Below are 109,843 nucleotides of genomic sequence, written 5' to 3'. Positions count from 1 at the left end.
GCGGCTGTGGCGGGGGGGCGCCGCCTTCATCGACGTGCTGCCGCGCCCACCCCGGCCCACCACCCTGCCGCCCGGTACGATCTGGCGCGATGCGCCCCACGACAGCATCCCGCATGCCCAATGGCTGCCCAATACCGGCTTCGGGGCGCTGGCGCCGCAGACGGAAGATTATTTCCGGAGCGGCCTCGCGGCGGCGACGGAGGGCAACCCCGGCAAGCCCGTGGTGCTGTTCTGCCAGCGGAACTGCTGGATGTCGTGGAATGCCGCCAAGCGCGCCCTCGCCCTCGGCTACCGGAGCGTCCACTGGTATCCGGACGGGACCGACGGCTGGGGCGAGGCCGGTCTTCCCCTCGAGCGGGCGAGCCCCGCGGCGCCGTGACGCTCCAGCGAGGGCGTGGCATGCAGACGGCATCCGAACCGGGAGACACATCATGAGCCAAGGGATCAGCGATGAGCGCGTCGCCATCGTCACCGCGGGCGGCAGCGGCATGGGGGCCGCGGCCGCCCGCAAGCTGGCGGCGGACGGCTTCCAGGTCGCGATCCTGTCCTCCTCGGGCAAGGGCGAGGCCCTGGCCGCGTCCCTCGGCGGGCTCGGGGTGACGGGCTCGAACCGCTCGACCGAGGATCTTGCCCGCCTCGTCGAGGGCACGATGGCGCGGTGGGGGCGGGTCGACGTCCTCGTCAACAGCGCCGGCCACGGCCCGAAGGGTCCGCTCCTCGACCTCACCGACGAGGACTGGACCCGCGGGATGGAGGTCTACTTCCTCAACGTGGTGCGGCCGACCCGCCTCGTCACGCCGATCATGCAGCGCCAGGGCGGCGGCACGATCATCAACATCTCGACCTTCGCGGCCTTCGAGCCCGATCAGGCCTTCCCGACCTCCGGGGTCTTCCGCTCGGGGCTCGCCGCCTTCACCAAGCTCTTCTCGGACCGCTACGCCCCCGACAACATCCGGATGAACAACATCCTGCCGGGCTTCGTCGACAGCCTGCCGGAGAAGCCGGGCATCCGCGACCGGATTCCCATGGGCCGCTACGGCCGCGAGGACGAGATCGCCGCGGTGGTTTCCTTCCTGGCCTCGGTGGGGGCGGGCTACATCACCGGGCAGAACCTGCGGGTGGATGGGGGGATCACGCGGTCGGTGTAGGATGAGAGGCAGACGGCGAGCGCCATGTCGAGCTGACGGTTCTGCAACCCTCCTCCGTCATCCCGGGGGCCCGCAGCGGAACCCGGGACCCATCACCGCTCACGGTCCAGGATGATGCGAAACGTCGGCCGCCCCGACTTCCCGCCTCCGGCGAGCCCCGGAATGATGCGGAGGGTGTGAGGACCGCCGGGCTCGATCGGGACCATGGGCGGACGCCCTCAGTCACCCGTCTCCACCGGCTCGATCCCGCTCCGGTCGAGCCGCGCCAGCGCCGCCGCCACCGTCTCCCCGCCGATCACCAGGTCCGGCGCGATCTCGGCCAGCGGCACCAGCACGAAGGCGCGCTCGCGCAGGAACCGGTGGGGCAGCACCAGGCGCTCGTCGGAGACCGTGGCGCCGGCATAGTGCAGCACGTCGATGTCGATCACCCGCGGGCCCCACCGGCGCTCGCGCACCCGGCCGAGGCGGGTCTCGGCGGAGAGGCACGCCTCCAGGAGCGCGTGCGGCGAGAGCGTCGTCTCGATGCCGATCGCGGCGTTCAGGAACCAGTCCTGGTCGGTGTCGCCCCAGGGCGGGGTGCGGTAGTGGCGCGAGCGGGCCGTCACCGCGAGGCCGGGCGTGGCCGCGAGTGCCGCGACCGCGGCGTCGAGCATCGCGGCCTTGTCGCCGAGATTGCTGCCGAGCCCGAGATAGGCCTCAGTCACCGCGCGTCCTCGTGATCTCGACCGCGACGCCGTCGAGCACCAGCGGCACCGGCGCGCCCGGCTTGTCGATCCGCACGGTGAGGCCGGCCAGCGCCGGGAAGGCCGCCAGGGCCTCCTGCGCGATCGTCTCGGCCAGGGCCTCGATCAGCCGGAAGCGGCGCTCGGTGGCGATGCGGTGGGCGAGGCTGGCGAGGTCGGCGTAGCTCACCGTCGCGGCGATGTCGTCGCGGCGTCCGGCCTCCCGCAGGTCGAGGCGCGCCTCGAGCGAGAGATAGAAGCGCTGGCCCAGCACCTCCTCCTCCGGCAGCACGCCGTGGCGGGCGAACACCGCGAGGCGGTGGATCAGGATGCGGTCCACCCGGTCAGGCTCCGGCGCGGGAGGCGGGCCGCGTGATCGCGTCGACCACCTGGCAGGCCTCGACATGGGGGCGCACGTCGTGGACCCGCACGATGTCGGCCCCGAGCGACGCCGCGGTGACGTGAGCCGCGATCGAGCCGAACAGCCGGTCGGCCGGCGCGGTCGCGGCGTTGTGGATGCGCCCGAGCACCGACTTGCGCGACACGCCGACGAGGAGCGGAAAGCCGAGCGCCTTCAGTTCGGGCAGGCGCCGCAGCGCCTCCAGGTGCTGCTCCCAGCTCTTGCCGAAGCCGATCCCGGGATCGAGCACGATGTCGCGGTCCGGGATGCCGGCCTGGAGGGCGATGGTCAGCGAGCGCTCGAAGAAGGCCCGCATCTCGTCCATGATGTCGAGGCTGGGATCGATGGTCTCGCGGTTGTGCATCACCACCACCGGCGCGCCGTGATGGGCCGCGACCCGGGCGATCTCCGGCTCCCGCTGCAGCCCCCAGACGTCGTTGACGATGCGCGCCCCGGCCCGCAAGGCCATCTCGGCGGTCGAGGCCTTGTAGGTGTCGATCGAGATCGGGACGGGGAGGGCGGGGCTGAGCAGGCGGATCGCCGGCAGCACCCGGGCCTGCTCCTCCTCGGCCGGCACCGGCACGTGGCCGGGACGGGTCGATTCGCCGCCGATATCGAGGAGGGCCGCGCCTTCCTCCACCAGGCGGGCGGCCTGATCCTGCGCCGCGTCGAGGTCCTGGAAGCGGCCGCCATCCGAGAACGAATCCGGGGTGACGTTCAGGATGCCCATCACCAGGGTGCGGCGGCCGAGATCCGGCAGCAGGGCGGCGAGTGCAGACACGGCATTCCTCAGGGGTGCGATCCTCAGGGCGACCGCCCCGGGATAGGCCGGCGGGCGCCTGCGCGCAACGGCGCCCCGCCGATCACCATCCGGCGAGATGGCGCCCGAAACCGCGCCGCGTCAGGGACTTATCCTGGTGCCGGGCGATCCCGTCCACTACATTGGTCGAAGCGCGAGAGGCCCGCAGAGGCTCGTGTCCGGGAGAACGCCATGAGGGGTGTGCCATGAGAATGTCGTCGGCAAAGGTGTTGTCGGCCCTGGCCATCGTGGCGGCTCTGGCCGGGCCCGCCGCGGCGCAGGACGAGCGGCCCGAGACCACCTGGACCGAGCTGCGCCCCGCGATCCTGGGCGAGCGCCCGATCCGGGACGGGGCCGGGCTCGTGAGCCTCGAGGCACCCAAGCGCGCCGAGGACGCCGCCATCGTGCCGGTGACCTTGCGGATCGCGCTGCCCGACGGCGATGCCCGCCGGGTGAAGAGCCTGACCCTGGTGGTGGACGAGAACCCCTCGCCGGTGGTCGGCACGATCCGGTTCGCCGATGGCCAGCGCCGCTTCGACCTCTCCACCCGCATCCGGGTGAATTCCTATTCCTACGTCCGGGCCATCGCCGAGACCGAGGATGGCGGGCTCTACATGACCAAGGCCTACGTCAAGGCGGCGGGCGGCTGCTCGGCGCCGGCGGTCAAGGATCCGGCCGAGGCCAAGGCCCATCTCGGCGAGATGCGGTTCCGCGCCTTCGCGGAGCGCGGCGAGGCCCAGGTGCAGGTCCGCCACCCCAATTATTCCGGCCTGCAGATGGACCAGGTGACCCGCCTCTACACCCCGGCTTGGTTCGTCGAATCCCTGAGCGTGCGCCAGGGCGAGACGCCGCTCTTCTCGATGACCGGCGGCATCTCGATCAGCGAGGATCCGACCTTCCGCTTCTCCTTCGCCGGCAACGCCGAGCCGGTGACGGTGGCGGCCAAGGACACCGAGGGACGGGTGTTCACGCGGACCTTCCCGGCGGGCAATGGGACGTGACGGCGCAAGCCTGCGGGGGGACGATCCGACGTTCGGCTCGGCTACGTGATCCTGTACGTTCCGGACGTGGCGGCGAGCATCGCGTTCCATGAGCGCGCCTCCGGGCTGGCGCCGCGCTTCGTCCACGAGAGCGGCCAATATGCGGAACTCGAGACCGGCGGGACGGCCCTGGCCTTCGCGGAGGAAGGGCTCGTCGCGCAGACCTGCCCGGGCTTCCGCCTGAACCGCCGCGCCGAGACGCCGGCGGGCTTCGAGGTGGGTTCGGTCGCCGAGGACGCCGCGGCCGCCTTTGCCCGGGCCGTGGCGGCGGGCGCGGTCCCGGCGGCCGAGCCGGTGACCAAACCCTGGGACCAGATCATCGCCTCTGTGCGGGACGCGGACGGTGTGCCGGTGGAGCTGTGCAGCGCCATGGGCGGGTGATCCGTCCCCGGGGGAACCGTCGTCACGGGACCGTCAAGGAGCCGTGATTGCCTTGAGGGCGGATCAACGTGCAGCCTCGATGCGCCCCGGCGGCGCGGCTGCCGGGAGGACGAAGCCGCGATGACGGACCACAACACCCTGACCCGGCGCACGACCCTGGCCGGCGCGACGGCCCTGGCGCTCGCCCCCTTCGCGGCGCGGGCGCAGGGCGCGCCAGCCGCCGCAGCGTCGGGCGCCGGGCAGGTCACCGGCCTCGTCTACGAGGACAGGGGCGGCGAGGGGCGGCGCGGGCCCGACGATCCGGGCCTGCCGGACGTGCTGGTCTCGAACGGCCGCGAGGTCGTCCGCACCGGTCCTGACGGGCGCTACACCCTGCCGGTCGGCGACGAGGCGGTGATCTTCGTGATCAAGCCGACCGGGTTCGCCCTGCCCCTCGGGTCGGACGGCCTGCCGCGCTTCTCGTACCTGCACCAGCCGGCCGGAACCCCGCCGGACCTCGCCTTGCGCTATCCCGGCATCGCGCCGACCGGACCGCTGCCGGCATCCGTCGATTTCGGGCTGGTGCGCAGCCCGGAGAGCGGCGACTTCGACGTGGTGCTGTTCACCGATCCGCAGCCGGAGAGCCACGCCGAGCTGACCTTCGTGCGCGAGACCGCCATCGCCCGGGTGCTCGGCATGAAGGACGGCTCCGGCCAGGGCGCATCCGGCAAGATCGCCTTCGGCAAGATCGCTTTCGGCATGACCACCGGCGACGTGCTGTTCGACGACCTCTCGCTCTATCCGCGCCAGAACCGGCTCGTCGCCCAGATGGGCCTGCCGTGGTTCCACATCGGCGGCAACCACGATCTCAACTTCGAGGCGCCGGACGCCCGCTACGCCCGCGAGACCTTCAAGCGCAGCTTCGGGGCGCCGTATTACGCGCTCGAGCATGGCGGCGTGCTGTTCCTGATGCTCGACAACGTCAATTACCTCGGGGCCCACACCGCCACGGCGGGGCGGGGCGGGCGCTACGAGGGCCGGATCGGCGAGCGCCAGCTCGCCTTCGTGGAGAACCTGCTGAGGCAGACGCCCACCGACCGGCTCGTGGTGGTGGCGATGCACATCCCGCTGGCCAGCGATCTCGGGCCGGACGATCCCGGCATCAGCACCGCCGACCGGGCGCAGCTCTTGCGGCTCCTCGCCGGGCGCCCATCCTTCAGCGTCTCCGGCCACACCCATACCACCGAGCATCATTATCTCGGGCCCGACGGCCGGCCAGGAATCCAGCCAGGAATCCAGCCAGGCATCCAGCCAGGAATCCATTCAGGACTCCAGCAAGGTGCGACGGGGGACGATGCGCACCATCACCACGTGCTCACCGCCGTGTCGGGCTCGTGGTGGGGCGGGCCGCCGGACCGGCGCGGCATCGCCACCGCCGACAGCCGTGACGGCACGCCGCACGGCTTCCACGTGCTCAGCATCACCGGCGGGCGACGCACCACCACCCGCTACGTCCCGGCGAGCGACGATGCGGGCCGCCAGATGCGGATCGTGCTGGAGAGCCAGTTCCACGCCGACGACCTCGCCCGGCTGCCCGACACGCGGCTCTACGAGCTGCTCGGCGCCACAATCCCGGCCGAGAGCGCCGGCAGCACCAACGTGGTGGTCAACCTGTTCGATGGCGGGCCGCGCAGCCGGGTGTCGTTCCGGATCGGCGACGGGCCGCTCGTGCCGATGACCCGGACGCGCCGGCCGGACCCGTTCGTCGCCGCGCTCTACGCCCGCAATACCGCCACCAGGAAACCCTGGGTGAAGGCCGAGCCGTGCTCGCATCTCTGGGTCGCGCGCCTGCCGCGGGACCTGAAGGCCGGCACCCACCGCCTCACGGTCGAGGCGACCGACGAGTACGGCCGTCCGCACCGCGACGCACTGGTCCTCGAGCTGCTGGACGGGGCGGGCCGGGCCGGGTAGCAGCCGGCCCCGCGCCGGCGAGCCGCTGATCCCCGCCGGCTGATTACAACCGGCTCGGGAAGGAGATCACCGCGTCGACCGTCTCCTTGATGGCGCGGCCGGCCGGGGCGAGATCGGGCATCGGTACGCCGAGGAAGCGGGTCGGCTCCTCGGGCGCAGGCGCCGCGGCAGGCTGGGCGGCGGCGCTGCGCGGATGCGCCTCGGGCTTGTCGCGCCGGGCGACCGGCTTCTCCGCCGCGTGCTTCTCGGTTTGGCGCTTGTCGGTCGGGCGCTTCTCGGCGACGGCCGCCTCGGCCGCCTGCCGGGCCGGGGCGGGCTTCGCCGGTTCGGCCTTGGCCTCCCGGGCCGGTGCGGGCCTCGGCGTCGCCTTCGGCTCGGCCTTCGTTTCGCGCGGGGAGGCCGCAGGCTTGGTGTCGGGCTTCGGCTCGACCTTGGCCTGCACCGCCCGGGCCGGCGGCAGTGGCGCCGGCTCGTGGGCCATTGTGGCCTCGCGGGGCGTCGCTGCCTCGCGGGGCGTCGCTGCCTCGCGGGGCGCGGCAACCGGCCGCGGCGTCTCCGGAGCCTTCGGAACGGCGGTCGGCACGGGCTGGAACGCGGCGGCGGTGCCGGTCGCGGCCCCGTCGGAGGAGGGCGACCAAGACCCCTGCGACTGGAATCCTTGTGCCGGGGCTCCCGGCACCGGGGAGGTTTGCGTCAACGCGCCCGACGCGCCGACCGGCTTCGGATCGAGCAGGGCGGCGGGGGCGACCGGCGGCGTCGTGGGCGGCACCGCGGACGCCATCGGCGCCTGGCCCGTGGGGACTTGACCCGTTGAGTCGGGACTCGTGGCCGCCTGGCTCACAGGCGCTTGGTTGATGGACGCCTGAGTGATCGGCACTTGCCGCACCGGGTTTGTCCGCAGCGCTGGGATCCCGTCCTTGATCTCCGGCATGTCGGCGACGCGGCCGAAATGCACCTGCGCGGGCCGCGGCCGCAGCAGGTCGCTGATCGTCGGGTAAGCCGCCGCCGCGAGGCCGGCGCAGCCGCCGATCCCGATCGCGGCCAGGCCCGCCAGCATCGCCGGACGGCCGAGGCGTGCGCGCAGGCTCTCGCGCGGGTCCGTCGGCGGCCGGCGCACCTCGGACGGGTCGATCTCCACTGGCATCATGGCGCGGGCTCTCCGGATTACCTGCCCTCAACCATGATCAGAACCGCCGAATCAGGCGTGAAGATGTCAGAGGAAAACTGCCGGCCTGTGGATAACCGCCAGATGTCCCACGAGATGCCGGCGAGGTCTGCGCGAGGTCCACGATTGACTCGTGGCGGAGGGCGGCGCTTGTACGATCGGGGGCGTCGAGTTCGGACGCGAGGACGGGTGCACACGAGAACGAAGATTGGGATCGCCCTGACCTTGGCCGTCCTGTCGGCCGGGAGCGCCGCGATCCTGGTGATCCGGCACCGCGCCGGCGGCAGCGGGCAGGGTGTGGTGGCCTTTCGCGAGGCCCGGGCCTTCGCGGTGTCGAGCGAGCTCAAGCAGATCGACGGGCCGTACGGCCTGCTCCTCGGCGATTCGCAGATGGAGCGCCTCCACCTGCCGACCCTGTGCGGCCAACCCGCCATCAACGGCGCCATCGCGGGCACGCGGATCTCGGGCCTGCGGGCGGTGGCCGGCTGGCTCGAACTGCCCCGGCCGCCGGAGACGGTCGTGGTGACCATCGGCACCAACGACCTCACCCAGCGCCAGCGCTCCGGCCATCCCGACGCGGCCGAGGGGTTCCGGGACGAGGCCCGCGCCCTGTTCGCCGAGCTGGCGCCGCGGGCCCGGCGCGTCGTCGCCACCGCGGTGCCGCCCTTCGATGCCGGGCGTCCCGGCGTGACGACATTCTACGACGTCGCCGCCGCGCCCGCCTATTCGGCGATCCTGTCGGAGGAATGCGCCCGGGCCGGCTGCCGCTTCGTCGATGCCTTCGCGGACCTGCGCGACCCCGCCTCCCTGGCCCGGTCGCCCGACGGTGTCCATCTCGGCCTCGATTCCGCGGCGCGGGACCGCGTCGCCGCGCGCCTCGAGGCGGTGGCCTGTCCGGACGCCCGTTCGCGCTGAAGCGCGGCTCCCAAGGGGCCCCGCACGGCATCATGCAAATGACGAGAGCCCAATTTACTTGCTCTTAAGGTGCCCTCTTGCGCCGGCCTGCCACCTAGGACTGTGTAGGCGCACCTCCACTCCCCGCGCCACCCTATTCGGCCTCTCGTGGTGGCAAGTGCCGAGATGATGTTGAAGGTGCTCTGGCAGATCATGGTCCGACGGCGATTTTGCGCGGGAAAGCTTTGTAAGCCGGCATTGGGCTCTTGGACAAAACCCGTCCTTAGGTTAGCAGAGATAGGATTCGGTTTTTATCCGATTCGGTCGGATGCGGGCGGCGGCGGAGGCGTGACGAAGTTCGCGCCGGTGCGTCGCCCGGGCGCCGGCCACCCCACGCCCGGGGCGACTGCGTAGGAGAGGTGATGACGGCGCGGACCGCGCACCCGATCGCGGGCATCCCGGTGGAAGGACCGGACGATGCCCTCGGCCGTGCGCTTCCGGAGAGCGAGCCGGGAATGAGCGGGCTGCCGTCGCGCCTGATCCTCGACGCGTTGCCGCAGAAGATCTGGATGCTCGATCACGAGGGGGCGGTCCGCTTCGCCAACCGGGCGGCGCGGGAGATCGGCTCGAGCCTCGGCGAGCCGGACAGCTGGGACAGCGCCATCCACCCGAAGGACCGCAACCGTGCGGCCTCCGCCCGCGCCTCGGCGATCTGCTCGGGCCAGCCCTACGACCTCACGATCCGCCTGCGCGACACCAGCGGGCGCTGGCACTGGCACCAGACCGACGTGGTGCCAATCCGCGAGGGTGCCGGCATCACCGGCTGGATGATGACCGCAGCCGATGTCGACGACGTCGTGGCCGACAACCAGGCGCTGGAAGCCACCACCAACCTGCTGCTCCTCACCCACAAGGCGGCCGGCGTCGGCCTGTGGGACTGGAACATGCGCACCGGCGCGCTCTCGCTCTCGGCGGAGGGCGCGCGCCTGCACGGCCTCTCGGCGCAGGCCTGCATCATCACCTCCTCGGCCTGGACCGGCCTGGTCCATGCCGACGACCGCGCCATGCTGTGGGACGCGGTCACCAAGGCAGTCACCACCCGCACCCCGTTCTCGGTCGACGTGCGGGTGACGGCCGAGCATGGCGGCACCCGCTGGATCCAGAGCCTCGGCCGCGTCCTCGACGACGCCCACGGCCTGAGCGGGCGCATCGTCGGCCTCACCCTGGACATCACCGCCCGCAAGCGCGCCGAGCAGGCGCTCGCCCATGCCAAGGAGGGGGCCGAGCAGGCCAACCGCGCCAAGTCGGATTTTCTGGCGATGATGAGCCACGAGATCCGCAACCCCCTCAATGCGGTCCTCGGCTATACCGAGCACATGCTCAGCCGCTCGCGCGAGCCCGAGACCCTGCGCCACCTCGCCGCCGTCCAGGAGGCCGGCGAGATCCTGATGCGGGTCGTCGACGACGTGCTCGACGTGGCGCAGATCGAGGCGGGCCAGGTCGCCCTCGATCCGGAATCCTTCCTCCTCGCCGACCTGCTGGAGGGCACGGCGGCGGTGGCCCGGGGGGCCGCCTCCCGCAAGGGCGTGGCGGTCGAGGTCCTGCGTGACCCCGCTACCCCGACCCTGGTGATGGGCGATGTCGGCCGCCTGCGGCAGGTGCTGCTGAACCTCCTCACCAACGCGGTGAAGTTCACGCCGGCGGGCCGGGTGGTCCTGGCGGTGAGCCCGGATACCGGCCGCGGCGGCGAGGGCCGGCTGCTCTTCACGGTGAGCGACACCGGCATCGGCATGTCGGCGGCGCAGCAGGAGCGGCTGTTCGTGCCCTTCGGCCAGGGCGACGAATCGATCCGGCGCCGCTTCGGCGGCAGCGGCCTCGGCCTGGTGATCTGCCGCCACCTCGTCGAGCTGATGGGCGGGCAGATCGGCGTCGCGAGCGAGCCCGGCCGCGGCACCCGGATCTGGTTCGCCGTGTCCCTTCCGGCGGCCTAGAAAAGGCCGGGGCCAGCTTGAGGGTCCGAACCCCCTCGGCGTGACGGTTCGAAGGGCCGCCGAGGGTTCAAGCAGCGGTCATCGGGGCAAATCATCTATCCGCAGCACGAAGACCCGGCAGATGCGGCCGGCTCTCGTCTCATGGCCATCCGCTTCGATGACCGACCTTCAAGGTATCGGCTCGACCCATTGCGCGCGAGACGGACCCGGCTCGAACGGATCGCCGAAATATTGGGTCTCGCGAGCGACCTTGCCGTCGCAAAACTCCATGATGCTGACCGTGTAAGACGGACGCCCGTCATAGGTCAGAACATATTCGGTGATCCAGAGATCGCCGTTGCCGGTGATTCGGCGCACCGTGAAGTGCTTCCGGTTTGGTTGGGCGGCGCGAGATGCCTGAATTTTCTCTCGCCCGCGGATGCGCTCGCCTGATTGCGGATAGTCCAGGACGGCATCCTCTCGGTAGATGTCGTGCTCGTCCTCGAAGTCGCTTGCGTCGGACGCGGCCCAGTGCCGATCCAGTGCCGCTCGCACGTCTCGACCGTCCATATCGAGCCTCCTTGAGCATCGCCGCTGACGGGGAGCCGTTGTACCACGCGTTCGCCGGAACCGGCCTGCCGGTTGGAACAGGAGAGCCACCGCCTCGGGACTGTCGAATGTCCGGGAAGGATCGGCATGGGCTCCCGCGCAGAACCGAGCGGATCGGGTCCTGATCCCGGAAACCGGTTCAATTCCGGCCCCCGAGCGACTATTGACCCTTCCATGCAATGGACGGATGACGGGCTGGTTCTCGGGGCGCGGCGGCACGGAGAGACCGGCGTCGTCCTCGAACTGATGACGGCCGAGCACGGCCGGCATCTCGGGCTAGTCCATGGCGGGCGCTCGCGCCGGATGCAGCCGGTGCTCCAGCCCGGCAACCTGGTGCGGGCGGTGTGGCGGGCGCGGCTCGACGAGGGCTTGGGCGCCTACGCGGTCGAGCCGATCGAGAGCGCCAGCGCCCGGCTGATCGGCTCGCGCCTCGCCCTCTACGGCATCGGCTACGCCGCCGGGCTGCTGCGGCTCCTGCCCGAGCGCGATCCCCACCCGACGCTCTTCGCCGCCGCCAAGGTGCTGATCGCCCACCTGCACGAGCCCGAGATCGCCCCCGCCCTGATGGTGCGCTTCGAGCTCGCGATGCTGGCCGAACTCGGCTTCGGGCTCGACCTCTCGGCCTGCGCCGCCACCGGCACCAACGAATACCTCGCCTACGTCTCGCCGAAGAGCGGGCGGGCGGTGAGCGCCGCCGCCGGCGAGCCCTGGCGCGACCGGCTGCTGGCGCTGCCCGACTTCCTGGTCGACCGGCCCGACCGAAGCGGCCTCAACGTGCCGACCGGGCGGGACATCAAGCAAGGGTTTACCTTAACGGGTTATTTCCTCGACCAGCACATCTGGGGCCCGCGCGATCTTGCCGAGCCGGAGGAGCGGATGCGCTTCGTCGCCCTCGGCACCGCCGGGGCGGGTTGAACCTCGTTCGAATGCACGGACGGGTTGCTATCCGTTCCTGGCAATCGGCAAATGTTCGTGTTATGTTCTGGTCTTGAGACCGCCGAAATCGTGAGTTGACGTCCGCCCATGGGAAAGCCCTTCGAGCCACCCTCCGACCGCGACGGGATCGAGAACGTCGACCTGAAGGCGGCGCTGGAGGAGCGCTACCTCGCCTACGCCCTCTCGACCATCATGCACCGGGCGCTGCCTGATGCCCGCGACGGCCTGAAGCCCGTGCACCGCCGCATCCTGCACGCGATGCGGCTGCTGCGCCTCGATCCGGGCAGCGCCTACAAGAAGTGCGCCCGCGTCGTCGGCGACGTGATCGGCAAGTATCACCCGCACGGCGACGTCGCGGTCTACGACGCCCTGGTGCGCCTCGCGCAGGACTTCGCCCAGCGCTACCCCCTGGTCGACGGCCAGGGCAATTTCGGCAATATCGACGGCGACAACCCGGCGGCCCAGCGCTACACCGAGTGCCGGATGACCGAGGTCGCCCGCCTCCTCCTCGAGGGGATGGACGAGGACGCGGTCGATTTCCGCCCCAACTACGACGGGCAGGAAGAGGAGCCGGTGGTCCTGCCGGCGGCCTTCCCGAACCTGCTCGCCAACGGCTCGCAGGGCATCGCCGTCGGCATGGCGACCTCGATCCCGCCGCACAACGTGGCGGAGCTGTGCGAGGCCGCGCTCTACCTCATCACCCATCCGGCCGCGACGTCCGAGCAGCTGACCACCTTCGTCAAGGGACCCGACTTCCCGACCGGCGGCATCGTGATCGATTCGGCGGCCTCGATCGCCGAGGCCTACCGCACCGGGCGCGGCGGATTCCGGGTGCGGGCGCGCTGGCAGAAGGAAGACCTCGGCCGCGGCACCTGGGCGGTGGTCGTCACCGAGATTCCCTACGGCGTGCCGAAGGCCCGGCTGATCGAGAAGATGGCCGAGCTTCTGCACGAGAAGAAGCTGCCGCTCCTCGCCGACGTGCGCGACGAATCGGCCGAGGACGTGCGGGTGGTGCTGGAGCCGCGCTCGCGGACCGTCGATCCCGTGATGCTGATGGAATCGCTGTTCCGGCTGACCGAGCTGGAGAGCCGAATCTCCCTCAACATGAACGTGCTGGTCGGCGGTACGGTGCCGCGGGTGATCGGCCTCGCCGAGGCGCTGCGCGAATGGCTCGACCATCGCCGGGTCGTGCTGCAGCGCCGCTCCCGCCACCGCCTCGCGCAGATCGAGCGCCGGCTCGAGATCCTCGGCGGCCTGCTCATCGTCTATCTCGACCTCGACCGGGTGATCCAGATCATCCGCGAGGAGGACGAGCCGAAGGCCGAGCTGATGCGGGTCTTCGAGCTGACCGAATTGCAGGCCAACGCCATCCTCGACACGCGCCTGCGCAGCTTGCGCAAGCTGGAGGAGATGGAGCTGAAGCGCGAGCACGACGCGCTGACCAGGGAGAAGGCCGATCTCGACGGCCTGCTCGGCTCCGACGACAAGCAGTGGAAGTCGATCGCGACCCAGATCCGGGCGGTGCGCAAGACCTACGGCCCCGAGACGCCGCTCGGCCGCCGCCGCACCACCCTCGAGAACCCGCCCGACACCTCCGGCATCGACTTCTCCGAGGCGATGGTCGAGCGCGAGCCGATCACCGTGATCGTGTCGCAGAAGGGCTGGATCCGGGCGCTCAAGGGCCACGTCGCCGACCTCTCGGCCGTGCAGTTCAAGGGCGACGACACCCTCAAGGTCAGCTTCCCGACCGAGACCACCGCCAAGATCCTGGTGCTGGCCTCGAACGGCAAGGTCTTCACCCTGGAGGCGGCCAAGCTCCCGGGCGGGCGCGGCTTCGGCGATCCGATCCGCCTGATGGTCGACATGGACGAGGGCTCGGAGATCGTCACCGTCTGGGCGCACAAGCCCGGCGTGAAGCTCTTGCTCGCCACCACCGACGGGCGCGGCTTCGTCACGCCGGCCGACGGGCTCGTCGCCAATACCCGCAAGGGCAAGCAGGTGATCGGCCTCGACGAGCCGGCGACGGCGAGCCTCGTCGTCGAGGTGGGGGAGGGCGATCATGTCGCGGTCTGCGGCACCAACCGGCTGATGACGGTGTTCCCGCTCTCCGAGATTCCCGAGATGGTCCGCGGCAAGGGCGTAAGGCTGCAGAAGTACCGCGACGGCACGCTCGACTCCGTCGTGATCTTCCGCCTCGCCGACGGCCTGACCTGGCCCGACAGCGCCGGACGCACCCGCTCGGAAGCCGGCGAGGAACTGGCGAAGTGGGTCGGGCACCGCGGCGGCGCGGGGGCGATGGCGCCGCGGGGCTATCCCAAATCCGGCCGGCCGTGACCGGGGCCCGGATCGCGGATGGCGAGCGGGCTGCAACCCGACGAGGAGGGTGAGGAGGACGGCGACGAGGAGCGCGAGCGGGCGCAGCTTGCCCGCGACATCCTCGTCCACAACGAGCAGGTGAAGCTGACCGCCAACCTGATGAATATCGGGGCCGCCGGCTTCGCCATCACGGGCATCGTCGCCCCGCTCACCGCCGCCATGGCAACGACGGGCCGCGTCACTGCGCTCACCCTCGCGCTGATGGCCGTTTGGTTCGTGCTCGGCGTTGGTCTACACTTCGGTGCGAGGCTGACGTTGACGACCCTGCGATGATGAGCCTGACGACCTACGCCCTGATTCTGGTGCCATGTCTCGTCGGCGGTGCCGCGGTGCTCGGCGTGGTTGCGGTGCGCCGATCCGCCGCCCGGCTCGACCGGCGGAAGGCGCGGATCGCGGCGGAGGCCATACCGCCGAGAGGCCCGCGGGCGCATCCAAGGGCGATTCGGCGGGTCGCCGGGCGCTGACGCAGCCGTGCAGGATGGTCGCATCAGGTTTCGCGTCGATCCGTACGAAAGTCCCGCGCCGCCGGGACAGGTCTGGTCAGATCGCTGACGCGACGCGGAAGCCGGCGTCACCAAATGCTGCGGGGGGCCGGCTCCGCGTGGACACGGCGGCCTTCCGGGTCTCGAGCCTCGCTGCGGAGATGTCGTCCCGCTCCGACGCCCTGTCTGGCCAAGCGACGAGGTTCATCGAGTCGGTCGGGCGCATGTGAAGGCGCAGCATGCGGCGGCAGGAATCATGGCCTCGACCGGCGCTGTCCTGCCGATCGCTCGACCGCCCGAACTCTGCTCTGCCTGCTGATCTGTCGCGGCTCGCTCTCGTCCAGGCGAGCCGAGCGCGGCGCCACGCCTTCGGAACGCGGCGTGGCGTTCTCTACCGCGAGATCATCGGATCCGCGGCTGGATCACACCCACTGCCCCATCGCCCCCTCCGCCGCCCGGCGGATCGCCGCGATGTTGCCGGCATAGGCCTCGCGCCCGCCCTTGAAGGTGGCCGAGCCCGCGACGAGGGCGTTCGCCCCCGCCTTCACGACCGCCGGCGCCGTCTCCGGCGTCACGCCGCCATCGACTTCGATGTCGATGTCGCGGCCGGCGGTCATGGCGCGCACCCGCGACACCGTCTCGCAGACCGAGCCGATGAAGCTCTGGCCGCCGAAGCCCGGATTGACGGTCATGCACAGCACGAGGTCGACCATGTCGAGCACCGGCTCGACCAGGCTCGCCGGCGAGCCCGGGTTGATCGCCACGCCCGCCTTCTTGCCGAGCGCCCGGATGGTCTGGAGCGAGCGGTGCAGGTGCGGCCCGGCCTCGGCATGGACCGTGATGATGTCGGCGCCCGCTTCCGCGAAGGCTGCAAGGTAGGGGTCGGCCGGGGCGATCATCAGGTGGACGTCGAACACCGCATTCGTGTGCGGGCGCAGCGCCTTCACCACCACCGGGCCGAAGGTGAGGTTCGGCACGAAATGGCCGTCCATCACGTCGATATGGACCCAGTCGGCCCCGGCCGCGACGACGTCGCGGACCTCCTCGCCGAGCCGGGCGAAGTCGGCCGACAGGATCGAGGGGGCGATCACCAGGGGACGCGTCATGGGGGTCTTCCTCAGATGTGCGAAAGGCCAGGGTTCATCACCCCGGCCCCCTGCGAGTCACGGTTACGGACGAGAACTCAGCGCCGGCGGAACTGGCTGCCGCCGCGGAACGGCGGGCGGGGCCCCGAGGAGCGCTCGTCCTTGTGGCGGAACACCAGACGGCCCTTTTCGAGGTCGTAGGGCGACATCTCGACGGTGACCCGATCGCCGGCCAGAGTCTTGATGCGGTTCTTCTTCATCTTGCCGGCCGTGTAGGCCACGATCTCGTGGCCCTGGTCGAGCTGCACGCGGTAACGCGCGTCCGGCAGGATCTCGAGCACGAGACCGTCGAACTGCATCAACTCTTCTTTCGCCATTCACACTCTCCGCCCGGGTCGCCGTCGCGGTCGGCGCCACCGGGAGCACATTGTCAGAATTCGATCGCGACGCGGCCGGCCGTACGGGTGCTCGGCCGAGGTGCCGGGCGCGCTGATGGCCTTGTAACGCTCACCGTGCATGTAAGGTGAGGCGATGGGACGCGCAAGCCGGGCTCGTGACGAACACACGGCTTCGTCAACGCGAAAAGGCCCGGCGCGCGGGGCGCCGGGCCGGCCCGACGGATCGGGTGCGTTACTGGGTCATCTCGTTGCCGGTGTAATCGATCCGGCCATCGCCGCCCTTCTTCCACATGTACATCACGTAGTCGGGACGGGTGATGTCACCCTTCTTGTCGTAGGAGATGTCGCCGATCACGGTCTTGAACGGCTTGCCCTCGAGCATGTAGCCCGCAACCTTCTTGCCGTCGGTCGACTTGGTGGCCTCCATGGCGGCCTTCAGGATCTGGACGGCGGCGTAGGAGTACAGGGTGTAGGCCTCGGGATCGATGTTGCGGGCCTTGAAGGCCGCCACGACGTCCTTGGCGTTCGGGTTCTTGCGGGCATCCGGCGAGAAGGTCATCAGCGTGCCGTCGGCGCCCGGGCCGGCGATCTGGGCGAATTCCTTGTCGGTGATGCCGTCGCCGCTCATCAGCGGGGCGTTGAGGCCCTGGTCGCGCATCTGGCGCACGATCAGGCCGGCCTCGGTGTGCAGGCCGCCGTAATAGACCACGTCGGCCTTGGCCTGCTTCAGCTTCGAGACCAGGGCGGAATAATCCTTCTCGCCCGGGTTGATGCCCTCGAACAGCACGTCCTTGCCGCCCTTGGACTTCAGGGTCTTCAGGGTCTCGTCGGCGAGGCCGCGGCCGTAGGGCGTCTTGTCGTGCACGAAGGCGATGTTCTTGCCCTTGAACTTCTCGGCGAGCCAGGTGCCGGCGACCGCGCCCTGCTGGTCGTCGCGGCCGCAGGTGCGGAAGGTATTCCACAGCTTGCGGTCGGTGTATTTCGGGTTGGTCGAGGCCGGGGTGATCTCGACGATGCCGGATTCGGCGTAGACGTCCGAGGCCGGGATCGAGACGCCGGAATTGAAGTGGCCGACCACGGCCTTCACGCCCTCGGCGGCGAACTTGTTGGCGACCGACACGCCCTGCTTCGGGTCGGAGGCGTCGTCGCCGATGACCAGGACGATCTTCTGGCCGTTGATGCCGCCGGCCTTGTTGATGTCGGTGACGGCCTGCTCGGCGCCGTTCTTGAGCTGGGCGCCGAAGGCGGCGTTGTTGCCGGTGATCGGGCCGGCGACGCCGATCTTGATCTGGGCCTGCGCCGATCCGGCCCAGGCGAGGCCGGCCGCGAGGGCGAAGCCGGCCAGTAGCGTGCGCTTCATCTCAGTACTCCTCTGGATCGACGGGAAACGTCGGGCTCGCGGGCCCTTTCGGCCGGGAGACCGGGGCGTGGGGACCCCGGATCGGTGTGCCGGGGCGGATTGCCCCGGGATCATTCGCCAGGTTCCCGCGCCGCAGGGCACGGGGGAGGGCGCTCAGGCGCTAGGCCTTCGCCCGCCAGGAGAGCGGACCGCTGCGCTCGTAGAGCCAGCGGTATTGCGTCGTCATCTGCCGCGCGCGGGTGGTGCGGTAGCCGGCCGAGCCGATGATCAGCAGCACGATCGTGTCGACCACGTAGTAGTGCGGCGACAGGAAGGTTCCCTCGAACAGGGCGTGGTGGATGAAGCGCACGGCGACGCCGAGCAGGAGAAGCGACAGGATCGCCTGCCAGTAAGGCCGCCAGCCGAGCGCGATGCCGCGCCCGATCATCCAGGCCATCCAGCCGCCCATCACCACCGTGACGAGGAGGAAGAGCCAGATCGTGCTCTCCTCGTAGAGGATCCCCTGCATCAGTGCCGTCCCCCCTCGAGATAGGCGGCCTTCACGGACGGGTCGTCGAGGAGCTGCTTGCCGGTGCCCGACATGGTGATCGTGCCCGTCACCATGACGTAGCCGCGATGCGCCAGCTTGAGGGCGTGGTAGGCGTTCTGCTCGACGAGGAAGACCGTCATGCCGTCGCGCTCGTTGAGCTCCTTGATGGCGGAGAAGATCTGCTTGACGATGAGCGGCGCCAGCCCGAGCGACGGCTCGTCGAGCATCAGGAGCCGCGGCCGGCTCATCAGCGCGCGGGCGATCGCCAGCATCTGCTGCTCGCCACCGGACATCGTGCCGCCGCGCTGGTGGAGCCGCTCCTTCAGGCGCGGGAACATCGCGCAGACCCGCTCCAGATCCTGCTCGAAATGGGCGCCGCCATTGACGGCCGCTCCCATCTGCAGGTTCTCGTAGACGGTCATCCGCGGGAAGATGCGGCGTCCCTCCGGCGACTGCGCCAGGTTGAGGCGGGCGATCTCGTGGGTCGGCATCCGGGTGATGTCCCGGCCCGCATAGGTGATCGTGCCCTCCCGCGCCCGGGGGCTGCCGAAGATCGTCATCATCAGGGTCGACTTGCCGGCCCCGTTCGCCCCGATCAGGGTGACGATCTCGCCCTCGTTGACGTCGAGATCGACGCCCTTGAGCGCGATGATGTTGCCGTAATAGGTCTTGACCCCGCGCACGGTGAGGAGCGGGGCCCGGGTGCCGGCGGCCCGGGCGCGGGTCTCGTCCACCAGGACGTTGATGCCGGCCACGCTCATACTCCCACCTCCGCCTCGACCTGCTCCACCTCCTCGTCCTCGACGCCCAGATAGGCGGCGATGACGCTCTGGTCGCTCTGGATCTCCGAGGGCGTGCCGTCGGCGATCTTGGTGCCGTAATCGAGCACCACGACGTGGTCGGAGATCTCCATCACCACCGACATGTCGTGCTCGATCAGGAGCACTGAGGTGTCGTGGTCGTCGCGGATCGCCCGCAGCAGGTCGTTGAGCAGCAGGGATTCCCGCGGATTGAGGCCGGCGGCCGGCTCGTCGAGGCAGAGCAGGACCGGATCGGTGCACATGGCGCGGGCGATCTCGAGCCGGCGCTGGTCGCCATAGGGCAGGTCGCCCGCCGGATCGTCGGCGCGATGGATCAGGTGAATGCGCTCGAGCCACGCCTTCGCCTTCTCGATCGCCGCCTTCTCGGCCCGCCGGTAGGTCGGCAGGCCGAGGAGCCCGGCGATCGTGTAGCCGGAGGCCAGCATCAGGGGATTGTGCTGGGCCACCAGCAGGTTCTCCAGCACGGTCATGCCGGTGAACAGGCGGATGTTCTGGAACGTGCGGGCGACGTGCGCCCGCCGGTTCACCGCGTAGCCGGGCAGCTGCTCGAGCAGGAACTCCGCGCCGTCGCGGTGGCGCAGGGTCATCATGCCCTCGGTCGGCTTGTAGAAGCCGGTGATGCAGTTGAAGACCGTGGTCTTGCCGGCGCCGTTCGGGCCGATCAGCGCGGTGATGTCGCCGCGGCCGGCGCGGAACGACAGGTCGTTGACGGCGACGAGGCCGCCGAAGCGCATGGTGACGTGGTCGACCGTCAGGACCGGGTCGGCCATGCGGGGGGAGGCGAGGGTATCGGCCATCAGCCGTGGCCCTCCTTCACGAGGGAGCCTGAGATGCGCTTGCGCTCCTTGAGCACGATCGAGGGCGAGCGTTCGGAGATCAGGCCGCGGGGGCGCCAGATCATCATCACCACCATGGCGAGGCCGAACAGGAGCAGGCGGTACTCGCTCGGATCGAAGCCTTCGCCGAACACCGCCTTGAGGAAGCCGAGGTTGCGCAGGAGCTCCGGCCCGCCGACCATCGCGACCGCCGCGACCGCGACGCCGATCTGCGAGCCCATCCCGCCGAGGACCACGATCGCCAGGATGATCGCGCTCTCGAGGAAGTTGAAGCTTTCCGGGCTGACGAAGCCCTGGCGCACCGCGAAGAACGACCCGGCGAAGCCCCCGAACATCGCGCCCAGCGCGAAGGCCGTGAGCTTGGTGTTGGTGGTGTTGATCCCGAGCGAGCGGCAGGCGATCTCGTCCTCGCGCAGCGCCTCCCAGGCCCGGCCGATCGGCAGGCGCCGCAGGCGAAGCGTCACGCCGTTGGTGATCAGCGCGAGCGCCAGGATCAGGTAATAGAGGAAGACCACCCGGTGCATCGGGTTGAAGTCGAGCCCGAACTTTGCCGCGAAGCCGTCCTCGTCCGCCGTGAACGGGATCCCGAAGAAGGTGGCGCGGGGGATCGACGAGATGCCCGCCGCGCCGCCCGAGAAGTCGACCCAGTTGATCAGGACGAGCCGGATGATCTCGCCGAAGGCCAGCGTCACGATGGCGAGGTAGTCGCCGCGCAACCGCAGGACCGGGAAGCCCAGCACCATGCCCCACAGGCCCGCGAACAGGCCGGCGAGCGGCAGGCAGATCCAGAACGACAGGCCGAACACCGTCGACAGCAGGGCATAGGAATAGGCGCCGACGGCGTAGAAGGCGACGTAGCCGAGATCGAGGAGCCCGGCGAGGCCGACCACGATGTTGAGGCCCCAGCCCAGCATCACGTAGGTCAGGATCAGGATGCCGAGGTCGATCCAGTAGCGCGATTCGCCCAGGCCCCCGGTGCCCAGAACCGCCAGCAGCGGGAAGGCCAGCGTCACCCCGAGGAAGGCCGGCAGGGCGTAAGCCGAGACCTTCTGCGAGGCGTTCGGCGTGGCGTCGACCGCCTCCGTCGCCTGGGCCGGCGAGGGCGTGAGCGCCCGCCGCGCGTCGCGGTTGGCGAGGATCAGCCTTTGGCTTAGCCGCACCACGAAGACGAGGCCGCACAGGATCGCGACGAGGCCCCAGCGGGGCACGAGGTCCAGGGCGGAGGTCTGGCTGAGGTCGGTGCGGAAGGCGACGATCGGGACGCAGAGCCCGAAGGTCACGAGCGCGAACAGAGCCGCGTCCTTGACGATCGCCGCCATGTCGGCGGCGCCGCGGTCGGCGGCGGAGGTCGCCGCCACGGTGTTGGCCGGGTTCGCCATCAGACCTTCTCGACCTCGGGCCGGCCGAGGATGCCGGACGGCATGAAGATGAGCACGATCGCGAGGATCGAGAACGCCGCCACGTCCTTGTACTCGATGGAGAAATACGCCGACCAGAAGGTCTCGACGAGACCGATGAGGAGGCCGCCGAGCACCGCGCCGGGCAGGCTGCCGATGCCGCCGAGAACCGCCGCGGTGAAGGCCTTCACGCCGGGCGTGAAGCCGTCGGAGAACGAGACCACGCCGTAATAGAGCAGGTACATCGTGCCGGCGACCGCGGCCAGGGCTGCGCCCAGCACGAAGGTGAGCGAGATCGTGCGGTCGACGTCGATGCCCAGCAAGGCGGCCATCTTGCGGTCCTGCTCGCAGGCGCGCTGCGCCCGGCCGAGCGGCGTCTTCTGCACCAGGTACCAGAACCCGGCGAGAAGGACGACCGTGGTCAGCATGATGATGATCTGCTTGTAGGAGAGCGCTACGGCGTAACCGTTATCTCCGGTCCACAGCGTGATCACGTCGCGCATCATCGGCGGCGTCGGCTTGTTGCGGGCGCCCTGCACCACCTGGACGAAGTTCGACAGGAAGATCGAGACGCCGATCGCCGAGATCAGCGGCGCGAGGCGAAACGAGCCGCGCAACGGCCGATAGGCGATGCGCTCGATCGCCCAGCCCCACAGGGCAGTCAGCACCATCGCGCAGATCAGCACGATGAGCAGCGCCAGCGCGATCGACGAGATGCCGAGCCAGGTCGTGACGATCAAGAAGGTGATCAGCGCAATGAAGGCCGAGAGCATGAACACGTCGCCATGCGCGAAGTTGATCATGCCGATGATACCGAAAACCATCGTGTATCCGATGGCGATGAGGCCGTAGATCGACCCAAGCGTCAGCCCGTTGATGAGCTGCTGCGCGAAGACCTCCATGCGGTCACGTTCTCCGTTCGCGGGCGTCCGGCCCGGGCCTCCCTGGCCGCGCCCCGTTCATGCGGGTGTCACGGCCGTCCCTTGGCGTGAGGCTTAGCAAGCACCGCACCACTCGACAATCCGGGGGTGCCGGGCGGGTGTGCGAAAGGCAGGCTGGTCCTGACGCTACGGCTCCGCTAGCCTTTCGGCGAAGCCCGTTTCACCACAACAAGGGGGGAGCGCCACCATGGCGATGACGATGACCGGCGAGGTCGTGCTGCCGGCCGACCAGCAGACCGTGTGGGAGAAGCTGAACGACCCGGAGGTGCTCAAGCGCTGCATCCCGGGCTGCGACACCCTCGAGAAGGTTGGGGACAACGAGCTGCAGGCCTCGGCGAAGATCGCGGTCGGCCCCGTGAAGGCGACGTTCAAGGGCAAGGTGACGCTGACCGACATCGACCCGCCGAACGGCTACCGCATCACCGGCGAGGGTCAGGGCGGCGTCGCCGGCTTCGCCAAGGGCGGGGCGGTAGTGCGCCTGGAGCCGGCCGGGGACGGCCAGACCAAGATGACCTACGACGTCGAGGCCAGCGTCGGCGGCAAGCTCGCCCAGCTCGGCGGCCGTCTCATCAACGGCGTCGCCAAGAAATACGCGGACAATTTCTTCGACACCTTCGCCAAGGAGGTCTAGGGGAACGGCGTCGCCGGCGAGACCTCGGCGGTCTGAGCCGGTTTTCGATTGCCCGCGATCAACTTGTTGCGAGGCGAATGGGCAGGATGCCGCGAACCGGCGGAAAACGGCCGGTTTGCGCGCCAAAAAGCCGAGGCGCCGCGCCTTGACCGGCGCTTCCGGCCGGTTGACACTCGAATTCGAGCGATTCCAGAGAGGCACGGCCGGCCCGGCCACCACGAGCGACAGGGTCCGACAGACAGGACCCGCGGGTCTTCGGCCAAGGTGTCCTGGGCCAGGAGGAGGACGTCACCCATGAGCGCTGTCAGCCTGACGGTGAACGGCAAGGCCGTGACCGCCGACATCGATCCACGCACGCTGCTGGTTCAGTACCTGCGCGAGAACCTTCGTCTCACCGGAACCCATGTCGGCTGCGACACCAGCCAGTGCGGCGCCTGCGTCGTCCATCTCGACGGCGAGGCGATCAAGGCCTGCACCGTGCTGGCGGTGCAGTGCGACGGCCGCTCCGTCACCACCATCGAGGGCCTGGCCTCCGGCGGCGAGCTGCACCCGATGCAGGCGGCCTTCCGCGAGCATCACGGCCTGCAATGCGGCTACTGCACCCCCGGCATGATCATGACCGCCGTGGATCTGGTCCGCCGCAAGGGCAACGCGCTGGACGAGCACACCATCCGGCACGAGCTGGAGGGCAACATCTGCCGCTGCACCGGCTACCACAACATCGTGAAGGCCATCGCGGCGGGCGCCGAGACCATGGCGTCCGAGCCGCACAAGGTCGCGGCGGAGTAGCACGACGCTGCCGATAACCCTCCCCCCTCTGCGGGGGAGGGTGCCCCGCGGAGCGGGGCGGCAGAGGGGAACCACGCTTCCGGAGAGGCCGCGCGCGTCAGGAAGGGCGCCCACTGGATCGGCGTCGCGCCGCCCCTCGCCCGGCTCGCTCCGCTCGCCACCCTCCCCGCAGGGGGGAGGGTTCATGACTTGCGCCATCTGCAAAAAACGTCCGCGCCATCCGGACCAAGAACAAGCAACGCCACGAAATAACGAGGCCGGCCCGCGAGGCCAGAACCGGGAGAGACACGCACATGACCGCCACGGGCATCGGCGCCTCGGTGCGCCGCAAGGAAGACCAGCGCTTCATCACCGGCAAGGGCCGCTACGTCGACGACTACAACCGCCCGGGCCAGGCCTACGCCTATTTCCTGCGCTCGCCGCACGCCCATGCGGAGATCCGCGGCATCGACACGGCGGCGGCCGCCGCGATGCCGGGCGTGGTCGGAATCCTGACCGGCGAGGACCTCGCGGCCGACAAGGTCGGCGGCCTGATCTGCGGCTGGATGATCCATTCCAAGGACGGCACGCCGATGAAGGCCGGAGCGCACCCGGCGCTCGCCCAGGGCAAGGTGCGCTACGTCGGCGACCATGTCGCGGTCGTCATCGCCGAGACCCTGGCCCAGGCCAAGGACGCCGCCGAGGCGATCAGCGTCGATTACACCGTGCTTCCCGCCGTGGTGGAGACCGCCAAGGCCGCGGGCGCCGGCACGGTGGTGCACGACGTCGCGCCCGACAACACCGTCTTCAACTGGCATCTCGGCAACCAGGCCGATGTCGAGGCCGCCTTCGCCCGCGCGGCGCATGTGACGAAGCTCGACATCGTCAACAACCGGCTGGTGCCGAACCCGATCGAGCCCCGCGCCGCCGTCGGCGAGTACGACGAGGCCGAGGAGGCCTTCACCCTTTACACGACGAGCCAGAACCCGCACGTCGCGCGGCTCGTGCTCTCGGCCTTCATCGGCATCGCGCCCGAGAACAAGCTGCGGGTGGTGGCGCCCGACGTCGGCGGCGGGTTCGGGTCGAAGATCTTCATCTACGCCGAGGAGACGGTCTGCGTCTGGGCGGCGAAGAAGGTCGGCCGGCCGGTGAAGTGGACCAGCGACCGCACCGAGGCCTTCCTCTGCGACGCGCATGGCCGCGACCACGTCACCCACGCGGAACTCGCGATGGACGAGGGCGGCAAGATCCTTGCCCTCAAGGTCCACACCGTCGCCAATCTCGGCGCCTACCTGTCGACCTTCTCGTCGTCGGTCCCGACCTACCTCTACGCGCCGCTCCTGTCGGGCCAGTACAACATCCCCGCGATCTACTGTGAGGTCGACGGGGTCTACACCAACACCGCGCCGGTCGATGCCTATCGCGGTGCCGGGCGGCCGGAGGCGACCTTCGTCATCGAGCGGCTGGTCGAGGTCGCGGCGCGCGAGCTGAACCAGGACCCGGCGAAGTTCCGGCGCAGGAACTACGTCAAGAGCTTCCCGCACCAGACGCCCGTCATCATGATGTACGACGGCGGCGACTATTCCGCCTCGCTCGACAAGGCGCTGGAGATCGCCGACCACAAGGGCTTCGCGCGGCGCCGGCGCGAGAGCGCCCGCAACGGCAAGCTGCGCGGCATCGGCTTCTCGTCCTATATCGAGGCCTGCGGCATCGCGCCCTCGCAGGCGGTGGGCTCCCTCGGCGCCGGCGTGGGCCTGTGGGAATCGGCCGAGGTGCGGGTGAACCCGACCGGCTCGATCGAGGTGCTGACCGGCTCGCACAGCCACGGGCAGGGCCACGAGACCACCTTCGCCCAGCTCGTCTCCGACCGGCTCGGCGTGCCGATCGAGAGCGTCACCATCGTGCACGGCGACACCGACAAGGTGCAGTTCGGCATGGGCACCTACGGCTCGCGCTCCGGCGCGGTCGGCATGTCGGCCATCGCCAAGGCGATCGACAAGGTAGTGGCCAAGGGCCGCAAGGTGGCGGCCTACGCGTTGGAGGCCGGCGAGGACGACATCGAGTTCAAGGACGGCCGCTTCTCGGTCGCCGGCACCGACAAGTCGCTCGCCTTCGGCGAGGTCGCGTTGCAAGCCTATGTCGCCCACAAGTTCAGCGGCGCCCAGCTCGAGCCCGGCCTGAAGGAGGGGGCGTTCTACGATCCCACCAACTTCACCTTCCCGGCGGGCATGCACATCTGCGAACTCGAGGTCGATCCGGAGACCGGCGTGGTCACGATCGAGCGCTTCACCGCGGTCGACGATTTCGGCAACGTCATCAACCCGATGATCGTCGAGGGCCAGGTCCATGGCGGCATCGCGCAGGGCGTCGGCCAGGCCCTGTTCGAGGGCGCGCTCTACGATTCGGACGGCCAGCTCGTCACCGCGAGCTTCATGGATTACCGCATGCCGCGGGCCGAGGACCTGCCCTCGTTCGAGGTCGGCATGACGGTGACGCCGTGCCCGTCGAACCCGCTCGGCATCAAGGGCTGCGGCGAGGCCGGCGCCATCGCGGCCCCGGCAGCGGTCATGAATGCGCTGACCGACGCGCTCGGCCACGAGAACATCGCGATGCCGGCCACGCCGCTCGCGGTGTGGCGGGCCGCGCAGGCGAGCCCCCACCTGCGCCCGGAAGCCGCGGAATAAGATCAGTCTGGAGAGCATCATGTACGCTTTCGCCTATCACCAGCCGACCAGCCTCAAGGAGGCCGTGAGCCTGCTCGCCGGCGAGGACGCCAAGCTCGTCGCCGGCGGCCACACCCTGATCCCGACGATGAAGCAGCGCCTGGCCGCGCCCGGCACGCTGATCGATCTCGGCAAGGTGCCGGATCTCGTCGGCATCGAGCGCAGCCCGCGCTCGATCACCATCGGGGCGATGACCACCCACGGCGCGGTCGCCGAATCGGCCGACGTCAAGGAGGCGATCCCGGCGCTCGCCGAACTCGCGGCGCTCATCGGCGACCCGGCGGTGCGCCATCGCGGCACGATCGGCGGCTCGGTCGCCAACAACGACCCGGCGGCGGATTACCCGGCGGCCTGCCTGGCGCTCGGCGCGACGATCAGCACCAACAAGCGCAAGCTCGCCGCCGAGGAGTACTTCACCGGCCTGTTCGAGACGGCGCTCGAGGAGGGCGAGATCGTCACCGGCGTCTCGTTCCCGATCCCGCACAAGGCGGCCTACGAGAAGTTCCGCAACCCGGCCTCGCGCTACGCCCTCGTCGGCGTGTTCGTCGCCAAGCGCCCGAGCGACATCCGCGTCACGGTGACCGGCGCCGGCTCGAACGGGGTTTTCCGCTGGACCGAGGCCGAGGAGGCCTTGGGCAAGCGCTTCGCCGCGAAGTCGCTGGAGGGGATGTCGCCGTCGGCGAGCGGCCTCAACAGCGACATCCATGCGGATGCGGCGTATCGCGCCCACCTGATCGGCGTGATGGCCCGCCGCGCGGTGCAGAAGGCGGCGGACCGGTAAGACGCTGGCCGAACCCTCCCCCCTCTGCGGGGGAGGGTGCCCCACGGAGTGGGACGGGAGAGGGGAGCGCGACGCTGATCCAGATCGCGCCCGCCAGAATGGTCGCGACCTCTCCGGAAGCGGCGTCCCCTCTTGCGGGACTTCGTCCCGCCCCGGCCCCCGCTGACGCGGGGGGGCCACCCTCCCCCGCAGAGGGCGGAGGGACTGGATCGGCGCGGTTCTGCTCCAATATCCATCGTCGACGTAAGACATCCCGGCGGAAGCCCACCGCCCCGCGAGAAGCCCCGTCCGCCGAATGAACCTCCCCACCTCCATCGACGCCACCCAGGCGCTGCTCTCCTCCGCCGGCTACGTCGCCGACCGGGCGCTCTCCACCGTGGTGTTCCTGTCGCTCAAGCTGAAGCGGCCGCTCTTTCTCGAAGGCGAGGCTGGGGTCGGCAAGACCGAGATCGCCAAGGTGCTGGCAAAGTCCCTCGGGCGGCCGCTGATCCGGCTGCAATGCTACGAGGGGCTCGACGTCGCGGCCGCCGTCTACGAGTGGAACTATGCCGGCCAGATGATGGCGATCCGCCTCGCCGAGGCCGGCGGCGCCGTCGACCGCGAGCGGCTCGAATCCGAACTGTTTTCCGAGCGTTACCTGATCCGCCGGCCGCTGCTCCAGGCCCTGGAGGCGGGGGCGGGCGGGGCGCCGGTGCTGCTGATCGACGAACTGGACCGTACCGACGAGGCCTTCGAGGCCTTCCTGCTGGAGGTCCTGTCCGACTTCCAGGTGACGATCCCGGAACTCGGCACGATCCGCGCGCCCGAGCCGCCGCTGGTGATCCTGACCTCGAACCGCACCCGCGAGATCCACGACGCGCTCAAGCGCCGCTGCCTCTACCACTGGGTCGATTACCCGGATGCGGAACGCGAATTGCAGATCCTGCGCACCCGTCTGCCGGGTGCGCCCGAGGCCCTGTCGCGCCAGGTCGTCGCCTTCGTGCAGGCGATCCGCAAGGAGGACCTGTTCAAGGCGCCGGGCGTCGCCGAGACCCTGGACTGGGCGACCGCTCTCGTCGAGCTCGACGCCGTCGCCCTCGACCCGACGCTGGTCATCGACACGCTCGGCGTGCTGCTGAAGTACCAGGACGACATCCAGGCGATGCAGGGCGGGCGCGCCAAGGCGCTCCTCGACGAGGTGAGATCGTCCGCCGGATGAGCGAAGGTCACCCGGGCAAAGGCCGGCTTCCCGACAACATCGCCTACTTCGCCCGGGCCCTGCGCGCCGCCGGCGTGCCGGTCGGGCCCGGCGACGTGATCGACGCCGTCGAGGCGGTCGAGGCCGCCGCCATCGGCAGCCGCGAGGATTTCTACTGGACGCTGCACGCCGTGCTGGTGCGCCGCCACGAGCACTCGGCCCTGTTCGCCGAGGCCTTCCGGCTGTTCTGGCGCCGGCGCGACCTCATCGAGAAGATGATCGCCCAGATGTCGCCGGTCGCCCCCGACATGGCGCAGCCCAAACCCCCGAATGCCGGGGCGCTCAGGGTGCAGGAGGCGCTGTCGCCGAAGACGGAGCGGCCCAAGCCCAGGATCACGGAAGAAGACCTCACCACCGTCACCCTGTCGGTGTCGCAGGCCGAGGTGCTGAAGGCCAAGGACTTCGCCCAGATGAGCGCGGAGGAGGTGGCGCAGGCGCGCCGGCTCATCGGCGCGCTCCGGCTGCCCGACGACGCGACCCGCACGCGGCGGTTCGAGGCGCGCCCGCGCGGACGCATCGACCCGCGCCGCAGCTTCCAGCGCACGGTGCGGGCGGGCGGCGCCATCGACCTCGCCTTCCGGGCACCGCGGGAGCGCCCGCCGCCGATCGTCGCGCTCTGCGACATCTCCGGCTCGATGGCCGAGTATTCCCGCCTGTTCCTGCATTTCCTGCACGCGCTCTCCGAGCAGCGCCGGGTGCACAGCTTCGTCTTCGCGACGCGGCTCACCAACATCACCCGCGAGCTGACCCGCCGCGACCCCGACGAGGCGCTCGCCCGCGCCAGCGCCCGGGCCCAGGACTGGGAGGGCGGCACCCGCATCGCCGAGGCCCTGCACCTGTTCAACCGGCACTGGTCGCGCCGGGTGCTCGGCGGCGGCGCCGTGGTGCTGCTGTTCACCGACGGGCTCGAGCGCGAGGTGACGCCGGAGCTGACCCACGAGATGGATCGCCTGCGCCGCTCATGCCGGCGCCTGGTCTGGCTCAACCCGCTGCTGCGCTTCGAAGGATTCTCGGCGCGGGCGAGCGGCATCCGGGCGATGCTGCCCCATGTCGACGATTTCCGGCCGATCCACAGCCTGTCGGCGATGGCCGACCTCTGCCGCGCGCTCGGCGCACACCAGCCGCGCGGCCGCGCGCCGAAGGCGTGGTTGCGCGAGGCCGGCTGACACCTAACTCTTGCAACGGGGCTCGCCAGTCCCGGAGACTTTTCCCATGCTGTCGACAGACACCGACATCCTCGCTACTGCCGAGGCCTGGCGCGAGGCCGGCCGCGGCGTGGCTCTGGCCACCGTGATCGAGACCTGGGGCTCGGCCCCGCGCCCGGTCGGCTCGCACCTGATCATCGACCAGGAGGGCAACTTCCTCGGCTCGGTCTCGGGTGGCTGCGTCGAGGGCGCGGTCATCGCCGAGGCCGCCGACGTGATCGAGGACGGCAAGCCCCGGGTGCTCGAATTCGGCGTCGCCGACGAGACCGCCTGGCGGGTCGGCCTGTCCTGCGGCGGGCGCATCCGCGTGCTGGTCGAGCCGGTCGCGTGAGGCTCGACATCCTGCGGGAGATGAACCGGGAGCGCGCCGCCCGCCGCGCCGTCATCCTGGTCACCAACACCGCCGACGGCGCCCAGCGCCTGGTGCGGGAGGCCGAGGTCCACGCCGATCCATTGGCGTCCGAGCTGTCGGCGCGGTTCCGATCGGGCAAGAGCGGGATCGTCGAGGCGGAGGGGCAGGCGCTGTTCCTCACCGTACAGGTGCCGCCGCCGCGCCTCGTCGTCATCGGCGCGGTCCATATCAGCCAGGCCCTCGCCCCGATGGCGCAGGCGACGGAGCTCGACGTCGCGATCATCGATCCGCGCACCGCCTTCGCGACGCCGGAGCGCTTTCCCGATGTGACGCTGCTGCCGCTCTGGCCGGACGACGCCCTGGCACAGCTGCCGCCGCTCGACCGCTACACCGCGCTCGCGGCCCTGACCCACGATCCGAAGATCGACGATCCGGCCCTCGTCGCGGCGCTCAAGGCCGAATGCTTCTATGTCGGGGCGCTGGGCTCCCGGAAGACGCATGGGCGGCGCGTCGAGCGCCTGACGGCCGCCGGCTTGAGCGACGAGCAGATCGGCCGCATCGCCGCGCCGATCGGTCTCGACATCGGCGCCGTCAGCCCGGCCGAGATCGCCGTCTCGGTGCTGGCCCAGGTGATCGCGGCGTTGCGCCAGGACCGGCGCCGGTCGCCCGCATGAGGTTCGGCCCGGTTCCGATTACCCAGGCCACCGGGCTGATCGCCGCCCACTCGGTCCGCGCCGGCGACGCGGTGGTGAAGAAGGGCCGGCCGATCGGCGCCGAGGATGCGGCGCGGCTTGAGGCCGCGGGCATCGCCGAGGTTGTGGCAGTGGCGCTCGAACCGGGCGATGTCGGCGAGGACGAGGCGGCCAAGACGCTTGCTGCCGCCGTGGCGGGGCCGGGCGTCACCGTCGAGCCGCCCTTCACCGGCCGGTCGAACCTGCACGCGTCGCAGGCGGGCCTGCTCGTCCTCGACGAGGCCGCAATCACGGCAATCAACCGCATCGACGAGTCGGTGACCCTGGCGACCCTGGTGCCGTTCAAGCCGGTGGTGCCCGGCGAGATGGTGGCGACGGTCAAGATCATTCCCTACGCCGTGCCGGGCGCGGTGCTGGAGCGGGCGCTCGACGCGGCGGCCCCGGCGATCCGGATCGCGCCCTATTGCCTGACCCGGGTGGCGGCGATCTCGACCCTGCTGCCCGGCCTGAAGCCGAGCGTCGTCGACAAGACCCTGCGCACCCTGGAGGCCCGCCTGAGCCCCGCCGGGGCCCGGATCGTGGCCGAGACCCGCGTTCCGCACGAGGCCGGCGCCGTGGCGCGGGCCTTGCGCGAGGCGATCGAGCGCGACGGTGCGGACCTCGCGGTGGTGTTCGGCGCTTCGGCCATCGCCGACCGGCGCGACGTCATCCCGGCCGGGATCGAGGCCGCCGGCGGCGTGGTCGATCATCTCGGCATGCCGGTCGATCCCGGCAACCTGCTGCTGCTCGGGCGCCTGGGGGACGCACCGGTGATCGGCGCCCCCGGCTGTGCCCGCTCGCCGAAGGAGAACGGCTTCGACTGGGTGTTGCAGCGCCTCCTCGCCGGCCTCCCCGTCACCCGCGACGACATCGTCGGCTTCGGGGTCGGCGGGCTGCTGATGGAGATCGTGTCTCGGCCCCAGCCGCGGGACGGCGGGGAGAGCGCGGATGAGGCCTGAGCCGGTCGGCACGGTGCTGCTCGCCGCCGGCCGCGGCACCCGCTTCGGCGCGAGCCCGAAGCTGTTGAGCCTTCTCGACGGCAAGCCGCTGGTGCGCCATGCGGCGCAGGCGGCGGTGGCGGCGGATCTCGGGCCGGTCGTGGCGGTGCTCGGCCATGCGGGCGCGGAGGTCCGCGCGGCGCTCGCCGGGCTGCCGCTGACCCTGGTCGACAACCCCGATTATGCGGCTGGCCTCTCGACCTCGCTCCGCACCGGGCTCGGCGCCCTGCCGGACGACGTCGGGGCGGCGTTCGTGCTCCTCGGCGACATGCCGCGGGTCGGGCCTCTCCTGCTGGCGCAGCTCGCCGAGGCGTTCCGCGCCGCGCCCGTCGCCCCCTCCGCGGTCGTGCCGGTGCGGGACGGGCAGCGCGGCAACCCGGTGCTGCTCAACCGCCGGCTCCTCGGCCCTGGCCTCGCGGCGCTGACCGGCGACCGCGGCGCCGGCCCGCTGCTGGCGCGGCGCGACGACGTGCTGGACTTGCCGGTGGACGAGGCCGGCGTGCTGATCGACGTGGATACGCCGGCGGCCCTGGCGGGCCTGTCGTAAGGATTACAGCCGCGAGGCCAGAACCTTCAGGCCCGCTCCGGCGAAGAGCACCGCGAAGGCGCCCTCGAACCAGCGCCGCAGGCGCAGGTATCCCCGCGCCAGCCGTCCGTTCGAGAACAGCAAAGCGTAGCCGGTGAAGATCGCGGCGCTCTGAAGCCCGACGGCGGCGATGACCAGGACCAGTTCGGCCGGAGAGGCCTGCGGCGACAGGCCGAGCGTGTAGAGCGAGCCGAAGAACAGGATCGCCTTCGGGTTGGTCAGGTGCAGGGCGAGGCCCTTGGCGTAGGCCCGCGAGGCCGAGACCTCGGCGGCGTTCCGCTCCATCGCGGCCGGCCCCCGGATCGCGCTGCGCGCCGACTTGAAGGCCAGGACCAGCAGGTAGGCCCCGCCGAGATAGCGTAGCACCTCCAGCATCCACCCGCTCGACGCCATGACCGCCGCGAGCCCGAGGGCCGCGGCGACCGACCAGATCAGCGATCCGGTCACGACGCCGAGGGCGAGGGCCAGGCCGGTGCGGCGCCCGGCCTGCATCGCGGTGTCGGCGATCGCCAGGGTGGCGGGCCCGGGGCTGGCGACGAAGGCCGCCGAGAGGATCAGCGGAAGGTTGACCGAGAGGGACATCGCGTCTTTCCGCCTGGATGCGGGGGGGCTCCGTCAGGTCGGGCCGGCCCCGCGCGCGGGATCCCGACCGCGACCAACGCTCGGATGCGCATCCGGGCGTCAGCCGTCACCCGAACGTGAGCCTCACGCCCCCGCCGCGGCCGCTCCGAGATTCAGGAGCCCCATCACGCCGGTGAACACCGCGTAGACGAAGCCGAGGTTGAGCAGCACGCCCAGCACCCCGACGCCGAGGCCCGCCGCCACTACGATGCCGTCGCGCTCGACGAGGCCGAGGCCGACCAGCGTGACCGCGAGGCCGAGCGGGATCTGGCCGACGAGCGGCGCAGCGACGATCAGCACCAGGGCGAGCGCGAGGAGCAGCAGCCCCATGGTGCGCATGCCGATGTCGTTCTCGAACACCCGCAGCCGCGGCCGCGACCAGCGCTCGAGCCGGCGCAGCAGCGGCACCGCGCGGGAGACCGCCCGCTGCAGGTCGGACCGGGCGATCGAGCGGCCGAGCAGCGCGCGGGGCAGCCAGGGGGCCGACATGCCGGCGGCGATCTGCGCCGCCACCAGGGCGAGGAGCAGGCCGCAGATCAGCGGGATCGGCGGCGGCATCGGCAGGCAGTTGGGCAGGCCGAGCAGCACGACGAGGAGCGCGAAGGCCCGGTCGCGCAGGACCGCCACGATGTCGCCGACGGTCAGCCGCTCGGTCTCCTGGGCGGCGAGGACGGTCAGGACCTCGGAGGTACGGGCGAATTGCGTCACGGGGCTCTGGCCGTCCGGTGCCGGGGAGGCGCCCCCTGGCGGGCTCGTGGCGCCCCCGGGCGGGGTCGCGGCACGCGCCGGCGGGGTCGCGGCGCCCCGGGCCGGGGTCGCCCGGCCCCCTCTAGCCCACTCCGCCGCCCGGGCCAACCCGCGCGCATGGGTCGTCCCCGCGCCGAGATCGGCGCGGACGGGACCTGCGGCGAGAAGGGGTCCGAGCCGCCGTCGAAGCGGCCCGGCCGCGGAGAGAATGCGCCTGTGCATGATTCACCGACGTGAGCGCCGCGCTCCTCGAGAGCGCGGCCGTGACGGGCCTCACACACGGCCAACCGGGCAATCGTAGGGCAGACCTGTGAGAAAGATGCCGGGCGCCCTGATTTCAGTGCAGCGTCAGCACCCCGTTCACGGCCCGGAACTCCGCCGGCTTGATCAGTTGCGAATGGGCCACCCGGACCGAATGCAGCGGCCCCTCCAGCTCACGCTTCCAGAAATCCAAGAAGCCGGTGAGCACCGGGAAGCGCGGGGCGAGGTCGTAATCCTGCCAGACATAGGTCTGCAGCACGCCGGGATGATCGGGGATACGGTAGAGGATGTGGGCCGTGGTCAGCCCGTATCCCTCGATCTGCTGGCGAAACTCCTTGGAGACCATGACACCTCCTGAACGGTTGACGATCCTTCTCGGGTGCGTAGCGCTTTGCCGACCAAGCGTCCGATGATGCGGTTAATCGATGCTTAAGCTCAAGCGAAAACGGTGGCTAATTCGTTGATTTTTCAGGCAATAGCAGCCTCTGCACGCGAGTGCTGACAGTCACGGGCTGATCGTTCCGCCGGTGGCTGACCGTGATGCCCCGGAGGCAGGGCCGCTCGTGCCCGGTCCGGTTCCCGCAAGGTTGCCGGACCACGTCGCCGTTCGCCTGTGCGTCGTCATGGCGCCGACTTGACGCAGCGTTTTATGGAAAAGATATTTTCATTGACGCAACGACAGACCGGGCCGGCGTGCCTCCTCCCTCGGTTCATCCGGTCCTGCTCTATGCGGTGGCCAGCCTCGCCTGCCCCGGCGGCGCGCTCGCCGACGAGCGGGACGACGTGCGCACCGTGCTGTTCGGCAGCCTGGATGCGGGCCGCTCGACCTTCGTCAGCGCCGGCGCCAAGGTGGCGCCCGGCAGGGTCTCCCGGGACGGTGTGGTGGCCCTCGGCACCCTCGGCTACGGAGTGCGGCCGGAGCGGGACTGGTGGGGCGACAAGCGGGCGCAGGCCGGCATCGCCCCGCCCCGCACCCTGCGCCACACCGTGCAGGCCGGGGCGCTCGCCGGGTGGCAATGGGTGCGCGACTGGGGCGTCGCCGCCCTGTTCGCCGGGCCCGAGCTCGCCTTCGAGGTGCTCGACAGCCCCGGCACCCGGCGGCTGCCGGCGCCGCGAATCGGGGTCCGGGTGCAGGGCGAGCTGTGGGCCCGGCCGACCGAGGCGACGCTCCTCACCGCGACGCTGATCGGCGGCACGGCTCGCGGGAGCGCCTGGAGCCGGATCTCCTGGGGCGTCAGGCTGCCGGCCTCGAGCGCAGCCTATCTGGGGCCCGAAGCGGCGCTCTATGCCGACCGGACCGGCTACCGGAAATGGAGCCTCGGCCTCCACGCGACCGATTTCGCGGTGGCGCGGGTGAGCGTCCGCGTCTCAGCCGGCTGGCTCTACGAGGAACAGGTCCGGCGCCCGGGCGTCTACGGCACGCTCACCGCCTGGCTGCCCCTCTGAGGCGTCCAGGGCGTCGAGGAAGCGGGCGGCATCCGCCACGATCGCGTCGCGGCGTCCCGGCGCCATCGTCTCCAGGGTGCGGTACGGCATGGCGAGGCGCGGGTTGCCGCGCAGGCGATCCTCGTGGGCGATCAGGAAGTTCCAGTAGAGGTAGTTGAACGGGCAGGCGGTCGCCCCGGTCTTCGCCTTCACGTCGTAGGCGCAACCGCGGCAGTAATCCGACATCCGGTCGATGTAGGCGCCGGACGACGCGTAGGGCTTCGAGCCCAGAAGCCCGCCATCGGCCCAGAGCGCCATGCCGTGGACGTTGGGCAATTCCACCCACTCGTAGGCATCGGCATAGACCACCAGGAACCACTCCTCGACCTGGCGCGGCGCGAGGCCGGCCAGCAGCGCGAAGTTGCCCAGCACCATCAGGCGCTGGATGTGGTGGGCATGGGCATGGGCCTTGGTGTCGCGGATGCATTCGGCGAGGCACGCCATGGCGGTCTCGCCCGACCAGTAGAACCACGGCAGGTCGCGGGTGGCCTCGAGCGCGTTGGTCTCGGGATAGTCCGGCATCCGCGTCCAGTAGAGCCCGCGCACGTATTCGCGCCAGCCGAGGATCTGGCGGATGAAGCCCTCGACGGCGTTGAGGGGCGCGGCGCCGTCGCGCCAGCGGTCGTCCGCCGCGCGGCAGACCTCCTCGGCATCGAGGAGGCCGAGATTGAGGGCCGGCGCGATCAGGCCGTGATAGAGGAACGGCGTGCCGGCCCGCATCGCGTCCTGGTAGTCGCCGAACGCGGGCAGGCACTCGTCCAGGAAGTGGCGCAGGGCCTCGAGGGCCTCGGCGCGGGTCACCGGCCAGGCGAAGCCGTCGAGATCGCCGAAATGGTCGGGGAAGCGGCGGGCGACGAGGTCCATCACCTCCTTCGTCACCGCGTCGGGCGCGAAGCGGCGGCGCTCCGGTACGGTATGGCCGGGGGGCAGGCGGCGGCGGTTGTCGTGGTCGAAGTTCCAGCGCCCGCCCACCGGCTCGCGCCCCTCCATCAGCAGGCCGGTGCGCCGGCGCATGGCACGGTAGAAGGTCTCCATCCGGAGAGTCTCGCGCCCCTCCGCCCAGCGGGCGAAGACCGGGCGCGGGCACAGGAAGCGGGTGTCGTCCCGGATCTCGACGGCTAAGCCGAACCGCTCCTCCCACGTTCGCATCATCGCCTCGACCCGCCACTCGCCCGGTTCCGTCACGACGATCCGGTCGGGCCGGTGGCGGGCGATGGCCCGGGCGAGCTCGCCGGTGAACGAGCCGGCGTTGCCCGGATCCTCGAGGGCGACGTAGTCGACCGCGATGCCGCGCCCGCGCAACTCGGCCGCGAAGTGGCGCATGCCTGAGAAGACCAGCACCAGCTTCTGCTTGTGGTGACGCACATAGGTCGCCTCCTCGGCGACTTCGACCATCAACACCGTGTCGGCGCCGGGATCGAGGTCGGTGAGGGTGGCGAGCCGGGGATGGAGCTGGTCGCCGAGGACGAGGCGGAGCGTGCGCATGTGCGGTCAGCCTCCCCCGCGACGGTACGAAGGATTGATCGATCTGCGCGCCATTGCGGCTCCCCTCCGGCGTCCCATCACGCTAGCTAGGGCGATCGGGGTCGTCGGCGGCGGGCTGAACCGACGCAGGGGCGGCAGATCCGCGGGCCGGGGATCGGCAGGCGGGGATCGTTGGGCCGGGATCGTTGGGCAAGGAGTCGTGACGTGAAATTCGCCTTCGCGGGAATCGACTTCCTGGGCGGTGTGTTCGAGGCCCTGGTCGCGGCGGGCTGGCAGCCGATCAAGCTGTTCTCCCGCCCCTGCGACGGGATCTACGACCAGAACGAGGCGGTCGTGGCGCTCGCCCGGCGGCACCGGGTGCCGATCCAGCTCTCGCGCATCCGCGTCGCCGATATCGAGGCGCTGTCGGCCGAGCATGGGCGCGACTGGGCGCTGGTGGTGGCGGGCTATCCGTGGCTGATCACCGGCTGGCCGGGCCGGGTGCGCTACGCCCTCAACATCCATCCCTCGCCGCTGCCGGACGGGCGCGGGCCCTACCCCTTGTTCCGCGCCGTCCTGGATTCCTACGAGAGCTGGGGCGTGACCGCCCACGTTCTGGCCGAGGAGGGGTTCGACACCGGCGACATCCTGGCCCAGGACATCTTTTCGCTCTCCGGCGCGGAGACGCACGAGACCCTGCTCGCCCGCTGCCAGATGGCGGCGATGCGGCTCGCCCGCGGACCGATCGCCCGCGACCTGCCCGCCCTGTGGCGCAAGGCCGAGCCGCAGGGCGATGGCGCCTACTGGCCGCGGGTCACCGACCTCGATCGCAGCCTCGATTTCCGCCAGCCGGTCGCGGCGATCCTGCGCCGGATCCGGGCCTTCGGCACCATCGAGACCCTGGCGCGGGTCAACGACAACCGGATCTTCGTGCTGGAGGCCCACGGCTGGACCGAGCCGCACCGCCACGCCCCCGGCGCTGTGGTGCATGCCTATCGCCGTCACCTCCTGGTGGCGGCCCGGGACGGCTACGTGCAGATTACCCGCTGGAGCAGCGTCCCGCTCGCCGACGCGGACAAGATGGGGCGCTGACGCCGCGATGCCGAAGATGCGCCGCAAGGGCGACCTGCCGCAGAAGATATGCGCCCAGTGCGGCCGGCCCTTCGCCTGGCGCAAGAAGTGGGAGCGGGTCTGGGACGAGGTGCGCTACTGCTCGGACGCCTGCCGGCGGGCGGCGCATCGGGGCGAGCCGGCGCGGCCGCCCGGATCCGGCGCGTCCGGGTAGCTCACGCCTCGAGATGACGGGCGGGAAACAGCCGCCAGACCAGGCCGCCCCGGGGCCCGAGCAGCATCGAGGCGAGGTAGAGCGCGCCGGCGGCGAGCACGATCGCCGGTCCGGTGGGCAGGCTGGCGTAGTAGGAGACGAGAAGGCCCGCCACGCTCGCGATCAGCGCCAGGATCACCGCCGCCGGCATCAGGCCGGTGAGGTCGAGGGCCCAGAACCGGGCCGTGATCGCCGGCAGCAGCATCAGCCCGACGGCGAGCAGGGTGCCGAGCGCCGCGAAGCCGCCGACGAGGTTGAGCACCACCAGGGCCAGGAAGCCGTAATGCACCGGCCCGCTCGCCCGGCCGACCGAGCGCAGGAAGAGCGGATCGACGCATTCCATCACCAGCGGCCGGTAGGCGACGGCGAGGCCCGCGAGCGTCACGGTGGCGATGCCGCCGAGCAGCATCAGGGCGTCGTCGTCGAGGGCCAGCACCGTGCCGAACAGGATGTGCAGGAGGTCGATCGACGAGCCCCGGGCCGAGATCAGCAGCACGCCGCCGGCGAGCGAGATGAGGTAGAACGCCGCCAGGCTCGCATCCTCGCGCAACACCGTCGAGCGGGCGACGAAGCCGGAGAGCAGCGCCACCGCCAGGCCGGCGACGAGGCCGCCCAGCGTCATCGCCGGCAGCGACAGCCCGGCCCACAGGAAGCCGACCGCGGCGCCGGGCAGGATGGCGTGGCTCATCGCCTCGCTCATCAGGCTCATGCGGCGCAGCGTCAGGAACACGCCGACCGGGGCGGCGCCGACCGACAGGGCGACGCAGCCGGCGAGCGCCCGGCGCATGAACGAGAACTCGACGAAGGGCGCCGTCAGGAGATCGATCACGCGGCGTGCCCGTGGGTGTGGTCGTGCGACCCCCGACCGTGGTCGTGCGACCCCTGGCCGTGGTCGTGCGACCCCTGGCCGTGGTCGTGCGACCCCTGGCCGTGGTCGTGCGACCCCTGGCCGTGGTCGTGCGACCCCTGGCCGTGGTCGTGCGACCCCTGGCCGTGGTCGTGCGGTGCGGGGTCGTGTCGGGACGCATGGGCCGCGGCGCGGCAGACAGGGGCATCCTCGTCCCAGGCCTCGCAGAGCCGGCGGGCGCGGCGCAGGTTGTCGGTGGTGAGCACCTCCCGCGTCGCGCCCCAGGCCACGGCCTCGCGGGCGAGCAGCAGGGTCGAGGGGAAGTGCCGGGCGACCTGGTCGAGGTCGTGCAGCACCGCCACGACGGTGCGGCCTTCCGCATGCCAGCCATGGACCAGCGCCAGGAGCTCGTCGGTGGTGCGCGCATCGATCGCCGCGAAGGGCTCGTCGAGCAGGATCACCCGTGCGTCCTGGAGCAGGACGCGGGCGAACAGGGCCCGCCGCAGCTGGCCGCCCGACAGCGTGCCGATCGGCCGGCGCTCGAAGCCGGTCAGGCCCACCGCCGCCAGCGCCGCCGCAACGGCGGCCCGGTGCGGCATCAGCGAGCGCCAGGGCCCGACCCGGCGCCACAGCCCCATCGCCACGAGGTCGAACACGCCGATCGGGAAGGCCCGGTCGATCTCGGCTGCCTGGGGCAGGTAGGCGATGTCCTGCCGGGCCAGGCCTGCGCGGGCGACCTCGCCCTCCAGGGGAGCGATCTCGCCCATGATGCCCTTGAGCAGGGTCGACTTGCCGGCGCCGTTCGGCCCGACCACCGCGGTGAGCGATCCGGGCGGAATCGTCCCGTCGAGGTGGTGGACGGCCGGGTGGCGGGCATAACCGAGGGTGAGTCCGCGGAGGACCAGGGCGCCCCCCGGCGCGGACGGGTGAAGAGGTGCCGTCACGCCATCGCCCAGCCGATCAGGGCCCAGAGCGCCGCCGCCAGCAGCGCGGCCACGGCGATGCGCGGCCCGACGCCGACCCGCAGCAGGGAGAACGGCGCGGCTTGAGAGCGTGGCGCGGCTTGAGGGCGTGGCGCGGCCTGGGAGCGCGGGGCGGCGTCGGCCCGCACGGCGGGGGCATGGAGATGCGGCATCGGCGAATCGGTCGCTCGGGTCCCGCGCCCTCTTCGGGCGGGCGCACGAACCCCATATGGAGGACGGCCGGCGGCCGCCCCAAAGCGGATCGTTACACTGTAACAGGCAGGGCCTGTCAACCGCCGCCGGGTTGGGGTAGGACGGCGCCGGGAGGGTTGCGGATGGACGATCACGGAACCTGCGGGCACCACGGTCACGCGCAGGGTCAAGGCGGGCATGCCCAGGAAGGGCATGGCCAAGAAGGGCATGGTCCCGCCCGGACCGCCGATCTGGTGGCGCGGGCCGAGCGGCTGGCGCAGGATCTCGGCCTGCAATTCACGGCGTTGCGCCGCCGCACCCTGGAGGTGGTGGCCGACGAGGGGCGTCCGCTCGGCGCCTACGACATCGCCGAGCGCCTGAGCGCTCCGGGCAAGCGCGTCGCCGCGGTCTCGGTCTACCGCGCCCTCGATTTCCTCACCGAGCACGGCCTCGTCCACCGCATCGCCAGCCGCAACGCCTTCGTGCCCTGCGAGCATGGCCACGGCGCCGGCGAGAGCGCGGTGTTTCTCATCTGCCGCAGCTGCGGCAGCGTCGACGAGACCATCTCGGCCGAGATCGAGCGCAGCCTGGACCGGACCCTGGCCCAGGCGGGGTTCAAGCCGGCAAGCCGGATCGTCGAGATCGAGGGGGAATGTGGGGCGTGCCAGGGGCGGCAGGGGGAATAGAAGCGACAATCACAGGAGTAGAGAGAAGACGCCGCTGGTGAACTTCTCATGTCGCCATGACAGTCTCACGGTGCCGGGATTCTGGGCGCTGCCTTTCGGTCTGTGATCGTTTTTCGATGACGATCAGGAAGCAGGGCGCCCCACGGGCGCCCTTTCCGCCCAAAGCTATATCATTGCCCGATCAGGCTGAAACGTAGCGGTCTGTCTGGTATCCAGCTGCATTGAGGTAGTTGCGACACTCCTTTGGGGTGAAGGCAGCAAAGGCTTGGCGGATCGCAGCATGCAGGTCTTCGACCGTGCGCGCGGCTGCGGTGCGCAGCAAGGTTTTGAGTTTGGCGAAGGCCTGCTCGATCGGGTTGAACTCCGGGCTGTAGGGCGGGAGGTACACCACCCGCGCGCCAGCCGCCGCGATGGCCTCGCGCACGCCCGTCACCTTGTGGGCCTGAAGGTTGTCGAGGATCACCGTGTCGCCTGGCCGGAGCACCGGGACCAGCGTGTCGGTGACGTAGTCCAGGAAGCGCCGGCCGTTGGTGGCTCCATCGAAGATGGCTGTCGCCGTCAGGCCGCTTGTACGCAGTGCCGCCGTGACGGTGGTGGTCTTGGAGTGCCCGCACGGCACTGGCAGGCGACAGCGCTGGCCGCGTGGAGCCCAGCCATAGCGACGCGCCATCCGGGTCGAAGCGGCGGTCTCGTCGATGAACACCAGACGGTCCGGATCGAGGTCGAGCTGGCCCTCGAACCACGCCTGGCGCGCCTCCGCTACGTCCGGTCGGTCCTGCTCGGCGGCGTGAAGAGCCCCTTTTTACGGGTGATGCGATGGCGGGCCAGGAAGCGCGACAGGCTGCTGGTGCTGGTGGCGACGCCCTGCTCGGCCAAGGCGTCGCGCAGTTCCGACAGCACGATGTTGCCGCGCTCCTCGCACAGCCTCAGGATCCGCGGGGCGTGGGCCTCGATGATCTGCGAGCGCTGGTCTCCGCCCATCGGCTTGGGCCGGACGTGGCCGTCCCGGAGATGGCGGGCGTGCCAGCGGCTGACGCTGGCGGCGCTGACACCGAACCGCTCGCCAGCCTGGCGGCAGGACGCACCCGCCAGGACAGCGGACACCACACGCTCACGCAGATCGACGGACAAGGGTGAGGTCATCGCTGGCTCCTCCACCCAACCAACGCCCAAAACAACTTGGCCGTTGCAGGACGATCGCACAGCGCTCTAGTACGCATTCCGGAACGCACTCCTGGCCACCACCGTCATCACCAGGATCCTGAGGTCGAACCACAGCGACCAATTGTCGATGTAGAACAGGTCGTGCTCGACCCTCCGCTGCATGTCGGCGTCGGTGAGGGTCTCGCCCCGCAGGCCGTTCACCTGCGCCCAGCCGGTGATCCCCGGCCGCACGTTGTGGCGCCGGGCATAGAGCGCGATGCGACGCTCGAAGCTGCGGTCATGGGCGACGGCGTGGGGGCGGGGGCCGACCAGCGACATGTCGCCCCGGATCACGTTGAGGAGCTGGGGCAACTCGTCGAGGTTGGTGCGGCGCAGGATCCGGCCGATCCGGGTGATGCGGTCGTCGTCCCGTGTCGCCTGGCGGAAGGACGCGTCGGCGTCGGAGCGCATGCTGCGGAACTTGAACACCCAGAACGCCTCCTGGTTGAAGCCGTAGCGCTTCTGGCGAAACAGGCTCGGTCCCCGGCTGTCGAGGCGGATCAGGATCGCGATCAGGACGAGCAGCGGCGACAGCGCCACGAGCGCCAGCGACGCCACCACGAGGTCGAAGGTGCGCTTGGCGGCGATCTCCACGGCGGAAAGGGGGGCGCGGCCGACATTGATGCCGGTGAGCAGGCCGACCCGGCCGAGGCGCACGTCGCTGAAGCGGTCCATCACCCGGCCGGGGCGCAGGTGCAGGGCGACCGGCACCCGCAGGAAGGCGTCGACGCAGGCCTCCAGGTCCTCGACCTCGGCCCAGGGCACCAGCACGAACACGTCGTCGGGGCGCAGGAAGCGCACCACCGAGACGCTCAGGTCGAGGTCCTCGGCGAGCTGGGTCCGGCGTGCCTGCGGGTCGGTCCCCGGGGGGGCGCTCCGCAGGGTGCTGACGCCGATCACCCGGAGGCCCAGGGCCGCCGTGTCGTGGGTGGCGTAGAAGCTCGCGACGTCCTCCTCGTAGCCGATCAGGTGGATGCGGCGGGCGGAATCGGAGCGGGGGGTGATGAGCCGGCGCACCAGGGTCACGGTGGCGAAGCGGGTGGCGACGAGGACCGGCAGACCGATGAGGAAGGTCGCCAGAGCCGCCCCGCGGGAATGGTCGCCGGTCGTCTTGCTGAGGAAGCCGAGGACCAGCACCACCGCCCAGGCGGCGAGCCAGAGGCTGAGCGTCCGGCGGAAATGGGGCGCGCGGGCCAGGTAGTTCTCGATGCTGTACTCGCCCCGCGCGGCGTTCGGCAGCACCACGAACAGGCCGAGGAACAGGCCGACCGCCAGCGACGGGCCGAGCTCGGGCTGCCGCTCGTAGGAGATCAGGTGATAGGTCATCTCGCAGGCGAGCCCGGTGAGGGCCACCGCCGCGAGCTCGGCCAGAGCCGCGCCGCCGGCGATCGCGACCCGCAGGGCCGCCCGGCCGCGGCGGGGCAGGAGCGCGTTCCAGACCGCCCGTGCCTCCGAGGTGGCGAGGTGGCCGTCGGCATCCCCCGGGAACCGTTCGTGTCGCATGGCGAGATGACCCGTGACCCGTGTCTGTGCCGGATTGGGACGGGCCGGGCGGGACCGTGCCGCTTCCGCACAGATCCCGGGCCGCCGACGGCTGGTTGCCGGTTCCGCAGCAAGCCCGGGACCGGCGGCATCCCTGCCCTGCGGCGGATGGCCGGGACGGGCGGAGGCGGCGGGTGTATGGGAGGCACGCCGCAGACCCCCGGATCGTCGACGGGCGGCGCGGCGAGAGCGGTCCGCGTGAGGGCCGAGAGCGGCCCGCCTGAGGCCGCCAGGGGGAGCGAACCGGCAATGGATGCGCGAGCGAGCGAGGGCGGCGTGGCCGTGGAGGCGTCGGTGACCAGGCCGCCGCAGGCGGAGACGGTGAGCAGGGCGATGCCGCCTGCGGCGGCAGCGGCCGGACCGGCAGCCGTGGTGCTCGGGGGCCTGAGCCTGTCGCACCTCCTCAACGACATGATCCAGTCGCTGCTCCCGGCGATCTACCCTCTGCTGAAGCAGGCCTACAGCCTCGATTTCGGCCAGATCGGCTTCCTGACCCTGGCCTTCCAGCTCACCGCCTCGCTGCTCCAGCCGGTGGTCGGCCTGGTCACCGACAAGCGGCCGATGCCGTTCTCGCTCGCCACCGGCATGCTGCTCTCGCTCTGCGGCCTGCTGCTCCTGTCCCATGCCGGCTCGTACGGTCTGCTGGTCATGGCGGCCTGCCTCGTCGGCCTCGGCTCGGCGATCTTTCACCCGGAGGCCTCGCGGGTCGCCCGCCTCGCCTCGGGCGGGCGCTACGGCCTGGCCCAGTCGGTGTTCCAGGTCGGCGGCAATGCCGGCTCGGCGCTCGGGCCGCTGCTCGCCGCCTTCATCGTGGTGCCGCTCGGCCAGCCCAGCGTCGCGCTGTTCGCGGTCGCGGCGCTCGCCGGGTTCGTGGTGCTGAGCCTCGTCGGGCGTTGGTACCGCGACCGCCTCCGGGCGGGGGCCGCGCGGGGGAAAAAGGGGGGCTCAAGCGTCCGGGCCCTGCCGCGGGCCAAGGTGGTCGGCACCATCGCGGTGCTGCTGGTGCTGATCTTCTCCAAGTATTTTTACATGGCGAGCCTCAGCTCGTACTTCACCTTCTACCTGATCCACCGCTTCGGCGTGTCGGTGCAGGAATCGCAGCTCTACCTGTTCGTGTTCCTCGGCGCGGTCGCGGCCGGCACGGTGGCGGGCGGGCCGATCGGCGACCGGTTCGGCCGCAAGGTGGTGATCTGGGGCTCGATCCTCGGCGTCCTGCCCTTCACCCTGGCGCTGCCCCACGCCAACCTGTTCTGGACCGTGGCGCTGACCGTGCCGATCGGCCTGATCCTGGCCTCGGCGATGCCGGCGATCCTGGTCTACGCCCAGGAGCTCCTGCCCGGTCGGGTCGGGCTGGTGGGCGGCCTGTTCTTCGGCTTCGCCTTCGGGATGGGGGGCTTGGGCGCCGCGGTCCTGGGCGAGATCGCCGATCACACCAGCATCGAGTTCGTGTACGGAATCTGCGCCTTCCTGCCGGCGGTGGGCCTTCTCGCCGCGTTCCTGCCGCGGCTCCACGCCCCCAAGGCCGCCTGACCCTGAGACGGGCTGACCCTGAGACCACCTGACCCGGAGGCGGCCCGGGCGAGGGCCGCCACGGCAGCGAAACACGCGGGGGCGGCCCTCGCCCGGGCCGCCCACGGCATCCTGCCGTCACCCGGCCCGGGCGACGGTCTGGATCGTCTCGAAGCCCTCGAATTGCGGGTGGCCGAGATAGAGCGGCTTGGTCCCCGGGGCGCGGCTATGGGCCTTGCGGAACTGCTCGGAGCGGGTCCAGGCCTCGAAATCGGCTTTCGAGGACCAGATCGTGTGCGAGGCGTAGAGGACGTGATCCTCGTATTCGGGCCCGCGCAGCAGGTGAAACTCGACGAAGCCCGGCATCTCCCCCAGATGGCTGTCGCGCCCGAGCCAGACCTGCTCGAAGTCCTGGGTGGCATCCTTGTAGACCTTGAACCGGTTCATGGCGATGAACATGGTGGGCATCCCTCTCGGCGTTCTCTTCGGTATCGAAGGCTCTCGCGGGCGTTCGGGCGCTCGGGCGGCCGGGCTTGGCCGATGAGATGGGAACCGCTCCGCCATCGGCAAGGTGACCCGCTCGGCCCGGACGAACCCCACCGCGCGGCGACCTGCGCGAGCGGTGACACTCAGTATTTTTTTCACCTTCGTTCCCTTGGGGAATTCGCTTGGAGCGTGTAGACGTGAGTTGGGTTGCATGGCAGACCCGCATCCGTGTCGTCATCCTGGCAGCAGGACGGCCTTGAGCGGTCGCGGACGACTGGTTTCGCATGGTCCGGTCCAGTTCGAATGCTCCGATGCGGGGTGGACGGACCGGAGGCGGACCGGGCGAACGAGGGTTGAGCGGACCGGATGCGAGGCGTCTTCGCCGCCGGCCCGAGGACGAACATCCGCGAGGTCGCCGGAGCGGGGAGCGCCGGCCCGTTGCGGGCATGAACGACGCGGGACGGCGGCCCTCTGGAATTGGGGAGGGGGCTTCCGGCAGGCCAGCACGTGAGATGTTGAGGACCGATGCCCAAGCAAACCACTGAGGTCGACCGTCTCGTCGGAGTTCGCATCACGGCCCTGCGCAAGGCCAAGGGGCTGAGCCAGACCGCTCTCGGCAACGCCGTCGGCGTCACCTTCCAGCAGGTGCAGAAATACGAGAAGGGCCAGAACCGCGTCGGCGCCGGCCGCCTGCGCGAGATCGCGCGGCTGCTCGAAGTGCCGGTCTCGGCCTTCTTCGAGGACCAGACCGGCGGCGAGACCGGCGACGACAACGTGTTCGGCTTCCTGAGCGCGCAGGGCGCGATCGAGCTGCTGCGGGCCTACGTGCAGATCGAGGACGAGCAGCTGCGCCGCGAAGTGCTGGCGATCGTCCGCTCCGCCGCCCGCCTCGGCCGCCACGCCACCACGGCGAACGGCGGGGACAGCGCCGCCGCCGAGTAGGCGCCGGCTGCCTCAGCGCAGCCCGACGAGGTGGAAGAAGCTGCCGCTGACCCGGCCGCGCCGGTGCCCGGCGAGGCCCGGGCTGCGCCCTTCCGCGTCGGTCACCTCGGCCAGGGCCTCGTCCGGCCCCGGAGGCGGGGTGACCTCGCTGGCATAGTGGAACTCGTGCCCGACCAGCCCCTGCCCGGCCGCCCCGAGCGCCCCGGGGCCGACGAGCGTCGCGATCCGGTAGCCGAGATGCAGGCGGCGCCTGGCATAGGACGTCGCGACCGGCAAGAGGCCGGCCATGCGGTGGGTCGTGCCGTCGGCATCCTCCAGGCTCTCGCCCAGCACCATGTAGCCGCCGCACTCGCCGTGGACGGCCTTCGTCTCCGCGAAGGCGCGCAAGCCGCCGAGGAAGCGCGACGCGGCGGCGATCCGGCCGGCATGGAGCTCCGGATAGCCGCCGGGCAGCCAGCAGGCGTCGCACTCGGCGGGCGGCGCCTCGTCGGCGAGCGGTGAGAACGGCACGATCTCGGCCCCGGCGGCGCGCCAGCCGGCCTCGAGATGCGGGTAGACGAACGAGAACGCGGCGTCGCGGGCGACCGCGAGGCGCTGGCCGGGCGGCGGCGGCAGATGGCCGATCGCTGGGGTGGGGATCCGCCCGCCGGCGGCTTCCACCACCGCGTCGAGGTCGATCGAGGCTTCCGCCAGATCGGCGAGGCGGTCGAGCCGGGATTCCAGGTCCGCGGTCTCGCCGGCCTGGATCAGCCCGAGATGGCGCTCCGGCAGCACGAGCGCGGCCTCCCGCGGCACCGCGCCGAGCACCGGGATCCCGACCCGGGCGAGGCCGACCTCGACCAGGCGGCGGTGGCGCGGGCTCGCCACCTTGTTGAGGATCACGCCGGCGAGCGTCAGGCGCGGATCGTAGGCCCGGACCCCGAGGGCGGTGGCGGCGGCGGATTGCGCCGCGCCCGAGACGTCGAGCACCAGCACGACCGGCCAGCCGTAGCGGGCGGCGATGTCGGCATTGGCGCCGGTGCGGCCCTCCTCCGCCACGACGCCGTCGAACAGGCCCATCGAGCCCTCGGCGAGCAGCAGGTCGGCTTCCGCGCCGGCCCGGCCCGCCACCGCGTCGAGCAGGGTGCCGTCCATGGCGAAGCTGTCGAGGTTGTAGCTCGGCCGGCCGGTGGCGGCGGCGTGGAAGGCGGGGTCGATGTAGTCCGGCCCGCATTTCGCCCCGGCGACCGCCAGCCCGCGGCGGCGCAGGGCCCGCAGCAGGGCGAGGGTCACGGTGGTCTTGCCGGAGCCGGAACGGGCGGCGGCGACGAGGAGGCCGCGGGCGGGGCGTGCGGTCACGAAGGCTTCCATCTGATGACGAATGGCGCGCATTCACCGCGCCGGCCTGCGGTGATACCACGCCGCATGGATGCGACACGACCACGGGAGACCCTGCGCCGCGGCTGGACCACCGGCGCCTGCGCGGCCGCCGCCGCCAAGGCCGCCTATGCGGGCCTCGTCACCGGCGCCTTCCCGGACCCGGTCGAGATCCCGCTGCCGAGCGGCGCCCGCCCGGCCTTCGCCCTGGCGCGGACCGGGCTGGTGGAGGACGGGGCGCTGGCCGGGGTGGTCAAGGATGCCGGCGACGATCCGGACGTGACCCACGGGGTCCTGGTCCTGGCCACCGTGCGGCGGGGGGCGCCGGGCTCCGGCATCGCGTTCCGGGCCGGTCCCGGCGTCGGCACCGTGACCCGGGCCGGGCTGCCCCTGCCCGTCGGCGAGCCGGCGATCAACCCGATGCCCCGGCGGATGATCGCGGCGGCGATCGCTGAGGCGGCCAGCGGCCTCGGCGGTCCGACGGACGTGGTGGTGGAGATCGCGATTCCCGGCGGCGAGGCGCTGGCGCAAAAAACCCTGAATCCCCGGCTCGGCATCCTCGGCGGCCTGTCGGTGCTCGGCACGACCGGGGTGGTGGTGCCGTATTCCTGCGCCGCCTGGATCGACAGCATCCATCGCGGCATCGATGTCGCCCGCGCCGGCGCCCTCGACCACGTCGCGGGCGCCACCGGCTCGACCTCGGAGGAGGCGGTGGCCCGCCTCTACGGCCTGCCGCCCCAGGCGCTGATCGACATGGGCGATTTCGCCGGCGGCATGCTGAAATATCTGCGCCGCCACCCGGTGCCGCGGGTCACGGTGGCGGGCGGCATCGCCAAGATGGCGAAGCTCGGCCACGGCCTCCTCGACCTGCATTCCCGCTCCGGGCCGGTCGACCTCGCCTGGCTGGCGGAGCGCGTGGTGGAGGCCGGCGGCGCGCCCGACCTCGCCCGGCGGGCGGCGGGCGCGAACACGGCGCTGGAGGTGCTGCAACTCGCCCAGGGGAGCGACCTGCCGCTCGCCGACCTCGTCGCCCGCTACGCCTGGGCGACGGCGGCGAAGGCGCTGTCGGGCTCGGGCAGCTCGCTGGAGGTGGTGGTGTTCGACCGGGACGGCGGGCTGGTCGGGCGGGCGCCGTTTCATCCGGTGGGATGAGGGTCGATCGGCGGGAGGGGCATCGCGATGGCGGCTGAGATGCAGGGAATGGTCCGGATCGATGCCGCGATGGAGCGGGACGCAGCGGCGGTTCTCGCGGATATCGGGCTGACGGTGTCCGAGGCAGGTCGCCTGATGCTTATCCGGACTGCGCGGGAGCACGCCCTGCCGTTCGATCCCTTCGTTCCGAACGAGACGACCATGGCGGCGACGCGGGAAGTCTGCGACGGGCGACTGTCGCCGTTCGACAGTGTCGAAGCGTCGATGGCGGATCTTCAATCACAAGCTTGATTGACGCAGCCGGCCTCATGCCCTCCGAGTGATCCCAGGGCTCGCCGAACGGCGAGAACCAGGGACGACTCAGTGGATGTCAAGTCGGCGGCATCTCTTGAACGGACGTGTGCTTTAAGCTTGCCCGCTCCCCGGCCGGAACCGCCGGTCGTAATCCACCGCGTACAACGCGCTCTCGCGGAACTCCGTCGCCCCGAGCGCCGGGCCGACCAGGATCAGCGCTGTGCGCTCCAATCCGGCCGCGGCGACCTGACCCCCGATGTCGGCGAGGGTCCCGCGCAGGACCCGCTCGTCCGGCCAGGTGGCGCGGAAGACCACCGCGGCCGGGCAGTCCGGGCCGTAATGCGGGATCAGCTCGGCCACGACCGCGTCGATGACGTGGATCGACAGGTGCACGGCGAGCGTCGCCCGGGTCGCCGCGAAGGCGGCGAGGCGCTCCGTCTCCGGCATGGACGAGGCGCGGCCGCTGGTGCGGGTGAGCACCACGGATTGCGCCACCTCCGGCACCGTCAGTTCGCGCCCCAGCACGGCAGCCGCCGCCGCGAAGGACGGGACGCCGGGGGTGAGGTCGTAGGGGATGCCGAGTCGGTCGAGGCGGCGGGTCTGCTCGGCCACCGCGCTCCAGATCGAGAGGTCGCCGGAATGCAGCCGCGCCACCTCCTGGCCGGCCGCGTGGGCCGCCGCCATCTCGGCGACGATCGCGTCGAGGGAGAGCGGCGCGGTGTCGACGATCCGGGCGCCGGGAGGGCACCAGGACAGGATCTCGGGCGCCACGAGGGACCCGGCATGGAGGCAGACCGGGCAGCGGGCGATGAGGTCGCGGCCGCGCACTGTGATGAGGTCGGCCGCGCCCGGGCCGGCGCCGACGAAGTGGATCATGACGGATAAGCCTCTCCGCTGGCGGCCAGCGCGCAGGTGGCGCCTGCCGAGGCGATGCGCGGCAGGACGAGGCGGCCATCGGGCCCGGCCGCCGCCAGGGCGGCGGCTTCGGCCAGCGACCCGACGCCGCGCAGGGCCTCGATCCGGACCGAGCGGGTGACGACCCGGCGGCCGGCCTCGCGGAGGGCCTCGACCCCGATGGCGACGAGCGGCACGCCCAGGGACCCGGCCGCGTCTCGGATCGCCCGGTCGCCGGCCCGATCCTCCGCGGTGGCGAGGGCCGCGAGCTGCGCCCCCGGCCGGTCGGCCTGGCGCAGCCCCTCCGCCACCAGGGCCAGGATTTCGTCGGCCGAGGTGGCGTGGCGAAAGCCGATGCCGGCGACGAGGGCGCGGGGCGTCTCGACGCCGGGCGCGCGGGCGAAGCCGTGCTGGAGCACGGGTGGCGGAGCGCTTCCTGGAACCCGCGCCTGGATGATCGCGCGCATCACGGTTTCGTCAGCGCCCATTGCGTCACCGGCATCGCCGGGCGCCAGCCGGTGAGGTGGCCGACCGGCTCGGCCCGGGCGACCGAGAGGCGCCGCAAGCTGCCGCCGTATTCGGCATGAAGGCGCAGCAGCAGGGCCTCGCTTTCCAGCGTCACCGCGTTGGCGACGAGGCGCCCGCCCGTCGGCAGGGCGTCGAGCACCGTCGCGACCAGGGCCGGATCGGAGACGCCGCCGCCGAGGAAGGCCGCGTCCGGAGCCGGCAGCCCGGCGAGGCTCGCAGGCGCGCGGCCGACCACGACCCGGAGGTCGGGCACGCCGAGATTGGCCGCGTTGCGGCGGATGCGGGCGGCGCGCTCCTCCCGGGCCTCGACCGCGACCGCGCGGTTGGCCGGATGGCGCAGGCACCACTCGATGCCGATCGAGCCCGAGCCGGCGCCGACATCCCACAGCAGCTGGCCGGCGCGGGGGCGCAAGGAAGCGAGGGTGACGGCGCGGATCTCGGCCTTGGTGAGCTGGCCGTCATGCTCGAACCACGCATCGTCGAGGCCGGGGCTGAGCGGGATCACCCGCGCCTCGGGCTCGGCCACCACCTCGACCGCGATGGTGTTGAGCGGGTCGATCCCGGTCTGCGAGAAATCCACGGCCCGACCGGTGCGGCGGCGCTCGCGGGGACCACCCATCGCCTCGAGCACGGTCAGGCGCGAGCGCGGGAAGCCGCGCCCGGTCAGGAGCGCCGCGAGCTTCTCCGGGGTCGTCCCGTCCCAGGACAGGACGAGGAGCCGGGCGCCGGGCTGAAGGTGCGGGATCACGCGCTCCAGCGCCCGCCCGTGCAGGGTCAGGCAGGCGACCTCGGCGAGCGGCCAGCCGAGGCGGGAGGCCGCGAGGCTGAAGGCGGAGGCCTGCGGGAAGGCGGCGATCTCGCCCGCCGGCACCAGCCGCGCCAGCTCGGCGCCGACGCCGTAATGGAACGGGTCGCCGGTGGCGAGGACGCAGGTCGGCTGCCCGCGCCGGGCGAGGATCGCCGGATAGGCGTCGGAGAGCGGGCTCGGCCAGGCCAGGGTCGCGGCGGCGAGCGGCCCGGCGAGATCGAGGTGGCGGCGCCCGCCGATCACCAGCCCGGCGCCGTCGAGGGCGGCGCTCGCGGCCGGGGACAGCCCGGCCCGCCCGTCCTCGCCGATGCCGACGATGAACAGCCAGGGTGCCGCGCTCGACATGGAGGGAGCCTCAGGCGAGAAGGCGGCCATGCGCATCCTCATCCTGGGCGGCACCACCGAGGCCGCAGCGCTGGTCCGGCTGCTCGCCGGCCGGCCGGATTCCGACGTCACCCTGTCGCTCGCCGGGCGCACGGCGGCGCCCCTCGCCCTGCCGGCACGCACCCGCATCGGCGGCTTCGGCGGGGCGGAAGGTCTCGCGGCCTATCTGCGCGAGAACGCGGTCGCGGCGCTGATCGACGCCACGCATCCCTTCGCCCGAATCATCTCCCGCAATGCGGCCGTCGCGAGCCGGGAAGCGGGCGTGCCGCTCCTCGCGGTCCGGCGCCCGGCCTGGGCGCGGGAGCCCGGCGACGACTGGCGCGAGGTCGACAGCGTGGCGGAGGCCGTGCCGGCTCTCGGCGGGACCCCGCGCCGCGTGTTCCTGACGGTCGGCCGGCTCGAACTCGCCGCCTTCGCGGCGGCGCCGCGGCACCGCTACCTCGTGCGCACCATCGAGCCGGTCGGCGACGCGCTGCCGGGACTCGACGTCACGGCGATCGAGGCCCGAGGCCCTTTCGGGGCTGCGGAGGAAGAGGATCTGATGCGCCGCCACGGCGTCGAGGTGCTGGTGACCAAGAATTCCGGCGGCGCGGCGACTTACGGCAAGATCGCGGCGGCGCGCGCTCTGGGGATTCCGGTCGTGATCGTGCGCCAGCCCCGCCTGCCGGATGTGGCGCAGGTGGGGGAGGCCCGTGACGCCCTGGCCTGGCTCGATTCTCATCGGGCGACGGACCGCGGCGTGTAGACGAAGGGCGCCTGGCCCTCGCGCGGGATCAGCCGGGTGGCGCTCGCCCCGATCATCACCAGGGTCGCCATGTCGGCTTCGGCTACGCGCGCCTCGGCGAGGGCGAGGATCCGGATCGCCTCGTCGGGCCGGCCGACGGCGCGGGCGAGGATCACCGGGGTCTCGGGTCCGCGATGTTCGGCCGCGAGCGCGAGGGCCGCGCCGAGCTGCCAGGGGCGGGCCCGGGAGATCGGGTTGTAGAGGGCCACCACGAGATCGGCCGCCAGCACGGCGCTCAGCCTTGCGGTGATGACCTCCCACGGCTTCAGGTTGTCCGACAGCGAGATCGCGCAGAAATCGCCGCCGAGCGGCGCACCGACCCGGGCTGCCGCCGCCAGCATCGCGGTGATGCCGGGCTCGACCGTGATGGGAAGCGACTTCCAGGCCGGATCGCCCGCCTCCAGCGCCTCGAAGAGCGCCGCCGCCATGGCGAAGACGCCGGGATCGCCCCCCGACACCACTGCGACCCGCCTGCCCGCGGCGGCGAGTTCCAGGGCGTGGCGGGCGCGGTCGACCTCGACCCGGTTGTCGCTGGCGTGGCGCACCAGGCCCGGCCGCTCCGGCACCCGGGCGACGTAGGGGAAGTAGCCGATCAGGTCCTGCGCCGCATCGAGGGCGGCTGAGGCGGCCGGCGTGAGGTAGCGCGGGTCGCCGGGCCCGAGGCCGATCACCGTGACCGATCCGCTCACGGCCGGCGGCCCTCGCCCGGCACCAGCACCATCGAGAAATAGGGCGCGCGGTCGTCCGGCTTCTCGGCGAGCGGCGTCACGCTCTCGCCCGCCATGGTGCCGCGCTCGACATAGACCGCACGGCCGATCAGCCCGGCCTCGATCAGCGCGGCGCGCACCTTCGGCAGGTGGCGGCCGAGCTTCATCACCACGGCGGCGTCGGTCGTCTTGAGGCGCGCCACCAGGGTGGCGTGGGGCAGGGTCGCGGGCAGCACGGTCAGCACGTCGTCGCCCCAGGTGATCGGGGTGTTGGCCCGGGTCCAGCAGCCCGACATGCCGGTGACGCCCGGCACCACCTCGACCGGGAAGCGGTCCTTCAGGCGGCGCCACAGATGCATGAACGAGCCGTAGAAGAACGGATCGCCCTCCGACAGGATCGCCACGTCGCGGCCGGCGCCCAGCACCTCGGCGAGGCGCGAGGCCGCCTCGTCGTAGAAGGCGGCGAGGGCCGCCACGTAGGCCGGGTCCTCGGGGTGCAATTCGGTGGTGTAGGGATAGGGCAGCGGCCATTCGCGGGCCGGATCCTGCACCACCGCATCCGCGATGGTGCGGGCATTGCCGCGCTTGCCGGCCTTGCAGAAATGCACGAGGTGGTGGGCACGCTCCAGCACCCGCACCGCCCGCACGGTGAGGTAGTCCGGATCGCCCGGCCCCATGCCGACGCCGTAGAGGGTGCCGGTTTCGGTCTCGCGCGGGGCGGACGGGATCTCGGCCGGATCGGGGGGCAGGAAATCGGAAGGGCCGTCCATCACTCGGCCTCGCTGGCGAGCGCGTTCACGGCCGCCGCCGCCATGGCGCTGCCGCCGCGCCGGCCGCGCACCACCAGGAACGGGACCCGGCCGTCCTCGGCCAGCGCATCCTTCGATTCGGCCGCGCCGACGAAGCCGACCGGCACGCCGATCACGGCGGCGGGCGGCGCCACGCCCTCGTCCAGCATCTCGAGCAGGCGAAACAGGGCGGTCGGCGCGTTGCCGACGGCCACGATCGAGCCGGCGAGCCGGTCGCGCCACAATTCCATCGCGGCGGCGGTCCGGGTGGTGTCGAGGGTCTTGGCCAGCTCCGGTACCCGGGGGTCGGACAGGGTGCAGATCACCTCGTTGCCGGCGGGCAGCCGCGCCCGGGTGACACCGTCGGCGACCATGCGGGCGTCGCACAGGATCGGAGCGCCGCGGCGCAGTGCGCTTTCCGCGGCCTCGGCGAAATCCGGCGACAGGTCGATGTCGGCGGGCAGGTCGGTCATGCCGCAGGCGTGGATCATCCGCACCGCCACCCGCTCGGCGGCGCCGTGGAAGCGCGCGAGGTCGGATTCGGCGCGGATCATCGCGAAGGAGCGCGCGTAGATGGCGGCGCCGTCGCGGATATAGTCGAGGCGCGGGTTCATGCGGGCTCCCGGAATGCGTCTCTCAGGCCCGAGGGGTCATCAAGAGTAGGTCGGACTCGTGTGCTCTCTAACCGCTCCAGCACGGCACCGAAAGTGAGGGCGAGGTCGGTCTCCGTCCCGGCGTTGCCCTCCAGCACCACCCCGTAGCGGCCATCCGCGCGGCCGACCAGCGTCAGGGTGGCGGCCTTGAGCTGGGCACAGCCCTTCGGGCAGCCGGAGACATGGGCCGTGGCGCCTGCCTTCGCGAGATGCGCGAAGGCGGCGGCGAGGCGGGGCGCATGATCTTGCGCCGGCGTTCCGCCGGAGGCGCAGGCCGGCGCCCCGGGACAGGCGGCGACCGCCCGGCGCGGATCGGCGGGATCGACGGTCAGGCCGGCCGCTTCGGCCTGGGCGCGCAAGGTCGCGGCGGCGGCCTCGTCGCGGGCGGTCAGGGCGATGCCGCGGCCCGGCGTGAGGGCGAGGTGGCCGTCGCCGTGCGCCTCGCTCCAGCCGGCGAGACGGTCGAGGAGCGCGGCGTCGCAGCGGCCGAAAGGGAACTCGGCAAGGAGGGCGCGGCCGTGCAGTCCGGCGGGGAGGGCGGTGCTCGCCGGAGGAGGGCCGCCTGGCATCAGCCCGTCGAGGAGGGCGTCCCACTGCGGCCGCGGGAGCGCGCGCATGCGGCGGGCGCCGGAGGCGGCGAGGCCGTGGAGAAGGGTGCGCAGGAAGGCGAGGGCGGTGGGAGCAGAGGTTGGTGTGAGCCAGAGCGGGCCAGACTCTGTGGCGACGGCGAGTTGGAGCGGGGGCAGCGCATTCCGTCCCATATCGACAGGGCTGCCCGGCGCATCGTCGGGCACAGATAGAGGCGCGGGATCCCCTCTCCCGTGTGGGAGAGGGGCAGGGGAGAGACCTGGAGCGACCCGCACCCAAAAATCCGCCTCGACCGGCCCGAGGCCGCCCGCCGCATCCTCCACCGCCACCAGCGTCTTCGCCGGCAGCCCCGCGACCTCCCGGCCGATCGCCTCCACCGCCGCGACGATGCCGAGGCCATCCGCCCCGGCGAGCGGCGCATTGAGCGTCAGCCGCTGCGGCCCGCCGTCATGGCGCACGTCGCCCAAGCCGGCCTCGCCCAGGATCGCGACGACCTGCGCATGACGGCCCGCCGTCACCCCGCGGATCTGAAGGTTGCCCCGGGCGGTCACGTCGAGGAGGCCGTTGCCGCCCTCCTGCGCGGCGCGGGCCGCGGCGCGGGCCTGAACGGCGCCGAGCCGGCCGGCGACCGGGTGGAGGCGCACGAGGAGGCCGTCGCCGGTCGGCATCGGCCGGGCGAGGCCCGGGCACCAGCCGCGACGAGGCGCCGGATTGACGGGGGCGGGGCTCATTCGGCGGCCTCGCGGGTCTCGTCGAGGGCGGCCAGCGAGTTGCGCCGGCTGCGCCACAAGCCACGGTCGCGCAGGTCGGCGAACCGGCCGCGCAAGGCCTGCGCGACGCCCGGATTGGCGGATTCGATCGCCGCGAGCACGTCCGGATCGCCCAGATAGGCGTCGTAGAGCCGGTCGATGTCGGCATCCGCGACCGCGTCGGTGGCAGCCGCCATGACGAACACCGCGTCCAACCCTTGCGCCAGCTCCTGCGCCCCGCGCCAGCCGTGGCGGAGCTGCGCGGCGATCCAGCGCGGATGGGCGAGACGGCCGCGCACCAGCCGCGCCACGTCCTCGCGGGCGGTGCGGGCGCGGGGCGCCTCGGGGCGGCTGGTGTCGAGGCTGTAGAGGACGGGCGCGGCACCGAGGGACGCCGCGGCGGCGGAGAAGCCGCCCATCGCGTCGGCGGCGGCGTCGCCGTCGAGGAGGTCGCGCTCGGCCACGTCGAAAGCGTGGAGATAGGCATCCGCCGCCGCGACCCGGGCGGCGAAATCGGCGTCCGGACCGCCCGGTTCCTCCGACGAGCCGGTCGCCTCCGCGGTGGCGTCGAGATAGGCCCGGGCGAGGTCGCCGCGCTCGCTCCACCGGCCGTCGAGGGCGAGGGCCGCGGTGCCGGCGCCGTAGCGGCCGGGCGCCGCCCCGAACACCCGCGCCGGCGCCTCGCCCCGGCGGCGGGCGGCGGCGAGCGGGTTGTCGGCATCGTCCTCCTCCCGCGACGCGACCGCCCGTGCGGCACGGTCGAGGAGCGCCAGCGTCTCCGGGAAGGTATCGCGGAAGGCGCCGGAGACCCGGACCGTCACGTCGATCCGCGGCCGGTCGAGGAGGGCGAGCGGCAGCACCTCGAAGCCGGTCACCCGGGTCGAGGCGTGGTCCCAGACCGGGCGCACGCCCATCAGGGCCAGCGCCTGCGCCACGTCCTCGCCGCCGGTGCGCAAGGTGGGCGAGGCCCACAGATCCATGACGAGGCGGGCGGGATACTCGCCCTCGTCCTGAAGGTAGCGGCGCACCACCTCGGCGGCAGCGTTCTCGCCGAGCATCGCGGCGGCGCGGGTCGGCAGGGCACGGGGATCGAGGGTGGCGAGGTTGCGCCCCGTCGGCAGCACGTCGGCCCGGCCGCGGGCCGGCGAGCCGGCGGGGCCCGGCTTCACGAAGCGGCCGTCGAGGGCGGCGAGCAGCCCCGCCCGCTCGGCCGGACCGCATTCGGGATGGGCATCGGGCCCCTCGCCGAAGACGTGCAGCCCGTCGCGCATCGTCACCTCGGCGAGGTCGCACAGATGCGCGTCGAGGGCGGCGAGAGCGTCCGGCATCGAGGTGGCGCGGTCGATGCCGGCGGCCGCGAGCAGGCCCGCATCCTCGGCCCGCTCCAGGATGCCCCGGGCAATCAGGGACGCCCGGCGCGGATCGAGCACCGTGGCGGCGGAATATTCCTCCACCAGCTCGCGCAAGGTCGCGGCCTCCGGATCGAGGCCGGCCGCCGCGGTCTCCGGCGGCAGGTGCCCGATCGTGACCGCGCCGATCCGGCGCTTGGCCGGGGCCGCCTCGCCGGGATCGTCGACGATGAACGGATAGACCACCGGCAGCGTCCCGGTTGCGAGGGCGGGCCAGCAGGCGGGGGAGAGCGCCACCGCCTTGCCGGGCAGCCACTCGGTGGTGCCGTGGGTGCCGAGATGGATCAGCGCGTCGCACCCCTCGCGGAGCGCCAGGTGGAAGGCGAGATAGGCGTGGCAGGGCACCGCGTCGGGGTCGTGATAGCCCGCCTTGCGGTCGCCCTTGTGGCCGCGGTCCGGCTGGAGCGCCACCAGCACGCGGCCCGCCGGCAACGCCCGGAACCGGAAGGCGCCGTCCCGGCAGGCCGGATCGTCGGCGGGCTCGCCCCATTCCGCCGCGAGGGCCGCGCGGGCCGTGGCCGGCAGCCGGGCCCGCCAGGCCTCGTAGGCGGAGAGCGGCACCGCGAGGCTCGGGGCCTCCTCGGTGAGGCGGCGCATCAGGACGTCGGGCTCCGGAATGTCGGCGACCGCGTAACCCTCGTGGCTGAGGAGGTCGAGGATCCCCCGCGCGCTCGCCGGGGTGTCGAGCCCGACCGCGAAGCCGGCCCGGCCGCCGCGGGCCGGATAATCGGACAGGACGAGCGCGAGGCGGCGCTCCGACCGGGGCGTGGCGGCGAGGCGGGCCCAGGCGGCGGCGCGGCCGGCGGTGGCGGCGAGACCCGAAAAATCCGGCACCGCCCGGCGCTCGCGGAATCCGTCGACCTCCGGCGCCTCCTCCTTGTGCGAGATCGGGAAGCCGGAGAGCCGGCCGTCGAATTCCGGCAGCGCCACCTGCATGGCGAGGTCGGCGGCTCCGAGCCCTCTCGCCGAGGCTGCCCAGGCCTCCCGGCCGGCGCCGACCGTGAAGGCCTGGATCACCGGGCAATCCGCCTCGTCGAGCACGAAGCCGGCCTCGTCCCGGGCCGAGAAGGCGGTGGCGGCGACGATCACGGCGGGGCGCTGGGTCGCGATGGCCTCCCGCACGGCCGCTACCGCCTCCGGCTCCTTGAGGCTCGCCACCGCGACGATGACGGGGGCGAGGCCGCGCTCCCACAGGGCCGCCGCGAGGGCGGTGGCCGGCGCGGTGTCGCCGCCGAGGATCGCCGACCGGTAGACGAGCACGAGGGCCCGGGGCAGGGCCGAGGCGGGCTCCGCCCGCTCGCGGACGCCGCAGCCCGGGCACCAGGCAAAGCCCCGCGGCAGGGTACGGGGCGGTTCCGCCACGACCGGCCGGCCGAGTTCGGCGGCGATCCGCATGAGGAGCCGACGCAGGTTGTCGGTCCCGCCGGCGCGGAAATAGGCGTCGAGGGTCGTCCGAAGGTCGGGCGTCACCGTCGAGACCGCGTCGAGGCGCGGATCCGGCCGGTCGTCCCCCGGCAGCACCGCGAGCGGAATGCCGTGCGTCCGGCAGGTCTCGGCCAGCCGCTCGATGCCGTAGCGCCAGTAATCGAGCCCGCCGAGGCAGCGCACCAGCACGAAGCGGGCCCGGGCGATCACCGCGTCGGCGTAGAGGTCAACCGAGAGTGGATGGCGCAGCTGCGCGAGCTTGGCGAGCCGCAGGCTCGGCCAGTCCCCGCGCAGCCCCGCATAGGCATGGCCGAGGCCGGCGAGGTCGGAATCGGTGAAGGACAGGGCGACGATGTCGCCGGGCGCCTGGCCGAGATCGACCGCCGCCTCACCCTCGTCGAGGGAGACCGTATCGATGCGCAGGAGGTGCATCGGCCCTCAGGTCCCCGAAACCAGGCGAGGCCGCGGTGGGAACGCGACGCCGTCATGCACGTCCGCCAACGCCGGGGTCATGCCGAACTCTGGCAGCTCGATCATCTGGTCGAGCCCGGCCGCGAGGCGGCGCTGCCAGGCTCCGTCCGCGTCGCGGCGCCAGAGGGCGATCCCGGGGGCGTTCGGCTCGACCAGCAGGATCACCGCGAGGCTCGCGACCGGCTTGCATTCCTCGAGCTTGTCGAAGGCATCGAAGTCGCGGGTCGAGGGCGACAGGAGCTCGACGACCAGCCGCGGCTCCGCCGCCGTCAGCCCGTTCGGGTCGCGGGCACCGCAATCGACGCCGAGATCGGGACGGCGGATCTGGCCCGGCAGGGTCTCGACGCTGCCGTCACCGGTGAAACGGCGGCACGGCGTCCCGCGTAGCCGGATGCGGAACTCCGCCACGAGGTTGACCACGATATCGTCATGGACATCGCGCGCACCGGCCATCATCCGCACCGGCACCCCGCCGACCAGCCCGTAGCGTTCGTCCTGGCGCTCCTGCCAGGCGAAGAACTCCTGCACGCTCCAGCGCCGCGGCGCAGGCTCCGACATGCGATGCCCTCCCGGGCTGGTGTTGCTGTGGTGCGAGGTCAACGCAATGCCGAGGATATGGCCTCTGATGTTCTCGGCTTCAAAGTAGAACGCGGGTCACTCCTCTCCCTGCAGGCGGGAAGAGGGCCGTGTCGACGTTCAGGAGACACGGCAGGCTCAGGCAAAGCCGGAGCGAGGGTGAGGGGGGCTCGACGAGTGAGACTCCTCCGGCAACACCCCCTCACCGTCGGCTGCCGCCTCGCCGCCCGCGGGGAGAGGAAAAGGCGCACAATCCGTCGTGCGAAGCCGCGCTTACCCCTGCAACGCCGCCGCCACCGCCTCCTTGTCGAACCCCGCCAGCCCAATCACCACCAGCGTCCCGTCCCGGTGCTCGGCCGAGCGCCAGGGGCGGTCGTAATGGTGGGCGACGCGGCGGCCGACGCCCTGGACGACGAGGCGCATCGGCTTGTCGGCGACGGCGCAGAAGCCCTTGATCCGCAGCACACCCGCCACCTCGGCGGCCTTGGCGACCCGGGCGGCCAGGTCCTCGGGTGAGCCGGCGGCCTTCACGGGAAGCGCCACGCTCTCGAAATCGTCGTGGTCATGGTCCTCCTCCGTCTCGTGATGCGAGGGCCGCGCGGCGAGGTCGTCCTCCGCGGCGGCATTGAGGCCGAGCAGCACGCGCGGATCGAGGGCGCCGTGGGCGGTCTCGACGAGCTTGACGGCCCGCGGCAGCTGCGCCTCGACCTCGGCGCGGACCCGCGCCCGCTCGCCCTCGTCGAGGAGGTCGGACTTGTTCATCACCACGAGGTCGGCGCAGAGGAGCTGATCCTCGAACACCTCTTCCAGCGGGTTCTCGTGATCGACGCTGGCATCGGCCGCGCGCTGCGCCGCCAGCGCCTTCGGGTCGTCCGCGAAGGCGCCCGACGCCACCGCCGGCCCGTCCACCACCGCCACCACGCCGTCGACGGTCACCCGCGAGCGGATCGCCGGCCAGTTGAAGGCCTGGACCAGGGGCTTCGGCAGGGCGAGGCCGGAGGTCTCGATCAGGATGTGCTCCGGCGGCTCCGGCCGGTCGAGGAGCTTGTTGAGCGCCGGCACGAAGTCGTCGGCGACGGTGCAGCAGATGCAGCCGTTCGGCAACTCGACCACCGCGTCGGCGTCGCAGCCCGGGATGCCGCATTCGGCAAGCAGGGACCCGTCGAAGCCGACATCGCCGAACTCGTTGACGATGATCGCGAGGCGCCGGCCGTCGTTGTGCTCGATGGCGTGGCGCACGAGCGTCGTCTTTCCGGCGCCGAGGAAGCCCGTGACGATGGTGCAGGGGATCTTGTTGAGGATGGTCATGGAGTCACCGGCGCGGGAGGGATGCGGGCGACGACGCCCTTGCGGAACTCTTGTGGACGTTCGCGCCAGGGCACGACGCCGTCGGCCGTTCCGGCATAGAGGCCGATGCCGTCGAGGATGACCTCGGCGGAGATCGCCGGGTCGAGGTCGCCGTAGACATAGGTCCAGCGGCCGGGGCTCACGACCGCCACGGTGCAGGGCCGCTTGCAGACCGAGAGGCATTCCACCGGCTCGATCCGCACGGGCGTGCCGGGCCGGGCCGCGAGCGCCTGGGCGAGTGCATCGTGCAGGCGGGCGCCGGCGCGGGGGCCGTCCGCCGGATCGGCGGCATCGCGGCAGGTGGTGCAGACGTAGAGGGTGACGGGATCGCTCACGCGGTCACCTCGCTCCGACGCGCGGCGCCCTTCGTCCCCGCAACCGTGCCCCAGGCCCAGCCGAAGGCGAGGCCGAGCACCGCCCAGAACGCGAAGGCGACCGCCAGCGAGCGGGCGGCGAACTGCGCCGCGTAGACCGGTGGCATCGCCGAGATCTCCTCGGGCCCGTGCGGGGCGCCCCAGGCATGCGGCGCGACGACGAGGGCGAGGCCGAGGCCGATCGCGGCCGGGCCGCGGCGGATCGCCACCAGGTAGAGGCCGAGGGCCGTGGCGAGCGCCGTCGCGACCCACCAGAGCTGGCGCGATTCAAGGGCGGCGGCCGCGGTGCCGGGCAATTCCGGCGGCAGCCCGACCGCCGGCGCGAGGCTGGCCGCAAGGAAGCCGCCGATGCCGAATTTCAGCGCCTCGGAGGGCGTCACCTCACGGCCGGTCGCAACCAGCACGGCGCCGAGGAGCAGCGCGTAGCCGACGCCGCTCACCAGGGTCGCCAGCGCCGTGAAGGCGAGGCGCGGCAGGCCGGGGGCCGGCTGCCATTGCGGCTCGCCGCCATGGTCGTGACCGGCCGAACTGTGGCCAGAATGGGCGAGCACGATCAGCGGGTTGGCCGAGACGCGGGTGGGCGCGACGGTCTCCGCCGTCTCGTACTTCTCCGCCGCCAGGATCAGCGGCGAGGTGAGGGCGAATTGCAGCAGCGAGGTGACGCATGCGGCGAGGAAGCCGGCGACCAGGGCCGCGGCGAGCAGACGTTTCGTCATTGGTGGATCACCTGCACGACCAAAGGGCCGCGGGCCCGCGCCCGGTCGGGACGCAGGCCGCGCGGCCTCGAAGGGTTAGGCCCTGGTCAGTGGCAGGGGAAGTTGTGGGCGTGGCGCCAGTCGTGCGCGGCGTTGTGCAGGGCGACCACGGGCGCGAAGCCGGAGACGAACAGCAGCCCGATGCCGAGGGTTGCGGCGAGGAGGACGGCGCTCAGGCGTTCGCCGACGAGGGCGGGAGAGAGGGACCGGGTGATCGCGACCATGACGAACTCCTGCCGCCCCACCGGCGGCGTCGAGAGAAAGGGGTGACGGCAGGTCTCCTGGCTCGCGGCCTCTTGAGCCGGTCCACCGCCTTCCCGGATCGCTCCAGTGGCCGATGGCGGACCGTGTGCGACCGCTCACAGTTGCGGGGGCAGCCGCGGCACACCGGAAGAGATCCCGGATCCCACGTTCCCTTTTCACCTCGTCGCCGAGGCACCGTCGGGGCGACCCTATCGGGTTGCTGGCGGGCTTGCAATCGGCGCAGCCTGCCGCGACACATCCGGCCCCGAGATTTCCGCGATGTCCAAATTTCCGCGATGTCCAGGAGGAGCAGATGCCCGTGCCGGATCCGGACCGCGCCGCCCCGCGCCTGACCCTGGTGCTGGGCGGCGCCCGCTCAGGCAAGAGCCGCTACGCGGAAGGGCTGATCGAGGCGCTCCCGGGCCCTTGGCTCTACGTCGCGACGGCGCAAGCCTGGGACGACGAGATGCGCGCGCGCATCGCCGAGCACCGCGCCCGCCGCCCCGCTCCCTGGGAGACGGTCGATGCGCCGCGCGACTTGGCCTCGGTGATCCGGCGGGCGCCGGCCGGCCGGCCCGTTCTGGTCGATTGCCTGACCCTGTGGCTGACCAACGCGATGCTGGACGAGGATGCCGACCTCGCGGCGGAGCGCGACGCGCTGGTGGAATCCTGCCGGACGGCGGCCGGGCCGATGGTGCTGGTCTCGAACGAGGTGGGTTTGAGCATCGTGCCGGAGAACGCGCTCGCCCGCCGGTTCCGCGACGAGGCCGGGCGTCTGCACCAGCGTCTGGCGGCTATGGCCGACAGGGTGGTGCTGGTGGTGGCGGGCCTGCCGATGATTCTGAAGGGAGAAGCCCGATGAGCGACGACGAGGCGGCGCGCCACCGCGCCAAGATGGAGAAGCGCAAGGCGGTGCAGGATGCCGAGGTCGCGGCCAAGACGATCGAGAAAGGCCTGCTCATCGTCCATACCGGCCCCGGCAAGGGCAAGTCGACTGCCGCCTTCGGGCTGATGCTGCGCGCTTTGGGCCGCGGCTGGCGGGTCGGGGTGGTGCAGTACATCAAGGGCGCCTGGGAGACCGGCGAGCGCTTCGCCCTCGAACGCTTCGGCGATCAGGTCGACTGGCACACGATGGGGGAGGGCTTCACCTGGGAGACCCAGGACCGGGCCCGCGACGTGGCGGCCGCCCAGGCGGCGTGGGCCAGGACCGAGGCGCTGATGGCCGATCCCGGCATCCGGCTCCTGATCCTCGACGAGCTCAACATCGCACTGCGCTACGACTACCTGCCGCTGCCCGAGGTGGTGGAGGCGTTGAGCCGGCGCCGGCCGGACCTGCACGTCGTGGTGACGGGGCGCAACGCCAAGCCGGAGCTGATCGCCGTCGCCGACCTCGTCACCGAGATGGGGCAGGTGAAGCACCACTTCGCCGCGGGGGTGAAAGCGCAGGAGGGCATCGAGTTCTGATTGACGGTGAGGGAAGGAGGGGGCTACAGGCTCGGCCATGACCAGCGCCCTCCCGACCGGACTCTATTACGCGCCGCGCACCTAGCGGCGGAGTGCTTGTCATCTCTCAACCGCTGCGACGTGTCGGCGGTTGAGGCTTCCCAGGAAATCCAGGCCCGCCGACCTCGCCCCAGATCCGAGGTCTTCCGTGCCGTCCTCTCCCATCCCGCTCCCTTCTCTCGGCCTGATCGGCTTCGGCGCCTTCGGTCGCCTGGTCGCCGCGCATCTGGCGCCGCTCTTCACGCTCCGCGTCCACGACCCGTTCGCGCCCGAATCCGAGTTCACGGCGGCCGGGCTCGCGCCGGTCAGCCTGGCGGAGGCCGCCGCCTGCCCGGTGGTGATCCTGGCAACCCCCGTCTCGACCCTCGCCGCATTGGTCCGGGACATCGCCCCTCACCTGACTCCGGGCGCCCTCGTCCTCGATGTCGGCTCGGTGAAGGTGCGGCCGGCGCAGATCATGCGGGCCGGTCTGCCGCCTGGGGTCGACATCGTCGCGACCCATCCGCTGTTCGGGCCGCAGAGCGCGCGGGACGGCTTGCGCGGCCTCAAGATCGCGGTCTGCCCGGTGCGGGGCGACCGCGGACCCAAGGTCGGCGCCTTCCTGCGGCGGGCGCTCGGGCTCACCGTGATCCTGACCACGCCGGAGGCGCATGACCGCGAGGCGGCGGCGGTGCAGGGGCTGACGCACCTGATCGCCAAGGTGCTGGTGGCGATGGAGCCGCTCCCGACCCGGATGACCACCCGCAGCTTCGACCTGGTGATGCAGGCCGTCGGAATGGTCCGTCACGATGCGCCGGAGGTCTACCACGCCATCGAGCGCGAGAACCCCTACGCGGGTGAGGTGCGGCGGCGGTTCTTCGAGCTGGCGGCGCAGATGGATGAGGAGTTGGGAGAGGTTGAACTGGCTAGCGCCGAGGTTTGACGCCTGACCTCAGGCCTTGACACAAACCTGTCATTCCGTGGCCGCAAAAGTGGAGCCCGGAATGACTTGGAGGCTGGCAACAACCTCGGAGAGGGTCGGGCCCGAACCTTAGTCTCCTGCCGCTTCCTCCGCTGCCCGGGCGCGCTCGCGCCGCTTCTCCATCGCCCGCACCGAGAACACCGACGCCTCGTAGAGGAGCAGCATCGGGATCGCGAGCGAGAGCTGGCTGATCACGTCCGGCGGGGTCAGCACCGCGGCGGCGACGAAGACCAGGACGATCGCGTAGCGCCGGCGGTCCTTCAGGAACTTCGAATCGATCAGACCGATCTGGCCCAGCAGGGTCAGGATCACAGGCAGCTGGAATGCGATCCCGAAGGCGAAGATCAGCGTCATGATGAGCGAGAGGTACTCGTCCACCTTCGGCAGGAGCTCGATCGTGGCCTCGCCGGGCTGGCCGATCTGCTGCAGGCTGACCGAGAAGCGGATCAGCAGCGGCATCGCCAGGAAGTAGACGACGAGGGCGCCGAGCAGGAAGAAGATCGGCGTGGCGACGAGGTAGGGCAGGAAGGCCCGGCGCTCGTTGCGGTAGAGGCCCGGGGCCACGAAGGCGTAGAGCTGGGTCGCGACGACCGGGAAGGACAGGAAGCCGGCGCCGAACACGCTGAGCTTGATGTTGGTGAAGACCTGCTCGAGGAAGTGGGTCGCGATCAGCCGCGCCTTTTCCGCCCCCACCACGCTCACATAGGGGTGGACGAGGATGTTGTAGATGTGCTGCGCGAAGAAGAAGCAGACGAAGAACATCACCCCGAAGGCGAGCAGCGACTTGATCAGCCGCGAGCGCAGCTCGATCAGGTGCTCGATCAGGGGTGCGCGCGAGGCCTCGATCTCGGCTTCATCGGCCTCGGTGATCATGCGGTCCGGCCCGTGCTGGCGGTGTCGTGGGAGGGGGAGGCGTCGGGAGCGGCGCGGGCCGCGTCGGCCTTGAGCTGCGCGGTCGCGGCGGCCAGCGCCGAGACCGACGGCTTCTCGGCCGCGGGCTCGGGGGGCTGATAGGCCGGCGGGGCGGCGGGGTCGATCGGGGCAGGCGGCTCCGGCAGCGCCGTGGCGGACGGCTCCGCGGCGAGGGGATCCGCCCCCGGCAAGGCCATCGTGGCGGGCTTCGGCGCGCCGTCGACGGCGCCCTTGATCTCGTTGCGGATGGTCTGCACCGGGTTGAAGCCGGCGGCCGTCGCCGAGGAGACGCTGCGGTTGATGCCCTCGACCTCGCGGCGGACCTCGTCGAGCTCCGCCTCGCGCATCGCCTCGCTGAACTGGCTCTGGAACTCGCCGGCCATGCGCTTGAGGCGGGCGGTGACCTGGCCGACGGTGCGCAGGGCCTTGGGCAGGTCCTTGGGGCCGATGACGACGAGCGCGACGCCGCCGATCAGCATCACCTCGCCCCAACTCATATCGAACATGGCGTGACGGCCCTGCTACTCGCGCGGCGCGACTCGTGAAGCGGGCGCCTCGCGCGGGCTGTCTAGCACGCCGGTGCGCCGGCGCCAGTCACCGCCGAGCAGGTTCCGGTTGAGCGCGGGCCGCCCGCGAGCGGGCCGCGGCCGGAAACCTGCATCGAACGCGTAAGGCACTTGAAGGAGGCGGACCGGAGGTCGCGCGCTCCTGTGCGGGGGAACAGGCTCGGAGACGGCCCGCTCAGCCGACCTTGCGGTCGACGTTCGGCTCGGCAGTGCCGACCGGCGGCATCTGCGCGGTCGGCACGTGCGTCGGCTGAACGGGGGTCGGCTGCACGTTCGTCGGCGGGACGTGGACAGGCTGCGCAGGGGCCGGCTGCACCACCGGCGGCGCCACCTGGACGGGCGGGACCTGCGCGTGGGGCACCTGCGCCGTCGTGGTCGGGGCCTGCTCCTCGTCGGCCATGCCCTTCTTGAAGGCCTTGATGCCCTTGGCGACGTCGCCCATCAGCTCGGACACCTTGCCGCGCCCGAACAGCAGCATGACGATCACGCCGACGACGATCCAGTGCCAGATACTCGCGCCGCCCATGGTTCTCTCCTGCGCAGCGTCTGCGTCGCCGCGGCACTCTCGCGGGGCGCCGTGCGACGCCCCAAACCTCTGATCCCGCAGGCTCATCGTCGCCGGATGGCGGCCGGAGCGCTGGCGGTCCGGCCGGAACCTAAGGACGGCGGTGAGCGAAAACAAGCGTTTCCTCGGGGGTTGGCCGAATGCCCCACCCGGGAATTCAGTCCGCCGCGGCGTCCCCGGGGCCCAACGGATCCTCGTCGGCTCCCGCATCGTCGCTCGGCTGCGGCACCCGGAAACCGGCGGGCAGCCGGCCCTCGATCAGGCCGAGGCCCTTCAGCTCGTCGAGGCCGGGCAGGTCCGAGACGGCATCGAGGCCGAAATGGTCGAGGAAGGCCGGGGTGGTGCCGTAGGTCACCGGTCGCCCCGGGGTGCGGCGCCGGCCGCGCAGGCGCACCCAGCCGGTCTCGAGCAGCAGGTCGAGGGACCCCTTCGAGGTGGTGACGCCGCGGATCTCCTCGATCTCGGCCCGGGTCACCGGCTGGTGGTAGGCGACGATGGCGAGCGTCTCGAGGGCGGCCCGTGACAGCTTGCGCGCCTCGGGGACGCCGCCGCGCAGGGCGGGGGCGAGGTCGGGCGCGGTGCGGAAGGCGTAGCCGCCCGCCACCCGCGCCAGCGTGATGCCCCGGGGCGCGTAGGCGCGGGCGATCTCGCCGAGCACGGCCGGCACGTCGGTGCCGGCAGGGAGCCGGGCGGCGAGGTCGGCCTCGGAGAGGGGCGCAGGCGCGCAGAAGATCAGCGCCTCGGCGAGGCGGGCCGCCTCGGAGGGGGGAAGCGGGGGGTGAGCCTTCGCCACGCGGCTCATGGTCCGGCGGCGCGAATCTGGATCGGCGCGAAGGGCCCGTCCTGGCGCAGCAGGATCTGGCCCTCGCGGGCGAGTTCCAGCACCGCCGAGAGCGAGGAGGCGCGCACCGTGGCCCGGCGCTTCGGATCGGCCAGGTATTGGGCAAGGTAGGAATCGAGGTCGGTCCACTCGTCCCGCGGGCCGATCAGCCGCTCCAGGGCGGCGCGGGCATCGACCAGGGACCATACGCTGCGCGGCGGCAGCGTCACCGGCACCCGGACCCGCTCCTGGCGCTGGCGGGCATAGGCCGCGATCAGGTCGTGCAGGGTCACGGCGAAGGACCCGGGGACGGGGGCCGCGGGCGCCGGCGGCGGCGCGCCGCGGGCGAAGACGTCGCGCCCGAGCTGGACCCGCTCGGACAGCATCACGGCGGCGGCGCGGATCGCCTCGAGGCGGCGCAGGCGCAGGGCGAGGGCCTCGGCGAGGTCGCCGGCGGCGGGCTCGGGGCCGCGGGGCGGCGCCGGCAGCAGCAGGCGCGACTTCAGGTAGGCGAGCCAGGCCGCCATCACCAGGTAATCCGCCGCCAGCTCCAGGCGCAGGCGGCGCGCCTCGTCGATGAAGGCAAGGTACTGCTCGACCAGCGCCAGGATCGAGATCCGGGCGAGGTCGACCTTCTGGCGCCGGGCCAGCTCCAGGAGCAGGTCGAGGGGGCCCTCGAAGCCGTCGACATCGACCACGAAGGCCGCGCCGTCGGCGGTGCCGGTTGCCTCCCCGAACTCGTCCGCCATCTCAGGCCGCGGTGGCGAGCCCGGCATCGAGGCGGGCGCGGGCCTCGGCCGGGTCGAAGGCCGGGGCCGCCGGGGTCAGCCGGGCGAGGGCGCCTTCCGCCCGGCGCAGGGCCTCGCCGGCGAGGACGGGGGCGGAGGCCACCACGTCCTCCATCTCGGCCCGGACGCCGTTGCAATGCAGGCCGATGTCGCAGCCGGCCCGGAAGGCGGCGGCGGCGCGTTCGCGATGCGTCCCCGACAGGGCGTTCATCGACAGGTCGTCGGTCATCAGGAGGCCGGCAAAGCCGATCCGGCCGCGCACGACCTCGCGGATGATTGTGGCGGAGGTCGTGGCCGGGTTCTCCGGATCGAGGGCGCGGAACACCACGTGGGCCGACATCGCCATCGGCAGGTCGGCGAGCGCCCGGAACGGCCGGAAGTCGTGGGCGTCGAGCTCGTCCAGGCTCGCCTCCACCACCGGCAAGGCGTGGTGGCTGTCGGCTCCTGCGCGGCCGTGGCCGGGCATGTGCTTCATCACCGGCAGCACCCCGCCGGCCATCAGCCCCTCGGCCACCGCCCGTCCGAAGGCCGCGACCACCGCCGGGTCCGTGCCGTAGGCGCGATCGCCGATGACGTCGTGGGCACCCGGCACCGGCACGTCGAGGACCGGCGCGCAATCCACGTTGATGCCGACCTCCGCGAGGTCGTGCGCCATCAGGCGGGCCCCGAGGCCGGCGAGGACCGGCCCGCCCTCCGGGCCGCCGGCCCGCAGATAGGCCCGGCCGGACGGGTAGGCCTGCCAGTGCGGCCGCGTCATGCGCTGCACCCGGCCGCCCTCCTGGTCGATCAGGATCGGGGCGTCGGCCCGGCCGACAGTCTCGCGGAGCGCCGCCGTCAGGGCGCGGACCTGCCCGGGAGTCTCGATGTTGCGCTTGAACAGGATGAAGCCCCAGGGCTGCACCTCGCGGAAGAAGGCGGCCTCCTCGGGGCTCAAGACCGGGCCGGCGCAGCCGAGGATCAGGGCAAGGGTCATCGACGGCGGCTCTCGTCGGTTGGAGAGGGGAAACGTTCGCGCGCTCCCATCCGACGCCCATGCGGGCGCCGATGATCGGGAATCGCAAGCGGAAAGAGCGGAGAATTTAGGCGATTCGCCGGCCCGATTCTGTCGGCGGGGCGCCACAGCCGGGAGGATTTCGGGCGCCCGGCTCGCGGCCGGGGGCCCGGGCCTCAGGCCTCCCCGAGGCCGGCGTGCGAAGGCCTAGTTCTTGGCGACGAAGCAGGCGGCGCCCGCGGCCTTGAGCTTGCCGCACAGTCCGTCGGCGCTGTCCTTCGACATCGGCCCGACGCGGACGCGGTAGATCGACTTGCCGTTGACCTCGGCTTGCCGGATGAGCGGCGACTGCCCGCCGAGCACGGCGCCGTAGCGCTCCTGGGCCTGCTTGAAGGCGACCTCGGCCTCCTTCTCGGTGGCGCGCACCGACAGCTGCACCGAGAAGCCGCCGACCGGCGCCTGCGGGGCGGGCACCGCCTGGGTGGTGGTCGGCGCCTCGGCGGAGGCGACGCGCTGGACCGGCTTTTGCCGCAGCGACTCGGGGGCCGGCGCCGGTGTCTCGGCGGCGGGCGCCTCGGCGACCGGCGTCCGGGCGGGGGCAGCCGAGACCGCCCGCGGGCTGCGCGGCGTCACCGGCGCCGGGGTGGAGCCCGTGGCCTCGGTCGGCAGGGTCATGGTCGGAATCGGCGAGACCGGCGCCGCTTGCGCGGCCTGCGCTTGCGCGGCGGCCTGCGCCGCGCGCTGGACTTCCGCCGGCGAGGGCTCGGGCCGGACCGAGACGGTGCGCACCCGGCGCGGCTCGCCGAGGGATTCGGTCAGGGCGTTGCCCGGGGTGGCGGGCGAAGCCGCCGCGCCGGTCTCGGCGGCGAGCGAGCGCGCTGCCTGCTTGACGTCGAGGGGCTGCTCCTCGCGGTTGACGATGCGGATCTGCCCGCCGTCCTTGGCCGGAGCCGTGGCGGTGCGCTCGTAGATCTGCTTGTTCTGGTCCGGGATCTCGACGCCGCCGGCATTCTGCGGCGCCACCTTGAGCGGCGCCTGATCGGCCATCACCAGGATCGGCGCGCCGGAGCGGCTGTGATGGAAGGCCTTCCAGGTCAGCGCGCCGCCGACCGAAGCCGCGACGATGCCGAGCGCCGTGCCGACGAGGGCGATGCGCCGGCGGCCCCGCGGCCGCGGCTCGGGCGTCGCCTCCGGCTCGAGGGGGGCGGCCTCCGGCTCGGAATCGGTCTCGCGCTCGACCGCCGCGAGATACTGGTTGAAGGCGGCGGCCGGCATGTGCGCCGGCGGCGCTCCGAGCGTCGGCTCGCTGCGGGCGGCGGACAGGCCGGTCTCCGGTGCGGGCGCCTCGCCGTAGCTCGGCATCACCGGCTCGACGCGGCCGCGCGGCTCGTTGCGGCTCGCCTCCTTGGCCTCCTTGGCCTCGAGCAGGGCGCGGAACGGGTCGTCCTGGCCGACGATGCGGGCAAGCTCGGCGAGGGGATCGGGCCGGGCGCCATTCCGGGCTTGATCCGGGCGGGTGGGAGCCGGCTGCCGATCCTGCTCGTAGCCGTCGTAATCGACGGGAACCCGGGAAGCATTGGTCGTCATGGCAGCACCATCCTGTTCGCCCTCGCGTCACCTCACCGCGCATCGGGCCCGGCTCGGCGGCACCGGCCGCCGCTTCCGATATGGGAAGGGCAGCCGTCAGATCCCATCGCTCGCGTCCCGCCGCGGCGGCCCTTGCGGGCATGCCGCGACGTCCGGTCGCGCTCCGGTCCCGGGGCGACGCCTCAGCGCATCTCGTCGGGCGCACCGACGCCGAGGATCCCGAGATTGGACGCGACCACCCCCTTGAGGGCAGCGACGAGGGCCAGCCTCGCCTCGGTGGACTTTCTGTCGGTTTGATTAACAAACCGTAATTGCGGCAAGTCTTTGCCCTTGTTCCAGAAACTATGGAACGCGCTGGCCAGCTCGTAGAGGTGGAAGGCCAGCCGATGCGGCTCGTGGGCGGCCGCCGCCGCCTCGATCACGCGCGGCACCTGGGCGATCAGGCGCATCATCTCGAGCTCGCCCGGATCGGTCAGGCCCGACAGGTCGGCGGCGGCGAGCGCCGCCGGCGACAGGTCGAGATCGGGAAACGCCTCGCGGGCCTGGCGGAACACCGACGCGGCCCGCGCATGGGCGTACTGGACGTAGAAGACCGGATTGTCCTTCGACTGCTCCACCACCTTGGCGAGGTCGAAATCGAGCGTCGCGTCGTTCTTGCGGTAGAGCATCATGAACCGCACGGGGTCGCGCCCGACCTCGTCGATCACCTCGCGCAGGGTGACGAACTCGCCCGCCCGCTTCGACATCTTCACCGGCTCGCCGCCGCGCAGGAGCCGCACGAGCTGGCACAGCTTGACGTCGAGGGCGGCCTTCCCGTCCGAGACCGCCTTCACCGCCGCCTGCATGCGCTTGACGTAGCCGCCATGGTCGGCGCCGAGCACGTCGATCAGCTCGACGGCGCCGCGCTCGACCTTCGACCGGTGATAGGCGATGTCGGAGGCGAAGTAGGTGAAGCTGCCGTCCGATTTCAGCAGCGGCCGGTCGATGTCGTCGCCGAAGGCGGTGGCGCGAAACAGCGTCTGCTCGCGGTCCTCCCAGTCCTCCGGCAGCTGGCCCTTCGGCGGCGGCAGCCGGCCCTCGTAGACGAGGCCCTTTTCGCGCAGGTCGGCGATCAGCGCCGCGACCGCCCCGCCGTTGCCGCCGCCCTGGAGGGTGCGCTCGGAGAAGAACACGTCGTGGTGGATGCCGATGGCCGCCAGGTCCTCGCGGATGCGGTCCATCATCCGGTCGATCGCGAAGTCGCGCACCGGCGGCAGCCACTCGGCCTCGGGCTTGTCGCGGAGCGCGTCGCCGTATTGCGCTTTCAGCGCCTCCCCGACGGGCTTCAGGTAGTCGCCCGGATAGAGCCCTTCCGGGATCGTGACGGTCTCGCCCAGGGCCTCGCGGTAGCGCAGGAAGGCCGAGCGGGCGAGCACGTCGACCTGCGCGCCGGCATCGTTGATGTAGTACTCGCGGGTCACGTCCCGGCCGGCGGCGACCAGGAGGTTCGCCAGCGCGTCGCCGAACACCGCGCCGCGGCCGTGGCCGACATGCATCGGCCCGGTCGGGTTGGCCGAGACGTACTCGACATTGACGCCGCCCGGCACCTTGGCGCCGCGCCCATAGGCCTCGCCCTCGCGCAGGACCGCCCGCACCACCTCGGCGTAGATCGCCGGATCGAGCCGCAGGTTGATGAAGCCCGGCCCGGCGACGCTGGCCTCCGTCACGCGGGGATCCCGGCGCAGCTCGGCGGCCAGGGCCTCGGCGAGCGCCTTCGGGTTCGAGCGCGCCTCCTTCGCCAGCACCAGGGCGGCGTTGGTGGCGAGGTCGCCATGGCTCGAATCGCGCGGCGGCTCGACCACGACGCGGGCGCGGTCCAGCCCCTCCGGAAGGGTGCCGGCGCGGGTGAGCGTCTCGAGCGCCTCGCCGATGCGGGCCTCGAAGGCGGCGAAGATGTTCATGCGTTGACCAGTTCTGCAAAGTTCGGGCCGGGCATGGGTGAAGCCGCGCCCGGCGCGCCGGGCTCTTCTCACGCCGGGGCGGGCGGCTGCAAGCGGGGCGGTTCGGACGGCACGACGGCTCCTCCCTTGTCGCCGCCGGGCCGATGCTGCAAAGCGTCCTGGCGTCGTCGCCGGACTCTCCGGCGCTTTTGAGAAAAACGATTCGGACCGCGCCATGCACGACATCCGGGCCATCCGCGACAACCCGGCCGCCTTCGACAAGGGCCTGACGAGCCGCGGGCTGGAGCCGCTCTCCTCCGAGCTGATCGGCCTCGACGATGCCCGCAAGGCGGCGATCTCGGCGGCCCAAGGAGCCCAGGAGAAGCGCAACGCCCTCTCGAAGGAGATCGGCGCGGCCAAGAAGGCGAAGGACGAGGTGCGGGCGCAGGCGCTGATGGCGGAGGTCGCCCGGCTCAAGGAGGAGGCGCCCTCGCTCGATGCCGCCGCCGATGCCGCCGGCAAGGCGCTGGCCGAGCGCCTGGCGGCGATCCCCAACGTCCCGAACCCGGACGTGCCGGAGGGCCGCGACGAGCACGACAACGTCGAGAAGAGCCGCTTCGAGGGGCGGGGGCTGAGCCAAGAAGGCCGCCAGCATTTCGAGCTCGGCGAGGCCATGGGCCTGATGGATTTCGAGACCGCGGCCAAGCTTTCGGGCTCGCGCTTCGTGGTGCTCAAAGGTCAGATCGCCCGGCTGGAGCGGGCGCTCGGCCAGTTCATGCTCGACCTGCACACGGGCGAGCACGGCTACACCGAGGTGGTGCCCCCGCTGCTGGTGCGCGACGAGGCGATGTTCGGCACCGCCCAGCTGCCGAAGTTCCGTGACGACCAGTTCGCGGCGGTCCAGGGCTCGCCCGAGATGGCGCAGGAGAGCGGCGCTGCGAACCGCTGGCTGATCCCGACCGCCGAGGTCCCGCTCACCAACCTCGTGCGCGAATCGATCCTCGCCGAGGACGAGCTGCCCCTGCGCTTCACCGCGCTCACCCCCTGCTTCCGGGCCGAGGCCGGGGCGGCGGGGCGCGACACCCGCGGCATGCTGCGCCAGCACCAGTTCAGCAAGGTGGAACTCGTCTCGATCACCGCGCCCGAGCGCTCGACCGAGGAGCACGAGCGGATGCTGGCTTGCGCCGAGGCCGTGCTCAGGCGCCTCGACATCCCGTTCCGGGTCGTCACGCTCTGCACCGGCGACATGGGCTTCGCCTCGGCCAAGACCTACGACATCGAGGCCTGGCTGCCGGGCCAGAAGACCTATCGCGAGATCTCGTCCTGCTCGGTCTGCGGCGACTTCCAGGCCCGCCGGATGGAGGCGCGCTACCGCCCGAAGGAGGGCAAGGGCGTGACTTACGTCCACACGCTCAACGGCTCGGGCGTCGCGGTCGGCCGCGCGCTGATCGCCGTGATGGAGAACTACCAGAACCCCGACGGCAGCGTCACGGTCCCGTCGGCCCTCGCGCCCTATATGGGCGGGCTCACCCGCATCGAAGGCGTGGGTGGGAACACCCGAAACCAAGAAACGGGCGGCTCCCCCCGAACCGAAGGACAGCGCTGATGCGCATTCTCGTCACCAACGACGACGGCATCCACGCGCCGGGCCTGCGCTGCCTGGAGGAGATCGCTGGGCAACTCTCGGACGACGTCTGGATCGTGGCGCCCGAGACCGACCAGAGCGGCGTGTCGCATTCGCTGTCGCTCAACGATCCCCTGCGCCTGCGCCAGGCCGGCGAGAAGCGCTATGCGGTCAAGGGCACGCCCTCCGACTGCATCATCATGGGCATCCGCCACATCCTGAAGGAGCACGGGCCCGATCTCGTGCTCTCGGGCGTCAACCGCGGCCAGAACGTCGCCGAGGACGTGACCTATTCGGGCACCATCGCGGGCGCCATGGAGGCGACGATCCTCGGCGTGAAGGCGATCGCGCTGAGCCAGGCCTACGGCGCCGGCGGGCGGACCAACGTGAAGTGGCACACGGCGGCCCGGCACGGCGCCTCGGTGGTCCGGCGCATCCTGGAGGCCGGGATCGAGCCTGGCATCCTGGTCAACGTCAATTTTCCGGATCGGGAGCCCGACGACGTGCGCGGCATCGCGGTGGCGGCGCAGGGCGTGCGCAACCAGGCGCTGCTCTCCATCGACGAGCGGGTCGACGGCCGCGGCAACCCGTATTTCTGGCTCGCTTTCGCCAAGGCGCGGTTCGAGCCGGGCCACGGCACCGACCTGAAGGCGATCGCCGACGGCCATATCTCGGTCACGCCCCTGCGCCTCGACCTCACCGACGAGCCGACGCTGACGCGCTTCGCCCAGGCCCTCGCGTGAGTGAGGACGGCGCGCCGGACGAGTCCGGACAGGACCCCGCCGAGGCGGCGTCCGGCGCGGTCGAGACCGCGGCCTTCGTGCTGGGCCTGCGCGCCCGCGGCGTGCGCGACGCCGCGGTGCTGGGCGCGATGGAGCGGGTGCCGCGGGAGGCCTTCGCGCCGCTCGCCTTCCGCGATCTCGCCCGCCGCGACCTCGCCCTGCCGCTGCCCTGCGGCCAGACCATGACGGCGCCGAGCGTCATCGCCACGATGCTGGCGGCGCTCAACCCGCAAGGCGCGCGCGTCCTCGAGGTCGGCACCGGCTCAGGGTATGCCACGGCCCTGCTGCTGCGCTTGGGGGCCGCCGAGGTGGTCAGCCTGGAGCGCTACGCGACGCTTGCCCGCAATGCCCGCTCGCGCCTCGACGCGCTGGGCTTCGGCGGCGCGATGGTCGGCCTCGCCGACGGCTGCGCCCCGCCGGAGGAGGTGGGCACCTTCGACCGCATCCTGGTCAACGGCCGCTTGCGCGACCTGCCTCCGGCCCTCGTCGACCGCCTGAACCCGGGCGGCCGCCTCGTCGGGGCGCTCGGCACCCAAGCCGGGCCCCGCCTCGTCGCCATCGCCCAGGAAGCCGACGGCCCATGGCGGCAGGTGCGGGAGACGCCCCTGCGCATCGGCCCGCTGACGCCCGGCCTCGCGGGAATCCTGTAGCCGGTTCTGCCCTCCGGCCACCCGCCTCTCCAACCCGCCTATGCCGGAATCCGGTCCTCAGAGTGAAGGCTCCCGCCCGCCTTGCAACGGAAGCTTAACCTGAATCCGCTTTGAATCCGCATCATACGGTTGCGTGGATGTACGGGTGCGTCGATGCCGGATCGCGGGACAGGCAAGGGGATGCGGGCGCTGTCGCGCTTCGCCCTCATCGGGCTGATCGGGGGCGCTTCGGCGGCCTGCAGCACCGATGCGGTGCGGCTCGACCCGTTCTCGAACCCGTTCTCATCAAGTGCGAGTGGGGATCCGGGCGCCACCGGCAGCCTGCCGGAGGGCGGGGCGGTGGCGCCGGCGGTGCGCTCGACCCCGATCCAGTCGCGGCCCCTCTCGGCCCCGCTAGGTGCCGCGCCGCTGTCGAACCGTCAGGCTTCCGCCCCGGTGCAGACGCCGCGCGTCGCCGCCGCGGCCCCGGTGACCGGCGGCCCGGCCGGCTGGTCGGCCGCAGGCGGCACCACCATCACGGTGGGCCCCAATGACAGCCTCAGCCAGATGTCGACCCGCTTCGGCGTGCCGTCCGCGGCGATCCTCCAGGCCAACGGCCTGTCGAGCGCCGCGCAGGTCACCGCCGGCCGCCAGATCGTGATCCCGGTCTACCATGCCGGCGGCGCTCCCGCGATGAGCGCCCGGGCGGTGCCGGCCGCGCCGGCGCCGCGGGTGCCGGTGGCGGAAACCCGCCCTGCCGAGCCGGTGCGCCGGGTCGCCGAGGCGGCGCCCCGTCCCGAGCCGGTCCGCCGCGAGCCCGCGCGCCGCGAGCCGGAACCGGAGCCGGAGGCGGTCCGCAAGGTCCATGCCCGCCCCGGCCAGGCCGAGGCCAAGCCGGTGGCGCCCGCCGCCGCGGAGCGCGCCGCCAAGCTGAACCACCGCAAGCCCGAACCCCGCGAGGAGGACGAGGGGAAGGTCGCCGCGAAGCCGCAGCGGCCGGATCCGAAGGTCGCCGCCAAGCCGGAGAAGGCCGTCGCCAAGGTCGCCGCGCGCCGCCAGGACGACGACGAGGAGGAGACGGTCGCGGCCAAGCCGCAGCGTCCCGAGCCGAAGGCCGTCGCCAAGGCGCCCGAGAAGAAGCCCGAGCCGAAGAAGGTCGCCGAGGCCCCCAGGCCCGAGCCCAAGGCCGTAGAGGTGAAGAAGGTCGAGCCGAAGAAGGCCGAGGCCAAGGTCGAGGTGAAGAAGCCGGAGCCGAAGCAGGCCGAGGCACCGAAGCCCGAGGTCAAGAAGGTCGCCGAGGTGAAGCCGGCGCCCGCGCCGAAGCCCGAGCCGGTCAAGCCGGTGAAGGTCGCGTCCCTGCCCGAGAAGGCGCCCGAGCCGGCCCCGGCTCCGGCCGTCGCCCCGGCGGCGCCCGCGCCCGATCCGCAATCCAGCTTCCGCTGGCCCGCCCGCGGCCGGGTGATCTCGGGCTACGGCTCGAGCGGCAACGAGGGCATCAACATCGCGGTGCCCGAGGGCACCCCGGTGAAGGCCGCCGAGGAGGGCACGGTCGCCTATGCCGGCAGCGACGTGAAGGGCTACGGCAAGCTCGTCCTGGTGCGCCACGCCAACGGCTACGTCTCGGCCTACGCCCATAACGGCGAGATCGACGTGCGGCCCGGCGAGAAGGTGAAGCGCGGCCAGACCATCGCGAAGTCCGGCGCATCGGGCAACGTCACCTCGCCGCAGCTCCACTTCGAGATCCGCAAGGGCGCCACCCCGGTCGATCCGGTGCCGCACCTGGCGAGCAATTGAGTGCGATGAGTTCGTGAGGGGAGGCGGGGCGCGCGAGCGTCCCGCCTTCGTCGCGTCGGTCGGGAAGGCCGTCTTCCACCCCGACGGTGGTGCAACCCGCCGTGTCATCACGGGTTCTCGGCTGCGTCGAGCCCGGCATGACGGGGCGGGTGCATGACGGGGCGGGTATCAGAATCGATCGGGGAAAATCGGACAGCGCTAATCCAGCCGCTGCCCCAGCCGCCCCGCGAGATCCTGGATATACTGGAACGCCGTACGGCCCGACCGCGCCCCGCGGGTGGTCGACCATTCCAGCGCCTCGGCCCGCAGCCGCTCCGGCTCGACCTTCAGATCGTAGCGCGCCACGTAGGCGTCGACCATCGCCAGGTACTCGTCCTGGCTGCACTTGTGGAAGCCGAGCCAGAGGCCGAACCGGTCCGAGAGCGAGACCTTCTCCTCGATCGCCTCGCCGGGATTGATCGCCGTCGAGCGCTCGTTCTCCATCATGTCGCGGGGCAGGAGGTGGCGCCGGTTCGAGGTCGCGTAGAAGATGACGTTGTCGGGCCGGCCCTCGATGCCGCCGTCGAGCGCCGCCTTCAGCGACTTGTACGAGGTGTCCTCGGCGTCGAACGACAGGTCGTCGCAGAACACCACGAAACGGTGCGGGTCGGGCCGCAGCCATCCCATCAGGGCGGGCAGGCCCTCGATGTCCTCGCGGTGGATCTCGACGAGCTTCAGCGGACGCTTAGGCCCGCCCCGACCGTCGGTCTTGGCGTTGATCTCGGCGTGCACGGCCTTGACGAGCGACGACTTGCCCATGCCGCGGGCGCCCCATAGCAGGGCGTTGTTCGCCGGCAGGCCGCGGGCGAAGCGCTCGGTGTTGTCGAACAGGATGTCGCGCATCCGGTCGATGCCGCGCAACAGCCCCATCTCGACCCGGTTGACCCGCGGCACCGGCTGGAGCCGGCCTTCCGGCTGCCACACGAAGGCGTCGGCCGCCGCGAAGTCGGGGGCGGGACGGGCCGGCGGGGCGGCGCGCTCCAGGGCCGCGGCGATGCGCAGCAGCACCGGGAGCAGGTCGGACTCGGGCAGGTCGGACGCAGGACGGGGAGGGCTGGTCGGGTCGGTCATCGCGGGTGAACGGGCTCCTTGCGCAGGGGCGGACGTGCGGCCGGCACCTCTTAATCCCAAGGCAGCGCGAACGAAAACCCGCCCGGATCGGCCGGGGATGCCCCACACCCCGCCGTTGCTTTCGGGTCGTCGGTGGCTATAGTCCGCGCGCTTTTGCAAGGCCGGCGGGGACCCGCGCGGCCCGATTTCGTCTTGTTTCGGGAGACCTCGAGAGTGATCACGCCCGCCTTCGCGCAGGGAGCCGGGGCGACCGGCGGCACGGACATCCTCGTGCAGGTCGTCCCCTTCATCCTGATCTTCGTGATCATGTACTTCCTGATCCTGCGCCCGCAGCAGCGCCGCGCCAAGGAGCACCAGGACATGGTCAAGAACGTGCGCCGCGGCGACACGGTGGTGACCACCGGCGGTATCGTCGGCCGTGTCGCCAAGGTGACCGAGGCCCCGGAGATCGAGGTCGAGATCGCCCCGAACGTGCAGGTCAAGGTGGTCCGCACCATGATCGCCGAGGTCCGGGCCAAGGGCGAGCCGGTCAAGGCCGCCTGAGCGGATCCCCGACGCGAGGGCCGGCCCTGAGCAAAACCGCCGGGGCCGCCCTATCTGACGCACACCTCAAGGACCGGTTGGAACGCCGCGGATGCTCCGTATCTCCACCACGAAGGCCGTCGCGACGCTCGCCGTGATCCTGATCGGCCTGATGCTCGCCGTGCCGAGCTTCTTCTCGGCCGAGCAGCGCAAGGGCTTCATCGCCTCGCTGCCGTCCTGGTTCCCGACCTGGATCGTGCCGACCCGCGCCATCGTGCTCGGCCTCGACCTTCAGGGCGGCTCGCAGATCGTGCTTGAGGTCGACCGCAACGACCTCGGCCGCACCATGGCGCAAGGGTTGCGCGACGACGTGCGTCAGGCCCTGCGCGAGGCCGGCGTGCAGGCCGATGGCGGCATCCAGCTGCAGCCGCGCGGCGTGCAGCTGCGCGTCAGTGACGCCGCCAACCGCGCCAAGGCGATGCCGAAGCTGCAAGGATTGTCGCAGCCCGTCACCGATGCGACCCTCGGCCAGACCGGCGCCCGCACCCTGGACGTGCGCGAGGAGCCGAACGGCCTGATCCAGCTCACCTTCACGGATGCGGGCTTCAATGCCCGGGTGCGCCGCGCGGTCGCCCAGGCGATCGAGGTGGTGCGCAAGCGTGTCGACCTCGGCGGCACCACCGAGCCGTCGATCCAGCAGCAGGGCGCCGACCGCATCCTGGTCCAGGTGCCGGGCTTGCAGGACCCGGCCCGCCTGGAGGAGCAGCTCGGCAAGACCGCCAAGCTCGAATTCCGCATGCTCGCCGACAGTGCCGCGGGCGACGTCGACATGCTGCCCTCCAAGGATGCCAACGGCCAGCGCGTGCCGGTGGAGCGCCGGGTGATGGCCGACGGCGCCGACCTCACCGATGCTCAGCCGGGATTCGATCAGAAGTCGAACGAGCCGATCGTCAACTTCAAGTTCAACCTGCGCGGCGCCCAGAAGTTCGGCCAGGCGACGAGCGAGAATGTCGGCCGCGCCATGGCGATCGTCCTCGACAACGAGGTCGTGTCGGCGCCCCGCATCCTGCAGCCGATCACCGGCGGCCAGGGCCAGATCTCGGGCCGGTTCACGGTGCAGCAGGCCAACGACCTCTCGGTGCTGCTGCGCGCCGGCGCCCTGCCGGCCAAGCTGACCGTGATCGAGCGCCGCACCGTCGGCCCGGGCCTCGGCCGCGACTCGATCGAGGCCGGCAAGACCGCCACCATCGTGGCCACGATCCTCGTCGTGGTGCTGATGTTCGCGGCTTATGGGGTGTTCGGCCTCTTCGCCAACATCGCGCTCCTCGTCCATGTCGGCCTGATCCTCGGCCTGATGTCGGTCCTGGAAGCCACCATGACGCTCCCGGGCATCGCCGGCATCGTGCTCACCATCGGCACCGCGGTCGATTCCAACGTGCTGATCTACGAGCGCGTGCGCGAGGAGGTGCGGGCCGGCCGCTCGATCCCCTCGGCTCTCCAGGCCGGCTTCGACCGCGCCTTCGCGACCATCGTGGATTCCAATTCCACCATGGCCATCGCCGCGGTGATCCTGTTCTTCCTTGGCTCGGGGCCGGTCCGCGGCTTCGCGGTGGTGTTCATCCTCGGCATCATGACTACGGTCATCACCGCCGTGACCCTGACCCGGATGATGATCGCCCTGTGGTACCAGCGCCTGCGGCCCAAGACCCTGCCGATCTGACCGGCTTTCCGCGGCCGGCCCTGAGGCCGTCCGCATCCGCGCTGCGCCCGATCGGGTGCGCCGACACACCTTTTCGAGACCGACGATGCGCCTCCTCCGCCTCTGGCCCGACGAATCCCATTTCGACTTCATGCGCCTGCGGCGCCTCAGCTTCCCGCTCTCGGCGTTCATCTCGGTCGCCACGGTGGTGCTGTTCCTGCAGATCGGGCTCAATTTCGGCATCGATTTCAAGGGCGGCACCCTGGTCGAGCTGCGGCCGAAGCCGGGCGTGACGTCGGATGTCGGCTCGGTGCGCCACACCGCCAACGAGTTCGGCTTCGGCGAGACCGAGGTGCAGGAGCTCGGCCAGGGCTCGATCTCGGTGCGCTTCCCGCTTCAGGCCGGCGGCGAGACCGGCCAGACCCTGGTGATGCAGAAGGCTCACGCCGCCTTCGACAAGGATTACGCCTTCGACCGCGTCGAGACCGTCGGCCCCCGCGTCTCGGGCGAGCTGGTCCAGTCGGGCACGATCGGCGTCGTTTTGTCGGTCGTGGCGGTGCTGCTCTACCTGTGGTTCCGGTTCGAGCGCGAACTGGCGCTGGGCGCCATCGTCGGCACCCTGCACGACATCGTCATCACGGTCGGATTGTTCGTGATCACCCGGATCGAGTTCAACATGACCTCGATCGCCGCGATCCTCACCATCGTGGGCTACTCGCTGAACGAGACGGTGGTGGTGTTCGACCGCACCCGCGAGCTGATGCGGCGCTACAAGACCATGCCGACCGAGCAATTGCTCAACCTGTCGATCAACTCGACCATGTCGCGCACGGTGATGACCGCGATGTCAACCGCCCTGTCGCTGCTGGCCCTGGTGCTGTTCGGCGGCGAGGCGATCAAGGGCTTCTCGGTGGTGATGCTGGCCGGCGTGGTGATCTGCACCTATTCGGCGATCTTCGTCTCGACCCCGTTCCTGATCTATATCGGGCTGCAGGCCGGCGGGACCCGTTCGCAGGCCCGCGACACCTCCACCCTGCCGCAGGCGGCCGAGTAGTGGCGCCTCCCGAACGCCAGCACGACGGCTTCGTCCCGGGCCGTCACCCGATCGACGCCTATGGCGGCGGGGGGTTTCGCTTCGCCGAGATGTCGCATCGCGGCTCGATCCTGGCGCTGCCCTCCGGCGTGCACGCCTGGGACGTGACCGAGCCGGCCGGGATCACGCCCGAGAGCCTGGGATCCCTTGTGGCCGAGGCCGGAGAGATCGACCTTCTCCTCCTCGGCACGGGGCTTGAGATCGTGTTCGTGCCCGATTCCTTGCGCCGGTTCCTGAAGGACTCCGGCATCGGCCTCGACGTGATGCAGACCGGCGCCGCGGCCCGGACCTACAACATCCTGATGGCCGAGAACCGCAAGGTCGCGGCCGCCCTGATCGCGGTGTCGTGAGCCGGATCCGATGAGCCAGCCCGAGACGCGGGATCCGGCCTGGGCCTACGCCCATTGCGAGGCCCTGGTGCGCGAGGGCGACCCGGACCGCTGGTATGCCAGCCTCTACGCTCCGGCGGAGACACGCCCGCATCTCCTCGCGCTCGCCGCCTTCAGCCTGGAGGTGGCGCGGGTGCGCGACGCCGTGTCGAGCCCGATGCCCGGCGAATTGCGCCTGCAATGGTGGCGCGACGCGCTCCAGGGCGAGGCGCGGGGCGACGTGCGGGCGCACCCGGTCGCCGCCGCCCTCGACGACACCCTGGTCAAGGCGCGCCTGCCGCGCCAGCCCCTCGTCGACCTGATCGACGCGCGGGTGTTCGACCTCTACGACGACCCGATGCCCTCGACCCGCGACCTCGAAGGCTATTGCGGCGAGACCGCCTCCTGCCTGATCCGCCTCGGCAGCCTGATCCTGGCGAAGGGCTCCGAGCCCGGCGGCGCCGCGGCCGCGGGCCATGCCGGCGTCGCCTACGCGGTGACGGGCCTGCTGCGGGCGCTGCCCTGGCACGCGCGGCGCGGCCAGGTCTACCTGCCGGCCGACATGCTCAAGGCTCACGGCGTCACCCGCGAGGACATCGTCGCCGGGCGCGGCGGCCCGGGGCTGCTCGGCGCCTGCGCCGACCTGCGTGCGCTGGTGCGCCGCCATCTCGCGGCCTACGCGGCCGAGCGGGCGACCATCGCGACCGTGGCCGCCCCGGCCTTCCTGCCGGTCGCCCTCGTCGAGGGTTATCTCTCGCAGATGGAGCGGCCGGGCTACGACCCGCTCGCCAGCGTGATCGAGGTGCCGAACTGGCGCCGGATCTGGTGGCTCTGGCGGGCGGCGCGATCGGTCAGGTGATCCTCGCGCTGCGCTGGTTTACGATCCTCCGCGTCATCCCTCCGCGTCATCGCGTGATTCGCCGCGGACGAGACTCCGGCGTCCATCACCGCTGGCCGTGCCGACCAAGGGGAATCGCGGTTCGCTTCGTCCTGACGCGTCAGCGGTGACGGGTCCCGGGCTCCGCTGCGTGGCCCCGGGGGAGGACGCCGTGAGCGGGATGCCGGCGAGACTCGTCGAGCTCTCGGCAAGTCCCCCTGTCGTCTCGTTCGCCTGCAACCTGGGAATCGCATCCGCGAACCGCGCGATCGGCAGGAAGAGGCTGAAGCGGCGCTCCTTGTCCTCGACATGGATGATCGCCTCCTTCCACTCGGGCTCGCGGCAGGCGCGCCGTTTCAGCAGCACCGCGATATGGGCCGAGCAGGTGATGATCTCGTGCGGCTCCTCGAGCTCGACGCCGCGGGTGTCCCGGATGAGACGGCTGCCGACCTCGAAATGAAAGTAATAGCAGGACATTCCGCTCTCTCCTGGGGTGGCTGTCCTGCACGGTTACGACCGTTCGTCTCCAGCTGCCTTAACCCGAGTCAAGCGCTTTCGATTCGCCTCTCCGGCCGAGCTTCTCGCCGGACCGCTTCTTCGATACCTATAGGTATCCCGTGCCGGCTTCCGCGGCGAAGCGGTCGGGCGGGCCCTCCCAGACGATGCGAGCATGCTCCAGCACGTAGACCCGGTCGGCATGGGGCAGCGCGAAGGTCACGTTCTGCTCGCCCAGCAGCACCGTGATCGGCGTCGTCTGGCGCAGTCGCTCCAGCGCCTTCGAGAGCTGCTCGAGGATCACCGGGGCGAGGCCCAGCGTCGGCTCGTCGAGGATCAGGAGCCGTGGCTTCATCATCAGGGCGCGGGCGATGGTGAGCATCTGCTGCTCTCCCCCTGAGAGGGTGCGGGCCATCTGGCCGCCGCGGCTCTTCAGGATCGGGAAGAGTTCGAACAGCCAGTCGAGCTGGCGCGCGCTCTCGGCCTTGGGCAGGTGCTGGCCGCCGAGATCGAGGTTCTCGCGCACGCTCATCTCGCCGAACAGCTCGCGGGTCTCCGGCACCTGGACGATCCCGCCCTTGGCGATGCTCGCGGGCGTCCGCTTCGCCAGCGGCTCGCCCGCGAAGGTGATCCGGCCGGAATGCGGCACCAGACCCGAGATGGCGTTGAACAGGGTCGTCTTGCCGGCGCCGTTGAGGCCGACCACCGAGACGAACTCGCCCTCATGGACGTGGATCCCGACCTGGCGCAGGGCCTGGGCCTTGCCGTAGAGCACGTCCAGCCCCTCGACCTTGAGCAGGGGCTCGCCGGAGAAATTCGCCTCCGGCCGTGCCGCGGTCTCGATGCTGCCGCCGAGATAGACCCGCCGCACGGTCTCGTTGCGCATCACCTCGGCGGCCGAGCCCTCGGCGACGCGCTCGCCGAGATACATCGCGAAGACCCGGTCGACGAGGGCGGCGACGCTCTTCACGTTGTGGTCGACGAGGAGCACCGCCTTGCCCTCGTCGCGGAAGCCGCGGATCAGGGCGGAGAAATCCGCCACTTCCGCCGAGGTGAGGCCCGCGAAGGGCTCGTCGACCAGCACCACCTTCGGGTCGCGGGCGATCGCCTTGGCGAGCTCCATCCGGCGCAGGTCGGCGAAGGGGAGGGTGCCGGGGCGCCGGTCCAGCACGGCCCCGAGACCCACCCGCTCGGCGATGGCCCGCGCCCGCTTCTCCACGCCCGGATCGGCGAGAAGCCGGATCAGGCTGTCGGGCAGGAGCGCGAGCTTGATGTTCTCCAGCACCGTCTGGCGGTGCAGCGGCCGCGAATGCTGGAAGACGAGGCCGATCCCGGCCCGCGCCACCCGGTGCGAGGGCCAGCCGGCGATCTCGGTGCCGTCGAGCTTCACGCTGCCGGCATTGGGGCGCTCCAGCCCCATGATGAGCTTCATCACCGTGGACTTGCCCGAGCCGTTCGGCCCGATCAGCCCGACGATCTCCCCGGCCCGCACCGTGAAGCCGATGGATTTGGCCGCGACGAGGCCGCCATAGCGCTTGGTCAGCCCCTCGACCGCGAGCAGCGGCGGCCCGGCCTCCGCCGCGGGGCGCGCACCGGAGGGCAGGGGGGCGGGGGAGGGCGAAGGAGATGGGACGAGGCCGGCCGCACTCATGAACGCAACCCTTGTCGGAACGGGAGGAGAGGGCGGACCATCAGGCGTGCCGCCCCTGACGGGTGAGGATCCCGAGGAGGCCCGCCGGCACGAACAGGATGACGGCGAGCGCCGCCGCCGAGACCACGAAGGTCGAGAGGGAGCCGAGCGGGCGCAGCAACTCGCCGGCGGCGATCAGGAACACCGCGCCCAGCACGCCGCCCACGATGGTGCGCCGGCCGCCGAGCACCGCCCCGATGATGACCTGGACGCCGACCGAGACGTCGATGAGCGTGCCGACCGAGGCGGTGCCCATGTAGAAGACGAACAACGCCCCCGCGAGGCCGGAGAAGACCGCGCTGACGCAGAACGCCGCGAGCTTGTGCTTGGCGACGTTGAAGCCGAGCGCCCCGGCCTCGACCGGGTCCTGCCCGCTCGCCTGCAGGATCAGCCCGACCGGCGAGACCGCGATGGCGTAGAGGACGAGCCCGCTCACCCCCATGAAGCCGAGGGCGATCCAGTAGTTCGTCGCCGCGTCGATGCTGATGACGTCGGGCACGGTCAGCCCGATCTCGCCGCCGGTGGTGTCGGCGAAGACGACGATCAGGTTCTGGAGGATCAGCACCGCCACGACCGTGGTGAGGCCGAAATACGGGCCGCGCACCCGGAGCGCCGGCAGCGCCAGGACGAGGCCGCCGATCACCGCCGCGACGGTACCGGCCAGCAGGCAGAGCGGGATGCCGACTCCGTGGCCGTTGAGGATCCCGGCGGTGTAGGCGCCGAGACCGATCAGGAAGGTCGGGCCGAAATTGACCTCGCCGGCGAAGCCGAACAGCAGGTCCCAGGCCATCGAGAACACGCCGAAATAATACGCGACCGTGAGGAGCCCGAGGATATAGCCCGAGACCCAGAGCGGCAGCACGCTGGCGAGCGCGAGGCCGATCAGGCAGAGCCAGAACAGCGGATTGCGAAACGTCTTGGCGAGCATTCAGGCCTCTTCAGGATTCAGGTGAGGCCGGGCGTCAGCGGCGCCCGAGCAGGCCCTGCGGGCGGACATACATCACCGCCACCAGCAGCAGCAGCGCGGGGATGGTCCGGTAGGCCGGGGAGACGAGGTAGGCGGTGAGCGTCTCGAGATAGCCGACGACGTAGGCCGCGATCAGCGAGCCCGAGACGCTCCCCAAGCCGCCCAGCACCACGATCGAGAAGGCGCTGGCGGTGAGCGGGCCGACGCTGTAGCTCGACACGCCGAGGAACTGGCCGAGCAGGACGCCGGCGATGCCCGCGAGCACGCCGTAGATCAGCCAGATCGCGACGTAGATCTTCGACAATTCGAAGCCGAGGAGCGTCACTCCGCGAGGATTCATGGACGCCGCGAGCAGCACCTTGCCGGTGCGGGTCCGGTTGACCAGCAGCCACAGCAGCCCGATCACCGCCCAGCACACGACCGCCGTGAAGACCTGGTTCCACGGCGTGCGCACGCCCGCGATGGTGACGACGCCCTCGACGATCGGCATCACCGTCTTGGCGTTGCTGGTGAACAGGTAGGCGATGAACTCCTGGATCATGATGCCCCACAGGAGCGTGCCGGTGAGGATGAAGATCTCCTTCTCCTCCGGCGGGATCGCCCGGGAGCGGTCGATGGGGCGCACCACGACGCCGTAGGTGGCGAGCGTCAGCACCGTGCAGACGACGATGCCCGCGACGGCGCCCGCATAGGAGCCGAGGCCGAGCTCGCTCGACGCCGCCCAGGCCACCACCGCGGCGGTGACCATGAGGGCCCCGTGGGAGAGGTTGAGCACGCCCGAGACGCCGAAGATGAGGGTGAAGCCGGTGGCGCCGAGCGCGTAGAGCGCCGAGATGGCGAAGCCGTCGATGAGGATCTGGATCGCGGTCATGGAGCTCGCTTTGGGGAATGGCGAGGCGCGCACGAGAACTTCCCTCTCCCGAGTGGGAGAGGGGTTGGGGCGATCGTAGATCGCGCGAGGGTGACTCGGGTTCAGGATAAACCGCCAGATGTCGAGCTGCGCAGCTCGACAATTCTAGGTTATTGCGGAAGCCGCGCCACCCTCAAGCGATCTACGATCGCCCCTACCCCTCTCCCACCCGGGAGAGGGGATCCCGCGCCTGCTGGATCGGGGTCGGTTCGTCTCGTGTCAGTTCGCCGCCGTCCCGGCCTTGATGAAGCTCGGGAAGGTCATCTTCCCGTTGGCCACGGTCTGCGGCCAGATCGCCAGCTGCTTGCCGTCCTGCCACTGCATCATCATGCCGGAGACGAGGCCCGGGCCGTACTTGATCGAGTGGGTGAACTCGTCGTCCTTGCCGTAGAACTGGATGCGCCCGAGGGTGCCCTCCCAGTCGGTCTTCTCCAGCGCGTCGACGAGCTTGTCGGGATCGGTCGAGCCCGCCCGCTTCACCGCGTCGGCGATGTAGTAGACCTCGTCGTAAGCCGTGTAGCCGGCGTAGCCCGGGTAGCTGCCGTACTTCGCCTTGAAGGCCTCGGCGAAGGGCGCGGTCTTGGGCGTCACGTTGGTGCCGGGGGCGGCGAACATCTCGAACAGCACGCCTTCCGTCGCGCCGTTCGTCTCCTTCCAGAAGGTGGCGTTCGTCGCCTGCGAGGCAATGCCGATCATCGGGATCGGCACCTGCTGGCTGCGCCACTGCACCGTCGGCTGAACGCCGACATGCGAGATGCCGGTGACGATCACGTCGGGCTTCGCGCCCTCGATGCGGCTGAAGATCGGGTTGAAGTCGGTGGTGCTCGGCGAGAACCGGATGTGGTCGAGCACCTTGAGGCCGACCTTCGGCAGGCACTCCTTGTAGCCCTCGTCGAGCGGCTTCGTCCACGCCGCGTCCTCGCTCATGATGACGGCGGTCTTCATCTGGCGGCCCTCGACGAGGATCGCCTTGGCGGCGTCGCAGACGGCTTGCGACTGCGCCTTCGAGGTCAGGTAGCCGTGGAAGGAGTACTTGTTGCGGGCGTAGTCCTTGTGGACGTTGAGCGGGATCTCGTTCGAGGCCGCGCCGGGCGTGATGAAGGGCAGCTTCAGCCGCGCCGACCAGGGCTGGAGCGCCAGCACCACCTCGCTGATGTAGCTGGCGATGACCGCATGGGCCTTGTCCTCGCTCGCCGCGCGCTGGAAGGCGCGGACCGAATCGGCGGCCGAGCTCTTGTTGTCGTAGGTGATGATCTCGATCTTGCGGCCGTCCATGCCGCCCTTGGCGTTGATCTCGTCGGCGGCGAGCTGGGCCGCCTGCGGGATCGCGGCCCCGGCGATCGCCTGCGCTTCCGCGATCACCGCGATGCGGATCGGGTCCGCGGCCTGAACCGTCGAGAGCGAGGCATTGGCCGCCAACAGGATGGTCGAACCAAGCAACGCGCGGACGAGCCGTCGCCTGGCGACGGATGCGCATTCCAGCATGACGTTCCCTCTTCCGGCCGCTGTTTGATTGATGGCGTCGCGGCTCGGGCCGGGAGTGTAGCGGGCGGCGGGTCGATCACAAGATGCTGATCGCCGGCCGGCGGCGGGGGCAGGGGATGAACCGGCGAGCCATCGCGTGGGTGCATGGCTATGGGGCGGGGGGTATCGCCGGCCTGCGGGTTGCTCCCTCCACGGCGTGCCGTTTGGGCAGCCGAGGCAGGGATGGGGCAAGATCTCGCGCTTTCACGACCGAACTTCGCCGATGAATGACGTCCGCAATACTTCTAATTGACCATCAATCCACTGCTTCATGACCGTGTCGCGGCACGGGGCCGGGAATCCGCGCCGTGATCATCTCATGACACCGTGGACCATGTTCCGCCCCGGCTGGCACAACCTGCGGTTCTGGGTCCCGGGCTTCGCTGCGCGACCCCGGGCTGACCCTGTGCGATCGAGGCCGGCATCCGCATCCCGCTCGCCCATGCCGTCACGTCGGACCTCGCCGGCGGGACGGCGCCGACCTCGATCATCCACCCATCACCGGCACCCGCCACGGCGCCTCCGCCGCCACCCGCGCCTCGTAGGCCGCGATGGCGTCGGCGTGCTCCAGCGTCAGCGCCACGTCGTCCAGGCCCTCGACGAGGCAGCGCTTCTTGAACGGGTCGATCTCGAACGGGATCGCGGCCCCGTCGGGATCGGTCACGGTCTGGGCCGGCAAGTCGACCGTGACGCGGGCGCCCGGCTCGGCCTTGAGGCGGGTCCGCAGGCCCGCCACGACCTCCTCCGGCAGCGTCACCGTCAGGAGCCCGTTCTTGGCTGCGTTCGACGCGAAGATGTCGCCGAAGCTCGGGGCGACGACGCAGCGGATGCCGCCGTCGACGAGGGCGTAGACCGCGCCCTCGCGCGACGAGCCGCAGCCGAAATTGCGGTCGGCCACCAGGATGCCGGCGCCGGCGTAGGGCGCGGCGTCGAGCGGCACCGCCTCGCTGCGGCGGCGCTCGTCGTGGAACAGGAAGTTGCCGTAGCCGGCGCTGCGCGGCTTCTTGAGGAAGCGGGCCGGCAGGATCTGGTCGGTGTCGATATTGGCGACGTCGAGGGGGACCGCGACGGCTTCGAGGGTGGTGAAGGGCTGCATGTCAGCGGCTCCCGAGCCGGCGGATATCGGTGAGGCGGCCGGTGACGGCGGCGGCCGCAGCCATGGCCGGGCTCATCAGGTGGGTGCGGGCGTTCGGGCCCTGGCGGCCCGGGAAGTTGCGGTTGGTGGTCGAGGCGCAGCGCTCGCCCGCCGGCACCAGGTCGCCGTTGATGCCGACGCACATCGAGCAGCCCGGCTCGCCCCATTCGAGGCCGGCCTCGCGAAACACCTGGTCGAGCCCCTCGGCCTCGGCCTGGCGCCGCACCGGGCCCGAGCCCGGCACGACGAGGCCCGGGACCGCCGCCTTCTGGCCGCGCAGCACGGTCGCGGCGGCGCGAAGGTCCTCGATCCGCGAGTTGGTGCAGGAGCCGATGAAGACCCGGTCGATCGCGACCGATTCGAGCGGGGTGCCGGGGGTGAGGCCCATATAGTCGAGCATCGCCCGCATCTGCCCCGCCTTGGTGGCATCCGCCTCCGCACCCGGATCCGGCACCGTCGCGGTGACGGGGAGCGCGGTCTCCGGGCTGGTGCCCCAGGTCACGGTCGGGGCGATGGCGGCGGCATCGAGCGAGACCTCGCGGTCGAAGCGGGCGCCCTCGTCGCTCGGCAATTGCCGCCAGGCGGCGACGGCCCGCTCGAACAGCGCGCCCTTCGGAGCGTAGGGCCGATCCTCCAGGAACGCGAAGGTGGTGTCGTCGGGGGCGATCATCCCGGCCCGGGCGCCGGCCTCGATCGACATGTTGCAGATGGTGAGCCGCCCCTCCATCGACAGGCCGCGGATCGCGCTGCCGGCATATTCGAGCACGTGCCCGACCGCGCCGCCCGCGCCGATCACCGCGATGATCGCCAGGATCACGTCCTTGGCGGTGACGTGCGGGCCGAGCTGCCCGTCGATCCCGACCCGCAGGGTCTTGGGCCGGCGCTGCCACAGGGCCTGCGTCGCCAGGACGTGCGCGACTTCCGTCGCGCCGATGCCGAAGCCGAGAGCCCCGAAGGCACCGTGGGTCGAGGTGTGGGAATCGCCGCAGACGACCGTGAGGCCCGGCAGCGTCAGGCCCTGCTCCGGCGCCAGCACGTGGACGATGCCCTGGGCGCGATCGTCCAGGCCGAAATGCCGGATGCCGTGCCGGCCGGCATTGTCGGCAAGCGTCGAGACCATGTTGGCGATCTCGGGATCGGGGATCGGTCCGCCGCGGTCGCGGGAGGGCACGTAGTGGTCGGCGACCGCGAAGGTCAGCTCCGGGCGGCGGATCTGTCGGCCGGCATGGTCGAGCATGCCGAAGGCGTGGAACGAGCCCTCGTGCAGGAGGTGCCGGTCGATGGCGAGGAGCGCCTGGCCGTCGGGCCGGGTCGCCATGACGTGGGAGTCCCAGACCTTGTCGAGGAGGGTGCGGGGTTGCGAGGTCACGAGGCGTCCTCCGTCTTGTTGTTGGGGGGTGGGGAGAGGGGCGTGAGTGGATGTGGTTCGGGTTCGCCGCTCTCGCGAGGCCGCAGAAGAATGGTCGAATGTTTCGGCGAGATGCACAAATCTTCGGTGAAGCGCGTCCCCCTCTCCCGTGTGGAAGAGGGATCGGGAGATCGAAGATCCCGCGTGAGGGTGGCACGGTTTCGAGTAAACGCCGACCGTCGTGCTGGCAGATCAACGTTCGGGTTTTATTCTGAGCCGTCCCCACCCTGCACGATCTTCGATCGCCCCTACCCCTGTCCCACATGGGAGAGGGGATCCCGCGCCATGCGTGTCGAAGGTAGATGATCTTCAGCGAGTCATCGCCCCCGCCGCCTGGCCGGCGATGCGCCCGAGCGCCACCGCCGCCAGCAGCCCGTTGCCCGACAGGTATCCGCCCGGCCCCGTCCCCGACACGCCGCAGGCGGCGCCCCCCGCCGCGAACAGGTTCGGGATCGGCGCGCCCGCCGCCGTCAGCACCCGTGCGTCGTCGTCGACCACGAGCCCGCCCTGGGTATGGAACAGGGCGCCGGTCACCCGCACCGCCCGGTAGGGCGCGGCGAGGGCCGGCACGCCCGCGAAGGAGCGCCCGAAGCCGTCACGTCCGCCTGCCCGCTTCAGCGCCTCAACCTCGGCGAGAGTCGCGGTCAGGGCCTCCGCTGGCAGGTGCAGCCGCGCCGCCAGCTCCGCCGGCGTCTCGGCCGCGATGATCGCCCCGGCGCTCTCCGCGCGGCGGAAATCCTCGAACTGACGGGCGATCGCGGCGATGCGCTCATCGAACACCGTCACGGCGGTGCCGCCGGGCTGGCGCAACACCTCGGCCGCCTGCTCGGAATAGCCCTTGCTCTCGTCGGAGAAGCGCCGCCCCTCCGCGTTCACCTGGAAGCCGCCCTCGGTGACCGTGGCCCAGGTGATCAGGATCCCGTGCGGGTGCGCCACCGAGCCGTGGCCCTGGTGGCCCGAGAGGTGGCGGGCGGCCGCACCCAGCGTCTCGCCCCACAGCAGCGCGTCGCCCTGGTTGCCCTCGTGGCCGAAATAGAGCGCGCCCGACAGCTCCGGCACGTGCTGCGCCACCAGGGCCTTGTTGCCGCCGTAGCCGTTGCAGGCCAGCACCAGGGCCCGGCAGGCGACGCGCTCGCGCGAGCCGTCGGGACGGTGAAGGCCGATCCCCCGGATCGCGCCGTCCTCGGTGTAGAGCGTGTCGACGACCGCCTCGCAGAGGACCGGGATGCCGGCCTCCTCGACGGCGCGGGCGAGGCGGTCGACCAGCTCCTCCCCCGACCGGCTCGGCAGGCCGTGCATGCGGTTCGCCGAATGGCCCGGATAGCGGAAATCGGTGATGACCGAGAAGGGGAGGCCGTGGCGGTCGGCGAGCCATTCGAGGGCGGGTCCCACCGAACCGGCGAGACGCGCGACGAGGGCCGGGTCGGGCTCGTTCTTCGCCTTCGCCATGATGTCGGCGGAGAACAGCGCGGGGCTGTCGTCGAGCCCGGCCTCGCGCTGCCAGCGGGTGCCGGGGGCCGGGACCAGCCCGGCCGAGAGGGCGGTCGAGCCCCGCGGGACGGGGTCGCGCTCGACCACCAGCACCTCGGCCCCGGCCTCGTGGGCGGCGAGCGCCGCCACCAGCCCGGCGGCCCCGGCGCCGATCACCGCGACTGGCACGTCGATGTCGAAGGAAACGGAGGCGGCGGGCTCGACCCTCATGCCGACAGCTCCCGCAGCATCTCCCCGACATCCGCCACCCGGCAGACCGGCTTCAGCGCGTCGATCGCAGTCTGGTGAACCGCCGGCGAGAAAGCCGCGCAGCCATCCGACAGGACGGTGACCGAGAAGTCGCGCACATGGGCGTCGCGCACCGTCGAGGCGACGCCGCCATTGGTGACGATGCCCGACACGATCAGCCGCTCGATCCCCGCCTTGCGCAGGACCCATTCGAGCCGGGTCATGTAGAAGGCCGAGTAGGCGACCTTCTCGACCGAGAGGTCGGCGGGCTGGAGTTCGTCCACCAAGGCGTGGCCCCAGGCGCCGGGCAGGAAGTCGCCCTTCCTCAGGAACGGCCGCAATTCGCGCAGGTGGGGCGAGATCAGCGGCTCGCCGCCCTTGCCCGGCACCAGCGTGAAGTGGGTCGAGACGATGAACCCGCCCTTCGCCCGGATCAGCTCGGCGAGCGGCCGCACCCGCGCCGGCACCGCGGCGATCTCGGGGGCGGACTGGCCGGCGCGGCCATAGGCGCCGTCCGGGTGCAGGAAGTCGTTCTGCAGGTCGCAGATCAGGAGCGCGGTGCGCTCGATCGGGATCGGGGCATGGCTCATGCGGGCTCTCCCGTGCGGGTGACCACGACGTTGCCGAGCCGGTCGACCCGGGCCGTCAGGTCGGGATCGACCACCGTGGTGGCGTCCGGCTGCTCCAGGATCGCCGGACCGGGGATCTCGGCCCCGACCGGCAACGCGAGGCGGGCATAGACCGCGGCTTCGTGCCAGGCGCCATTGAACCAGACCGGGCGGCTGCCGAGGCGGGCGGCCTCCAGCGAAGCATCCGGCCCCGGCGCCAGGGCGGCGAGGTCGAAATGCGGCCGACGGCCGATCGCCGCGGTGCGCAGGTTGACGATCCGGGTGCCGAGGCCCGGCAGCAGCCGGCTGAACGAGGTGCGGTAGGCCGCCTCGAACGCCGCCTGGATCACGCCGACGGTGACGCCGGTGGTGCCGTTCTCGACCGTCACGGGGAGCGCCACCGCCACGGTATGGGTCTGGCCGACATAGTGCATGTCGAGCTCGAACACCGTGTCGATCCGCGAGACCGTGAGGCCGGCGGCCTCGACGACCGCGCGGGCGCTCTCGGCTTCCGCCACCATCCGCCGGTCGAGGGCGGCGGCGTCGAGACCCGCCAGCGACAGGTTCAGGGTCTGGACCTGGTCGTGCCGGATGTCGGCGATGACGCAGCCGAGCGCCGAGGTGACGCCCGGATAGCGCGGCACCAGGGCGCCGCGCAGGCCCACATCCTTGATCAGCGCCCCGACATGCAGCGCCCCGCCGCCGCCGAACGGCACCGCGGCGAATTTCTGCGGGTCGTGGCCGCGCTCGATCGAGACGAGGCGGATCGCTCCCGCCATCTTGCCGTCGGCGACGCGGACGATCGCTTCCGCCGCCGTCATCACGTCGAGGCCGAGCGGCGCGGCGACGTGCTCCTGGATCGCCGCCTTCGCGGCCTCGACGTCGAGGCGCTTGAGCGCCCCGCCGATCGGCCGCTCGGCGTTGATGCGCCCGAGCACGACGTTGGCGTCGGTGAGCGTCGGGCGGGTATTGCCTTGGCCGTAGCAGACCGGGCCCGGCCGCGACCCTGCGCTCTCCGGCCCGACCTGGAGCAGGCCGCCGGCATCGACATGGGCGATCGACCCACCGCCGGCCCCGATCGTGCTGATCTCGATCATCGGCGTGCGGATGACGAGGCCGAAATCGATCGTCGTCTGGGCCGCGAGCGCCGTCTCGCCCTCGACCACCAGCGACACGTCGAAGGAGGTGCCGCCGAGGTCGCCCGTGATCACGTTCGGGAAGCCGGCCTCCTTGGCGATGGCCGCCGCCGCGATCACGCCGGCGGCCGGCCCCGAGAGGGCGGTGCGGACGGGAAGCCGCCGGGCGGTCGCCGTCGACATCACGCCGCCATTCGACTGCACGATGTGGAAGCGCCCGGAAAAGCCTTCCGATTCGAGCGCCCGGTCGAGCTTGCCGAGATAGCTGCCGACGACCGGCTGGAGATACGCGTTGAGCACCGTGGTCGAGGTGCGCTCGAACTCGCGGATCTCCGGCAGGATGCCCGACGAGCGCTCGACATTGGCGTTCGGCCACACGGCGCTTGCCGCTTCCAGCGCCACCCGCTCGTTCTCCGGGTTGGCGTAGGCGTTGACGAAGCAGATCGCCAGGGCCTCGGCGCCGTTGGCGAGGAGCGCGCGGGCCGCCTCCGCCACCTGCTCCGGATCGACGCCTTGGCGGATCGTGCCGTCGGCGAGCGTCCGCTCGTCCACCTCCAGGCGCAGGTCGCGGTCGACCACCGGGACGAAGTCGCCCCACAGGCCCCAGGTGTGGCGCCGGTCGCGCCGGCGCATCTCCAGGACGTCGCGGAAACCGCGGGTGGTGATGAGGCCGATGCGGGCGCCCTTGCGCTCCAGGAGCGCGTTGGTGCCGACGGTGGTGCCGTGGACGATCGAGGCGAGGTTCGCGACCGGGCCGAAGCCTTTGAGGCCGGCGAGGAAGCCCACCGCCTCGTCGCCGCGGTTCGACGGGACCTTGCCGGTCTGGAAGCGGCCGGCGGCCTCGTCGTAGTAGAAGAGGTCGGTGAAGGTGCCGCCGACATCGACGCCGACGATGGCGCGGGGGGTCATCGGGTCTCTCCGGTCGTCAGATCGTAGTCGCGGGCGGCGGCCTCCGGCGTCACGTAGCCGAGGCGCAGGTCGCGGTTCAGGGCGTCAAGGCTCCGCTCGGCCGGGAGGCCGAAGCCGCCGCCGCCGGGGGTCTCGAGCCGGACCCGCTCGCCGGCCCTGATCCGCACGTCGGTGACCTTCGACACCATCGGGGGGCTCGCCCAGCCCTCCGGTGTCTGCCAGGCGAAGCGGTTGAGCGCCGCCGGCCGGCCGCCCTTGACGCCGAACGGCGCCACCTTGCCGCGCTCGCCGAGAAGGAACACGTCGGCGTCGGTCAGGGTCTCGATCTCGTAGACGGCGCCCAAGCCGCCGCGATGCGCGCCGGCCCCGGCGCTGTCGGGCCGCAAGGCCCATTGCGTGAAGACGACCGGATAGGCGGCCTCCAGGATCTCCACCGGCGGGATCGTCGCGGTCGAGATCGGGTTGTTGGCGTGGCTCAGGCCGTCGGTCTCCGGGTTGCCCCCGAGGCCCCCGCCGAAGAACGAGAACATCACCCAGCGCGAGCCGTCCGGCCGGTGGCCGGCGAGCGAGAGCGCGTTGATGGTGCCGAAGGGCGCGGCGGTCGCCCGCTCCGGATCCGCCGAGGCCAGGGCGCCGAGCACGACGCCGATCAGCCGCAGGATCGTCTCGGTGTAGCCGGCCATGGGCTTGGGCGCGCCGGCGCCGAGCAGGGTCGTCTCCGGCACCGTGAAGGTGATCGGCCGCAGGCAGCCGGCATTGGCCGGGACCTCGGTGAAGACGTGCTTCAGGGCGACGTAGCAGGCGGCCACGGTCGTGGCGTGCGAGATGTTGATCGGCCCCTGTGCGGGGGCCGAGGAGCGCGAGAAGTCGAGCGACATCTGGTCGCCCGCGATGGTGAGGTCGAGGGCGATGGTCAGCGGCTCGTCGACGATGCCGTCATTGTCGAGCACGTCCGCGAAGCTGTAGCGGCCATCCGGCAGGGCGCGGATCGCGGCGCGCATCAGCGCCTCGGCCCGGTCCGAGAAGGCCGCGAAGGCGGCATCCACCGTGGCGTCGCCGTACTCGTCGAGGAGCGCGGTGAAGCGGCGCTCGCCGAGGTCGAGGGCGTTGAGCTGGCCGTTGAGGTCGCCCCAGTTCGAGGTCGGGACGCGGGTATTGGCGGCCAGGATGTCGACGATGTCCTGGTTCAGGCGCCCGGCGGAGAAGAGCTTCACCGGCGGGAAGCGCACGCCCTCCTGGAAGCTCTCGGTGGCCTTCGGGTTGTAGCCCCCCGGCACGTTGCCGCCGATGTCGAGCCAATGGCCGACCGAGGCGAGCCAGCAAAAGAGCTTGCCGTTCCGGAAGACCGGACGGACCAGCCGGAAATCGTTGAGGTGGGTGCCGCCGCTATAGGGATCGTTGAACAGGAAGGTGTCGCCGGGCTCCAGTCCCCCCTCGCGCTCGACCTTGGCGATCACCGCCTTGACCGCGAAGGCCATGGCGCCGACGAAGATCGGCAGGCCCTTGGTGCCCTGGACCAGGGTGTCGCCGGTTTTGGCGTGGTAGAGGCCGTGGCAGGCGTCGCGGGCCTCGGCGATGATCGGGTTGAAGGCCGAGCGGTAGAGCGTCGCGTCCATCTCGTCGGCGATCTGCTCCAGGCGGCCCTTCAGCACCGCCAGGGTGACGGGGTCGATCGCGGTCATTGAGCGCTCCCCTCGTAAGCACGGCCGCGGGCCAGCGTCTCGGGGGTGCCGATCAGGGCGTTCAGCTCGCCGAAATCGAACATCCGGTCGGAGAAGGGCGCGTTGGTGCCGGCCTTGGCCAGCGAGCCGTAATAGGCCTGGGCGGTGCGGGCGAGCGCCCGCACGATGCCGCCGGGGAAGATCACCAGGCGGAAGCCCACAGCGCCGAGATCGGCCGCCGAGGCGAGCGGGGTGTCGCCGCCCTCGACCATGTTGGCGACCAGCGGGCGCTGCGTCCCGAGGGCCTTCGTCACCGCGGCGAGCTGGTTGGCCGAGCGCGGCGCCTCGACGAACAGGACGTCGGCGCCGGCCTCCGCATAGGCCTGCGCCCGCTCGATCGCCCGCTCGAAGCCCTCGACCGCCACCGCGTCGGTGCGGGCGACGATCAGGGTCTCGGCGCTCACGCGCGCATCGAGCGCGGCGCGGATCTTGCCGACCATCTCGGCCTGGCCGATCAGCGTCTTGTCCTGGAGGTGGCCGCAGCGCTTCGGGTAGCTCTGGTCCTCGAGCTGGATCGCGCTGGCGCCGGCCCGCTCGAACAGCCGCACGGTGCGCTCGACGTTGAGCGCGTTGCCGTAGCCGTTGTCGGCATCGACCACGAGGGGCGTCGCCACCCGGTCACGCACCAGGGTCACGGTCTCGGCGACCTCGCTCATCGAGACGAGGCCGATATCGGGCCGGCCGAGGCGCGTATAGGCGATGGCCGCGCCGGAGAGGTACAGGGCCTCGAAGCCCGCATCCGTGGCGATCGAGGCCGTGAGGGCGTCGTAGACGCCCGGAGCGACGAGGACACGGTCCTCGGCGAGACGGGACTTCAGGGACATGACGATCAGTCTTCCTGGTGCGATTGCTGTCTGTCAGGCTTTCTCTGTTCGACGAGATACCTGGCCGATGAAGGATCTCCGCGTCATCCCGGGGCTAGCCGCAGGCGAGAGCCCGGGATCCAGAACCGCTGAGCTTGCAGAGCGAGGCAGAGTGCGTTTCGCTAGATTGAAAACCACCTCAGCTTCTGGATTCCGGGTTCCGCTGCGCGGCCCCGGAATGATCCTGAGTGCGTGTCGTCGGTCGCGACCACCGGGAGGGGGTGCCGGGAGCTATCCAACCAACCCCAGCAGCTCCCCAATCCCCTCCGCCCGGTCGATCCCCGCCACCGCCGCGACGATCTGTTCGCTCCGCTCCGCCCCCCAGACCGGCCCGGCGAGCGCGCGAAACTTCTCCCGCACGTCGTCGGCGGAGTACGGATCCTCGGTGTCGCCGCGGTTGGTCAGCGCCTGGGCCGAGAGCTTGCGACCGTCGGCCAGCGTCAGCGTGACCTTGGCCGGCCGCAAACCCGGCAGCTGCGCGGTCATGGTGGGATCCTCCTGCACCATCACCCGACGGGCGAGGGACAGGATGCGGCGGTCGGCCCTGGCCTCGTCGCGGAAGGCGTCGGTGTTCGCCTCGCCGCGCACGAGCGCCGCCGCGAGGGCGAAGGGCAGGGAGAACTTCGCCGCCAGCATCGTCTCGGGGGCCGGATGGTCGAGCTGCGCCGCCCAGACATAGGTGGCGACCTCGACCGAGCGCACCGAATCCGGATCGAGGGGCCCGGCATCCCGGCGGATCTGCGCCAGGGCGTCGAGGGCGCCGTGGGTGTAGCGGCAGGCGGCGTGGCGCTTGAAGTAGTTGCGGGCGATCTCCCAGCGGGTGCCCAAGCTCTCGACCATCGCTTCGGCCGAGAAATCGTCGGCCAGGATGCCGCCATAGACCACGCCGATCCCGTCGCGCTCCGGCAGGAAGCCGCTTGCGGCGAGGTCCCAGGCGGTCAGCCCGAGCTGGTTGGAGAAGCCCGCATAGGTGTTGCGGACCGTCGCCCCCTCCAGCATCGTGCGCCGGCTGGTGCTCAGGCCGAAGGACGAGGCGAGACCGATCGCCCGGCCGATCATGGCGGCGTCGGCGCCATGGAGCCTGGCGACGGCGAGCGCCGCCCCCACCGTGCCCCAGGTGCCGTGCGGGTGCATCGTCACCCGCAGTTTCGAGGCGATGCCGATGCGCGCGCCGATCTCGTAGCCGAGGACGAGGGCCGCGATCAGGTCGGCGCCGGAGGCGCCTGTCTCCTGCGCGGCAGCCAGGACGGCGGGGACGACGTGGATCGCGGGGTGGCCGCGGGCGTATTGGTTGCCCTCGTCGAGCTCCAGCGTCGTGCCGGCGGCGCCGTTGACGAGGGCGGCGTCGCGGGGATCGAGCGACAGGCCGCTGCCGATCGCCGGCGCGTCGCCCCTGCGGCGGGCGGCGAGGCGCTCCGCGAGCGCCCGGCATTCCGGCTCGCGCATCCCGGCGGCGATGACGCCGAGGGAATCGAGCAGGACGAGGCGGGCGCGGTCGACGGCCGCCTCGGGCAGGTCGGCGAAGGACAGGTCCGCCGCGAAGGCGGTCCAGCGGCCGAGCCAGGCGGGGGCGGGTTCGGCCAGCAGGGTGGTGGCCGGGACGATGCCGGGGGTGACGATGCCCATGGCCTACAGCCCCAGATAGGCCCGGCGCAGGGCCGGGTCGGCGGCCAGCGTCGCGGCGTCGCCGGACAGGGTGACGGTGCCGTTCTCCAGGATGTAGGCGCGGGTCGCGAGATCGAGCGACTGCACCACGTTCTGCTCCACCAGCATGATCGGCAGTCCTTCCCTGTTGAGATTGCGTACGAGCGCGAACATCTCCTCGACGAGGAGCGGCGAGAGCCCGAGCGAGGGCTCGTCGAGGATGAGCAGGCGCGGCTCGGCCATCAGGCCGCGGCCGATGGCGAGCATCTGCTGCTCGCCCCCCGAGAGCGTGCCGGCGGCCTGCCCCGCCCGCTCGCGCAGGCGCGGGAAGGTGGCGAACACCCGCTCGATGTTCTCCGCTCTCCGCGCCCGGCCGCGGCGGTAGCTGCCGAGCACCAGGTTCTCGCGCACGCTGAGGTTCGGGAAGATCTTGCGGCCTTCCGGCACGTGGATCAGACCGGCCTCGACGATGGAGGAGGCCGAGGCCTTCGTCATCGGCTTGCCGTCGAAGCGGATCTCGCCGGCCCGCGCCGAGACGACCCCGGACAGGACCTTGTTGAGCGTCGTCTTGCCGACGCCGTTGGCGCCGAGCACCGCGACGATCTCGCCCGGCTGCACCGTCAGGTCGAGGCCGCGCAGCACCTCGGTGGCGCCGTAGCCGGCGCGCAGGCCCGTCACCTCAAGCATGGACGGCCTCCTCAGCCTTCATGCGCGCGGCCGCGCCCTTGCCGAGATAGGCCTCGATCACCTGCGGGTCGGCGCAGACCTGCCGCGGCGGGCCGGACGCGATCATCTTCCCTTGCGCCAGGACGAAGACCTCCTCGCACAGGGTCATCACCGCCTGCATGATGTGCTCGATCATCAGGATGGTGACGCCGCCGTCGCGGATCGATCGCACCACCGGCAGGATGTCGCGGATCTCGGAGGGGTTGAGGCCCGCCAGCACCTCGTCGAGGAGGAGGAGACGCGGCTCGGTGGCGAGCGCGCGGGCCACCTCCAGGCGCTTGCGCCCGGCCACGGTGAGGTCGGCGGCCGGCTTGTCGAGCTGGTCGCGCAAGCCCACCCGGGTCCCGACCTCGCGGGCCTTGGCCACGGCGTCGGCGCGGCGCGGGTGGCGCAGATAGGCGCCGACGGCGATGTTCTCGGCCACCGTCAGGCCCGCGAAGGGCTGGACGATCTGGAAGGTGCGGGCGATGCCGCGGCGAGCCCGCAGGTGCGGCGCCTCCGCGGTCACGTCCGCGCCATCGAACAGCACCCGGCCCTCGCTGGGGGCGAGGAAGCCCGAGATCATGCCGAACAGGGTGGTCTTGCCCGCCCCGTTCGGGCCGATGAGCCCGGTGATCGAGCCGGCCGGCACCTTGAGAGAGGCGTGGTCGACCGCGACGAGGCCCTGGAAGCGCTTGGTGAGGGAATCGACGGCGAGCATCGGATCAGGCCCCCACCGGAACGGCGCGCTCGGCGCGGGCCTTGCGCCGGCGGCGCAGGCCGAGCAGCCCCTGGGGCGCGAAGGCGATGACGGCGATCAGGCAGGCGCCGAACACCACGAGGTCGACCCCCGGGACGCCGCCGGCAAGGTGCTTGGTGACCTCGCCGAGGCCCTGGAGCGCCAGCGCCCCGACGAGCGGCCCGAAGGCGGTGCCGATGCCGCCGACGATCGGGGCGAGCAGCGCCTCGACGGAGATCCAGGTGCCGTAGGCGACGCCCGCATCGAGGTAGAGGAAGTACTGCACGTAGAGACCGCCGGCCGCCGCCGTGATCGCCGCCGAGAGGGCGATGGCGCGCAGCTTCACCGAGAGGGCATCGACCCCGAGCGCGCGGGCCGCCTCCTCGTTCTCGCGCACGGCGATCAGATGGGCGCCGAAGCGCGAGCGCTCGAGCCAGCGGGACGCCAGCAGCGCCACGCCCACGAAGGCGAGGACCAGGAGGTAGAAGGCGCGGCGGTCGGCGAATTGCAGGGTCGCGAGGCCCGGCCGCAGGGGCAGGAGCAGGCCGGCCGCGCCGCCGGTGAAGTCGGCGGAATTCGCCAGGATGCGGAAGACCTCGGCGAAGGCGAGCGTCACCAGGGCGAAGTAGGAGCCGCGCAGGCCCGCCCGGAAGCTCAAGTAGCCGATGGCGAGGCCTGCGAGGGCCCCGATCCCGATCCCGGCGCCGAGCGCGCCCCAGGCGTTCCAGCCGAGCTTCATCTGGAGGATCGCGGTGGCGTAGGCGCCGGTGCCGAAGAAGGCGGCATGGCCGAAGGAGTACTGGCCGCCGAAGCCGCCGAGCACGTTCCAGCCCACCCCCGCGAGCGCGATGATGAGCGTGGTGACGAGGAAGTTGAGCACGCTGCCCGACAGGCCGAGGAAGGGCAGGGCGGCGAGGACCGCGAGGGCGAGGATCAGGGGCAGGAGGTCGCGGGCGCTCATGCGCGGGCTCCGAACAGGCCGGTCGGGCGCACCAGCAGAACCAGGATGAAGATCAGGAAGATGCCGATCTGCCCGAGGCTGTCGCCGAGCAGGAGCCCGGAAAAGCTCTCGACCACCCCGATGATGAGGCCGCCGACGAGGGCGCCGGCGATCGATCCCATGCCGCCGAGCACCACGATGGTGAAGGCGACGAGGACGAAGGCGGCGCCCGAGCGCGGGTTGACGTAGTAGGTCGGCATCAGGAGGCAGGCGGCGACGGCGAGGCAGGCGCAGCCGAGCCCGAAGGTGACGGCGTAGACGTGGTCGACCTCGATGCCGACGAGGCGGGCCCCCAGCTTCTCCCGCGCCACCGCCCGGATCGCCCGGCCCGTATCGGTGCGGTTGAGGACGAGCCACAGAAGGCCCGTGACGGCGAGCGAGGCGGCGAAGCCGATGAGCCGCGGCGTCGAGAGGAGGAGGGGCCCGAGCTCGACCACCTGGAGCGCGGCGTCGGAATCGAGGGCGCGGGTGTCGGAGCGGAACAGCGCCAGGAGCGCGTTCTCCAGCACGATCGACAGGCCGAGGGTCACGAGCAGCACGTTGTTGTCGCTGCCGTGGCTCGCCGGGCCGATGACGAAGCGCTGCAGGCCGTAGCCGAGGCCGAACATCAGCGGCACGATCCCGAGCATCGCCCAGTAGGGATCGAGGTGGAACAGCGCGAAGGCGCCCCAGACCGCGAACATCGCGACGGTGAGGAGCGCACCATGCGCGAAGTTGATGATGTGCAGCACCCCGTAGACCAGGGTCAGCCCGAGGGCGATGAGGGCGTAGACCGCCCCCGTCATCAGGCCGTTGAGCGCTGCCTCGATCAGGATCTGGGGCGCGTACATCGTCACGCCTTGAACGGGAAGTTGGCCTTCGCCTCGGCGAAGCTCTCCGGCGCGATCACCTTCACGTCGCCGCCCTGGACCTGGGTGTTGAGCGGCATCGCGCTGGTGTTCTGGCCGGTCGCGAATTTCGACTGGCCGTAGGGCATCACGCCGCTCGAAAAGCTCTGGGTCGACAGGGCCTCGATGATCTTGAGGCGGTCCGGCGCGCCGGCCTTCTCGATCGCCTCGGCCATCAGCCGCACGGCGGAGTAGTTCATCGGCACGTTGTAGGCGAAGGCGCGGCCGGCGGCCTCGGTGCGCTTGCGCAGCTCCGCCGTCAGCGGGTTCTTCGGATCGGGCCAGTGGTTGCAATCCATCACGCCCTCGGCCGCCTGCGGGAATTCCTTGACGAAGCGCAGGGACGAGGCGCCGCCGCCGAGGATCGCGTAGATGCCCTTCGGCCGGACCCGCTGCTGCTGCATCGTGCGGGCCAGCAGCACGAACTCGCCGTAATAGTTCGACGGGATGACGAGGTCGGGCTGGAGCGAGCGGATGCGCAGGACCACGTTCGCCATGTCGCGGGCCGGGCTCGGATGCGACACGGTCTCCAGAATCTCGAAGCCGAGCTTCGGCAACTCGGCCTGGAGCAGCTTGGCGAGGCCGGAGCCGAACAACCCATCCTCGTGGACGATCACCACCGTGCGGGCCGGCTTGCCGGCGGCGTCGTTGAGCGCGACGAGGCGCTCCAGCGCGCTCTTCGTCACCATGCCGAAGCTCGGCGAGAACCGGAAGGTGTTCTTGAGCCCGCGCTGGGTCAGCTGGTCGGCGACGCCGACATCGATCAGGTAGGGCAGATCGTAGCGCGAGGCCGCCTGGCTCGCGGTGGCGCAGAGCCCGCTGCCGAAGCCGCCGACGATCGCCGCCACGCCCTCGCCGTTCAGGCGCTCGGTCTCCTGCGCGGCCGTCTCGGGGTTCGAGCGGCTGTCGGCGAAGACGATCTCGAGCTTGGCGCCGCCGAGGCCTTTGAGGCCGCCGGCGGCGTTGATGTCCTGCACCGCGAGTTCGGCGCCGAGCTTGCCGAGGTCGCCGTCATTGGCGAGCGCGCCGGTCACCGGCTGGATGATGCCGAGCTTCACGGCCGCGCCTTGCGCCCGCAGGATCGCCGGCATCGCCATGAGCGAGGTCGCCGCGAGGCCGGTGCGCAGGACGGAGCGACGGGACGGAACGAGGATCGAGGTCACGGGGCGGGCCTCCTGTGGGCGGGGCGGGAGCGGGTCTCGGGTTTGGCAGCAGCGGGCGTCCAGCGCCGCTCTCCGGCATCGCCGGTGCGCAGGAGGTCCATCTGGAAGGCGTAGCGGTCCGGCCGGTAGAGCGCGTGCAGGTGCTCGACGCCGCGGCCGGACGGATCGAACACCACCCGGGTCAGGTCGATGAGCGCCGAGCCGACCTCGAGATCGAGGGCCTGCGCCACCTCGGGCCCGGCGAGCGTCGCGCCGATCGCCTGCGTCGCCCGGTCGGCGGTGACGCCGGACCGCTCCATCAGCTCGAGGAGCGGCGTCGCCGCGAGGTCGGCCTCCGAATAGGACAGGCCGACGCGCTCGGGGACATGGGTGGTGAGGTAGGAAAAGGGCTGCCCGTCGATCAGCCGGACGCGCACCGAGCGCTGCACCCGCTCGCCGGGTTCCAGAAGCAGCGCCTCGGCGATGCCCGCGGGCGCCGCGACGTAATCGAAGGACAGGAGCCGCACCCCGGTGGCCCGCCCCATGGCGATCAGCCCCGAGAGCAGGTTGGGCAGGTCGCCGACCACCGGCCGGGGATCCGCCGGCCCCTGCACGAAGGTCCCGGATCCGGCCCGGCGCCGCACCAACCCCTCGCCGGCCAGGAGATCGAGGGCGCGCCGGACGGTCACCCGCGCCAGCCCGTGCTCGGCGGCGAGCGCCGGTTCGCCCGGCAGCCGCGCGCCGGGAGGGAGCCGGCCGCTGGTGATCTGGTCGCGCAGCAGCAGGTACAGCCGGCGCGCCTTGTGCGGTTCGATCGCGGAGGTCACGGGGCCATCCCTGGCTCGTGGCTTGCTTGGTGGCGTGCCGACAGCGCGTCCCGGAGGGTCTGTCAGTGCCTACCTGTCCGATTATGAAGACAGGTTGCTGTCTGTCAATTGGGACAGGTGAGATGCCCGCATGGGAATTTTCGGGGATCGGGCGCGCGCGGAGGCCGCGTCGTGCCGGGTGGTGGAAGAGTCCGTGCTCCGGTGCGGCACCGCAGGGCGTTGCGCGGGGGCGCCCGCCCCCGCTAAGCGGACGCCCATGAGCAGCACGTCCTCGATCAGCCTCGCCCCGCCTGCGGCGCCCGTCGCCGCGGCGCCCCGGTCCCGCCGTGCCGTGCGGACCTGGCTCTTCGTCATGGCCGCCCTGGTGGTGGCGATGGTGGCGGTCGGGGGCGCGACCCGGCTGACCGGGTCCGGCCTGTCGATCACCGAGTGGAAGCCGGTGACCGGCGCGATCCCGCCGCTCTCGGCCGAGGCCTGGGCCCAGGAATTCGCCAAGTACCAGGCGACGCCTCAGTACAGGCTGCTCAACGAGGGCATGAGCCTGTCCGAGTTCCAGTTCATCTATGGCTGGGAATGGGGCCACCGGCTGCTCGGCCGGCTGATCGGCCTCGCCTTCTTCCTGCCGCTCCTGGTCTTCTGGTGGCGCGGGCAGATCGACCGGCGCTTGGGCTTGAGCCTCGTCGGCCTCGGCGCGTTCGGCGGGCTTCAGGGGGCGGTGGGCTGGATCATGGTCGCGTCGGGCCTCCAGCCCGGCATGATCGCGGTGGCACCGATCAAGCTCGCCCTGCACCTGACGCTCGCGAGCGCGATCTATGCCGGCCTCGTCTGGATCGCCTCTGGCCTCGACCGGCGCCGCGACGAGGTGGTGCCGGCGCGGCTCTCCCGGACCGCGCTCGCCCTGATGGCGCTGGTGCTGGTGCAGATCGCCCTCGGCGGCCTCGTCGCCGGCGCGAAGGCCGGTCTGACCTACAACACCTGGCCGCTGATGGATGGCGGCCTCGTTCCCGGCGGCCTCTTTTCCGGCACGCCCTGGATCGAGAACTTCGTGGATAACGTCGCCCTGGTGCAGTTCAACCACCGGCTGACCGCCTACGCGCTCCTGATCCTCGCCGTGCTGCACGCCGTCGATGCGCGGCGTCAGGCCCCCGGCACCGGCGCGGCGCGGCGGGCGACCGCGCTCGCCGGCCTCGTCGCCGCGCAGGCGACGCTCGGCATCGTCACGCTGCTCCTGGTGGTGCCGCTCTGGGCGGCCCTCACCCACCAGGTCGCCGCCATGCTGGTGCTCGGCATGGCGAGCGCCCATGCCCGGCTCTGCCGGGCGCCCCGCGAAGCCCGGCTGTCCCGGGCGCCGGCGGCTGCGCGGGCGGCGTGAGGGCGCAGGAACGTTCGTCCCACGTTCATGCTTGCGCCTTAACCTCGATCAACCGGGAGGCCGTCTCCCGGGCACGCGGAGCGGAGGCCCGATGTCTGTGCAGGACTCTTACCCCGACGTTTCCTCGAGCCCCGTCCCGCGCTTCGCCCCGGACGGCCGTCCCCTGAGCCTCGCCTGGACCTACACGCCGCGCGAATTGCTGGCGGACGGCGTCGTCCATGTGGTCGGGGTGAGCCTCGGCGTGATCGGCGCCCTGGCGCTGACGATCAGCGCCGTCCTCTCTCGGCTCAGCCCCTCCGAGACGGTCGCGGTCGCGGTCTACGCCGCCGGCCTCGTGGCGATGCTCGGCACCTCGGCCGCCTATAACATGTGTCCGGTCGGGCGGCTGAAATGGCGCCTGCGCCGGGCCGACCATGCCACCATCTTCCTGATGATCGCCGGCACCTACACGCCGCTCGTGACCCTCGTCGGCACCGACGGCTTCGCCTTCGGGCTGCTCGCCGCGATCTGGCTCGTGGCGGTGGCGGGGGCCGCCGTGAAGCTGACCCTGCCGGGCCGCTTCGACCGCCTGGCGATCGCCCTCTACCTGGCGCTGGGCTGGAGCGGGCTGATGGCCTACGAATCGGTCATCGCCGCCCTGTCGCCCGGCGCCTTGTGGCTGCTCGCGGCCGGCGGCCTGCTCTACTCGCTGGGGGTCATCTTCCACGTCTGGCGGCAATTGCCGTTCCAGAACGCCATCTGGCACGGCTTCGTGCTGGCGGCGGCAGCCTGCCATTACGGTGCGGTGTTCCGCAGCGTGCTCGATGTCGGGGCGTGAGCCACCGCCGCCTCGCGCACGCAACTACCGCCCGTCCACGTCGTCCCGGCTTCTCGCCACGGCTCGCCCCGGGATGACGCAGAGAAATTATGGCGCATTCGCCCGATCGATCGATGCGGCCGAGCAAACAGGCTCGGACATCGCGTCAAACAATCGAGACGGATGCCGCTGTACGTCCAGCCCCTCGAGTTGCTGAATTCCGGGCTCCGCGTCGCGACCCCGGACGAATGCAGAGCGTCCCGCTATGGATCACCGGACTTTCAGAACGGCGTATAATCCCCGCCATCCGTGATCGTGTCGAGCGCTCGCTCGATCGACGTCACGGCGTCCAGCACCATCTGCACCGTGCGCTCGGCCTCGGTGCGCGGACGGCCCAGGGCGGCGGCGCGGGCGCCGATGTCGTGCAGCTGCTCGGCGATCGTCACCAGGTCGGAGACGACCGACGCGGTGGCGCGGGCGGCGGCATCGGGCGCCGGACGCGGGCGCAGCAGGGGAACGACGTTGCTCATCGGCCCGGACTCTCGCGCAAAGCTCGGGACTCCGCCAGCCGGAGAATCGCAGCCCTCCACACATTCCGCGCGGCGCGGCCTGGGAAGCACAGGGGAAGGGGTTTCCCGCCGGGCGGGCCGCCGGCGCCTTGACGGGCGGGCGGGGGCCGGGCACCCCGGCGGACCATCAGAGCCGAGAATCCCCCGATTCGAGCGGCCCGAAAGTCAGGACCCCTCATGCGTCTCCTTCGTGTCGCCGCGGCGCTCACCCTCGCTTGCCTCGCCGCCGCCTGCACCAGCACCAACGACTCGCGCGGCACCGGCCTTGCCGAGAGCTTCGACACCAAGAACTACGTGCGCTCGAACGACACCAACGGGACCCAGCGCCGGCCCGACGTGAACCGCGTCTTCACCCAGCCGTCGATCCCGAGCATCTCGAACCGCGGCTTCTGAGCCGATTGCCGGCGCCGCCGCCGCCGGACCCCCTGTCAGCGCCCGCGGAACAGCGGGTGCTCGACCCTGTCGCCCGGATGCAGGCCGAGGCGCGCGGCGGTGCCGGCATTGAGCTCGAGCACGCCGAGGACCGGCTCGCCGGACGGGATGGTGCGGGTCGAGAGCGGCTCGGTCTCAGTGGCGATGCGCGCCACCGTGCCGTCGGCGCGGATGAACAGCATGTCGAGCGGCAGGTACGTGTTCTTCATCCACATCGCCACCGGCTCGACGCGCTCGAAATCGAACAGCATGCCGCGATCCGGCGCCATGGTGCGGCGGAACATCAGGCCCTGAGCCCGCCCGGCATCGTCGCGCATCACCTCGACCTGGAAGGTGTGGCGGCCGGAGCGCGAGGCGATGGTCAGCGGCTCGAACGGGCCGTCCGCGCGAACGACGGACGGCAGGAGCAGGAGGACGAGCGCAGCGAGGAGCCGGCGTGGGGTAGCGGCGGCCCGGGGCCGTGCGAAGCGGAGCGACATAGGGCGGAGCTAGCGCAGTCTTCGGCAAAGGGGATGGGTCTTCGCCGCCCGAAACACGGGCGAATCGAAAAAACAGCGGGGTGCGCGCTTCTCTAGTGGGAGGAGGGCGGTCCGGCCCCCACCCCGGTCTCGGTCAGGAGGCGCACCTCGGCGGCCATCAGGCCCTTCGAGCCGTCGCCGTAGCGGACCATGACGTGCTCGCCCGGCTTCAGCTCGGCGATGCCGTAGCGCCGCAGGGTCTCCATGTGG

Annotated in this window: 112 protein-coding genes and 1 riboswitch (2 of these 113 cut by a window edge); of the genes, 44 read left to right on the top strand and 68 right to left on the bottom strand. The window is 71.7% G+C overall.

Features of this window, described 5'->3' with window-relative positions:
- A protein-coding gene (locus DA075_RS09870; protein ID WP_099953057.1) for a PQQ-dependent catabolism-associated CXXCW motif protein crosses the window boundary here: on the top strand, positions 1–379 show its 3' portion. The gene continues 155 nt to the left of window position 1, outside the view; the window shows 379 of its 534 coding nt (coding positions 156–534); its start codon lies beyond the left edge, outside the window; its stop codon occupies positions 377–379.
- A 64-nt stretch (positions 380–443) separates the two neighbouring features.
- A complete protein-coding gene (locus DA075_RS09865; RefSeq protein WP_210207050.1) occupies positions 444–1,148 on the top strand; it encodes an SDR family oxidoreductase in 705 nt (234 codons plus the stop codon).
- A 218-nt stretch (positions 1,149–1,366) separates the two neighbouring features.
- On the opposite strand, the gene folK is transcribed toward DA075_RS09865, so the two are convergent.
- From folK to folP, 3 genes are read right to left on the bottom strand one after another with little or no spacing between them, the layout of a single operon-like run.
- On the bottom strand, positions 1,367–1,852 hold the full coding sequence (gene folK / locus DA075_RS09860; protein WP_099953055.1) for a 2-amino-4-hydroxy-6-hydroxymethyldihydropteridine diphosphokinase: 486 nt from the start codon (positions 1,850–1,852) through the stop codon (positions 1,367–1,369).
- Positions 1,845–2,210: a dihydroneopterin aldolase gene (gene folB, locus DA075_RS09855; protein ID WP_232385786.1), complete on the bottom strand. Its 366-nt coding sequence runs from the start codon at positions 2,208–2,210 to the stop codon at positions 1,845–1,847. Before folB ends, folK begins: the two co-directional genes overlap by 8 nt.
- A gap of 4 nt (positions 2,211–2,214) precedes the next feature.
- The gene (gene folP / locus DA075_RS09850) at positions 2,215–3,000 is read right to left on the bottom strand and encodes a dihydropteroate synthase (RefSeq protein ID WP_174800161.1); all 786 of its coding nucleotides are present in this window, start codon (positions 2,998–3,000) and stop codon (positions 2,215–2,217) included.
- A gap of 281 nt (positions 3,001–3,281) precedes the next feature.
- Between folP and DA075_RS09845 the strand changes: the two genes are divergently transcribed.
- The 3 genes from DA075_RS09845 (at position 3,282) to DA075_RS09835 (ending at position 6,440) form a co-directional block, all read left to right on the top strand.
- The gene (locus DA075_RS09845; RefSeq protein WP_414468171.1) at positions 3,282–4,070 is read left to right on the top strand and encodes a quinoprotein dehydrogenase-associated SoxYZ-like carrier; all 789 of its coding nucleotides are present in this window, start codon (positions 3,282–3,284) and stop codon (positions 4,068–4,070) included.
- A gap of 45 nt (positions 4,071–4,115) precedes the next feature.
- Positions 4,116–4,490, top strand: a complete 375-nt coding sequence (locus DA075_RS09840; protein ID WP_099953051.1) for a VOC family protein — start codon at positions 4,116–4,118, stop codon at positions 4,488–4,490.
- A gap of 120 nt (positions 4,491–4,610) precedes the next feature.
- Positions 4,611–6,440, top strand: coding sequence for a calcineurin-like phosphoesterase C-terminal domain-containing protein (locus tag DA075_RS09835; protein WP_099953050.1), 1,830 nt, complete (start codon positions 4,611–4,613; stop codon positions 6,438–6,440).
- Between the two features lie 43 nt (positions 6,441–6,483).
- Here the strand turns inward: DA075_RS09835 and DA075_RS09830 are convergent, their stop codons facing one another.
- Positions 6,484–7,587, bottom strand: coding sequence for a hypothetical protein (locus DA075_RS09830; protein ID WP_099953049.1), 1,104 nt, complete (start codon positions 7,585–7,587; stop codon positions 6,484–6,486).
- Positions 7,588–7,794: 207 nt separating this feature from the next.
- Between DA075_RS09830 and DA075_RS09825 the strand changes: the two genes are divergently transcribed.
- Both DA075_RS09825 and DA075_RS09820 read left to right on the top strand, forming a co-directional pair.
- On the top strand, positions 7,795–8,520 hold the full coding sequence (locus DA075_RS09825; RefSeq protein ID WP_164712279.1) for an SGNH/GDSL hydrolase family protein: 726 nt from the start codon (positions 7,795–7,797) through the stop codon (positions 8,518–8,520).
- A gap of 401 nt (positions 8,521–8,921) precedes the next feature.
- Positions 8,922–10,490 (top strand): PAS domain-containing sensor histidine kinase, encoded by a 1,569-nt coding sequence (locus DA075_RS09820; protein WP_099953047.1) that lies wholly within the window; start codon positions 8,922–8,924, stop codon positions 10,488–10,490.
- Between the two features lie 168 nt (positions 10,491–10,658).
- Here DA075_RS09820 and DA075_RS09815 read toward each other — a convergent pair whose 3' ends face one another.
- Complete coding sequence (locus DA075_RS09815) at positions 10,659–11,039, bottom strand: nuclear transport factor 2 family protein (RefSeq protein ID WP_099953046.1); 381 nt, start codon at positions 11,037–11,039, stop codon at positions 10,659–10,661.
- Between the two features lie 213 nt (positions 11,040–11,252).
- On the opposite strand from DA075_RS09815, the gene recO reads away from it, so the two are divergent.
- The 3 genes from recO (at position 11,253) to DA075_RS09800 (ending at position 14,663) form a co-directional block, all read left to right on the top strand.
- Complete coding sequence (gene recO / locus DA075_RS09810; protein ID WP_099953045.1) at positions 11,253–11,993, top strand: DNA repair protein RecO; 741 nt, start codon at positions 11,253–11,255, stop codon at positions 11,991–11,993.
- Positions 11,994–12,101: 108 nt separating this feature from the next.
- The gene (parC, locus tag DA075_RS09805; protein ID WP_099953044.1) at positions 12,102–14,348 is read left to right on the top strand and encodes a DNA topoisomerase IV subunit A; all 2,247 of its coding nucleotides are present in this window, start codon (positions 12,102–12,104) and stop codon (positions 14,346–14,348) included.
- A gap of 18 nt (positions 14,349–14,366) precedes the next feature.
- Positions 14,367–14,663: a hypothetical protein gene (locus tag DA075_RS09800; protein ID WP_099953043.1), complete on the top strand. Its 297-nt coding sequence runs from the start codon at positions 14,367–14,369 to the stop codon at positions 14,661–14,663.
- A gap of 631 nt (positions 14,664–15,294) precedes the next feature.
- Here DA075_RS09800 and rpe read toward each other — a convergent pair.
- The 8 genes from rpe to DA075_RS09750 form a co-directional block, all read right to left on the bottom strand.
- Positions 15,295–15,978 (bottom strand): ribulose-phosphate 3-epimerase, encoded by a 684-nt coding sequence (rpe, locus tag DA075_RS09785; RefSeq protein WP_099953040.1) that lies wholly within the window; start codon positions 15,976–15,978, stop codon positions 15,295–15,297.
- A 77-nt stretch (positions 15,979–16,055) separates the two neighbouring features.
- Entirely contained in the window at positions 16,056–16,334 is a 279-nt protein-coding gene (gene infA, locus DA075_RS09780; RefSeq protein ID WP_048429304.1) for a translation initiation factor IF-1, read from the bottom strand.
- Between the two features lie 253 nt (positions 16,335–16,587).
- Positions 16,588–17,715, bottom strand: coding sequence for a branched-chain amino acid ABC transporter substrate-binding protein (locus DA075_RS09775; RefSeq protein WP_099953039.1), 1,128 nt, complete (start codon positions 17,713–17,715; stop codon positions 16,588–16,590).
- Positions 17,716–17,875: 160 nt separating this feature from the next.
- Positions 17,876–18,223, bottom strand: coding sequence for a DUF6867 family protein (locus tag DA075_RS09770; RefSeq protein ID WP_099953038.1), 348 nt, complete (start codon positions 18,221–18,223; stop codon positions 17,876–17,878).
- The gene (locus DA075_RS09765) at positions 18,223–19,005 is read right to left on the bottom strand and encodes an ABC transporter ATP-binding protein (protein ID WP_099953037.1); all 783 of its coding nucleotides are present in this window, start codon (positions 19,003–19,005) and stop codon (positions 18,223–18,225) included. Before DA075_RS09765 ends, DA075_RS09770 begins: the two co-directional genes overlap by 1 nt.
- Positions 19,002–19,862, bottom strand: a complete 861-nt coding sequence (locus DA075_RS09760; RefSeq protein ID WP_099953036.1) for an ABC transporter ATP-binding protein — start codon at positions 19,860–19,862, stop codon at positions 19,002–19,004. The genes DA075_RS09765 and DA075_RS09760 overlap by 4 nt, the downstream gene beginning before the upstream one ends.
- The gene (gene livM / locus DA075_RS09755; protein WP_099953035.1) at positions 19,862–21,280 is read right to left on the bottom strand and encodes a high-affinity branched-chain amino acid ABC transporter permease LivM; all 1,419 of its coding nucleotides are present in this window, start codon (positions 21,278–21,280) and stop codon (positions 19,862–19,864) included. The genes DA075_RS09760 and livM overlap by 1 nt, the downstream gene beginning before the upstream one ends.
- Positions 21,280–22,200, bottom strand: a complete 921-nt coding sequence (locus DA075_RS09750; RefSeq protein WP_099953034.1) for a branched-chain amino acid ABC transporter permease — start codon at positions 22,198–22,200, stop codon at positions 21,280–21,282. Before DA075_RS09750 ends, livM begins: the two co-directional genes overlap by 1 nt.
- Positions 22,201–22,426: 226 nt before the next feature.
- Between DA075_RS09750 and DA075_RS09745 the strand changes: the two genes are divergently transcribed.
- From DA075_RS09745 to DA075_RS09700, 10 genes are all read left to right on the top strand, one after another.
- Positions 22,427–22,870 carry an SRPBCC family protein gene (locus DA075_RS09745; protein WP_099953033.1) on the top strand — a complete coding sequence of 148 codons (444 nt, stop codon included), beginning with the start codon at positions 22,427–22,429 and terminating at the stop codon, positions 22,868–22,870.
- 294 nt (positions 22,871–23,164) lie between these two features.
- The gene (locus DA075_RS09740) at positions 23,165–23,659 is read left to right on the top strand and encodes a (2Fe-2S)-binding protein (RefSeq protein WP_099953032.1); all 495 of its coding nucleotides are present in this window, start codon (positions 23,165–23,167) and stop codon (positions 23,657–23,659) included.
- A gap of 293 nt (positions 23,660–23,952) precedes the next feature.
- Complete coding sequence (locus DA075_RS09735) at positions 23,953–26,322, top strand: xanthine dehydrogenase family protein molybdopterin-binding subunit (protein WP_099953031.1); 2,370 nt, start codon at positions 23,953–23,955, stop codon at positions 26,320–26,322.
- Between the two features lie 19 nt (positions 26,323–26,341).
- Entirely contained in the window at positions 26,342–27,142 is an 801-nt protein-coding gene (locus tag DA075_RS09730) for an FAD binding domain-containing protein (protein ID WP_099953030.1), read from the top strand.
- Between the two features lie 295 nt (positions 27,143–27,437).
- Positions 27,438–28,340 carry an AAA family ATPase gene (locus tag DA075_RS09725; RefSeq protein WP_099953029.1) on the top strand — a complete coding sequence of 301 codons (903 nt, stop codon included), beginning with the start codon at positions 27,438–27,440 and terminating at the stop codon, positions 28,338–28,340.
- Positions 28,337–29,545, top strand: a complete 1,209-nt coding sequence (locus DA075_RS09720) for a vWA domain-containing protein (RefSeq protein WP_099953028.1) — start codon at positions 28,337–28,339, stop codon at positions 29,543–29,545. The genes DA075_RS09725 and DA075_RS09720 overlap by 4 nt, the downstream gene beginning before the upstream one ends.
- A gap of 46 nt (positions 29,546–29,591) precedes the next feature.
- Positions 29,592–29,915, top strand: coding sequence for an XdhC family protein (locus tag DA075_RS09715; protein WP_048452524.1), 324 nt, complete (start codon positions 29,592–29,594; stop codon positions 29,913–29,915).
- A complete protein-coding gene (locus tag DA075_RS09710) occupies positions 29,912–30,610 on the top strand; it encodes an XdhC family protein (RefSeq protein ID WP_099953027.1) in 699 nt (232 codons plus the stop codon). The genes DA075_RS09715 and DA075_RS09710 overlap by 4 nt, the downstream gene beginning before the upstream one ends.
- Positions 30,607–31,626 carry a molybdopterin-binding protein gene (locus DA075_RS09705; protein WP_099953026.1) on the top strand — a complete coding sequence of 340 codons (1,020 nt, stop codon included), beginning with the start codon at positions 30,607–30,609 and terminating at the stop codon, positions 31,624–31,626. The genes DA075_RS09710 and DA075_RS09705 overlap by 4 nt, the downstream gene beginning before the upstream one ends.
- Entirely contained in the window at positions 31,616–32,212 is a 597-nt protein-coding gene (locus tag DA075_RS09700) for a nucleotidyltransferase family protein (RefSeq protein ID WP_099953025.1), read from the top strand. Before DA075_RS09705 ends, DA075_RS09700 begins: the two co-directional genes overlap by 11 nt.
- A gap of 3 nt (positions 32,213–32,215) precedes the next feature.
- Here the strand turns inward: DA075_RS09700 and DA075_RS09695 are convergent, their stop codons facing one another.
- The 3 genes from DA075_RS09695 to DA075_RS09685 form a co-directional block, all read right to left on the bottom strand.
- The gene (locus tag DA075_RS09695; RefSeq protein ID WP_099953024.1) at positions 32,216–32,833 is read right to left on the bottom strand and encodes a LysE family transporter; all 618 of its coding nucleotides are present in this window, start codon (positions 32,831–32,833) and stop codon (positions 32,216–32,218) included.
- 123 nt (positions 32,834–32,956) lie between these two features.
- A complete protein-coding gene (locus DA075_RS09690; RefSeq protein ID WP_099953023.1) occupies positions 32,957–33,580 on the bottom strand; it encodes an exopolysaccharide biosynthesis protein in 624 nt (207 codons plus the stop codon).
- Between the two features lie 376 nt (positions 33,581–33,956).
- The gene (locus DA075_RS09685; RefSeq protein ID WP_093569550.1) at positions 33,957–34,226 is read right to left on the bottom strand and encodes an usg protein; all 270 of its coding nucleotides are present in this window, start codon (positions 34,224–34,226) and stop codon (positions 33,957–33,959) included.
- Between the two features lie 347 nt (positions 34,227–34,573).
- Here DA075_RS09685 and bcsS point away from each other — a divergent pair, with 347 nt between their 5' ends.
- Positions 34,574–35,326 (top strand): cellulose biosynthesis protein BcsS, encoded by a 753-nt coding sequence (gene bcsS, locus DA075_RS09680; protein ID WP_244936549.1) that lies wholly within the window; start codon positions 34,574–34,576, stop codon positions 35,324–35,326.
- Here the strand turns inward: bcsS and DA075_RS09675 are convergent.
- Positions 35,249–36,850 (bottom strand): cryptochrome/photolyase family protein, encoded by a 1,602-nt coding sequence (locus tag DA075_RS09675; RefSeq protein ID WP_099953021.1) that lies wholly within the window; start codon positions 36,848–36,850, stop codon positions 35,249–35,251. The two genes, bcsS and DA075_RS09675, sit on opposite strands and share 78 nt — an antisense overlap.
- A gap of 204 nt (positions 36,851–37,054) precedes the next feature.
- On the opposite strand from DA075_RS09675, the gene DA075_RS09670 reads away from it, so the two are divergent.
- On the top strand, positions 37,055–37,921 hold the full coding sequence (locus tag DA075_RS09670) for a methionyl-tRNA formyltransferase (protein WP_099953020.1): 867 nt from the start codon (positions 37,055–37,057) through the stop codon (positions 37,919–37,921).
- 7 nt (positions 37,922–37,928) lie between these two features.
- Positions 37,929–38,114: a DUF2256 domain-containing protein gene (locus tag DA075_RS09665; RefSeq protein WP_174800082.1), complete on the top strand. Its 186-nt coding sequence runs from the start codon at positions 37,929–37,931 to the stop codon at positions 38,112–38,114.
- Position 38,115: 1 nt separating this feature from the next.
- On the opposite strand, the gene DA075_RS09660 is transcribed toward DA075_RS09665, so the two are convergent.
- From DA075_RS09660 to DA075_RS09650, 3 genes are read right to left on the bottom strand one after another with little or no spacing between them, the layout of a single operon-like run.
- Positions 38,116–38,982 (bottom strand): metal ABC transporter permease, encoded by an 867-nt coding sequence (locus DA075_RS09660; protein ID WP_099953019.1) that lies wholly within the window; start codon positions 38,980–38,982, stop codon positions 38,116–38,118.
- A complete protein-coding gene (gene aztA / locus DA075_RS09655; RefSeq protein ID WP_244936548.1) occupies positions 38,979–39,944 on the bottom strand; it encodes a zinc ABC transporter ATP-binding protein AztA in 966 nt (321 codons plus the stop codon). Before aztA ends, DA075_RS09660 begins: the two co-directional genes overlap by 4 nt.
- Complete coding sequence (locus tag DA075_RS09650) at positions 39,941–40,135, bottom strand: hypothetical protein (RefSeq protein WP_099953017.1); 195 nt, start codon at positions 40,133–40,135, stop codon at positions 39,941–39,943. The genes aztA and DA075_RS09650 overlap by 4 nt, the downstream gene beginning before the upstream one ends.
- 162 nt (positions 40,136–40,297) lie before the next feature.
- On the opposite strand from DA075_RS09650, the gene DA075_RS09645 reads away from it, so the two are divergent.
- A complete protein-coding gene (locus DA075_RS09645; RefSeq protein ID WP_099953016.1) occupies positions 40,298–40,840 on the top strand; it encodes a Fur family transcriptional regulator in 543 nt (180 codons plus the stop codon).
- 181 nt (positions 40,841–41,021) lie between these two features.
- On the opposite strand, the gene DA075_RS09640 is transcribed toward DA075_RS09645, so the two are convergent.
- Both DA075_RS09640 and DA075_RS09635 read right to left on the bottom strand, forming a co-directional pair.
- Positions 41,022–41,983 (bottom strand): IS630 family transposase gene (locus DA075_RS09640; RefSeq protein ID WP_420813131.1). Its coding sequence is split into 2 segments (ribosomal slippage): positions 41,022–41,632 and positions 41,632–41,983, totalling 963 coding nucleotides; the frame shifts between segments, so codons are not numbered across the junction.
- 66 nt (positions 41,984–42,049) lie between these two features.
- On the bottom strand, positions 42,050–43,546 hold the full coding sequence (locus DA075_RS09635) for an undecaprenyl-phosphate glucose phosphotransferase (RefSeq protein ID WP_099953014.1): 1,497 nt from the start codon (positions 43,544–43,546) through the stop codon (positions 42,050–42,052).
- Between the two features lie 372 nt (positions 43,547–43,918).
- On the opposite strand from DA075_RS09635, the gene DA075_RS09630 reads away from it, so the two are divergent.
- Positions 43,919–45,115 (top strand): MFS transporter, encoded by a 1,197-nt coding sequence (locus tag DA075_RS09630; protein ID WP_164712536.1) that lies wholly within the window; start codon positions 43,919–43,921, stop codon positions 45,113–45,115.
- A gap of 117 nt (positions 45,116–45,232) precedes the next feature.
- On the opposite strand, the gene hmuQ is transcribed toward DA075_RS09630, so the two are convergent.
- A complete protein-coding gene (hmuQ, locus tag DA075_RS09625) occupies positions 45,233–45,553 on the bottom strand; it encodes a heme-degrading protein HmuQ (protein WP_099956513.1) in 321 nt (106 codons plus the stop codon).
- A 552-nt stretch (positions 45,554–46,105) separates the two neighbouring features.
- On the opposite strand from hmuQ, the gene DA075_RS09620 reads away from it, so the two are divergent.
- Positions 46,106–46,522: a helix-turn-helix domain-containing protein gene (locus DA075_RS09620; protein WP_099953012.1), complete on the top strand. Its 417-nt coding sequence runs from the start codon at positions 46,106–46,108 to the stop codon at positions 46,520–46,522.
- A 12-nt stretch (positions 46,523–46,534) separates the two neighbouring features.
- Here the strand turns inward: DA075_RS09620 and DA075_RS09615 are convergent, their stop codons facing one another.
- Entirely contained in the window at positions 46,535–47,872 is a 1,338-nt protein-coding gene (locus DA075_RS09615) for a cobyrinic acid a,c-diamide synthase CobB (protein WP_099953011.1), read from the bottom strand.
- 54 nt (positions 47,873–47,926) lie between these two features.
- On the opposite strand from DA075_RS09615, the gene DA075_RS09610 reads away from it, so the two are divergent.
- Together DA075_RS09610 and DA075_RS09605 are read left to right on the top strand one after the other, a co-directional pair.
- Entirely contained in the window at positions 47,927–49,030 is a 1,104-nt protein-coding gene (locus DA075_RS09610; RefSeq protein WP_099953010.1) for a cobalt-precorrin-5B (C(1))-methyltransferase, read from the top strand.
- Positions 49,031–49,057: 27 nt separating this feature from the next.
- Positions 49,058–49,321: a type II toxin-antitoxin system RelB/DinJ family antitoxin gene (locus DA075_RS09605; protein ID WP_099953009.1), complete on the top strand. Its 264-nt coding sequence runs from the start codon at positions 49,058–49,060 to the stop codon at positions 49,319–49,321.
- 114 nt (positions 49,322–49,435) lie between these two features.
- Here the strand turns inward: DA075_RS09605 and cobM are convergent, their stop codons facing one another.
- The 3 genes from cobM to cbiE are packed head-to-tail and all read right to left on the bottom strand — an operon-like array spanning position 49,436 to position 51,899.
- Entirely contained in the window at positions 49,436–50,200 is a 765-nt protein-coding gene (cobM, locus tag DA075_RS09600; protein ID WP_099953008.1) for a precorrin-4 C(11)-methyltransferase, read from the bottom strand.
- On the bottom strand, positions 50,197–50,685 hold the full coding sequence (locus DA075_RS09595) for a cobalamin biosynthesis protein (RefSeq protein ID WP_099953007.1): 489 nt from the start codon (positions 50,683–50,685) through the stop codon (positions 50,197–50,199). Before DA075_RS09595 ends, cobM begins: the two co-directional genes overlap by 4 nt.
- The gene (cbiE, locus tag DA075_RS09590) at positions 50,685–51,899 is read right to left on the bottom strand and encodes a precorrin-6y C5,15-methyltransferase (decarboxylating) subunit CbiE (protein WP_232385805.1); all 1,215 of its coding nucleotides are present in this window, start codon (positions 51,897–51,899) and stop codon (positions 50,685–50,687) included. Before cbiE ends, DA075_RS09595 begins: the two co-directional genes overlap by 1 nt.
- Between cbiE and DA075_RS09585 the strand changes: the two genes are divergently transcribed.
- Positions 51,871–52,683 (top strand): cobalt-precorrin-6A reductase, encoded by an 813-nt coding sequence (locus DA075_RS09585; RefSeq protein ID WP_244936547.1) that lies wholly within the window; start codon positions 51,871–51,873, stop codon positions 52,681–52,683. The genes cbiE and DA075_RS09585 overlap by 29 nt on opposite strands.
- Here the strand turns inward: DA075_RS09585 and cobJ are convergent.
- The 10 genes from cobJ to DA075_RS09535 form a co-directional block, all read right to left on the bottom strand.
- Positions 52,656–53,411: a precorrin-3B C(17)-methyltransferase gene (gene cobJ / locus DA075_RS09580; protein ID WP_099953004.1), complete on the bottom strand. Its 756-nt coding sequence runs from the start codon at positions 53,409–53,411 to the stop codon at positions 52,656–52,658. The two genes, DA075_RS09585 and cobJ, sit on opposite strands and share 28 nt — an antisense overlap.
- Positions 53,408–54,199 (bottom strand): precorrin-2 C(20)-methyltransferase, encoded by a 792-nt coding sequence (locus DA075_RS09575; protein WP_099953003.1) that lies wholly within the window; start codon positions 54,197–54,199, stop codon positions 53,408–53,410. Before DA075_RS09575 ends, cobJ begins: the two co-directional genes overlap by 4 nt.
- Entirely contained in the window at positions 54,199–54,831 is a 633-nt protein-coding gene (locus DA075_RS09570) for a precorrin-8X methylmutase (protein ID WP_099953002.1), read from the bottom strand. Before DA075_RS09570 ends, DA075_RS09575 begins: the two co-directional genes overlap by 1 nt.
- The gene (locus tag DA075_RS09565; protein ID WP_099953001.1) at positions 54,828–56,189 is read right to left on the bottom strand and encodes a nitrite reductase; all 1,362 of its coding nucleotides are present in this window, start codon (positions 56,187–56,189) and stop codon (positions 54,828–54,830) included. Before DA075_RS09565 ends, DA075_RS09570 begins: the two co-directional genes overlap by 4 nt.
- On the bottom strand, positions 56,186–59,473 hold the full coding sequence (cobN, locus tag DA075_RS09560; RefSeq protein ID WP_099953000.1) for a cobaltochelatase subunit CobN: 3,288 nt from the start codon (positions 59,471–59,473) through the stop codon (positions 56,186–56,188). The genes DA075_RS09565 and cobN overlap by 4 nt, the downstream gene beginning before the upstream one ends.
- A gap of 6 nt (positions 59,474–59,479) precedes the next feature.
- Complete coding sequence (locus DA075_RS09555) at positions 59,480–60,070, bottom strand: Uma2 family endonuclease (RefSeq protein ID WP_099952999.1); 591 nt, start codon at positions 60,068–60,070, stop codon at positions 59,480–59,482.
- A gap of 291 nt (positions 60,071–60,361) precedes the next feature.
- Complete coding sequence (gene cobW / locus DA075_RS09550; RefSeq protein WP_099952998.1) at positions 60,362–61,396, bottom strand: cobalamin biosynthesis protein CobW; 1,035 nt, start codon at positions 61,394–61,396, stop codon at positions 60,362–60,364.
- Positions 61,393–61,770 (bottom strand): DUF1636 family protein, encoded by a 378-nt coding sequence (locus DA075_RS09545; RefSeq protein WP_099952997.1) that lies wholly within the window; start codon positions 61,768–61,770, stop codon positions 61,393–61,395. The genes cobW and DA075_RS09545 overlap by 4 nt, the downstream gene beginning before the upstream one ends.
- On the bottom strand, positions 61,767–62,525 hold the full coding sequence (locus DA075_RS09540; protein WP_099952996.1) for a CbtA family protein: 759 nt from the start codon (positions 62,523–62,525) through the stop codon (positions 61,767–61,769). Before DA075_RS09540 ends, DA075_RS09545 begins: the two co-directional genes overlap by 4 nt.
- 86 nt (positions 62,526–62,611) lie before the next feature.
- Positions 62,612–62,788 carry a CbtB domain-containing protein gene (locus DA075_RS09535; RefSeq protein WP_093571268.1) on the bottom strand — a complete coding sequence of 59 codons (177 nt, stop codon included), beginning with the start codon at positions 62,786–62,788 and terminating at the stop codon, positions 62,612–62,614.
- Positions 62,789–62,818: 30 nt separating this feature from the next.
- Positions 62,819–63,022: riboswitch (cobalamin riboswitch) on the bottom strand.
- A 98-nt stretch (positions 63,023–63,120) separates the two neighbouring features.
- On the opposite strand from DA075_RS09535, the gene cobU reads away from it, so the two are divergent.
- From cobU to DA075_RS09520, 3 genes are all read left to right on the top strand, one after another.
- A complete protein-coding gene (cobU, locus tag DA075_RS09530) occupies positions 63,121–63,669 on the top strand; it encodes a bifunctional adenosylcobinamide kinase/adenosylcobinamide-phosphate guanylyltransferase (RefSeq protein ID WP_164712277.1) in 549 nt (182 codons plus the stop codon).
- Complete coding sequence (cobO, locus tag DA075_RS09525; protein WP_099952995.1) at positions 63,666–64,271, top strand: cob(I)yrinic acid a,c-diamide adenosyltransferase; 606 nt, start codon at positions 63,666–63,668, stop codon at positions 64,269–64,271. Before cobU ends, cobO begins: the two co-directional genes overlap by 4 nt.
- A 187-nt stretch (positions 64,272–64,458) precedes the next feature.
- Positions 64,459–65,232 (top strand): prephenate dehydrogenase/arogenate dehydrogenase family protein, encoded by a 774-nt coding sequence (locus tag DA075_RS09520; protein ID WP_099952994.1) that lies wholly within the window; start codon positions 64,459–64,461, stop codon positions 65,230–65,232.
- A 108-nt stretch (positions 65,233–65,340) separates the two neighbouring features.
- Here DA075_RS09520 and tatC read toward each other — a convergent pair whose 3' ends face one another.
- The 8 genes from tatC to argS all read right to left on the bottom strand — a co-directional run bounded on the left by tatC (position 65,341) and on the right by argS (position 73,440).
- Positions 65,341–66,144: a twin-arginine translocase subunit TatC gene (gene tatC, locus DA075_RS09515; RefSeq protein WP_099952993.1), complete on the bottom strand. Its 804-nt coding sequence runs from the start codon at positions 66,142–66,144 to the stop codon at positions 65,341–65,343.
- On the bottom strand, positions 66,141–66,689 hold the full coding sequence (gene tatB, locus DA075_RS09510; RefSeq protein WP_099952992.1) for a Sec-independent protein translocase protein TatB: 549 nt from the start codon (positions 66,687–66,689) through the stop codon (positions 66,141–66,143). The genes tatC and tatB overlap by 4 nt, the downstream gene beginning before the upstream one ends.
- A gap of 235 nt (positions 66,690–66,924) precedes the next feature.
- The gene (locus tag DA075_RS09505) at positions 66,925–67,275 is read right to left on the bottom strand and encodes a twin-arginine translocase TatA/TatE family subunit (RefSeq protein ID WP_232385813.1); all 351 of its coding nucleotides are present in this window, start codon (positions 67,273–67,275) and stop codon (positions 66,925–66,927) included.
- 196 nt (positions 67,276–67,471) lie between these two features.
- Positions 67,472–68,116, bottom strand: a complete 645-nt coding sequence (gene scpB, locus DA075_RS09500; protein ID WP_099952991.1) for an SMC-Scp complex subunit ScpB — start codon at positions 68,114–68,116, stop codon at positions 67,472–67,474.
- Complete coding sequence (locus tag DA075_RS09495) at positions 68,113–68,883, bottom strand: segregation and condensation protein A (RefSeq protein ID WP_099952990.1); 771 nt, start codon at positions 68,881–68,883, stop codon at positions 68,113–68,115. Before DA075_RS09495 ends, scpB begins: the two co-directional genes overlap by 4 nt.
- 1 nt (position 68,884) lies before the next feature.
- On the bottom strand, positions 68,885–69,895 hold the full coding sequence (gene nagZ / locus DA075_RS09490; protein WP_099952989.1) for a beta-N-acetylhexosaminidase: 1,011 nt from the start codon (positions 69,893–69,895) through the stop codon (positions 68,885–68,887).
- 225 nt (positions 69,896–70,120) lie between these two features.
- The gene (locus DA075_RS09485; RefSeq protein WP_099952988.1) at positions 70,121–71,500 is read right to left on the bottom strand and encodes an SPOR domain-containing protein; all 1,380 of its coding nucleotides are present in this window, start codon (positions 71,498–71,500) and stop codon (positions 70,121–70,123) included.
- A 182-nt stretch (positions 71,501–71,682) separates the two neighbouring features.
- Positions 71,683–73,440, bottom strand: coding sequence for an arginine--tRNA ligase (argS, locus tag DA075_RS09480; RefSeq protein WP_099952987.1), 1,758 nt, complete (start codon positions 73,438–73,440; stop codon positions 71,683–71,685).
- A 214-nt stretch (positions 73,441–73,654) separates the two neighbouring features.
- Here argS and serS point away from each other — a divergent pair, with 214 nt between their 5' ends.
- The 4 genes from serS to DA075_RS09460 all read left to right on the top strand — a co-directional run bounded on the left by serS (position 73,655) and on the right by DA075_RS09460 (position 78,248).
- The gene (gene serS / locus DA075_RS09475) at positions 73,655–75,025 is read left to right on the top strand and encodes a serine--tRNA ligase (RefSeq protein WP_099952986.1); all 1,371 of its coding nucleotides are present in this window, start codon (positions 73,655–73,657) and stop codon (positions 75,023–75,025) included.
- Positions 75,025–75,786 carry a 5'/3'-nucleotidase SurE gene (gene surE / locus DA075_RS09470; RefSeq protein ID WP_099952985.1) on the top strand — a complete coding sequence of 254 codons (762 nt, stop codon included), beginning with the start codon at positions 75,025–75,027 and terminating at the stop codon, positions 75,784–75,786. The genes serS and surE overlap by 1 nt, the downstream gene beginning before the upstream one ends.
- Positions 75,783–76,475 carry a protein-L-isoaspartate O-methyltransferase family protein gene (locus DA075_RS09465; protein ID WP_099952984.1) on the top strand — a complete coding sequence of 231 codons (693 nt, stop codon included), beginning with the start codon at positions 75,783–75,785 and terminating at the stop codon, positions 76,473–76,475. The genes surE and DA075_RS09465 overlap by 4 nt, the downstream gene beginning before the upstream one ends.
- A 180-nt stretch (positions 76,476–76,655) precedes the next feature.
- Positions 76,656–78,248, top strand: coding sequence for a peptidoglycan DD-metalloendopeptidase family protein (locus DA075_RS09460; RefSeq protein WP_232385819.1), 1,593 nt, complete (start codon positions 76,656–76,658; stop codon positions 78,246–78,248).
- 198 nt (positions 78,249–78,446) lie between these two features.
- Here DA075_RS09460 and DA075_RS09455 read toward each other — a convergent pair whose 3' ends face one another.
- Positions 78,447–79,358 (bottom strand): ATP-binding protein, encoded by a 912-nt coding sequence (locus tag DA075_RS09455; protein WP_099952982.1) that lies wholly within the window; start codon positions 79,356–79,358, stop codon positions 78,447–78,449.
- A 213-nt stretch (positions 79,359–79,571) separates the two neighbouring features.
- Here DA075_RS09455 and yajC point away from each other — a divergent pair, with 213 nt between their 5' ends.
- The 5 genes from yajC to DA075_RS09430 all read left to right on the top strand — a co-directional run bounded on the left by yajC (position 79,572) and on the right by DA075_RS09430 (position 83,899).
- The gene (gene yajC, locus DA075_RS09450) at positions 79,572–79,901 is read left to right on the top strand and encodes a preprotein translocase subunit YajC (protein WP_048454004.1); all 330 of its coding nucleotides are present in this window, start codon (positions 79,572–79,574) and stop codon (positions 79,899–79,901) included.
- A 91-nt stretch (positions 79,902–79,992) separates the two neighbouring features.
- Positions 79,993–81,600 carry a protein translocase subunit SecD gene (gene secD / locus DA075_RS09445; RefSeq protein ID WP_099952981.1) on the top strand — a complete coding sequence of 536 codons (1,608 nt, stop codon included), beginning with the start codon at positions 79,993–79,995 and terminating at the stop codon, positions 81,598–81,600.
- 85 nt (positions 81,601–81,685) lie between these two features.
- Positions 81,686–82,633 (top strand): protein translocase subunit SecF, encoded by a 948-nt coding sequence (secF, locus tag DA075_RS09440; RefSeq protein ID WP_099952980.1) that lies wholly within the window; start codon positions 81,686–81,688, stop codon positions 82,631–82,633.
- On the top strand, positions 82,633–83,022 hold the full coding sequence (locus DA075_RS09435; RefSeq protein WP_099952979.1) for an Mth938-like domain-containing protein: 390 nt from the start codon (positions 82,633–82,635) through the stop codon (positions 83,020–83,022). Before secF ends, DA075_RS09435 begins: the two co-directional genes overlap by 1 nt.
- A 10-nt stretch (positions 83,023–83,032) precedes the next feature.
- Complete coding sequence (locus tag DA075_RS09430) at positions 83,033–83,899, top strand: phytoene/squalene synthase family protein (RefSeq protein WP_099952978.1); 867 nt, start codon at positions 83,033–83,035, stop codon at positions 83,897–83,899.
- Positions 83,900–83,932: 33 nt separating this feature from the next.
- Here the strand turns inward: DA075_RS09430 and DA075_RS09425 are convergent, their stop codons facing one another.
- The 19 genes from DA075_RS09425 to DA075_RS09335 all read right to left on the bottom strand — a co-directional run bounded on the left by DA075_RS09425 (position 83,933) and on the right by DA075_RS09335 (position 105,946).
- Positions 83,933–84,394 (bottom strand): hypothetical protein, encoded by a 462-nt coding sequence (locus DA075_RS09425; protein ID WP_099952977.1) that lies wholly within the window; start codon positions 84,392–84,394, stop codon positions 83,933–83,935.
- A gap of 127 nt (positions 84,395–84,521) precedes the next feature.
- The gene (locus tag DA075_RS09420; protein WP_244936546.1) at positions 84,522–86,063 is read right to left on the bottom strand and encodes an ATP-binding cassette domain-containing protein; all 1,542 of its coding nucleotides are present in this window, start codon (positions 86,061–86,063) and stop codon (positions 84,522–84,524) included.
- A gap of 40 nt (positions 86,064–86,103) precedes the next feature.
- The gene (locus tag DA075_RS09415; protein ID WP_099952976.1) at positions 86,104–87,030 is read right to left on the bottom strand and encodes a branched-chain amino acid ABC transporter permease; all 927 of its coding nucleotides are present in this window, start codon (positions 87,028–87,030) and stop codon (positions 86,104–86,106) included.
- A 34-nt stretch (positions 87,031–87,064) separates the two neighbouring features.
- Positions 87,065–87,940 (bottom strand): branched-chain amino acid ABC transporter permease, encoded by an 876-nt coding sequence (locus tag DA075_RS09410; protein ID WP_099952975.1) that lies wholly within the window; start codon positions 87,938–87,940, stop codon positions 87,065–87,067.
- Positions 87,941–88,198: 258 nt separating this feature from the next.
- The gene (locus DA075_RS09405; RefSeq protein ID WP_099952974.1) at positions 88,199–89,464 is read right to left on the bottom strand and encodes an ABC transporter substrate-binding protein; all 1,266 of its coding nucleotides are present in this window, start codon (positions 89,462–89,464) and stop codon (positions 88,199–88,201) included.
- Positions 89,465–89,990: 526 nt separating this feature from the next.
- Positions 89,991–90,599, bottom strand: coding sequence for a 3-isopropylmalate dehydratase small subunit (gene leuD / locus DA075_RS09400; RefSeq protein ID WP_099952973.1), 609 nt, complete (start codon positions 90,597–90,599; stop codon positions 89,991–89,993).
- Between the two features lies 1 nt (position 90,600).
- On the bottom strand, positions 90,601–92,007 hold the full coding sequence (gene leuC / locus DA075_RS09395; RefSeq protein ID WP_099952972.1) for a 3-isopropylmalate dehydratase large subunit: 1,407 nt from the start codon (positions 92,005–92,007) through the stop codon (positions 90,601–90,603).
- Between the two features lie 348 nt (positions 92,008–92,355).
- Positions 92,356–93,747, bottom strand: a complete 1,392-nt coding sequence (locus DA075_RS09390; protein WP_099952971.1) for an FAD-dependent oxidoreductase — start codon at positions 93,745–93,747, stop codon at positions 92,356–92,358.
- Positions 93,744–94,355, bottom strand: a complete 612-nt coding sequence (locus DA075_RS09385; protein ID WP_099952970.1) for a cysteine hydrolase family protein — start codon at positions 94,353–94,355, stop codon at positions 93,744–93,746. Before DA075_RS09385 ends, DA075_RS09390 begins: the two co-directional genes overlap by 4 nt.
- A complete protein-coding gene (locus DA075_RS09380; RefSeq protein ID WP_099952969.1) occupies positions 94,352–96,418 on the bottom strand; it encodes a hydantoinase/oxoprolinase family protein in 2,067 nt (688 codons plus the stop codon). Before DA075_RS09380 ends, DA075_RS09385 begins: the two co-directional genes overlap by 4 nt.
- On the bottom strand, positions 96,415–98,100 hold the full coding sequence (locus DA075_RS09375; RefSeq protein ID WP_099952968.1) for a hydantoinase B/oxoprolinase family protein: 1,686 nt from the start codon (positions 98,098–98,100) through the stop codon (positions 96,415–96,417). The genes DA075_RS09380 and DA075_RS09375 overlap by 4 nt, the downstream gene beginning before the upstream one ends.
- Complete coding sequence (locus DA075_RS09370) at positions 98,097–98,963, bottom strand: isocitrate lyase/PEP mutase family protein (RefSeq protein ID WP_099952967.1); 867 nt, start codon at positions 98,961–98,963, stop codon at positions 98,097–98,099. Before DA075_RS09370 ends, DA075_RS09375 begins: the two co-directional genes overlap by 4 nt.
- Before the next feature lie 270 nt (positions 98,964–99,233).
- Positions 99,234–100,628 carry an MmgE/PrpD family protein gene (locus DA075_RS09365; protein ID WP_099952966.1) on the bottom strand — a complete coding sequence of 465 codons (1,395 nt, stop codon included), beginning with the start codon at positions 100,626–100,628 and terminating at the stop codon, positions 99,234–99,236.
- A gap of 3 nt (positions 100,629–100,631) precedes the next feature.
- Positions 100,632–101,333 (bottom strand): ABC transporter ATP-binding protein, encoded by a 702-nt coding sequence (locus DA075_RS09360; protein WP_099952965.1) that lies wholly within the window; start codon positions 101,331–101,333, stop codon positions 100,632–100,634.
- On the bottom strand, positions 101,326–102,072 hold the full coding sequence (locus DA075_RS09355) for an ABC transporter ATP-binding protein (protein WP_099952964.1): 747 nt from the start codon (positions 102,070–102,072) through the stop codon (positions 101,326–101,328). The genes DA075_RS09360 and DA075_RS09355 overlap by 8 nt, the downstream gene beginning before the upstream one ends.
- Before the next feature lie 4 nt (positions 102,073–102,076).
- Positions 102,077–103,051 (bottom strand): branched-chain amino acid ABC transporter permease, encoded by a 975-nt coding sequence (locus tag DA075_RS09350; RefSeq protein ID WP_099952963.1) that lies wholly within the window; start codon positions 103,049–103,051, stop codon positions 102,077–102,079.
- On the bottom strand, positions 103,048–103,920 hold the full coding sequence (locus tag DA075_RS09345) for a branched-chain amino acid ABC transporter permease (RefSeq protein WP_099952962.1): 873 nt from the start codon (positions 103,918–103,920) through the stop codon (positions 103,048–103,050). The genes DA075_RS09350 and DA075_RS09345 overlap by 4 nt, the downstream gene beginning before the upstream one ends.
- Before the next feature lie 2 nt (positions 103,921–103,922).
- On the bottom strand, positions 103,923–105,140 hold the full coding sequence (locus tag DA075_RS09340) for an ABC transporter substrate-binding protein (protein WP_414468051.1): 1,218 nt from the start codon (positions 105,138–105,140) through the stop codon (positions 103,923–103,925).
- Positions 105,137–105,946, bottom strand: coding sequence for a GntR family transcriptional regulator (locus tag DA075_RS09335; RefSeq protein WP_099952961.1), 810 nt, complete (start codon positions 105,944–105,946; stop codon positions 105,137–105,139). Before DA075_RS09335 ends, DA075_RS09340 begins: the two co-directional genes overlap by 4 nt.
- 256 nt (positions 105,947–106,202) lie before the next feature.
- On the opposite strand from DA075_RS09335, the gene DA075_RS09330 reads away from it, so the two are divergent.
- The gene (locus tag DA075_RS09330; protein ID WP_099952960.1) at positions 106,203–107,318 is read left to right on the top strand and encodes a COX15/CtaA family protein; all 1,116 of its coding nucleotides are present in this window, start codon (positions 106,203–106,205) and stop codon (positions 107,316–107,318) included.
- A gap of 91 nt (positions 107,319–107,409) precedes the next feature.
- Positions 107,410–108,135 (top strand): PAQR family membrane homeostasis protein TrhA, encoded by a 726-nt coding sequence (gene trhA, locus DA075_RS09325; protein WP_099952959.1) that lies wholly within the window; start codon positions 107,410–107,412, stop codon positions 108,133–108,135.
- Positions 108,136–108,395: 260 nt separating this feature from the next.
- Here trhA and DA075_RS09320 read toward each other — a convergent pair whose 3' ends face one another.
- The gene (locus tag DA075_RS09320; RefSeq protein WP_099952958.1) at positions 108,396–108,644 is read right to left on the bottom strand and encodes a hypothetical protein; all 249 of its coding nucleotides are present in this window, start codon (positions 108,642–108,644) and stop codon (positions 108,396–108,398) included.
- 216 nt (positions 108,645–108,860) lie between these two features.
- Here DA075_RS09320 and DA075_RS09315 point away from each other — a divergent pair, with 216 nt between their 5' ends.
- Entirely contained in the window at positions 108,861–109,076 is a 216-nt protein-coding gene (locus DA075_RS09315) for a hypothetical protein (protein ID WP_099952957.1), read from the top strand.
- Positions 109,077–109,111: 35 nt separating this feature from the next.
- On the opposite strand, the gene DA075_RS09310 is transcribed toward DA075_RS09315, so the two are convergent.
- Positions 109,112–109,594: a DUF192 domain-containing protein gene (locus DA075_RS09310; protein ID WP_099952956.1), complete on the bottom strand. Its 483-nt coding sequence runs from the start codon at positions 109,592–109,594 to the stop codon at positions 109,112–109,114.
- A gap of 92 nt (positions 109,595–109,686) precedes the next feature.
- On the bottom strand, positions 109,687–109,843 hold the end of the coding sequence (locus DA075_RS09305; protein ID WP_164712275.1) for a cold-shock protein. The gene runs 482 nt beyond the window's last position; only the last 157 of its 639 coding nucleotides appear in the window; the start codon falls outside the window, past its right edge — the gene reads right to left on this strand; it ends in the stop codon at positions 109,687–109,689.

It is taken from the genome of Methylobacterium currus (assembly GCF_003058325.1).
In the GTDB taxonomy this organism is placed as follows: Bacteria; Pseudomonadota; Alphaproteobacteria; order Rhizobiales; family Beijerinckiaceae; genus Methylobacterium; species Methylobacterium currus.
Note: the sequence above shows the minus strand (reverse complement) of the source record. Positions and strands in the feature narration are given on the sequence as shown.

What these genes read in the sequence shown, in the direction of transcription:
- folP (WP_174800161.1), bottom strand. Translation starts at nt 3,000, where the DNA reads ATGGGCATCCTGAACGTCACCCCGGATTCGTTCTCGGATGGCGGCCGC.
- DA075_RS09845 (WP_414468171.1), top strand. Translation starts at nt 3,282, where the DNA reads ATGTCGTCGGCAAAGGTGTTGTCGGCCCTGGCCATCGTGGCGGCTCTG.
- DA075_RS09835 (WP_099953050.1), top strand. Translation starts at nt 4,611, where the DNA reads ATGACGGACCACAACACCCTGACCCGGCGCACGACCCTGGCCGGCGCG.
- DA075_RS09830 (WP_099953049.1), bottom strand. Translation starts at nt 7,587, where the DNA reads ATGATGCCAGTGGAGATCGACCCGTCCGAGGTGCGCCGGCCGCCGACG.
- DA075_RS09820 (WP_099953047.1), top strand. Translation starts at nt 8,922, where the DNA reads ATGACGGCGCGGACCGCGCACCCGATCGCGGGCATCCCGGTGGAAGGA.
- DA075_RS09815 (WP_099953046.1), bottom strand. Translation starts at nt 11,039, where the DNA reads ATGGACGGTCGAGACGTGCGAGCGGCACTGGATCGGCACTGGGCCGCG.
- recO (WP_099953045.1), top strand. Translation starts at nt 11,253, where the DNA reads ATGCAATGGACGGATGACGGGCTGGTTCTCGGGGCGCGGCGGCACGGA.
- parC (WP_099953044.1), top strand. Translation starts at nt 12,102, where the DNA reads ATGGGAAAGCCCTTCGAGCCACCCTCCGACCGCGACGGGATCGAGAAC.
- DA075_RS09800 (WP_099953043.1), top strand. Translation starts at nt 14,367, where the DNA reads ATGGCGAGCGGGCTGCAACCCGACGAGGAGGGTGAGGAGGACGGCGAC.
- rpe (WP_099953040.1), bottom strand. Translation starts at nt 15,978, where the DNA reads ATGACGCGTCCCCTGGTGATCGCCCCCTCGATCCTGTCGGCCGACTTC.
- infA (WP_048429304.1), bottom strand. Translation starts at nt 16,334, where the DNA reads ATGGCGAAAGAAGAGTTGATGCAGTTCGACGGTCTCGTGCTCGAGATC.
- DA075_RS09775 (WP_099953039.1), bottom strand. Translation starts at nt 17,715, where the DNA reads ATGAAGCGCACGCTACTGGCCGGCTTCGCCCTCGCGGCCGGCCTCGCC.
- DA075_RS09770 (WP_099953038.1), bottom strand. Translation starts at nt 18,223, where the DNA reads ATGCAGGGGATCCTCTACGAGGAGAGCACGATCTGGCTCTTCCTCCTC.
- DA075_RS09765 (WP_099953037.1), bottom strand. Translation starts at nt 19,005, where the DNA reads ATGAGCGTGGCCGGCATCAACGTCCTGGTGGACGAGACCCGCGCCCGG.
- DA075_RS09760 (WP_099953036.1), bottom strand. Translation starts at nt 19,862, where the DNA reads ATGGCCGATACCCTCGCCTCCCCCCGCATGGCCGACCCGGTCCTGACG.
- livM (WP_099953035.1), bottom strand. Translation starts at nt 21,280, where the DNA reads ATGGCGAACCCGGCCAACACCGTGGCGGCGACCTCCGCCGCCGACCGC.
- DA075_RS09750 (WP_099953034.1), bottom strand. Translation starts at nt 22,200, where the DNA reads ATGGAGGTCTTCGCGCAGCAGCTCATCAACGGGCTGACGCTTGGGTCG.
- DA075_RS09745 (WP_099953033.1), top strand. Translation starts at nt 22,427, where the DNA reads ATGGCGATGACGATGACCGGCGAGGTCGTGCTGCCGGCCGACCAGCAG.
- DA075_RS09740 (WP_099953032.1), top strand. Translation starts at nt 23,165, where the DNA reads ATGAGCGCTGTCAGCCTGACGGTGAACGGCAAGGCCGTGACCGCCGAC.
- DA075_RS09735 (WP_099953031.1), top strand. Translation starts at nt 23,953, where the DNA reads ATGACCGCCACGGGCATCGGCGCCTCGGTGCGCCGCAAGGAAGACCAG.
- DA075_RS09730 (WP_099953030.1), top strand. Translation starts at nt 26,342, where the DNA reads ATGTACGCTTTCGCCTATCACCAGCCGACCAGCCTCAAGGAGGCCGTG.
- DA075_RS09725 (WP_099953029.1), top strand. Translation starts at nt 27,438, where the DNA reads ATGAACCTCCCCACCTCCATCGACGCCACCCAGGCGCTGCTCTCCTCC.
- DA075_RS09720 (WP_099953028.1), top strand. Translation starts at nt 28,337, where the DNA reads ATGAGCGAAGGTCACCCGGGCAAAGGCCGGCTTCCCGACAACATCGCC.
- DA075_RS09715 (WP_048452524.1), top strand. Translation starts at nt 29,592, where the DNA reads ATGCTGTCGACAGACACCGACATCCTCGCTACTGCCGAGGCCTGGCGC.
- DA075_RS09705 (WP_099953026.1), top strand. Translation starts at nt 30,607, where the DNA reads ATGAGGTTCGGCCCGGTTCCGATTACCCAGGCCACCGGGCTGATCGCC.
- DA075_RS09700 (WP_099953025.1), top strand. Translation starts at nt 31,616, where the DNA reads ATGAGGCCTGAGCCGGTCGGCACGGTGCTGCTCGCCGCCGGCCGCGGC.
- DA075_RS09695 (WP_099953024.1), bottom strand. Translation starts at nt 32,833, where the DNA reads ATGTCCCTCTCGGTCAACCTTCCGCTGATCCTCTCGGCGGCCTTCGTC.
- DA075_RS09685 (WP_093569550.1), bottom strand. Translation starts at nt 34,226, where the DNA reads ATGGTCTCCAAGGAGTTTCGCCAGCAGATCGAGGGATACGGGCTGACC.
- DA075_RS09675 (WP_099953021.1), bottom strand. Translation starts at nt 36,850, where the DNA reads ATGCGCACGCTCCGCCTCGTCCTCGGCGACCAGCTCCATCCCCGGCTC.
- DA075_RS09665 (WP_174800082.1), top strand. Translation starts at nt 37,929, where the DNA reads ATGCCGAAGATGCGCCGCAAGGGCGACCTGCCGCAGAAGATATGCGCC.
- DA075_RS09650 (WP_099953017.1), bottom strand. Translation starts at nt 40,135, where the DNA reads ATGCCGCATCTCCATGCCCCCGCCGTGCGGGCCGACGCCGCCCCGCGC.
- DA075_RS09645 (WP_099953016.1), top strand. Translation starts at nt 40,298, where the DNA reads ATGGACGATCACGGAACCTGCGGGCACCACGGTCACGCGCAGGGTCAA.
- DA075_RS09635 (WP_099953014.1), bottom strand. Translation starts at nt 43,546, where the DNA reads ATGCGACACGAACGGTTCCCGGGGGATGCCGACGGCCACCTCGCCACC.
- DA075_RS09630 (WP_164712536.1), top strand. Translation starts at nt 43,919, where the DNA reads ATGCCGCCTGCGGCGGCAGCGGCCGGACCGGCAGCCGTGGTGCTCGGG.
- hmuQ (WP_099956513.1), bottom strand. Translation starts at nt 45,553, where the DNA reads ATGTTCATCGCCATGAACCGGTTCAAGGTCTACAAGGATGCCACCCAG.
- DA075_RS09620 (WP_099953012.1), top strand. Translation starts at nt 46,106, where the DNA reads ATGCCCAAGCAAACCACTGAGGTCGACCGTCTCGTCGGAGTTCGCATC.
- DA075_RS09615 (WP_099953011.1), bottom strand. Translation starts at nt 47,872, where the DNA reads ATGGAAGCCTTCGTGACCGCACGCCCCGCCCGCGGCCTCCTCGTCGCC.
- DA075_RS09610 (WP_099953010.1), top strand. Translation starts at nt 47,927, where the DNA reads ATGGATGCGACACGACCACGGGAGACCCTGCGCCGCGGCTGGACCACC.
- DA075_RS09605 (WP_099953009.1), top strand. Translation starts at nt 49,058, where the DNA reads ATGGCGGCTGAGATGCAGGGAATGGTCCGGATCGATGCCGCGATGGAG.
- cobM (WP_099953008.1), bottom strand. Translation starts at nt 50,200, where the DNA reads ATGATCCACTTCGTCGGCGCCGGCCCGGGCGCGGCCGACCTCATCACA.
- DA075_RS09595 (WP_099953007.1), bottom strand. Translation starts at nt 50,685, where the DNA reads ATGCGCGCGATCATCCAGGCGCGGGTTCCAGGAAGCGCTCCGCCACCC.
- DA075_RS09585 (WP_244936547.1), top strand. Translation starts at nt 51,871, where the DNA reads ATGAACAGCCAGGGTGCCGCGCTCGACATGGAGGGAGCCTCAGGCGAG.
- cbiE (WP_232385805.1), bottom strand. Translation starts at nt 51,899, where the DNA reads ATGTCGAGCGCGGCACCCTGGCTGTTCATCGTCGGCATCGGCGAGGAC.
- DA075_RS09575 (WP_099953003.1), bottom strand. Translation starts at nt 54,199, where the DNA reads ATGGACGGCCCTTCCGATTTCCTGCCCCCCGATCCGGCCGAGATCCCG.
- DA075_RS09570 (WP_099953002.1), bottom strand. Translation starts at nt 54,831, where the DNA reads ATGAACCCGCGCCTCGACTATATCCGCGACGGCGCCGCCATCTACGCG.
- DA075_RS09565 (WP_099953001.1), bottom strand. Translation starts at nt 56,189, where the DNA reads ATGAGCCCCGCCCCCGTCAATCCGGCGCCTCGTCGCGGCTGGTGCCCG.
- cobN (WP_099953000.1), bottom strand. Translation starts at nt 59,473, where the DNA reads ATGCACCTCCTGCGCATCGATACGGTCTCCCTCGACGAGGGTGAGGCG.
- DA075_RS09555 (WP_099952999.1), bottom strand. Translation starts at nt 60,070, where the DNA reads ATGTCGGAGCCTGCGCCGCGGCGCTGGAGCGTGCAGGAGTTCTTCGCC.
- cobW (WP_099952998.1), bottom strand. Translation starts at nt 61,396, where the DNA reads ATGACCATCCTCAACAAGATCCCCTGCACCATCGTCACGGGCTTCCTC.
- DA075_RS09540 (WP_099952996.1), bottom strand. Translation starts at nt 62,525, where the DNA reads ATGACGAAACGTCTGCTCGCCGCGGCCCTGGTCGCCGGCTTCCTCGCC.
- DA075_RS09535 (WP_093571268.1), bottom strand. Translation starts at nt 62,788, where the DNA reads ATGGTCGCGATCACCCGGTCCCTCTCTCCCGCCCTCGTCGGCGAACGC.
- cobU (WP_164712277.1), top strand. Translation starts at nt 63,121, where the DNA reads ATGCCCGTGCCGGATCCGGACCGCGCCGCCCCGCGCCTGACCCTGGTG.
- cobO (WP_099952995.1), top strand. Translation starts at nt 63,666, where the DNA reads ATGAGCGACGACGAGGCGGCGCGCCACCGCGCCAAGATGGAGAAGCGC.
- tatC (WP_099952993.1), bottom strand. Translation starts at nt 66,144, where the DNA reads ATGATCACCGAGGCCGATGAAGCCGAGATCGAGGCCTCGCGCGCACCC.
- tatB (WP_099952992.1), bottom strand. Translation starts at nt 66,689, where the DNA reads ATGTTCGATATGAGTTGGGGCGAGGTGATGCTGATCGGCGGCGTCGCG.
- DA075_RS09505 (WP_232385813.1), bottom strand. Translation starts at nt 67,275, where the DNA reads ATGGGCGGCGCGAGTATCTGGCACTGGATCGTCGTCGGCGTGATCGTC.
- scpB (WP_099952991.1), bottom strand. Translation starts at nt 68,116, where the DNA reads ATGAGCCGCGTGGCGAAGGCTCACCCCCCGCTTCCCCCCTCCGAGGCG.
- DA075_RS09495 (WP_099952990.1), bottom strand. Translation starts at nt 68,883, where the DNA reads ATGGCGGACGAGTTCGGGGAGGCAACCGGCACCGCCGACGGCGCGGCC.
- nagZ (WP_099952989.1), bottom strand. Translation starts at nt 69,895, where the DNA reads ATGACCCTTGCCCTGATCCTCGGCTGCGCCGGCCCGGTCTTGAGCCCC.
- DA075_RS09485 (WP_099952988.1), bottom strand. Translation starts at nt 71,500, where the DNA reads ATGACGACCAATGCTTCCCGGGTTCCCGTCGATTACGACGGCTACGAG.
- argS (WP_099952987.1), bottom strand. Translation starts at nt 73,440, where the DNA reads ATGAACATCTTCGCCGCCTTCGAGGCCCGCATCGGCGAGGCGCTCGAG.
- serS (WP_099952986.1), top strand. Translation starts at nt 73,655, where the DNA reads ATGCACGACATCCGGGCCATCCGCGACAACCCGGCCGCCTTCGACAAG.
- surE (WP_099952985.1), top strand. Translation starts at nt 75,025, where the DNA reads ATGCGCATTCTCGTCACCAACGACGACGGCATCCACGCGCCGGGCCTG.
- DA075_RS09460 (WP_232385819.1), top strand. Translation starts at nt 76,656, where the DNA reads ATGCGGGCGCTGTCGCGCTTCGCCCTCATCGGGCTGATCGGGGGCGCT.
- DA075_RS09455 (WP_099952982.1), bottom strand. Translation starts at nt 79,358, where the DNA reads ATGACCGACCCGACCAGCCCTCCCCGTCCTGCGTCCGACCTGCCCGAG.
- secD (WP_099952981.1), top strand. Translation starts at nt 79,993, where the DNA reads ATGCTCCGTATCTCCACCACGAAGGCCGTCGCGACGCTCGCCGTGATC.
- secF (WP_099952980.1), top strand. Translation starts at nt 81,686, where the DNA reads ATGCGCCTCCTCCGCCTCTGGCCCGACGAATCCCATTTCGACTTCATG.
- DA075_RS09430 (WP_099952978.1), top strand. Translation starts at nt 83,033, where the DNA reads ATGAGCCAGCCCGAGACGCGGGATCCGGCCTGGGCCTACGCCCATTGC.
- DA075_RS09425 (WP_099952977.1), bottom strand. Translation starts at nt 84,394, where the DNA reads ATGTCCTGCTATTACTTTCATTTCGAGGTCGGCAGCCGTCTCATCCGG.
- DA075_RS09420 (WP_244936546.1), bottom strand. Translation starts at nt 86,063, where the DNA reads ATGAGTGCGGCCGGCCTCGTCCCATCTCCTTCGCCCTCCCCCGCCCCC.
- DA075_RS09415 (WP_099952976.1), bottom strand. Translation starts at nt 87,030, where the DNA reads ATGCTCGCCAAGACGTTTCGCAATCCGCTGTTCTGGCTCTGCCTGATC.
- DA075_RS09410 (WP_099952975.1), bottom strand. Translation starts at nt 87,940, where the DNA reads ATGACCGCGATCCAGATCCTCATCGACGGCTTCGCCATCTCGGCGCTC.
- DA075_RS09405 (WP_099952974.1), bottom strand. Translation starts at nt 89,464, where the DNA reads ATGCTGGAATGCGCATCCGTCGCCAGGCGACGGCTCGTCCGCGCGTTG.
- leuD (WP_099952973.1), bottom strand. Translation starts at nt 90,599, where the DNA reads ATGCAGCCCTTCACCACCCTCGAAGCCGTCGCGGTCCCCCTCGACGTC.
- DA075_RS09390 (WP_099952971.1), bottom strand. Translation starts at nt 93,747, where the DNA reads ATGAGGGTCGAGCCCGCCGCCTCCGTTTCCTTCGACATCGACGTGCCA.
- DA075_RS09385 (WP_099952970.1), bottom strand. Translation starts at nt 94,355, where the DNA reads ATGAGCCATGCCCCGATCCCGATCGAGCGCACCGCGCTCCTGATCTGC.
- DA075_RS09380 (WP_099952969.1), bottom strand. Translation starts at nt 96,418, where the DNA reads ATGACCCCCCGCGCCATCGTCGGCGTCGATGTCGGCGGCACCTTCACC.
- DA075_RS09375 (WP_099952968.1), bottom strand. Translation starts at nt 98,100, where the DNA reads ATGACCGCGATCGACCCCGTCACCCTGGCGGTGCTGAAGGGCCGCCTG.
- DA075_RS09370 (WP_099952967.1), bottom strand. Translation starts at nt 98,963, where the DNA reads ATGTCCCTGAAGTCCCGTCTCGCCGAGGACCGTGTCCTCGTCGCTCCG.
- DA075_RS09365 (WP_099952966.1), bottom strand. Translation starts at nt 100,628, where the DNA reads ATGGGCATCGTCACCCCCGGCATCGTCCCGGCCACCACCCTGCTGGCC.
- DA075_RS09360 (WP_099952965.1), bottom strand. Translation starts at nt 101,333, where the DNA reads ATGCTTGAGGTGACGGGCCTGCGCGCCGGCTACGGCGCCACCGAGGTG.
- DA075_RS09355 (WP_099952964.1), bottom strand. Translation starts at nt 102,072, where the DNA reads ATGCTCGCCGTCGATTCCCTCACCAAGCGCTTCCAGGGCCTCGTCGCG.
- DA075_RS09350 (WP_099952963.1), bottom strand. Translation starts at nt 103,051, where the DNA reads ATGAGCGCCCGCGACCTCCTGCCCCTGATCCTCGCCCTCGCGGTCCTC.
- DA075_RS09345 (WP_099952962.1), bottom strand. Translation starts at nt 103,920, where the DNA reads ATGTACGCGCCCCAGATCCTGATCGAGGCAGCGCTCAACGGCCTGATG.
- DA075_RS09330 (WP_099952960.1), top strand. Translation starts at nt 106,203, where the DNA reads ATGAGCAGCACGTCCTCGATCAGCCTCGCCCCGCCTGCGGCGCCCGTC.
- trhA (WP_099952959.1), top strand. Translation starts at nt 107,410, where the DNA reads ATGTCTGTGCAGGACTCTTACCCCGACGTTTCCTCGAGCCCCGTCCCG.
- DA075_RS09320 (WP_099952958.1), bottom strand. Translation starts at nt 108,644, where the DNA reads ATGAGCAACGTCGTTCCCCTGCTGCGCCCGCGTCCGGCGCCCGATGCC.
- DA075_RS09315 (WP_099952957.1), top strand. Translation starts at nt 108,861, where the DNA reads ATGCGTCTCCTTCGTGTCGCCGCGGCGCTCACCCTCGCTTGCCTCGCC.
- DA075_RS09310 (WP_099952956.1), bottom strand. Translation starts at nt 109,594, where the DNA reads ATGTCGCTCCGCTTCGCACGGCCCCGGGCCGCCGCTACCCCACGCCGG.